General features: G+C 69.0%; 97 protein-coding genes and 2 pseudogenes (1 of these 99 only partly in view). 51 read left to right on the forward strand and 48 right to left on the reverse strand.

The window, feature by feature from the left end; all coding sequences use genetic code 11:
* Positions 1–1,022, forward strand: a pseudogene (locus QHF85_RS18530) (hypothetical protein); the annotation flags it as partial.
* 43 nt (positions 1,023–1,065) lie between these two features.
* On the opposite strand, the gene mgtA reads toward QHF85_RS18530, so the two are convergent.
* Positions 1,066–3,540, reverse strand: a complete 2,475-nt coding sequence (gene mgtA, locus QHF85_RS18535) for a magnesium-translocating P-type ATPase (RefSeq protein WP_281328545.1) — start codon at positions 3,538–3,540, stop codon at positions 1,066–1,068.
* Entirely contained in the window at positions 3,537–6,989 is a 3,453-nt protein-coding gene (locus QHF85_RS18540) for a serine/threonine-protein kinase (protein WP_281328546.1), read from the reverse strand. Before QHF85_RS18540 ends, mgtA begins: the two co-directional genes overlap by 4 nt.
* Before the next feature lie 77 nt (positions 6,990–7,066).
* Between QHF85_RS18540 and QHF85_RS18545 the strand changes: the two genes are divergently transcribed.
* From QHF85_RS18545 to QHF85_RS18560, 4 genes are all read left to right on the forward strand, one after another.
* Positions 7,067–8,869: a hypothetical protein gene (locus tag QHF85_RS18545; RefSeq protein ID WP_281328547.1), complete on the forward strand. Its 1,803-nt coding sequence runs from the start codon at positions 7,067–7,069 to the stop codon at positions 8,867–8,869.
* A 5-nt stretch (positions 8,870–8,874) separates the two neighbouring features.
* The gene (locus QHF85_RS18550; protein WP_281328697.1) at positions 8,875–9,705 is read left to right on the forward strand and encodes an SDR family oxidoreductase; all 831 of its coding nucleotides are present in this window, start codon (positions 8,875–8,877) and stop codon (positions 9,703–9,705) included.
* 75 nt (positions 9,706–9,780) lie between these two features.
* Positions 9,781–10,272 carry a thiol peroxidase gene (gene tpx / locus QHF85_RS18555; protein ID WP_281328548.1) on the forward strand — a complete coding sequence of 164 codons (492 nt, stop codon included), beginning with the start codon at positions 9,781–9,783 and terminating at the stop codon, positions 10,270–10,272.
* Between the two features lie 157 nt (positions 10,273–10,429).
* Positions 10,430–11,881: a hypothetical protein gene (locus QHF85_RS18560; protein ID WP_281328549.1), complete on the forward strand. Its 1,452-nt coding sequence runs from the start codon at positions 10,430–10,432 to the stop codon at positions 11,879–11,881.
* 12 nt (positions 11,882–11,893) lie between these two features.
* On the opposite strand, the gene QHF85_RS18565 is transcribed toward QHF85_RS18560, so the two are convergent.
* The gene (locus QHF85_RS18565) at positions 11,894–13,084 is read right to left on the reverse strand and encodes a hypothetical protein (RefSeq protein WP_281328550.1); all 1,191 of its coding nucleotides are present in this window, start codon (positions 13,082–13,084) and stop codon (positions 11,894–11,896) included.
* Between the two features lie 101 nt (positions 13,085–13,185).
* Between QHF85_RS18565 and QHF85_RS18570 the strand changes: the two genes are divergently transcribed.
* The 3 genes from QHF85_RS18570 (at position 13,186) to QHF85_RS18580 (ending at position 15,112) form a co-directional block, all read left to right on the forward strand.
* Positions 13,186–13,626 (forward strand): hypothetical protein, encoded by a 441-nt coding sequence (locus QHF85_RS18570; RefSeq protein ID WP_281328551.1) that lies wholly within the window; start codon positions 13,186–13,188, stop codon positions 13,624–13,626.
* Between the two features lie 58 nt (positions 13,627–13,684).
* Positions 13,685–14,350 (forward strand): hypothetical protein, encoded by a 666-nt coding sequence (locus QHF85_RS18575; RefSeq protein ID WP_281328552.1) that lies wholly within the window; start codon positions 13,685–13,687, stop codon positions 14,348–14,350.
* A 153-nt stretch (positions 14,351–14,503) separates the two neighbouring features.
* A complete protein-coding gene (locus tag QHF85_RS18580) occupies positions 14,504–15,112 on the forward strand; it encodes a pentapeptide repeat-containing protein (RefSeq protein WP_281328553.1) in 609 nt (202 codons plus the stop codon).
* Between the two features lie 6 nt (positions 15,113–15,118).
* Here QHF85_RS18580 and QHF85_RS18585 read toward each other — a convergent pair whose 3' ends face one another.
* The 5 genes from QHF85_RS18585 to QHF85_RS18605 are packed head-to-tail and all read right to left on the reverse strand — an operon-like array spanning position 15,119 to position 19,948.
* Complete coding sequence (locus tag QHF85_RS18585; RefSeq protein ID WP_281328554.1) at positions 15,119–15,925, reverse strand: carbohydrate ABC transporter permease; 807 nt, start codon at positions 15,923–15,925, stop codon at positions 15,119–15,121.
* Positions 15,922–16,800 carry a sugar ABC transporter permease gene (locus QHF85_RS18590; RefSeq protein WP_281328555.1) on the reverse strand — a complete coding sequence of 293 codons (879 nt, stop codon included), beginning with the start codon at positions 16,798–16,800 and terminating at the stop codon, positions 15,922–15,924. Before QHF85_RS18590 ends, QHF85_RS18585 begins: the two co-directional genes overlap by 4 nt.
* A complete protein-coding gene (locus QHF85_RS18595) occupies positions 16,797–18,068 on the reverse strand; it encodes an ABC transporter substrate-binding protein (RefSeq protein WP_281328556.1) in 1,272 nt (423 codons plus the stop codon). The genes QHF85_RS18590 and QHF85_RS18595 overlap by 4 nt, the downstream gene beginning before the upstream one ends.
* Positions 18,065–19,150: an ABC transporter ATP-binding protein gene (locus QHF85_RS18600; protein WP_281328557.1), complete on the reverse strand. Its 1,086-nt coding sequence runs from the start codon at positions 19,148–19,150 to the stop codon at positions 18,065–18,067. The genes QHF85_RS18595 and QHF85_RS18600 overlap by 4 nt, the downstream gene beginning before the upstream one ends.
* Positions 19,151–19,153: 3 nt before the next feature.
* The gene (locus tag QHF85_RS18605) at positions 19,154–19,948 is read right to left on the reverse strand and encodes an HAD family hydrolase (RefSeq protein ID WP_281328558.1); all 795 of its coding nucleotides are present in this window, start codon (positions 19,946–19,948) and stop codon (positions 19,154–19,156) included.
* Between the two features lie 190 nt (positions 19,949–20,138).
* On the opposite strand from QHF85_RS18605, the gene QHF85_RS18610 reads away from it, so the two are divergent.
* Positions 20,139–20,522 (forward strand): hypothetical protein, encoded by a 384-nt coding sequence (locus tag QHF85_RS18610; protein WP_281328559.1) that lies wholly within the window; start codon positions 20,139–20,141, stop codon positions 20,520–20,522.
* 10 nt (positions 20,523–20,532) lie between these two features.
* Here QHF85_RS18610 and treS read toward each other — a convergent pair whose 3' ends face one another.
* The gene (treS, locus tag QHF85_RS18615) at positions 20,533–23,847 is read right to left on the reverse strand and encodes a maltose alpha-D-glucosyltransferase (protein WP_281328560.1); all 3,315 of its coding nucleotides are present in this window, start codon (positions 23,845–23,847) and stop codon (positions 20,533–20,535) included.
* Entirely contained in the window at positions 23,844–25,856 is a 2,013-nt protein-coding gene (locus QHF85_RS18620) for an alpha-1,4-glucan--maltose-1-phosphate maltosyltransferase (RefSeq protein ID WP_281328561.1), read from the reverse strand. The genes treS and QHF85_RS18620 overlap by 4 nt, the downstream gene beginning before the upstream one ends.
* A 104-nt stretch (positions 25,857–25,960) precedes the next feature.
* Here QHF85_RS18620 and QHF85_RS18625 point away from each other — a divergent pair, with 104 nt between their 5' ends.
* Positions 25,961–26,815 carry a hypothetical protein gene (locus tag QHF85_RS18625; RefSeq protein WP_281328562.1) on the forward strand — a complete coding sequence of 285 codons (855 nt, stop codon included), beginning with the start codon at positions 25,961–25,963 and terminating at the stop codon, positions 26,813–26,815.
* Between the two features lie 16 nt (positions 26,816–26,831).
* On the opposite strand, the gene QHF85_RS18630 is transcribed toward QHF85_RS18625, so the two are convergent.
* Positions 26,832–28,391 carry a 4-hydroxyphenylacetate 3-hydroxylase N-terminal domain-containing protein gene (locus tag QHF85_RS18630; RefSeq protein WP_281328563.1) on the reverse strand — a complete coding sequence of 520 codons (1,560 nt, stop codon included), beginning with the start codon at positions 28,389–28,391 and terminating at the stop codon, positions 26,832–26,834.
* Between the two features lie 146 nt (positions 28,392–28,537).
* On the opposite strand from QHF85_RS18630, the gene QHF85_RS18635 reads away from it, so the two are divergent.
* Complete coding sequence (locus QHF85_RS18635) at positions 28,538–29,254, forward strand: hypothetical protein (protein WP_281328564.1); 717 nt, start codon at positions 28,538–28,540, stop codon at positions 29,252–29,254.
* 7 nt (positions 29,255–29,261) lie between these two features.
* Here QHF85_RS18635 and QHF85_RS18640 read toward each other — a convergent pair whose 3' ends face one another.
* Positions 29,262–30,149, reverse strand: coding sequence for an alpha/beta fold hydrolase (locus tag QHF85_RS18640; RefSeq protein WP_281328565.1), 888 nt, complete (start codon positions 30,147–30,149; stop codon positions 29,262–29,264).
* A gap of 46 nt (positions 30,150–30,195) precedes the next feature.
* Here QHF85_RS18640 and QHF85_RS18645 point away from each other — a divergent pair, with 46 nt between their 5' ends.
* The 4 genes from QHF85_RS18645 to QHF85_RS18660 all read left to right on the forward strand — a co-directional run bounded on the left by QHF85_RS18645 (position 30,196) and on the right by QHF85_RS18660 (position 34,941).
* Entirely contained in the window at positions 30,196–31,389 is a 1,194-nt protein-coding gene (locus QHF85_RS18645; RefSeq protein ID WP_281328566.1) for a mechanosensitive ion channel family protein, read from the forward strand.
* A gap of 60 nt (positions 31,390–31,449) precedes the next feature.
* The gene (locus QHF85_RS18650; RefSeq protein ID WP_281328567.1) at positions 31,450–31,863 is read left to right on the forward strand and encodes a hypothetical protein; all 414 of its coding nucleotides are present in this window, start codon (positions 31,450–31,452) and stop codon (positions 31,861–31,863) included.
* A gap of 127 nt (positions 31,864–31,990) precedes the next feature.
* On the forward strand, positions 31,991–33,892 hold the full coding sequence (locus tag QHF85_RS18655) for a M20/M25/M40 family metallo-hydrolase (RefSeq protein ID WP_281328568.1): 1,902 nt from the start codon (positions 31,991–31,993) through the stop codon (positions 33,890–33,892).
* Entirely contained in the window at positions 33,889–34,941 is a 1,053-nt protein-coding gene (locus QHF85_RS18660; protein ID WP_281328569.1) for an SUMF1/EgtB/PvdO family nonheme iron enzyme, read from the forward strand. The genes QHF85_RS18655 and QHF85_RS18660 overlap by 4 nt, the downstream gene beginning before the upstream one ends.
* A gap of 15 nt (positions 34,942–34,956) precedes the next feature.
* On the opposite strand, the gene QHF85_RS18665 is transcribed toward QHF85_RS18660, so the two are convergent.
* Positions 34,957–35,889, reverse strand: coding sequence for a hypothetical protein (locus tag QHF85_RS18665; protein ID WP_281328570.1), 933 nt, complete (start codon positions 35,887–35,889; stop codon positions 34,957–34,959).
* Between the two features lie 264 nt (positions 35,890–36,153).
* Between QHF85_RS18665 and QHF85_RS18670 the strand changes: the two genes are divergently transcribed.
* A complete protein-coding gene (locus tag QHF85_RS18670; protein ID WP_281328571.1) occupies positions 36,154–36,588 on the forward strand; it encodes a hypothetical protein in 435 nt (144 codons plus the stop codon).
* 7 nt (positions 36,589–36,595) lie between these two features.
* Here QHF85_RS18670 and QHF85_RS18675 read toward each other — a convergent pair whose 3' ends face one another.
* Positions 36,596–37,618 (reverse strand): fatty acid desaturase, encoded by a 1,023-nt coding sequence (locus QHF85_RS18675; RefSeq protein WP_281328572.1) that lies wholly within the window; start codon positions 37,616–37,618, stop codon positions 36,596–36,598.
* Between the two features lie 74 nt (positions 37,619–37,692).
* On the opposite strand from QHF85_RS18675, the gene fumC reads away from it, so the two are divergent.
* Both fumC and QHF85_RS18685 read left to right on the forward strand, forming a co-directional pair.
* Positions 37,693–39,090 (forward strand): class II fumarate hydratase, encoded by a 1,398-nt coding sequence (gene fumC / locus QHF85_RS18680; protein ID WP_281328573.1) that lies wholly within the window; start codon positions 37,693–37,695, stop codon positions 39,088–39,090.
* Positions 39,091–39,122: 32 nt separating this feature from the next.
* Positions 39,123–39,812 (forward strand): ROK family protein, encoded by a 690-nt coding sequence (locus tag QHF85_RS18685; protein ID WP_281328574.1) that lies wholly within the window; start codon positions 39,123–39,125, stop codon positions 39,810–39,812.
* A 73-nt stretch (positions 39,813–39,885) separates the two neighbouring features.
* Here the strand turns inward: QHF85_RS18685 and QHF85_RS18690 are convergent, their stop codons facing one another.
* Complete coding sequence (locus QHF85_RS18690) at positions 39,886–40,347, reverse strand: hypothetical protein (protein ID WP_281328575.1); 462 nt, start codon at positions 40,345–40,347, stop codon at positions 39,886–39,888.
* A 270-nt stretch (positions 40,348–40,617) separates the two neighbouring features.
* Complete coding sequence (locus QHF85_RS18695) at positions 40,618–42,459, reverse strand: hypothetical protein (RefSeq protein ID WP_281328576.1); 1,842 nt, start codon at positions 42,457–42,459, stop codon at positions 40,618–40,620.
* Between the two features lie 111 nt (positions 42,460–42,570).
* Between QHF85_RS18695 and pip the strand changes: the two genes are divergently transcribed.
* Together pip and QHF85_RS18705 are read left to right on the forward strand one after the other, a co-directional pair.
* The gene (gene pip / locus QHF85_RS18700) at positions 42,571–43,542 is read left to right on the forward strand and encodes a prolyl aminopeptidase (RefSeq protein ID WP_281328577.1); all 972 of its coding nucleotides are present in this window, start codon (positions 42,571–42,573) and stop codon (positions 43,540–43,542) included.
* Between the two features lie 52 nt (positions 43,543–43,594).
* On the forward strand, positions 43,595–44,311 hold the full coding sequence (locus QHF85_RS18705; RefSeq protein WP_281328578.1) for a protein phosphatase 2C domain-containing protein: 717 nt from the start codon (positions 43,595–43,597) through the stop codon (positions 44,309–44,311).
* A gap of 6 nt (positions 44,312–44,317) precedes the next feature.
* Here QHF85_RS18705 and QHF85_RS18710 read toward each other — a convergent pair whose 3' ends face one another.
* From QHF85_RS18710 to sucC, 4 genes are all read right to left on the reverse strand, one after another.
* The gene (locus tag QHF85_RS18710) at positions 44,318–44,938 is read right to left on the reverse strand and encodes a DUF4360 domain-containing protein (protein WP_281328579.1); all 621 of its coding nucleotides are present in this window, start codon (positions 44,936–44,938) and stop codon (positions 44,318–44,320) included.
* 74 nt (positions 44,939–45,012) lie between these two features.
* On the reverse strand, positions 45,013–46,050 hold the full coding sequence (locus QHF85_RS18715; RefSeq protein WP_281328580.1) for an alpha/beta hydrolase: 1,038 nt from the start codon (positions 46,048–46,050) through the stop codon (positions 45,013–45,015).
* A gap of 309 nt (positions 46,051–46,359) precedes the next feature.
* Entirely contained in the window at positions 46,360–47,232 is an 873-nt protein-coding gene (gene sucD, locus QHF85_RS18720; protein ID WP_281328581.1) for a succinate--CoA ligase subunit alpha, read from the reverse strand.
* A 40-nt stretch (positions 47,233–47,272) separates the two neighbouring features.
* Positions 47,273–48,466 carry an ADP-forming succinate--CoA ligase subunit beta gene (sucC, locus tag QHF85_RS18725; RefSeq protein ID WP_281328582.1) on the reverse strand — a complete coding sequence of 398 codons (1,194 nt, stop codon included), beginning with the start codon at positions 48,464–48,466 and terminating at the stop codon, positions 47,273–47,275.
* Between the two features lie 142 nt (positions 48,467–48,608).
* On the opposite strand from sucC, the gene QHF85_RS18730 reads away from it, so the two are divergent.
* The 3 genes from QHF85_RS18730 to QHF85_RS18740 all read left to right on the forward strand — a co-directional run bounded on the left by QHF85_RS18730 (position 48,609) and on the right by QHF85_RS18740 (position 55,873).
* Positions 48,609–49,544 carry an SUMF1/EgtB/PvdO family nonheme iron enzyme gene (locus tag QHF85_RS18730; RefSeq protein WP_281328583.1) on the forward strand — a complete coding sequence of 312 codons (936 nt, stop codon included), beginning with the start codon at positions 48,609–48,611 and terminating at the stop codon, positions 49,542–49,544.
* A gap of 163 nt (positions 49,545–49,707) precedes the next feature.
* Positions 49,708–54,708: an AAA family ATPase gene (locus QHF85_RS18735; protein ID WP_281328584.1), complete on the forward strand. Its 5,001-nt coding sequence runs from the start codon at positions 49,708–49,710 to the stop codon at positions 54,706–54,708.
* Positions 54,709–54,826: 118 nt separating this feature from the next.
* Positions 54,827–55,873 (forward strand): hypothetical protein, encoded by a 1,047-nt coding sequence (locus QHF85_RS18740; protein ID WP_281328585.1) that lies wholly within the window; start codon positions 54,827–54,829, stop codon positions 55,871–55,873.
* 31 nt (positions 55,874–55,904) lie between these two features.
* Here QHF85_RS18740 and QHF85_RS18745 read toward each other — a convergent pair whose 3' ends face one another.
* A complete protein-coding gene (locus tag QHF85_RS18745; protein WP_281328586.1) occupies positions 55,905–56,756 on the reverse strand; it encodes a hypothetical protein in 852 nt (283 codons plus the stop codon).
* 381 nt (positions 56,757–57,137) lie between these two features.
* Entirely contained in the window at positions 57,138–58,445 is a 1,308-nt protein-coding gene (locus QHF85_RS18750; RefSeq protein WP_281328587.1) for a PAS domain S-box protein, read from the reverse strand.
* Between the two features lie 127 nt (positions 58,446–58,572).
* On the opposite strand from QHF85_RS18750, the gene parA reads away from it, so the two are divergent.
* The 4 genes from parA to QHF85_RS18770 all read left to right on the forward strand — a co-directional run bounded on the left by parA (position 58,573) and on the right by QHF85_RS18770 (position 62,050).
* Positions 58,573–59,256, forward strand: coding sequence for a ParA family partition ATPase (gene parA / locus QHF85_RS18755; RefSeq protein ID WP_281328588.1), 684 nt, complete (start codon positions 58,573–58,575; stop codon positions 59,254–59,256).
* On the forward strand, positions 59,207–59,845 hold the full coding sequence (locus QHF85_RS18760; RefSeq protein ID WP_281328589.1) for a hypothetical protein: 639 nt from the start codon (positions 59,207–59,209) through the stop codon (positions 59,843–59,845). Before parA ends, QHF85_RS18760 begins: the two co-directional genes overlap by 50 nt.
* 211 nt (positions 59,846–60,056) lie before the next feature.
* Positions 60,057–61,445 (forward strand): hypothetical protein, encoded by a 1,389-nt coding sequence (locus tag QHF85_RS18765; RefSeq protein WP_281328590.1) that lies wholly within the window; start codon positions 60,057–60,059, stop codon positions 61,443–61,445.
* 143 nt (positions 61,446–61,588) lie between these two features.
* A complete protein-coding gene (locus QHF85_RS18770; RefSeq protein WP_281328591.1) occupies positions 61,589–62,050 on the forward strand; it encodes a VOC family protein in 462 nt (153 codons plus the stop codon).
* A gap of 3 nt (positions 62,051–62,053) precedes the next feature.
* Here the strand turns inward: QHF85_RS18770 and QHF85_RS18775 are convergent, their stop codons facing one another.
* On the reverse strand, positions 62,054–63,892 hold the full coding sequence (locus tag QHF85_RS18775) for a TIM-barrel domain-containing protein (RefSeq protein WP_281328592.1): 1,839 nt from the start codon (positions 63,890–63,892) through the stop codon (positions 62,054–62,056).
* A 233-nt stretch (positions 63,893–64,125) separates the two neighbouring features.
* Entirely contained in the window at positions 64,126–64,929 is an 804-nt protein-coding gene (locus QHF85_RS18780; protein WP_281328593.1) for a hypothetical protein, read from the reverse strand.
* 133 nt (positions 64,930–65,062) lie between these two features.
* Between QHF85_RS18780 and QHF85_RS18785 the strand changes: the two genes are divergently transcribed.
* From QHF85_RS18785 to QHF85_RS18795, 3 genes are all read left to right on the forward strand, one after another.
* Positions 65,063–65,404, forward strand: coding sequence for a hypothetical protein (locus QHF85_RS18785; RefSeq protein WP_281328594.1), 342 nt, complete (start codon positions 65,063–65,065; stop codon positions 65,402–65,404).
* Positions 65,405–65,411: 7 nt separating this feature from the next.
* A complete protein-coding gene (locus tag QHF85_RS18790) occupies positions 65,412–65,975 on the forward strand; it encodes a hypothetical protein (protein WP_281328595.1) in 564 nt (187 codons plus the stop codon).
* Positions 65,976–66,098: 123 nt separating this feature from the next.
* Complete coding sequence (locus QHF85_RS18795; protein WP_281328596.1) at positions 66,099–67,307, forward strand: cytochrome P450; 1,209 nt, start codon at positions 66,099–66,101, stop codon at positions 67,305–67,307.
* Between the two features lie 71 nt (positions 67,308–67,378).
* On the opposite strand, the gene QHF85_RS18800 is transcribed toward QHF85_RS18795, so the two are convergent.
* Positions 67,379–70,138 carry a HEAT repeat domain-containing protein gene (locus QHF85_RS18800; RefSeq protein WP_281328597.1) on the reverse strand — a complete coding sequence of 920 codons (2,760 nt, stop codon included), beginning with the start codon at positions 70,136–70,138 and terminating at the stop codon, positions 67,379–67,381.
* 119 nt (positions 70,139–70,257) lie between these two features.
* On the opposite strand from QHF85_RS18800, the gene QHF85_RS18805 reads away from it, so the two are divergent.
* Positions 70,258–70,809, forward strand: a complete 552-nt coding sequence (locus QHF85_RS18805) for a TlpA disulfide reductase family protein (protein ID WP_281328598.1) — start codon at positions 70,258–70,260, stop codon at positions 70,807–70,809.
* Between the two features lie 111 nt (positions 70,810–70,920).
* Here QHF85_RS18805 and QHF85_RS18810 read toward each other — a convergent pair whose 3' ends face one another.
* The gene (locus QHF85_RS18810; protein ID WP_281328599.1) at positions 70,921–72,264 is read right to left on the reverse strand and encodes an alpha/beta hydrolase fold domain-containing protein; all 1,344 of its coding nucleotides are present in this window, start codon (positions 72,262–72,264) and stop codon (positions 70,921–70,923) included.
* Positions 72,265–72,366: 102 nt separating this feature from the next.
* Between QHF85_RS18810 and QHF85_RS18815 the strand changes: the two genes are divergently transcribed.
* A complete protein-coding gene (locus QHF85_RS18815; protein ID WP_281328600.1) occupies positions 72,367–72,852 on the forward strand; it encodes a hypothetical protein in 486 nt (161 codons plus the stop codon).
* 3 nt (positions 72,853–72,855) lie between these two features.
* On the opposite strand, the gene QHF85_RS18820 is transcribed toward QHF85_RS18815, so the two are convergent.
* Positions 72,856–73,662 (reverse strand): SAM-dependent methyltransferase, encoded by an 807-nt coding sequence (locus QHF85_RS18820; protein WP_281328601.1) that lies wholly within the window; start codon positions 73,660–73,662, stop codon positions 72,856–72,858.
* A gap of 126 nt (positions 73,663–73,788) precedes the next feature.
* On the opposite strand from QHF85_RS18820, the gene QHF85_RS18825 reads away from it, so the two are divergent.
* Together QHF85_RS18825 and QHF85_RS18830 are read left to right on the forward strand one after the other, a co-directional pair.
* Positions 73,789–74,475, forward strand: a complete 687-nt coding sequence (locus QHF85_RS18825; protein WP_281328602.1) for a metallophosphoesterase family protein — start codon at positions 73,789–73,791, stop codon at positions 74,473–74,475.
* A gap of 43 nt (positions 74,476–74,518) precedes the next feature.
* A complete protein-coding gene (locus QHF85_RS18830; protein WP_281328603.1) occupies positions 74,519–75,475 on the forward strand; it encodes a tetratricopeptide repeat protein in 957 nt (318 codons plus the stop codon).
* A gap of 5 nt (positions 75,476–75,480) precedes the next feature.
* On the opposite strand, the gene QHF85_RS18835 is transcribed toward QHF85_RS18830, so the two are convergent.
* Positions 75,481–76,620 (reverse strand): cysteine desulfurase family protein, encoded by a 1,140-nt coding sequence (locus tag QHF85_RS18835; protein ID WP_281328604.1) that lies wholly within the window; start codon positions 76,618–76,620, stop codon positions 75,481–75,483.
* Between the two features lie 150 nt (positions 76,621–76,770).
* Here QHF85_RS18835 and QHF85_RS18840 point away from each other — a divergent pair, with 150 nt between their 5' ends.
* The 3 genes from QHF85_RS18840 to QHF85_RS18850 all read left to right on the forward strand — a co-directional run bounded on the left by QHF85_RS18840 (position 76,771) and on the right by QHF85_RS18850 (position 79,612).
* Positions 76,771–77,373, forward strand: coding sequence for a hypothetical protein (locus QHF85_RS18840; RefSeq protein WP_281328605.1), 603 nt, complete (start codon positions 76,771–76,773; stop codon positions 77,371–77,373).
* A 70-nt stretch (positions 77,374–77,443) separates the two neighbouring features.
* Positions 77,444–78,370, forward strand: a complete 927-nt coding sequence (locus QHF85_RS18845; protein WP_281328606.1) for an exopolyphosphatase — start codon at positions 77,444–77,446, stop codon at positions 78,368–78,370.
* A gap of 57 nt (positions 78,371–78,427) precedes the next feature.
* Positions 78,428–79,612, forward strand: a complete 1,185-nt coding sequence (locus QHF85_RS18850) for an NAD-dependent epimerase/dehydratase family protein (RefSeq protein WP_281328607.1) — start codon at positions 78,428–78,430, stop codon at positions 79,610–79,612.
* Positions 79,613–79,617: 5 nt separating this feature from the next.
* Here the strand turns inward: QHF85_RS18850 and QHF85_RS18855 are convergent, their stop codons facing one another.
* Genes QHF85_RS18855 through QHF85_RS18865 form a run of 3 tightly spaced genes read right to left on the reverse strand, consistent with a single transcriptional unit; the run spans position 79,618 to position 84,428 of the window.
* Complete coding sequence (locus QHF85_RS18855; RefSeq protein ID WP_281328608.1) at positions 79,618–81,477, reverse strand: hypothetical protein; 1,860 nt, start codon at positions 81,475–81,477, stop codon at positions 79,618–79,620.
* The gene (locus QHF85_RS18860; RefSeq protein WP_281328609.1) at positions 81,441–83,315 is read right to left on the reverse strand and encodes an acyltransferase family protein; all 1,875 of its coding nucleotides are present in this window, start codon (positions 83,313–83,315) and stop codon (positions 81,441–81,443) included. Before QHF85_RS18860 ends, QHF85_RS18855 begins: the two co-directional genes overlap by 37 nt.
* A gap of 60 nt (positions 83,316–83,375) precedes the next feature.
* On the reverse strand, positions 83,376–84,428 hold the full coding sequence (locus QHF85_RS18865; RefSeq protein ID WP_281328610.1) for an aromatic ring-hydroxylating dioxygenase subunit alpha: 1,053 nt from the start codon (positions 84,426–84,428) through the stop codon (positions 83,376–83,378).
* A 319-nt stretch (positions 84,429–84,747) separates the two neighbouring features.
* Here QHF85_RS18865 and QHF85_RS18870 point away from each other — a divergent pair, with 319 nt between their 5' ends.
* Positions 84,748–85,464 (forward strand): TetR/AcrR family transcriptional regulator, encoded by a 717-nt coding sequence (locus QHF85_RS18870; protein ID WP_281328611.1) that lies wholly within the window; start codon positions 84,748–84,750, stop codon positions 85,462–85,464.
* Between the two features lie 38 nt (positions 85,465–85,502).
* Here the strand turns inward: QHF85_RS18870 and QHF85_RS18875 are convergent, their stop codons facing one another.
* The 3 genes from QHF85_RS18875 to QHF85_RS18885 all read right to left on the reverse strand — a co-directional run bounded on the left by QHF85_RS18875 (position 85,503) and on the right by QHF85_RS18885 (position 86,951).
* Positions 85,503–85,976, reverse strand: coding sequence for a hypothetical protein (locus tag QHF85_RS18875; RefSeq protein WP_281328612.1), 474 nt, complete (start codon positions 85,974–85,976; stop codon positions 85,503–85,505).
* 129 nt (positions 85,977–86,105) lie between these two features.
* Positions 86,106–86,474 carry a hypothetical protein gene (locus tag QHF85_RS18880; protein WP_281328613.1) on the reverse strand — a complete coding sequence of 123 codons (369 nt, stop codon included), beginning with the start codon at positions 86,472–86,474 and terminating at the stop codon, positions 86,106–86,108.
* A gap of 3 nt (positions 86,475–86,477) precedes the next feature.
* Positions 86,478–86,951: a hypothetical protein gene (locus QHF85_RS18885; RefSeq protein WP_281328614.1), complete on the reverse strand. Its 474-nt coding sequence runs from the start codon at positions 86,949–86,951 to the stop codon at positions 86,478–86,480.
* A gap of 149 nt (positions 86,952–87,100) precedes the next feature.
* Here QHF85_RS18885 and QHF85_RS18890 point away from each other — a divergent pair, with 149 nt between their 5' ends.
* The 3 genes from QHF85_RS18890 (at position 87,101) to QHF85_RS18900 (ending at position 89,156) form a co-directional block, all read left to right on the forward strand.
* The gene (locus tag QHF85_RS18890) at positions 87,101–87,319 is read left to right on the forward strand and encodes a hypothetical protein (RefSeq protein ID WP_281328615.1); all 219 of its coding nucleotides are present in this window, start codon (positions 87,101–87,103) and stop codon (positions 87,317–87,319) included.
* Positions 87,320–87,339: 20 nt separating this feature from the next.
* Positions 87,340–87,834 carry an MmcQ/YjbR family DNA-binding protein gene (locus tag QHF85_RS18895; protein ID WP_281328616.1) on the forward strand — a complete coding sequence of 165 codons (495 nt, stop codon included), beginning with the start codon at positions 87,340–87,342 and terminating at the stop codon, positions 87,832–87,834.
* 152 nt (positions 87,835–87,986) lie between these two features.
* Entirely contained in the window at positions 87,987–89,156 is a 1,170-nt protein-coding gene (locus tag QHF85_RS18900; protein ID WP_281328617.1) for an STAS domain-containing protein, read from the forward strand.
* Here QHF85_RS18900 and QHF85_RS18905 read toward each other — a convergent pair.
* The 5 genes from QHF85_RS18905 to QHF85_RS18925 are packed head-to-tail and all read right to left on the reverse strand — an operon-like array spanning position 89,150 to position 94,330.
* Positions 89,150–90,169 (reverse strand): DUF1152 domain-containing protein, encoded by a 1,020-nt coding sequence (locus QHF85_RS18905; RefSeq protein WP_281328618.1) that lies wholly within the window; start codon positions 90,167–90,169, stop codon positions 89,150–89,152. The two genes, QHF85_RS18900 and QHF85_RS18905, sit on opposite strands and share 7 nt — an antisense overlap.
* A gap of 55 nt (positions 90,170–90,224) precedes the next feature.
* Positions 90,225–91,022, reverse strand: coding sequence for a succinate dehydrogenase/fumarate reductase iron-sulfur subunit (locus QHF85_RS18910; RefSeq protein WP_281328619.1), 798 nt, complete (start codon positions 91,020–91,022; stop codon positions 90,225–90,227).
* Positions 91,022–92,932 carry a fumarate reductase/succinate dehydrogenase flavoprotein subunit gene (locus QHF85_RS18915; RefSeq protein WP_281328620.1) on the reverse strand — a complete coding sequence of 637 codons (1,911 nt, stop codon included), beginning with the start codon at positions 92,930–92,932 and terminating at the stop codon, positions 91,022–91,024. Before QHF85_RS18915 ends, QHF85_RS18910 begins: the two co-directional genes overlap by 1 nt.
* A 12-nt stretch (positions 92,933–92,944) precedes the next feature.
* Entirely contained in the window at positions 92,945–93,613 is a 669-nt protein-coding gene (locus QHF85_RS18920; RefSeq protein WP_281328621.1) for a succinate dehydrogenase cytochrome b subunit, read from the reverse strand.
* Positions 93,614–93,646: 33 nt separating this feature from the next.
* Entirely contained in the window at positions 93,647–94,330 is a 684-nt protein-coding gene (locus tag QHF85_RS18925; RefSeq protein ID WP_281328622.1) for a hypothetical protein, read from the reverse strand.
* Positions 94,331–94,665: 335 nt separating this feature from the next.
* On the opposite strand from QHF85_RS18925, the pseudogene QHF85_RS49815 reads away from it, so the two are divergent.
* From QHF85_RS49815 to QHF85_RS18945, 4 genes and pseudogenes are all read left to right on the forward strand, one after another.
* Positions 94,666–95,046: pseudogene (locus tag QHF85_RS49815) on the forward strand (Hsp20/alpha crystallin family protein); the annotation flags it as partial.
* A gap of 288 nt (positions 95,047–95,334) precedes the next feature.
* Positions 95,335–96,237, forward strand: a complete 903-nt coding sequence (locus QHF85_RS18935; protein ID WP_281328624.1) for an undecaprenyl-diphosphate phosphatase — start codon at positions 95,335–95,337, stop codon at positions 96,235–96,237.
* A complete protein-coding gene (locus QHF85_RS18940; protein WP_281328625.1) occupies positions 96,207–97,304 on the forward strand; it encodes a mannose-1-phosphate guanylyltransferase in 1,098 nt (365 codons plus the stop codon). Before QHF85_RS18935 ends, QHF85_RS18940 begins: the two co-directional genes overlap by 31 nt.
* 85 nt (positions 97,305–97,389) lie before the next feature.
* The gene (locus tag QHF85_RS18945; RefSeq protein WP_281328626.1) at positions 97,390–97,794 is read left to right on the forward strand and encodes a CBS domain-containing protein; all 405 of its coding nucleotides are present in this window, start codon (positions 97,390–97,392) and stop codon (positions 97,792–97,794) included.
* Between the two features lie 2 nt (positions 97,795–97,796).
* Here QHF85_RS18945 and QHF85_RS18950 read toward each other — a convergent pair whose 3' ends face one another.
* The 4 genes from QHF85_RS18950 to gshB are packed head-to-tail and all read right to left on the reverse strand — an operon-like array spanning position 97,797 to position 100,321.
* Positions 97,797–98,438 carry a hypothetical protein gene (locus QHF85_RS18950; RefSeq protein WP_281328627.1) on the reverse strand — a complete coding sequence of 214 codons (642 nt, stop codon included), beginning with the start codon at positions 98,436–98,438 and terminating at the stop codon, positions 97,797–97,799.
* A gap of 52 nt (positions 98,439–98,490) precedes the next feature.
* Positions 98,491–98,979, reverse strand: coding sequence for a 2-amino-4-hydroxy-6-hydroxymethyldihydropteridine diphosphokinase (gene folK, locus QHF85_RS18955; protein WP_281328628.1), 489 nt, complete (start codon positions 98,977–98,979; stop codon positions 98,491–98,493).
* A 22-nt stretch (positions 98,980–99,001) separates the two neighbouring features.
* Entirely contained in the window at positions 99,002–99,316 is a 315-nt protein-coding gene (locus tag QHF85_RS18960) for a hypothetical protein (protein WP_281328629.1), read from the reverse strand.
* Positions 99,317–99,370: 54 nt separating this feature from the next.
* Positions 99,371–100,321 carry a glutathione synthase gene (gene gshB / locus QHF85_RS18965; protein WP_281328630.1) on the reverse strand — a complete coding sequence of 317 codons (951 nt, stop codon included), beginning with the start codon at positions 100,319–100,321 and terminating at the stop codon, positions 99,371–99,373.
* 95 nt (positions 100,322–100,416) lie between these two features.
* Between gshB and ggt the strand changes: the two genes are divergently transcribed.
* Positions 100,417–102,213 (forward strand): gamma-glutamyltransferase, encoded by a 1,797-nt coding sequence (gene ggt / locus QHF85_RS18970; protein WP_281328631.1) that lies wholly within the window; start codon positions 100,417–100,419, stop codon positions 102,211–102,213.
* Between the two features lie 66 nt (positions 102,214–102,279).
* Here the strand turns inward: ggt and QHF85_RS18975 are convergent, their stop codons facing one another.
* Genes QHF85_RS18975 through QHF85_RS18985 form a run of 3 tightly spaced genes read right to left on the reverse strand, consistent with a single transcriptional unit; the run spans position 102,280 to position 104,588 of the window.
* The gene (locus QHF85_RS18975; RefSeq protein WP_281328632.1) at positions 102,280–103,143 is read right to left on the reverse strand and encodes an anti-sigma factor; all 864 of its coding nucleotides are present in this window, start codon (positions 103,141–103,143) and stop codon (positions 102,280–102,282) included.
* Entirely contained in the window at positions 103,140–103,844 is a 705-nt protein-coding gene (locus QHF85_RS18980) for a sigma-70 family RNA polymerase sigma factor (RefSeq protein ID WP_281328633.1), read from the reverse strand. Before QHF85_RS18980 ends, QHF85_RS18975 begins: the two co-directional genes overlap by 4 nt.
* Before the next feature lie 30 nt (positions 103,845–103,874).
* On the reverse strand, positions 103,875–104,588 hold the full coding sequence (locus QHF85_RS18985; protein ID WP_281328634.1) for a polyhydroxyalkanoate synthesis regulator DNA-binding domain-containing protein: 714 nt from the start codon (positions 104,586–104,588) through the stop codon (positions 103,875–103,877).
* A gap of 102 nt (positions 104,589–104,690) precedes the next feature.
* On the opposite strand from QHF85_RS18985, the gene QHF85_RS18990 reads away from it, so the two are divergent.
* From QHF85_RS18990 to QHF85_RS19005, 4 genes are all read left to right on the forward strand, one after another.
* A complete protein-coding gene (locus QHF85_RS18990) occupies positions 104,691–105,503 on the forward strand; it encodes an ABC transporter ATP-binding protein (protein ID WP_281328635.1) in 813 nt (270 codons plus the stop codon).
* Positions 105,504–105,512: 9 nt separating this feature from the next.
* Positions 105,513–107,471 carry an NADH-quinone oxidoreductase subunit H gene (locus QHF85_RS18995; protein WP_281328636.1) on the forward strand — a complete coding sequence of 653 codons (1,959 nt, stop codon included), beginning with the start codon at positions 105,513–105,515 and terminating at the stop codon, positions 107,469–107,471.
* Positions 107,472–107,679: 208 nt separating this feature from the next.
* Positions 107,680–109,293: a hypothetical protein gene (locus QHF85_RS19000; protein WP_281328637.1), complete on the forward strand. Its 1,614-nt coding sequence runs from the start codon at positions 107,680–107,682 to the stop codon at positions 109,291–109,293.
* Positions 109,290–110,465 (forward strand): serine protease, encoded by a 1,176-nt coding sequence (locus tag QHF85_RS19005; RefSeq protein ID WP_281328638.1) that lies wholly within the window; start codon positions 109,290–109,292, stop codon positions 110,463–110,465. Before QHF85_RS19000 ends, QHF85_RS19005 begins: the two co-directional genes overlap by 4 nt.
* 79 nt (positions 110,466–110,544) lie before the next feature.
* On the opposite strand, the gene QHF85_RS19010 is transcribed toward QHF85_RS19005, so the two are convergent.
* Together QHF85_RS19010 and QHF85_RS19015 are read right to left on the reverse strand one after the other, a co-directional pair.
* Positions 110,545–111,195, reverse strand: a complete 651-nt coding sequence (locus QHF85_RS19010; RefSeq protein ID WP_281328639.1) for a hypothetical protein — start codon at positions 111,193–111,195, stop codon at positions 110,545–110,547.
* A gap of 409 nt (positions 111,196–111,604) precedes the next feature.
* Positions 111,605–111,775 (reverse strand): hypothetical protein, encoded by a 171-nt coding sequence (locus QHF85_RS19015; protein ID WP_281328640.1) that lies wholly within the window; start codon positions 111,773–111,775, stop codon positions 111,605–111,607.
* A 74-nt stretch (positions 111,776–111,849) separates the two neighbouring features.
* Here QHF85_RS19015 and QHF85_RS19020 point away from each other — a divergent pair, with 74 nt between their 5' ends.
* Positions 111,850–112,173, forward strand: partial view of an alpha/beta hydrolase gene (locus tag QHF85_RS19020; protein WP_281328641.1) — the 5' end (the start) only. Its footprint extends 537 nt past the window's final position; only the first 324 of its 861 coding nucleotides appear in the window; it begins with the start codon at positions 111,850–111,852; its stop codon lies off the right edge, out of view.

A 112,173-nucleotide genomic window follows, 5' to 3' on the forward strand; every position in this document is an offset into this window, starting at 1 on the left:
GCACGCAGACGGACACCTGCCAGTCGGGCACGTGCACGGGGGGAAACCCGAGGGTCTGCACGGCGCAGAGCCAGTGTCACAATGCGGGGACCTGCAACCCGTCGACGGGCACCTGCTCGAACCCGACCAAGGTGAATGGCAGCACGTGCAATGACGGCAATGCGTGCACGCAGACGGACACCTGCCAGTCGGGCACGTGCACGGGGGGAAACCCGAGGGTCTGCACGGCGCAGAGCCAGTGTCACAATGCGGGGACCTGCAACCCGTCGACGGGCACCTGCTCGAACCCGACGAAAGCGAATGGCAGCGCGTGCAATGACGGCAATGCCTGCACGCAGACGGACACCTGCCAGTCGGGCACGTGTACGGGGGGAAACCCGAGGGTCTGCACGGCGCAGAGCCAGTGTCACAATGCGGGGACCTGCGACCCGTCGACGGGCACCTGCTCGAACCCGACGAAAGCGAATGGCAGCACGTGCAATGACGGCAATGCCTGCACGCAGACGGACACCTGCCAGTCGGGCACGTGTACGGGGGGGAACCCGAGGGTTTGCACGGCGCAGAGCCAGTGCCACGATGTGGGCACCTGCAACACGTCGACGGGCGCCTGCTCGAACCCGACCAAGGCGAATGGCAGCACGTGCAACGACGGCAATGCCTGCACGACAGGCGACGTCTGCAACGGCAGCGGCTCCTGCGGCGGGACCTCGATCACGTGTGATGCACCGCTCGACGGGTGCTACGAAGCGACCCCCAACTGCTCCAATGGGATGTGCGACTATACGCCAAAGTCAGCAGGGGCGGCCTGCGACGACGGCAATCCCGGCACGTACATGGATGTATGCGATGGTTCGGGGACCTGCCTGGGGGCGTGCGATCCCGTCTACTATTGCTCCGTGACCACGTGGAACGTGCTGTGTCCCGGCGGCGGCTTCAAGATCGTGCATCCGTTCGTGGCCTCGGATGGGTATTGCATCGATCAATACGCGTGTGGCCCGAACCATCACCTCTGCCCGGAATGATGTCCCGCCCGTCCCCTGTCGCCGCCGCTGACGCGGCGACCGCTCAGCCCCACCCGAACCGCCGATAAAACCACCGCTTCACGATCTCGACCGCCCCCAGATACGCCACCACGAGCGGCACGAGGATCACGAAAAACACCGGCGGCAGCGGCGCGAGCCCGACCTTCAGCCCGATCGGCGTGAACGGCAGGAGCATCGCGAGCGCGACCATCGACAGGCTCGTCACGAGCAGGGCCCGGCTCGGCTTGCCTCGCAGCGGACTGCCCTGCGTCCGGATCACGAAAATCACGAGCACCTGCGTCGCCAGCGATTCGACGAACCAGCCCGTCTGGAACAGCCGTTCGTCTCCCTTGAACAGGTGCAAGAGCAGCACGAAGGTCACGAAATCGAAGAGCGAGCTCACCGGCCCGATCGCCAGCATGAAGCGACGAATGAACGGCATGTCCCACCGGTGCGGCCGGGCCACGAAGTCCTCGTCCACCCGGTCCGTGGGGATGGGCATCTCCGAGAGGTCGTACAGAAAATTGTTCAGGAGGATCTGCGCCGGCAACATGGGCAAGAACGGCAAGAACAGGGACGCGCCGGCCATGCTGAACATGTTGCCGAAGTTCGAGCTCGTCCCCATCAGGATGTATTTGAGGATGTTGCCAAGCGTCCGCCGCCCCTCGACAATGCCGTCGGCCACCACCGAGAGGTCCCGTTCGAGCAGGATGATGTCCGCCGCCTCTTTCGCCACGTCGACCGCGCTGTCCACCGAGATCCCCACGTCCGCCGAATGCAACGACGGCGCGTCGTTGATCCCGTCGCCGAGATATCCGACGACCCGCCTTCGTTTCTTCAAGGCGAGGATCACCCGGTTCTTTTGCGTCGGGTTCAGCCGGCAAAACAGGTTCACGGTCTCCACGCGCGCGTCGAGCGCGTGCACGTCGAGCCGGTCGAGCTCGTCGCCCGTCAGGCAACCGCGCACCTCGATGCCGAGCTTTTTGCAAACGTGCGCGGCCACGTGCTCGTTGTCCCCCGTCACGATCACCACGGATACGCCCGCGCCCGAGAGCGCGCGGAGCGCCGCGCCCGCGCTCTCCTTCGGCGGGTCCTCGAAGGCCGCGAAGCCCGCGAAGACGAGCTCCGTCTCGTCGCGGATGACCACGTGCTTGCATTCGGGCCCCTCGGCTTTCCAGGCGATCCCGAGCACGCGGTACCCCTCCCGCCCGAGGTCTTCGAATCGCTCGGAGAACGCGCGCCGCGCCGCCGCGTCGAGGGGACGGACGTCGCCCGGCGCGTCGCCCTCGTAATGCGTCGAGACCCGCAGGATCTCCTCGAACGCGCCCTTCACGACGAGCCGCGTGTCCCCGTTTCGCCGGACCAGCACCGAGATGCGCCTCCGCTCGAAATCGAACGGCACCTCGTCGAGCTTCTCCCAGCCGCGAATATCGACGGTCTCATGCCGCAGGATCGCCTCGTCGAGGGGGCTCTTGAGGCCGGATTCGAAGAAGCTGTTGAGATAGGCGAGCTCGAGCACCCGCGGGCTGTCGCGGCCCTGCGGGTCGAGGTGCTGTTCGAGGCGAATGCGCGCCTCGGTCAAGGTCCCCGTCTTGTCCGTGCAGAGCACGTCCATGCTCCCGAGGTCGTGAATGGCCGAGAGCCGTTTGACGAGGACCTTCTTTCGCGACATCCGCAGCGCGCCGCGCGCCAGGGTCACCGAGACGACCATGGGGAGCAGCTCCGGCGTGAGGCCCACGGCGAGCGCAATCGCGAACAGGAACGAGGTGAGCCACGTGCGCTCGCGGACGAGGTTCACGAGCAGCACGAACAGCACCATCCACATCGCGAGGCGCAGGATGAGCAGGCCGAAATTGCGCGTGCCCATCTCGAACGCCGTGGGCGGCGCCTGTCTCGAAAGCGCGACGCCGATCTTGCCGACCGCCGTGTTCGTCCCCGTCCGCGTGATCACGGCCTTGGCGCTGCCGCTGATCACGGACGTGCCCATGAAGACCTCGGCCGCGGCGCCGTCCGCGTTCGTCGCGTCCGCGCTCGGCCCCGGGTGTTTTTCCACGGGATAAGGCTCGCCCGTCAGGAGCGCCTGATTGACGAAGAGGTCACGCGCTTCGATCAGCGTCCCATCGGCGGGGACGAGATCACCGGCCGCGAGGACCACGACGTCGCCAGGCACGACCTCCTCGGTCGGGACCTCGCGCGCCGCGCCGTCCCGCACGACCGTGGCGCGGACGCGCGTCGCTTTGCGCAGCTCCTCGGCCGCCCGGCCGGCGCGGTGCTCCTGCACGAAATCGAGGACCACGCTGAGCACGACCATGACCATGATGATCGTGGAGCTCTCGAGGTCTCCCGTCGCCGCGGAGACGACGCACGCCGCGAGCAAGAGGAGAACGAGCGGGTTCTTGAATCGAGCCAAGAACTCCAGAATCGTCGCGCGCCGATGCCCGGCGAGCAGGACGTTCCGCCCGTGGACGGCGAGGCGCCGCGAAGCTTCGGCCTGCGAAAGACCCACGTTCGTGCTCAATGCGCCTCCCCGACGCCGAGCTCCTCCGCGAGCGCGAGCGTCCTCCGATGCACCGGCACGTCTTCGAGGAAGCTCCGCCGGAATTCAGGATCCTCGATGCGCGCCGCCGTCGAAAGGAGCCCCTCGCGCGCCACGCCGAGCGCCCCCCGTGTCGCCTCGATGTCTCCCGTCGCCATGCGGGCCTCCACGACGGCCAGGCGCAATCGGCTCTCGGTGATCCCCATGCACCCCTGCGCCGAGAGCCGCGCGAGCTCCTGCTCGGCGATCTCGCGCGCCTCGGCCGCGCGGCCTTGCCGCAGGAGGGACGTGACGAGGAACGTCGAGGCGGGCAGCCGATAACTCGGCATGGTCGAAAGGGCCTCGCGCGCCTCGCGCGCCTCCGCCTCGGCGCCCGCGAGGTCCCCTTCGTGCAGCAATGCGCTCGCGAGGCACCCGCGCGCGAACCTCGCGAACAGCGTCGACGCGGGGTAAAGGTCGATGCTCTCGCGCGCGAGGCGCGCGAGCTCTTCGGCGTCGCGTTCGCCGCCGAGCATCATGAGGATCCATTGCATGGTGCTCGTGACTTGCGCGCTCATCAGCGGATCCCCCACGCGCTGCGCGAGGGTCCGCGCTTCACGCGCGAGCGCCTCGGCCTTCTCGCGTTGCCCCATCCAGGTCAGCATGAGCGCGGCGCCGCAATGCGTGAATACCAGGTGCCGGAGATCCCCCACCTCCAGGAAGCCCGCGGCCACCTTGCGGAAGAGGACGAGGGCCTCCCAGGGATCGAGCTCCAGCAACATGAGATGACAGGCCCGGGTCTGAAAGGCATGGCAGCGCTCGCGGATGTCCGTCGTCTCCAGGGCGTCCTCGGCGCGCCGCACGTAGGTGAGCATGTCGCGCGCCATCGCGCGCTCGCCGGCCACGGCGAACCCTGTGACGATCATCGACGCCATTTCCATCGCCATGGTGCGGGCCGAGCGGTCCGGCTGGGCGGCGGCCATGTCCGCGACGAACTCCATGGCTCGCTCCGAGCGGCCCGTGAACATGCAGTACGAGCAAAGCACGAACGTGGCCCTGCACCAGGCGGCGCTGCCGGGCCGCGCGAGCGCCCGCACCTCCTCGCCCAGGCGCAGGACCTCGTCCGTGAAGCTCCACCGGTAATGATGGGCCATGACCTGCCAGCTCCGCAGATCCAAAAGCTCCTCGCCGCGCGCGCCGCACGCGACCCCGCGCTCGACGTGTGTGAAGACGGAGTCGAGATCGAACCGCGCAAACGACCGCTCGGCGGCGCGCGCGTGGTAATGGCAGGCGCGTTCGAGGTCGCCGCCGCGCTCGAAATGCTCGGCCAGCACCGTTGGGTCCTGCTCGCCGTGCCGCTCGAGCCATTCCCCCGCGAGACGGTGGCCGAGCGCCCGATCGTCGCCGAGGAGCATCGAATACGCGCCTTCCCGGAAGAGCGCGTGGCGGAAGCGGAGCTCGTCCTCGCCGGGAAACCGGCTCTCGCGCGCCTTCACGACGAGCTCGCCGTCCATGAGCCGCGAAAATGCCTCCCGCACCTCGGATACGTGGTGGCTCGGGCCGAGCAAGGCCGCGACCCCGCCGGCCCAGAACGTCTCGCCGAAGACGCTCGCCGCCCGCAGCATGCGCCGCGCCGTGCCGTCGAGCTGCGCGAGCCTCGATTGCACCATCGAGACGACCGTCAAGGGGAGCGTCGTCCGCTTCTCCTCCGCCGCGCGGATGAGCTCCTCCAGGTAAAACGCATTGCCATCGGAGAGCGCGCAGATCCGCGCGACGGTCTCGCCCGAGGCCGCGTCGCCGAGCACGTGCCGGACGAGCTGCTCGCTCGCCTTCGGGCCGAGCTTCCGGAGCCGCAGCTCGTAAAAACGCCGCTTCGACCAGAGGTTCGGAAAGACGTCGTGGACCTCCGGCCGCGCGAGCGCGAGCACGAAGAGCGGCGCGCTCCGACATTCCCGCAGCGCGGCGTCCACGAGCTGCGCCGTCGGTCGATCGCTCCATTGCAAGTCGTCGAGCAGGAGCAAGACCGGCCCCGCGCTGCATTCGGCTTGCACGAAGGAGAGCCAGGCGTCCTGGATGCGATCGGCGAGGAGCTGGGCATTCTTGCGCGCCTCGCGGAGCGGCGTGCTCTCCGCGTCGGGAAATGGCGCGGAGGTGATCTCGCCGAGGAGCTCGGCCACGGGCCGCCCGGCGGCGCCCATGCGCTCGCTGACGCGCGCGAGCAGCGCGTCCCTTCGTGCTTCGAGCGGCTGACCTTCCTGAAGCCCGCACGCGCCGCGAAGCGCTTGCCCGAGGAGGCCGAGCGCCGAGCTTTGCCGGAGCGGATCGGCGCGCGCGCTCCAGATTTGAATGGAATCCTTTCGGTCGCGGAGCGCCCGCGCGAGCTCGTGGGCCAGGCGCGATTTGCCCATCCCCGGCGGCGCCACGACGAGCACGCCGTGCGCGAGCCGGTCTTCCACGCATTCCTCGAAGAGCTGCGAGACCATGGCGAGGTCGCGCTCCCGGCCCACGTACGGCGTGGGTTTTCCGAGGAGCAGCCGCGGTCCCTCCGCGGCCTGGCGCCGCACGACGGCGCGCCGCTCGCTGCCGGTGAGCGCGCCCCGGGGGCGCTCCGGCGCCGGGGCGTCGTCGTCCACGATCCACGAGGCCGAGAGAGCCGCAGCGACCGCCTGTCCGTCGGCCGGCCGGCCTTCCGGGTGTTTCGAAAGCATGTGCGCGACGAGCGTCGCGAGCCCCTCCGGCGCCCGCGGGACGAGCTCCCGCAGCGGCGGGGGTTCTTCGAAGAGCGTCTTGCTCACGACGGCCAGGAACGTCGCCCCTGGAAACGCAGGCCGACCGGTCAGGCACTCGAAGAGGACCGCGCCGAGCGAGAAGACGTCGGCCCGCGTGCCCACTGCCTCTCGATCGCTCGCTTGCTCGGGGGCCATGTACCCGGGCGTCCCGACGACGAGGCCGGTGTCCGTCAGCCGCGAGGCCCCCGGGAGCTGGGCAATGCCGAAATCGAGCACCTTCAATCCCTCGATGCGCCCGCCCACGAGGAACAGGTTGGCCGGCTTGACGTCGCGATGCACGACGCCCCGCGCGTGCATCGCGCCGAGCGCCTCGGCTGCCGCGCGCAGCAATCGAACGGCTTCCCCGACGCTGAGCGGCCCGCGCCGGAGGCGGCTCGCGAGGTCCTCCCCCTCGAGCCATTCCATCACGAGCCAAGGCTCGCCGGACGGAAGCGCCCCGCGCGCCACGTACCGCACGATATGCGGATGCGACGAGGTGGAGAGGATCGTCGCCTCCCGCTCGAAGCGCGCGGCCGCGTCTTCCCGAACCGCCCGGAGCACCTTCACGGCGAGCCGCTCGCCCGTCGAGCGCTCCCGCGCTTCGTAGACGTCGCCCATCCCGCCGGTCCCCGCGAGCCGCACGAGCTCGAACCGCCCCCCCAGGGTCTCCCCGCTCCCGCGCATATCCCCACCCTCTGCCCCGACTGATGACGCTACCATTGCCTCCCGCGCGCCGCGAGGTTATGCGCGAACCTACGGCCATGACCACCCCCGTCGAGCCTGCCGAGACCGAGACCGAGATCCCGCCGGAGCTCGTCCCCCGCAAGCGCCGCTTCTGGCCCGTCGCCGGTGTGTTCGCCGCGCTCGCGGGTGTGGCCGGCTTCTTCGGCCTGCGCGCTGCGAGCGAGCCCGAGCCGCTGCGCGTCGTCGTCGCGGTCGACCTCGACGGTCACTTTTGGGACGGCTCGCGCGCCTCGGCGATGCTCGTGAACGAGCTTTGCCAGCGCCTCGACGCGATCGGGTTCGAGCCCGTGCGCGCCGGTGACCCCGAGGTCCTCGAGGTCCTGCGCGAGGCCGAGAGTCCCGAGGCGGCTGCGAAGAAGCTCCGCGCTTCGTTCGTGGTGAAGGCCAAGCTCACGCCCGAGACGATCGAACATCCGGTGGAGGGCGGGTACTTCGAGGCCCGCGCGGACGCTTCGTTCGAGGTGCACCACGTCCGCGACGAGGTCGCGCAGAGCGGCCACCTCGTGGGCTGGGCGGGCGGCAAGCAGAAGACCGAAGCCTTGCGCCGCCTCGCCGAGACGCTCGCGCTCCAGGCCTTCGATCAGGTCGTCCCGCACCTGATCAAGCACCCGGCGATCGAGAGCATTTTCAAGGGCAGCGACATCAAGCTCGCCGACCACGTGGCCAAGGCGAAGCAATACGTCGAGGCCCGCGGCGACCGCCTCGGCGAGGCGCAGCGCACCTACGAGGACCTCGCGAAGCGCCGCAAGGAGTTCGACAAGGGCCCCGCGAAGGTCACCTACCACAGCGCCCTCGGCGCCGACGACGCACTCGGCGGATCGGCCGCGCCCGGGTTTCTCGTGAAGACGGCCGACATCACGCCGTTCGTCGCGCCGCGCACGATGAAGCTCTCGTGGATCACCGGCCTCGAAACCCTCGAATGGAGGCAGCCCGGCGGCGAACGAAAGCAGCTCTGGAGCGGCTATCACCTCTTCAGCTATCCGGCGGCCGCGCCGGACGGCGGGCGCGTCGTGTTCGCGGAGGACCTCTTCGGCTGGGCGAAGACGCTCACCGTGGTCGACCCCGACGGCAAGGCGCGGCGCCTGCGCATCGACGAGGAGCACCGATTCTCCTCGCCCGAGGTCGCGCCGGGCGGAAAGGCGGCCGCGCTTTACGATCGCCCCTGCCGCGATTGTCCGGGCAACCTGCTCGTCGTCGCGCTCGACGACGGCAAGACGCTCTTCGAGCGCGGGCCCGAGGGCGGCTTTTTCTCGGGCATTGCCTGGCTCGGCCCGAGCCGGCTCGCGTTCCTGCACACGCCGATCGCGCGCATCGAGCCCGGACCGGACGGCGAGGAACCGAAAACCCCGCGCCAGAGCTTGTACGTCACGGACCTCGGGGCGTCGCCGCCCGCCGTGACGTCGCTCCACGAGGCGCAGGACCACGAGCGCTTCGCGGCCCTCGAAGCGAGCCGCGACGGCAAGATGCTCGTCATGGAGACGACGGGGACGGGCTTCGCGGTGTTCGACGTCGAGGCGGGCAAGCTCGTGCGCTTCGATATCGGATCGGTCTCGGAGAACCCGAGCTTCTCGCCCGACGGCAAGCTCGTCACGTTCACCCTTCACGGCGACGTGTACCTGTTCGACGTCGAGCAAAAGCACGTCCGTCGCTTGACCAAGAACCCATGGAAGGAGCGCTATCCGCTCTTCTCCGAGGACGGGACGCGCATCTATTTCGAGTCCACGAGCGACGATCCAAACTACGAGCGCCGCACGATGTCGCTCATCGGCTCCGTCGCGGTGAAGGACGCCGGACCGCCGGAGCCTGCGAGCGCGCCGTGAGCACCATGTCCCCGCAGCAGATCATCCTCGTCACCGGCGCGACCGATGGAATCGGACGCCAGACCGCGCTCGAGCTCCTTCGCCGCGGCGCCCACGTCCTCGTGCACGGGCGCTCTGCGGCGAAGGCGAAGGCGGCGTGTGAGGCGCTCGCCCGCGAGAGCCGCTCGAACGACCTCGCGCCCGTCGCCGCGGATCTCTCGTCGATGGCCGCCGTGCGCGCGCTCGCCGCGGACGTCGAGGCCCGCGTGGATCGGCTCGACGTGCTGCTCAACAATGCCGGCGTCTTCATGCACGAGCGAACGCTCACGGAGGACGGATTCGAGACGACGTTCGCCGTCAATCACCTCGCGCCGTTCCTGCTCACGCACCTGCTCTTGCCGCGCCTCCGCGCGAGCAAAGAGGGCCGCATCGTCACCGTGAGCTCGATCGCCCATACCCGCGGGCAAATCGAATTCACCGACCTCACGTCCGAGCGTTATTTTCACGGATACGCGGCGTATGCCACGTCGAAGCTCGCGAACGTGCTCTTTGCGTATGAAATGGCGCGGCGCCTCGCCGGGACGCGTGTCACGTCGAACGCGCTGCATCCGGGGGTCATCGGCACGAAGCTCTTGCGCAGCGGCTTCGGCATGGGCGGGGGCACGGTCGCGCAGGGCGCCGCCACGTCCGTCCGGCTCGCGATCGACCCCACGCTCGCCGGGGTCACCGGCAAATACTTCGCCGACGAGCGCGAGGAGGCCTCGTCGAAGGCGTCGCACGATCGCGCGCTCCAGCGCCGGCTCTACGAGGTCAGCGCGAAGCTCGTGGGCATCGAGGGACTGCCGGACGTCACGTAGGGTGAGCTTCGCCCCTTGTGGTCGGGTTGGCAGTGTGTACACTCCGCGCCAAACCGAACACGGAGAACACCCACCATGGCGACGATCACGCTGAAGGGCAATGCGATTCACACGACCGGCGATCTCCCGACGAAGGGGGGCGCGGCGCCCGATTTCAACCTCGTCCGGGCGGACCTCTCCCGGGCCACGCTCGCGTCGTTCTCGGGCAAGAAGATCCTCAATATCTTCCCGAGCATCGACACGCCCGTTTGCGCCATCTCGGTGCGCAAGTTCAACAAGCTCGCGTCCGAGAAGGGCGTGACCGTGCTGAACATCTCCGAGGACCTGCCCTTCGCGCAGAAGCGCTTCTGCGGCGCCGAGGGCCTCGACAAGGTCGAGACGCTCTCCGCGTTCCGCTCCTCGTTCGGCAAGGATTACGGCGTGGAGATCACCGACAGCCCCTTCGCCGGCCTCACGGCGCGCGCCGTCGTCGTCCTCGATGAAGGCAACAAGGTCCTCCACGCCGAGCTCGTCCCCGAGATCGCGCAGGAGCCGAATTACGACGCCGCGATCGCCGCCCTCGGCTGATCCGCCCCGCCTCCCTCCTTTCGCGCCTCCCCCGCGAAAAAGATTACACATTTCCAAAGATTGACGCCGCTTCCAGGCGCCTCGACAATCTGGCGCATTGCGTCGAGCTCCTGCCGCTCGAAAGGCGACGGCTCGGCGCTCGAAGGGAGTATGGCGTATGAGGAAGCTTGCGCTTGCGGTCGTTCTCGGTTCGGGTCTCGTTTCCGTGGGGGGATGCACGGTCACGCAATACGAGCCGCCGCCTCCGCCGGGGCTGGGCGACGGCTGCACCGCGGAGGCGGTCTGCGACGGGGACACGATTTCCCTCGCGCAGGGGGTCGTCACCCAGAAGGACGACGTCTACCATGCCGTCGCGGCCGCGCGCGACGGCGTGGTGTTCCTGGGCGGCTTCGGGTCGGGGACGGCGGAGCCCGAGGGCTTGCCGAAAGCCGGCCACGTCCTGCTCACCCGGCGCGCCCCTGACGGGACGCTCTCGGATTGGTCGAGCAAGTTCGTGCCGGGGCAGGATGGCACGCTGGTCCAGGTCGCGAGTCTCGCGGTCGCGCCGAACGGCGACGTCGCGGTGGCCGGGTATTTCAGCGGCAAGCTCCAGATCGGGATCCAGTCGTTCACCTCGCTGGCGAGCTCGTCGGACGCGTTTCTGGCCGTATTCGACGCGACGGGCGCGCTCCGGTACGTCAAAGGCATCGGCAACGACGCCTACCAGGTGGCGCACGCTGTCGCGTTCGATGCGGAGGGCAATGTCTACCTCGGCGGCTCGTTCACGGGGGCGGTGAATTTCGGCGGCAAGGAAGGGCTCGAGGCGCTCGGCACGGGCGACGGGTTCATGGTCTCCTACAAGCCCGACGGCACGTTCCGCTGGCAGGTGCCGGTGAGCGGCGAGGGATTTCAGGCGGTCTACGCGCTCGCGGTCACGAACGACGGCGACCTCATCGCGACGGGGCTCATGGATGGGGTGAGCTCCTTCGGGTCGCTCGAGGGTGCGGTCACCCAGGGCAAAGACATGTTCCTCGCGCGGCTCGACGCGGCGTCGGGCGAGGTGAAATGGGCGCAGAAAACGGCCGGGTCGGGCAACAAGATCGTCGACGCGATCGACATCTCCCCGAAGACTGGCGAAATTGCGCTCGTCGGCAAATTCAGCGGCGGGACGATCGACCTCCTCGGCAAGCAATACACGAACGGAGAGGTGGACATCCCGGACATGTTCGTCGCGTTTTATTCGTCGACGGACGGCGCGCTCCTCCGGAGCGCGGCATTTCAAGGACCCGGTATCCAGTCCGGGACGGGCGTCGCGTTCGATCCGGCCGGGGATGTCGTGATCGGCTGCTATTTCTCGAAGCAGCTCGAGCTTGGCATCAAGCTCCTCGAAACATCGAGCGTGCTCGACGGGGACGGCTGCGCCTTCAAGCTGCGGGGCGGGACCCTCGATGTCGTCTGGGGCCACGACTATGGCGACGCCTGGTCGCAGGGCGTCACCGCCGTCGACGTCTCCCCCTTGACGGGCCGCCCGCTGCTCGTCGGCGGCTTCCAGAGCAAGCTCGCGGGCGTCCTCGACGAGCCCCAGAGCGCCGGCGGATTCGACGCGTTTTTCCTCGAGCTCTCGCCCTGATCGTTTTTCGCTTCAATCGGCCGGCGCCTCGTCCCCGCGCCGCAGCACCTCGCGCGCCACGATCTCGGTGAGCGTATAAATCACGAATGCGTCCTGATCGTCGATCGGCTTCTCGTGGTCGCGGGCGTGGATCTTCTTCCGCCGCTCGTTGATCGCGCCGAACACGCTGTCCTCGAACTTTCCGATCCGCTTGTGCTGCCGGCACGCTTGCACGAGCTCGCCGAGCGTCGCCTTGCCGATGTCCTTGCCGCCCACCTGCGTGACGGCCGGCGTCACCTTCGAAAGCATTCGCTTGAGCATCGTCTCGGCGAGCCGCGCGCACGCCACCACGACCCGCTGCGGCTCGCGCGCTTCGAGCGAGAGCCGTGCCGAGGCGAGCTCCCGCAAGGTCTCCCGATCGTCGGTGTCCCAGGTGAAAAGCGAGACCGGCAAGGCGAGCGTATCCGTGGCGAGCGTCGTCAGCACGACCTGCGGCCCGTGCATCTCCTCGACGAGCTCCAGGTAGCCGAGCGCCACGAGCTTCTGCAATCGCAGCATGAGGTCGCGGTGGCCGAGCCCCACGTCGTTGATCATCACGGTCGCGATGTCGCTGCCGTTCTTGCCGACGAGCTGGAGCACCCGATAATCGAGCGTATCGAGCGGCCTCGTCGCGCCCTCGATGGATTCGCTCCGGAGCACCTCCCGCGCCCTGCGCAGCGCGTCCGCGTCGAATCCGTAAAACCACGCCTGGTGGTGCAAGACGAACGGAATCAGCGCGGCCGAGAACACCGAGAGCGTGACGTCGAAGGCGAAGCTCGGCAGGGCCATCTTGGCGGGCCAGGCGACGAGGACGAGCCCGTCGAGGGCCACGACGCTCTGCCAGACCGAGGTGAGCGCCGGGTAAATCGCGAGCAGCGTCCGGTGTTGCCCCGCGGTCACGTCCGTGGCGCCGAGGCGGATCAAGATCAGCACGGCCGGAAAGCAGGCGAGCAGGAGGAAGACGACGCAGAGCCGCGCGAAGAAGCGCGCTTGGGCCAGGGCGGAGGCGTCGATCCAGAGTGGCTCGAGGGCGCGGGCCACGAAGGGCAGGGCCACGGCCAGGAGGATCACCGGCAGCATCGAGAGGAAGTGGCGATCCTTCAGGGGGGAGAGGTCGGCGAGCGGGCGCCTCGCGCTCGTCCCGGACTTCTCTTCGGTGGACCTCGGGGCGGACAGGGCCGTCATCGCGGCGAGGATATCCTCGTCCCGAAAAAAAGTTGGTCACAGAAAGGCCCCACCTCGCAACGTGCCGATCGCGCGACGCTCGCGCTCGGAGGGAGGACGTGATGGTGAACGTGTGGAAGGTCTCGACGCTGGTGCTCGCGGGAGCGCTCGTCGTCGTCGTCGGCAGGGGGGCGGTGCAGGAGTCGGCTGCGTGTGACGCGGAGCTGCCGACGGCCGAGCAGATCACGCGGCTGAAGCTCGCGCGGGGCCTCGCGTTCCTGGAGCGCGCCGAGCAAGAGGTCGAGCAAGCGAGCGCTGCCCGCCCGCGCGAGCGCGCCAATGCGCTCGCGCAGATCGCCAAGGCCAAGGTTTCGATCGAGCTCGCCCTCGGCCCCGCCGCCGAGCCCGAGCCCCGCCCGCTCCCGAAGCCCGTGCCGCGCCCGCTGCCGCGCAAGACCACCGAGACGCCGGCCACGCAGGCGGCGGGGACGACGGTGCCGGCGAGCGTGGTGAACCCGTTTTTGGTGTCCACGCGCAAGGATCCGCTGAACGCCCGCAACTGATCCCGAACGTTCGCGCGCGCCTCGCCAACCAAACGCGCGTTCGAGCGTCCAAGGGCCCATGGCCTACCGCGACGACGCGCACGCCCTGGAGATCAAGAAGTCCGAAATCGAGGCGCGCCTCGCGCACATCGAGGCGCAACGACGCGAGCTCGCCGAGCTATCGCGCGAGGCCGCGGACCTCGGCGAGGAGCTCGCGGACGTGAAGCGCCGGCTCGAAGAAAAGCGGCGCTTGCCCTTGCTCTCGCGTGTCGAAGTCGCGGCCCCTTGCAGCGCCGCATGGGCTTCGATGGTGGGCGACGATCGCGTGAGGTTCTGTTCGTCCTGCGAAAAGAACGTCTACAACCTCTCGGCCCTGACGGCCCAGGAGGCGGAGCAGCTCCTTCGCGAAAAAGAGGGCAAGCTCTGCGTCCGGTACTTCCAGCGCAAGGACGGGACGGTGATGACGGATGATTGTCCCGTGGGGGTGCGTAGACGGCGCGTGCGACGGTCGGTGGCCACGGCGGCCGTGATGGTGGGCGCGTTGGGCGCGTTGGGCGCGGGGATCGATACCCTGCGGTTTCTTCGGAACTACGAAACGATGCTGCTCGATGAAAAGCTCACGCGCGTGGAGCCCGCGCGCGATGCGCACCCGCCCGAGCTCCTCGGCAAGCTCACGCCGGAGCAATTCCTGCTGCTCGACGAGGGCGCGGAAAAGGCGCCGGAGAAGCCCGCGGAAAAACCTTAGGAGACGCACCTCGTGCTGCGGCTGTTGGGCGTGTCCTCTCCCGCGACCGTGGTGCCATGGATGACGACGGGCAAATCCCCTCCGCGAGTCGTTGACAACGCGTGGGCCTGCGGCAATTGTGTCCGGCCCATGGGGATTGCGCCTGGAGGGGAAGTGAATCCATTCGAAGGTAAAAATTCGTTCGACGGCGAGACGTTCGACAAGGTCACGCTCGAACGAGCGAACCTCGGTGATCGAGAGTTCTCCGATTGCGTATTTCGACGCTCCAGGCTCAGCGAGGGCCGATGGACGCGGACGCGACTCGAGGGCTGCATCTTCGAGGAATGTGATCTGCGTCAAGCCGACGTCACCATGCTCTCGCTGCGAGGCGTGACGTTCAAGGCCTGCAAGCTGATGGGGATCAACTGGACGAAAATTGCGAAATTCCCCGACGTGTCGTTCGAGGACTGCGACCTCCGCTATACCGTGATGGACTCGCTCGCGCTACGCAAGACGCGCTTTCTGCGGTGTGCGATCACCGAGTCGGTCTTCGCGTCGATGGACCTCTCCGGCGCCGTGTTCGAGGAGTGCCGTTTCGCGGGGACGCGCTTCGACGATTGCGACCTTCGCAATGCGCAGTTCCCTCGCTCCTCGGATCTGTTCGTCGATCCGGCGAAGAACAAGGTGAAGGGCGCTCACGTTCCGCTCGAGACGGCCATCCTCCTCGCGACCTCGTTCGGCATGCGCGTGCTCGGCTTCGACGGCGAGGACCGAGACGTTTGAACGTCGCTACCCGACCCGCGCCGTCACCGCCCGAAGGATCTGCTTTTGCACCGCCGCGAAGAGCGCGAGGACGGGCAAACTCAGAATCACGTTCCCCGCCATCACGATGTGCCAGCGCACGCCCGTTCCTTGCTCGCGGAGCAGGGCGACCGCGAGAGGCAAGGTGCGGACGTCGTCGTCGGTCGTCATGACGAGCGGCCAAAAATAATCGTTGTAATGGAACACGAAGCTGAAGAGGAAAAGCGACGCGAGCGTCGGCCGTAGCATCGGCGCGAGCAGGCCGTAGACGATCCGGAGCTCGCTCGCGCCGTCGAGCCGCGCCGCCTCGATCATCTCGTCGGGCACCGAGAGCAGCGCTTGCCGCACGAGGAACGTACCGAGCGCGCTCACGCCGAACGGCAGGACGAGCGCGGCAAACGTGTTCACGAGGCCGATCGGGCCGAGCATCGAGAAGACCGGGACGAACGTCACCTGCGCTGGGATGAGCAGGCACGCGAGCACCAGGGCAAACGCGACCTTCTTGCCGACGAAATGCAATTTCGCGAGCGCGTATCCCGCGGGCAAGGCGAGCAGGATCTGGAGGAGCGCGATGGCCACGGCCATGGCCGTCGTGTTCAGGAAATATCGGCCGACGGGGATCGCGGTGAGGACCTCACGGTAGGCGTCGAACTGGATCGATTTCGGGATCGGCCACGCGGGCGCCGCCACGATCTCCGGCAAGGTCCGGAGCGAGGTGAGCACCATCCACGCATACGGCCCGACCCAGAGCAGGGCCACGACCCCGAGCAGGATCCCCGAGAATCGGAGCTTCATGCGCGCCTCGCGCCTGGCTTGCCGAGCCGCCAGGAAAGGAGCTGCAATGCGGTGAGCCCGAGCAGGAGCACGAAGAACGCGACGGTCATCGCGCTCGCCCGGCCGACGCGCAGGTTCACGAAGACGTGCTCGTAAATCGCGTAGACGAAGACCGTCGTCGATTTCACGGGCCCGCCCTGGGTCATCACGCGGACCACGTCGAAGGCCTGGAACGAGAGGATCAAGCTGGTCGTCCCGACGAACGAGGCGCTCGGGCGCAGCATGGGCCACGTGACATGCAGGAACCGCGAAAAGGGCCCGGCCCCGTCGAGCGCCGCGGCCTCGTGCAAGGAGCGCGGGATGTCCTGGAGCCCCGCCAGGAAAATCACCATCGAATACCCCGTGATTTTCCAGACGCTCACGGCCGCGAGCGTGTAGAGCGCGACCGCCGGATCGCCGAGCCAGTTCTTGGGCGTGATGCCGACCGCGCGGCAGAGCGTCGAGAGCAGCCCGCCGTCCGCGTCGAGGATCCACATCCACAAGAGGGCCACGGCGACCCACGAGACGACGTACGCGCTGAAGACCGCGCCCCGCACGAAAGCATAGAGTTTTCCGGGCCGATCGAGCGCGAGCGCGAGGCCGAGGCCGAGACCGAGCGAGAGCACCACGACCACGACGCTATAGGAGAGCGTCCGCCCGATCGTGCCCCAGAGCTCGCCGCTCGCGAGGATCTGCCCGTAGTTCGCGGCGCCCACCCATTCGGGGGGCGTGAGCATGTCCCAGCGATACAAGCTGTTCTTGAAGACGAGCGCGAGCGGCCAGAAAAAGAAGAGGCCGAGCACGAGCGCCGTCGGGGCGAGGAAGAGGTACGGATCGAGCGGGCGCTTCGGCTTCATGGCTCCCCCGCGGCGCGGCGCGCCTCGTCGAGCGTCGCCCGCGCGTCCCTCCGGGCGAGGACGGCCTCTTCGAGCCGCGGCTGCACCGCCTCGCGCTGGATGCGGAACAAGGACGGCGCCCACGGCCACGCGAAGGCGTCTTTTAATTGATCGAGCGCGACCCGATCGTTCGGATGCTCGCGGTAATACCCGCTCGCTTCGAGCTCGGCGAGCCCCTTCTGCGAGACGGGCAGATATCCCGTCCGCGTGGCCCATTCGTTCGCCTGCCGCGGCTGCATCATCCATTGCAGGAATGCGCGGGCCGCGGGGCGCTCGGGCTCCGACGAGGCGGCCGGGATGACGAACATCGTGCCGCCCGTGGGCACGCTCCGGCGCACGTCCGCCGGCAGCGGCGCGGCGCCGACCGGGAACTTCGCGTTCGTCTCGAGGTACTTGAGGAACGCGGTCGACGTCCAGATCATCGCCACCCGGCCCGCCAGGAAATCGTTGTTCGTGGCTTGCCAGGCATTGTAATCGCGGCCCGGCGGCGGCTTCATCGTGCGCTCCTCGTGCACGAGCCGCTGCCAGAATTCGAGCGCGCGCACCCCGGCCTCCCCGCCGAGCGAGGGCGTCCCGTCGTCCTCCACGACGGTCCCTCCCGCCTGGCCCACGAGCGCCACCCAGAACCACCAATCGATGGGGCAAGCGAATCCGTGGCGGGTCACGGTCCCGTCGCTCGACCGCAGCGTCGCCGCGCGGGCCACGGATTCGAGCTCGCTCCAGGTCGTCGGCGGGCGCAGGCCGAGCTCGTCGAAGAGCGCGCGGTTGTAATACGCGATCGGCGTCGACCGATTGAAAGGCGCGCAGACGATGGGCCGCTCGCTGCCCCGCACGAAACACCCGGTTTGCCCGAGGGCGGGGACGACGTCGCCGGTCACGTGGTTCGTCTCGTCGATCGGCAGGAGCGTCCCGGCCTGCGCGAGGTAAGGCACGACCTCGCCGACGACGTGCGTGAGCGCCGGCGCCGCGCGCGCCGCGATGGCCGTGCGGAGCTTCGCCAGCGCCTCGAAGTAGTCGCCCTGGTAGATGGCCTTGATGCGATACGTGGATTGCTCGGCGTTGAACCGATTCACCAGCGAGAGCAGCACCTCGCGGTTGGTCCCGCCATACGCGAACCACAGCGACGCCTCGCCGTCCTTGCCGCCGCGCGCGCAGCCCGCCCCCGCGAGGGCGGCGAACGACGAGGCGAGCGTGATCAGCGCGTCCCTGCGCCCGAGGCGCACGCTCATCCTCGCGCCTCCGCGAGCCTTCGGCCCGTCTGGGCATCGAAGAACATGCAATGGCGCAGCTCGACCGCCGCGAGCAGCGCGTCGCCCGGCGAAAAGGCCCCCCAGCCCGGCATGCGCGCCGCGATCCGCGTGCCCGACGCGTCGAGATAGAGATACGTCTCGGCGCCGAGCGGCTCGGCGTGCACGACCTTCGCGGAGATCGAGATGTCGTCGGCGCGTGGTTTGTCGCGCACGATCGATACATGCTCCGGCCGGATCCCCACGACGACGCGGTTCGGCAGCCCGAGCGTGACCGGCACCGAAAAGAGGAGGCTCGGCGCCTCGATCGTCCCCGCGTGGTGCGTCGCCTCGATGCGATTGATGGCAGGCGTCCCGAGGAACGAGGCCACGAAGACGTTCGCGGGCGCCTCGTAAATGTCCCTGGGCGCCCCCACCTGCTGGAGCACGCCGCCCTTCATCACGGCGATTCGATCGCCGATCGTCATTGCCTCGACCTGGTCGTGCGTGACGTAAATGCTGGTGACGCCGAGCCGGCGCACGAGCGAAGCGAGCTCGACGCGCAATTCGGCCCGGAGCGCGGCGTCGAGGTTCGAGAGCGGCTCGTCGAAGAGAAAGACCCGCGGCGAACGCACGATCGCCCGCCCCATCGCGACCCGCTGCCGCTCCCCGCCCGAGAGCTCCCCGGGGCGCCGATCGAGCAGCTTCGACAAACCGAGCATCTCCGCCGCCTCGCGGACCTTTTTGTCTTGCTCGTCGCGCGGCATGCCGCGCATTTTGAGCGGGAAGGCCAGAATCTCGCGCACCTTCATGTGCGGGTAGAGGGCATACCCCTGAAACACCATCGCGACGTCGCGGTCCTGCGGCGCCACGTGCGTGACGTCGCGCCCGTCGATCCGGATCGTGCCCGCGTCGGGCGTATCGAGTCCCGAGACGAGGCGCAGCGTCGTCGATTTGCCGCAGCCCGAGGGGCCGACGAGCACGAGCATCTCGCCGTCGCGCACGTCGAGATCGAGTTTGTCGAGGGCGGGGATTTCGGTGCCGGGGTGCCGCCGGACGAGGCCGCGGAGCTCGATCGTCGCCATGGCTCAGGTCCCGACGACGACGAGCTCGGGCACCTCGGCCGCGCGCGCGAGCAATCCCGCCTTCGGGCGCACGCCGACCGGCACGCGCGAGGCCGCGAGCATGGGCACGTCGTAACTCGAATCCCCGAACGCGCCGAGCAGCGTCGCGCCCGGGCAGGCCTCGCGCAGCGCGATGGGCTTATTGTCCCCATACACGGGCCGCCCGGCGAGCTCGGCCGTGATGCGCCCGTCTTGCATGCGCGGCGTCATCGCGACGACGCGATTCGCCGGGATTCCGAGGAGCGCCACGCCAATCTCGACGATCCAGCGCGGCGAAGCCGAGACCACCCACACGGGCACCTTTTCGGCCTCGGCCCAGGCGAGGATGGGCAAAAGAAATCGATGCAGCCGCGCTTCGAGCCCTCGCGAGGCGACGACGCGCCGGGCAAACCCCTCCGCCTCCGCGAGGGAAAACCCCGCGAAGACCCAGGCCATCATGGCGAAGGCGCGCGCTTCTTCATAGGTGCCGTCCGCGAGCGCGCGATAGAGGCCCTGCGCGATGTCGATCGTGCTGCCGTCGGCCTTCACGCCGGCCGCGTGGGCCTCGACGATCAGCGCCTCGCGCGCCTCTTCGCGCACCACCGCCTCTTCGATCAGCGCCTCGAAGAGGTCGTTGCCGACGTCGCCGCTCCAGAGCGTACCGTCTGCGTCGAACGCGAGGACCGGGTCCTCCTCGCGCGGGAGCGCCGCGCGCGCGGCCACGAGGCGCCGGACGACGCCCTCGGGGGTCTCGTGAATCGGGGTTCGGCCTTGCTGCACGGCCTCCCCCCTACCACATCCAGGGCGCGGCGGGGGATCCTGCAGGCAAACGAGGCCGTCCGTCGCAGTCCTTGCGCCGCCGCGCACGCCTTGCGTGTCACGGCGACGAGATCCGCCTCGACCTCGGGTATTTCTCGATGTTTTGCGTGGCTTCGCCCCGCGGCACGATCGTTGCGATGTCGGCTTTCCCATGAACACCCGACATGCCGTCGTTTGGGTCGATCACAATGAAGCGCATATTTTCCACCTCACGCCCGACAGTTATGCCGGCGAGGTGATCCGGTCGCCGCACGCGCACACGAAGCTGCACCGCAAGGCGGGCCCGACGGCTTCGTCGGGGCACGCGAGCGAGGACCCGCATTATTATCACGACGTCGCGATGCACCTCGCCGGCACCGAGGAGATCCTCGTGGTCGGCCCGGCGAACGCGAAGCTCGAGTTCGTCCGTCACCTCGAGCTCCACCATCACGACCTGCGCGCGAAGGTCGTCGCGGTGGAGACGATGGATCACCCGACCGACAAGGAGATCGCCGCCCACGCGCGCGCCTACTTCAAGCGCGAAGGCACGCTGTAGCGAGCGTCCGTCAGCCCTCGAGCATGCGCGCGAGGCCGCGGAGCGGGATGCCGATCCAGTCAGGGCGATTGTCGAGCTCGTAGCCGATCTCGTAGATGCACTTTTCGAGCACGTAGAAATCGAGGAGGAGGTCGATGTCGGGATCGCTTTTCGGGAGAAACTCGCTCTCCGCGGCCGCGCCGAGGTACCCGGCGAGGTAAACGGCCTCGGCCCAGGCGACCCAGGCGTTCGTCCAGGGTTCGAGCACGGGCAGGTCCTCGGGCCGCGCGCGTCCGGAGGCGAGGGCGGAGGCCCCCGCGTAATCGAAGGAGCGGAGCATGCCGGCCACGTCCCGGAGCGGCGTGCGGCGGTAGCGTCGCGTGGCGAGTGGGCGTGTGGGTTCGCCCTCGAAATCAATGAAGACGAAATCGTCGCCGGTGAAGAGGACCTGGCCGAGGTGGAAGTCGCCGTGGCAACGAATTCGCGTGGCGTCGACCTTGCGTGCGCCGATCGCCTTGAATCGCCGGTCGACCTCGTCCTCGCGACCGCCGATCTCTCGCGCGACCTCACGCGCGCCCTCCGGCAATGTGTGCGCGCGCCGGCGCACGGCGTCGAAGGTGCGGGCGAGCATCGCGTGCGCGGCTTGATAAAGCGATTGCTGGTGCAGCGTGGAGTAGGGCTCGCGGCCGAACGTGGTGTCGGTCGCGTCGGCCGCGAGCGCCGCGTGGAGCTCGGCCGTCCTCTGCCCGAGTTTCTTCAGCCAAACCACCTGCGCGCCGAGGAGATCGTGCACCGTGGGCGGCAAGGGAGAGCGCGCGCGTTCGGTGAACGTGCCCCGCGGCAATGGCGGCGCGGCGCCCGCGCGCGCGGCCTCGTCGGCGAGGACCCTTTCGAAGAAGAGGTCGAGGGATTCGAGCGTGGACTGGAACGCATTCCCCCGGCTCGGCACCCATTGCTGGACCATGCCGAGCACCGTGCGGTCGCGCCCGGGCACCTGGTATTCGACGGCGCCGCCGAGCCGCGGGACGTTCGGGTACCCGCGCGCGTCGAGGAACGCCTGGACCTCGAATTCGGGATTGATGCCCTCCTCGACCTGGCGGAAGACCTTGAGCATCACGCTCTCGCCATACACGAGGATGCTGTTCGATTGCTCGGCCGAGAGGAGCCGGCCGCGCTCGGTGGCCTCGTCCGGGACGCTCTTCAGGAAGGGGTGGGGGAGGAACCGCAGATCGCCGCGCGTGCCGGTGAATTTCGCGCCCTGGCGCACGAAACGGAGGAGCGCATTCGAGAGGTCGGGGTCGACGAGCGCGTCGATGAGCGTACCCTCGACGACGTCGGTGTGCCCATTGCTCACGTGCAGGCGCACGGCCGCGATGACGGCGTGGGCTGCGGTCTCTTCGAGCTCTCGCGCGCGCTCGCCGGTCGCGAAGGTGATCGGCAGGACGTAGGTCTCCGGAGGCCCGGAGGCGAAATCGACGCGGACGAAGAGCAGCCACGCGAGCGGGGCGCTCGGCTCGCCGAGGGGAATGGCGTCGAGGATCGACGCGCTCGAACGCGCGCGGCCCTTGCTGCGGAAATACCGCCGCCCCGCGAGGTAATTGCAGAGGATCCGTTCGAGCGAGCGCCGGCCCTCGGGCCGCCGGACGAGGCTCTCGATGGACTGGTAGGCGAGCAGGACCGGGAGCCTCTCGCGCGGCGCGATTTCGAGGGGCGCCGTGCGTTCGAGGCCGAACCAGAAGAAATCGTGGGGCCCGAGCGAGAGCGGGTATTTGCCTTCGACCTCGGGGAAGCGGGTCCGGCCGAAGAGCTCCGTGGGGACCATGCCGCGGAAGCGCGAGAGGTCGAGCTCGACGAACTGGCCATATCGCGAGAGGTTCGCGACGACGAGCACGTTCTCGTCCCGGTAGGAGCGGACGAACGCGAGGACGCGGTGGTTGTCGGGCTGGAGGAACTCGATCGTGCCGCGGCCGAAGACCTCGTATTGCTTGCGCAGGCCGATGAGGCGCTTCATCCACCAGAGCAAGGACTGCGGGTTCGCCTGCTGGGCCTCGACGTTGACGGCCTCGTAATGGTACTCGGGGTCGACGATGACGGGCAGGTAGAGGCGCTGGGGGTTGCACCGCGAGAACCCCGCGTTGCGGTCGGAGCTCCATTGCATGGGCGTGCGGACGCCGTCGCGATCGCCGAGGAAGATGTTGTCGCCCATGCCGATCTCGTCGCCGTAATAGAGGACGGGCGTGCCCGGCAGCGAGAAGAGGAGCGCGTTCATGAGCTCGATGCGGCGACGCGTGCGCATGAGCGGGGCGAGGCGGCGGCGGATGCCGAGGTTGATGCGCGCGTTGCGCTCCTCGGCGTAAACCTTGACCATGTAATCGCGGTCCTCGTCGGTGACCATTTCGAGCGTGAGCTCGTCGTGGTTCCGGAGGAACGTCGCCCACTGGCACGTCTCGGGGATCGATGGGGTCTGGCGGAGGATGTTGACGATCGGGAAGCTGTCCTCGAGCTCGACCGCCATGAACATGCGCGGCATGAGCGGGAAGTGGAAATTCATGTGGCATTCGTCGCCGGCGCCGAAATACGCGGCGGCGTCGCTGGGCCACTGGTTCGCCTCGGCGAGGAGCATGCGCCCGCCCTCGTAGCGGGACTCGATGTGGGCGCGGAGCTTTCGCAAGAATGCGTGCGTCTCGGCGAGGTTCTCGCAGTTCGTCCCTTCGCGCTCGTAGAGGTACGGCACCGCGTCGAGGCGCATGCCGTCGACGCCCATGTCGAACCACAGATCGACGACCTCGAGCAGCGCCTGGTGGACGGCTGGGTTGTCGAAGTTGAGGTCGGGCTGGTGGGCATAAAAGCGGTGCCAGTAATAGGCCCGCGCGACCGGATCCCAGGCCCAGTTCGAGCTCTCGAAATCCTGGAAGATGATGCGCGCCTCCTCGAAGCGGTTCGGCGCGTCGCTCCAGACGTAGAAATCACGGTGCGGATCGCCGGGCGGGGCGCGGCGCGCGCGCTGGAACCAGGCGTGCTCGCTCGACGTGTGATTGAGGACGAGCTCGGTGATGACGCGGATGTCCCGGTCGTGGGCCTCGCGGAGCAAGCGGGCGAAGTCCTCGCGCGTGCCGTAGCTCTCGCTGACGCCCGTGTAATCCGCGATGTCGTAGCCGCCGTCGCGGAGCGGGGAGGGATAGAACGGTAGGAGCCAGATTGCCGTGACGCCGAGGTCCTGGAGGTAATCGAGTTTGTGCACGAGCCCCGGGAGATCCCCGATCCCGTCGCCGTTCTGATCGTTGAACGCGCGGACGTGCAGCTCGTAGACGACGGCGTCCTTGTACCAGAGGGGATCGCGCTTCATAGGAAATACTCGTAATCGGTCTCCCTGCGGGCGAGCCTCCGTGCATGGAAGATACAGGCGGGCGACGTCCGCGGGTCGATCTCGACCCAGTTTCGCTTTCCTCGGAACGTATAACGCGCGCCGCTCAGGAGGTCATGGACCTCGAAGCCGCGCCCCGCGTCCGTGAGGCCCGGCAGATCGAGCTCGACCCACGCGCCGTGGCGGTGATACGGGTCGAGGTTGACGACGACGATCAGCGTGTCGTCGCCGTGCGTCTTGCCATAGGCGAGGACGAGGTCGCTGTCCGTCTGGAAAAAGCGGAGATTGTCGTTGCGGGCGAGGGCGCGGTGCTCCATCCGGATGCGGTTCACGCGCGTGATCATGGGGCGCAGGCTGTCCGGCCTGCGGAGGTCCCAGCGGCGGAGCTCGTATTTCTCGCTGTCCGCATACTCCTCGGCGCCCTCGCGCGGGGGCTTGTGCTCCATGAGCTCGAACGCCGGGCCATAAATGCCATACGAGCTCGACAGGGTGGCGGCGAGGACGAGGCGGAGGAGGAACGCCGCGGGCTCGCCATTCTGGAGGTGCTCGGGCAGGATGTCGGGCGTGTTCGGCCAGAAGTTCGGCCGGTAAAACTCGGCGATCTCGGTCCTCGTGAGGTCGTGCATGTACGACGTGAGCTCGTCCTTGGAGACGCGCCAGGTGAAATACGTGTACGACTGGGTGAAGCCGCGCTTGGCGAGGCCGTACATGAGCGCCGGGCGCGTGAAGGCCTCGGAGAGGAAGACGACGTCGGGGTGGTCGCGCTTGATCGAGCGGATGACCCATTCCCAGAACGGCAAGGGCTTCGTGTGCGGGTTGTCGACCCGGAAGAAGCGGACGCCGCGGGCGATCCAGAACCGGAAAATGCCTTCGAGCGAGCGCCAGAGCTCGGGCCACTCCTCGGTCTCGAAATCGAAGGGGTGGATGTCCTGGTATTTCTTGGGCGGGTTTTCGGCATGACGCGCCGTGCCGTCTGCGCGGCGCGGGAACCACCCGGGATGCTCTCCGACCCAGGGGTGATCGGGCGAGGCCTGCAAGGCGATGTCGAGCGCGACGTCGATGCCGAGGCGCGCCGCGGCCTGGAAGAACCTGTCGAAATCGTCGAGGGTGCCGAGCGAGGGGTGCACCGCGGTATGCCCGCCCTCGGGCGCGCCGATGGCCCAGGGGCTCCCGACGTCGCCTTGCTCGGCGATGAGCGTATTGTTTTTCCCTTTGCGGTTCGTGTGGCCAATCGGATGGATCGGCGGGAGGTAGAGGACGTCGAAGCCCATTTCGGCGACATACGGCAGGCGCGCCTCGGCTTCGGCGAAGGTGCCGTGGAGGCCGGCGTCGCCGAAGGAGCGAGGAAAGACCTCGTACCACGCGGAAAAGCGGGCCTTTTCGGGGTCGACCACGACCTCGAGCACGCCCGGATATCGCGTGGCGAGGCGGCGATCGGGGTGGCGCGCGGCGGCCATGCAAAGGCCGCTGTCGAGCGCGAGCGTGATTCGTTCGGTGAGCGGGAGCGTGTCGTCGCGCAGGCGCGCGGCGATGTCCGTGAGGGAGCGGGCGTCGTCGCCGGTCGCGTCCTTGGCGGCCTGTTCGAGCAAGATTGCGCCGTCGAGGATGTCGACGGAGACGTCCTGGGCCGCCTCGACGCGTTTCTTCAAATCGCGGCGGAACGTACCGAACCGATCGATCAAGGCCTCCACGGTGTATTGCCAGAGGCCGATCGTGTCGGGCGTGAACGACGCGACGAATCGATCGGGCTCGGCGGTGGCTTCGAGCGGGACGGAGAGCCAGGGCGGATCGGGATCACCGACGGACGGCGCGGGGCGATAGAGGAGCGAGCCGACGAGCAGATCGTGCCCGTCGGCGTACACGATGGCCGAGACGTCGATGCGATCGCCGAGGATACGTTTGATCGGGAAGCGCCCGCCGTCGATCTCGGGACGGACGCGCTCGATTTGCACACGCCGGCGGCCTTCTTCAGGGAGCTTGTCGAGATCCACCGAGGCGCTTCGATGCGCCCGGGCGCAGCGTGGTTGTCCGAGCGGGCGGGCCCGGGAAAAGAAAGGTTGTCGTCCGGCCGAGGTCCAGGGTAGTGGCGGACCTCGTGATCGAAGCATCCCTGGATCCCCATTTGCGCGCCCGCATCGTCTCGTCCCGGCCCCTGCCCGGCGTTCGGGCGGGGTCGGCGCTGGTTTGGCACGACGAGCGATTGCTCGTGATCCAGGACGACGCATTCTCCGTGGTGTGGGTCGATCCGGCGTCGGAGGCGATTTCGCGTGTCACGCTCGAAGGGAGCGGGGAGGAGCTGCCCAAGTCGAAAAAGCCTGATTTCGAGGCGGCGTTCGTCGGGCCGGGGCGCGTCGTGACCCTTCTCGGCTCGGGATCGGCGGACACGCGGAGGCACAAGGCGTCGCTCGATCTCGATCACGGCCGCGTGCACGTCGCGGACCTCGGGCCCCTCTTCGACGCCGTCGAGGCGCGGCTCGGGGCGAGGCCGAACATCGAGGGCGCGGTGCTGTCCGGCGAGGTCCTGCGGCTCTTTCATCGCGGCGCGGGGCGCGTGGCGAGCGCGATCGTAGACGTCGCCCGCGGCGCGCTCGAAGGGCGCGGCGTGGAGCTCCTCGGTCACAGGATGTACGATCTCGGATTCGCGGGAGGCGTGCCGCTGCATTTCACGGACGCGGCCGCATTCGGCGGGCGGACGTTGTACCTCGCCGTCGCCGAGGGCACGCCGAACGCGATCGACGACGGGCCGGTCGTGGGCGCCGCCGTCGGGTTTTTCGCCGGGGATCGAGCAAAATACGCGATCCTCGAAGAACCTTCGGGGGAAGGCTCGTGCCGCAAGGTCGAGGGGCTCGCGTTCGATCCGGAGCGAAAGGCGATCTGGGCCGTCACGGATCCCGATGATCCCGAGCGGCCCGCGGAGCTCTGCAGGATCGCGCTGGACGGGTTTTTCTGAGGCGAAGATTTCGGTTTCACCACGACGACGGGCGCCGCCGCGAGGAGACGACCGGGACGAGCTCGTTCGGGGTGAAGAGATCCTTGGTGCGCCAACCTTCGAGGTCGTACTCGTCGAGGCAATGGCCCGCGAAGGCCTTGCAGCGCTCGGCGAGGCCGCTCGTGGTGGCCGTGCTGAGCACGTCGATGCGCATGTCGTCGGCGCTCTCCATGCGGTCGCCGGAGGCGAAATGGCTGTCGATCTGGCCGCCGAGCGCGTCCCAGAGCAGCTTCGTGAGCTTGACCCGGTCGAGCGCGGTGTAGCCGTTCTCGCCGCGCACGAAGCGCTCGAGGTAGGCCCGCGTCTCGGGGTTCATGAAGTCGCTCGCGTTCGCCGAGAGGAAGACGTGGCCATTGCCCACGGCCCGCTCGATGACGTCGCGCAGCCGCGGATACGCGAGGGTCGAAAAGATGCGGAAGGACAAACCATGCTCGGGGTTCGGGAGACATGCGCCATTCGCCCAGGGCGCCGGGACCCGCGCCTGCGCCTCGGTGAGGCCCCAGAAGAGATTGCGGTAGGAGAGGACCTCGCCGAGCGCCGCACGGACCTCGGGCGAGCCGCCGGTGCCCGCCGCCTCGACGGAGCGAAGGAGCAGGCCCGCGAGGAATTCGAGCTTGACGCTGAGGCGCGTGCACTCCTGGAAGCTCACGCGCGCGGCGAAGGAGGCGCGCTGGAAGGCCATCGCCTGCGCAGCCTCGTCGCGGTACAGAAAGACGTTTTCCCAGGGCACGAGCACGTCGTCGAACGAGAGGACGGCCTCGTCCTCTTCGAGGCGGCTCGTCAGCGGATGATCGAAGGGGCTGCCGTGGAGCTTCGTGCTCATGGTGGCGCCCGGGCGGCATTGCAGCTTCACGCCGCGGCTGCCCATGGGCACGACGAACGAGAGGAAGCACTCCTTTTCGCGCACGATGCCCGGCTGAACGACGAAGCTGCAATGGGAGAGCGCCGCGGCCGAGGGGACGATCGTCGTGCCATGGACGACGATTCCGGCGTCGGTCTCGCGCTCGACGTGGAGCGGCGTCGGGGCCGCGGCATTCGGCGAGGGGACGCGAGGATCGAGCATCGCGTGGTGGAAGAAGAGCGCTTGCCCGCTCGCTTTGTGATACCAGCGCCGCGCATGATCGGCGAAGCGGCCATACACCTCGGGCGCGGCGCCGAGCGTGGCGACGAGGCTCGCGCCTTCTTCCGGGCTCTGCCCCATCCAGCCATACGTGATGCGCGCCCATTCCGCGATGGCGTCGCGGGCCGAGACGAGGTCCTCGACGCTCCGCGGGACGCAGAAGAAGCGGTGTGTCCGGGCACCCGAGCCCATTTCCGTCTCCGCCGTGAGCGTCTCCTGCCGCGCTGGATCGTGCAGGGCGTCATAGAGCCGCGCGAGCATCCGCGTGGCGTTGCGGAAGAACGGGTGGTTCGGCACGTCGGTGACGCGCTCGCCGCGGATCCAGACGTCACGCCCGTCACGCAGGCTCTCGAGGTACTCCGCGCCGGTGAGCGGGCGGGTGCGAGACGCAGTGCCATTCGTGCGAGAGGCGCTCATGAAGTCGTCTCCTGGAGAAGCCCGGTCGTCTCGACCGGTCCGCCCGTCCTGCCGCCAAATTTCGCCCAGAATACCCCACAGCGCTGCGAAAGGACGTCGCTTTTTTTGGCGCGCCCGGCGAGCCAGTGCAACATCGCGAGCGCCCCATGCGGAGCCCGCTCGTCCGAACGTTCGTCCTCGTCTGCGCGCTCGCCCTCAGCGCAGGCTGCTCGCGCGAGGTCGCCGAGCTCGACGCTTCCTTCCTCCTGCCGCCGATCTCCACGGCTGAGCCGCGCGCCGCGCTCGCCCTCGACTGCGACGATCTGCCCCCGCTGTCGGCCGAAGAAGCCGCTCGTCCGCCGCTGTCGCCTCCGCGCCTCGAAAAATCGACACCGCGGGGAAAACCGCCGGCCTGGAACGCGCTGGCGGACGTAACGCTGCCGGATCCGGTCGCGGACAAGGTGGACGCGATCGATGAGGCGTATTTCCGGCGGACGGGCAAACACGTGACGGTGACGAGCGGGACGCGGGACGCGGCGCGGCAGGCCAAGGCGATGTACAAGATGCTGCGCGTCGGCGGCGATCCGATGCAGCTCTATCGGAACAAGGAGGCCGCGCGGGAGGTCAAGCAGGCCTACGAGCGAGCGCGCGCGGCGCGCAAGGAGCCGGACGACGTCGTCGCCGCGATGTACGAGGTGCTCAAATCGCAGATCGCCCGCGGCGTGTACATTTCGGCGCACCTCCGCGCGGGGGCCGTGGACGTGCGAAACCGCGACATGTCGTCCGCCGACAAAAAGGCGTTCGTCGCGGCCGTGAACGAGGCGAAAGGCGTGACGCTGCTCGAGGAGTCGGCGCCGCCGCACTGGCATTTGCAGATCGATTGAGGGCGCTTCAGGCGATCGCCGTCGCCCATTCCGCAATTTCCCGCCAGACGGGGAGCGCGCGCGGGTCGGTGACGAGCCCCATGTGATCCGGCGCCCGGCCTTCGTGCTCGGCGTGCGTGACGATCCGCAGCGTTTTGTTCGTGCTGCCGATGCGCGAGAAGAAACGCGTCACGGAGGCGGGGTGCGCGAGGAGTTTGTCGCCCTCGCTCGCCACGGCGAAGACCGGGCACGTGACGCGGGTGAGCGCCTCGGCGTAATCGTACCGGTCGTCGACGCTGGCGTATCGATCGGAGGACCACACCTTCCAGAACTGGCGGATGTACGGCAAGGGGACGGCGTCCGAGCCGATACGAAAAGGTTTGGGGTCGAAGTGACCGACGGCCTCGGCCACGGCGAGCCAGGTCCGGAGGGTGGCCGCCTTCGCGGCGCGCCGCGCGAAGCTCGGTTCGTCCGAAGGGAACCAGAAATTGCCGGCGATCGAGGCGACGGCGTCGGGGGCCTTGTCGGGAAAAACGCCTGCCGAGGCGAGCGCGGCGTGCGCGCCGAGGCTGTGGCCGACGACGATCACGGGTTTGCCCGGGAACAGGGAGCGCGTGAGCGCGACGAGCGCGGGGACGTCGTAGAGGATGTAATCGTCGTACGTGTAGCGCGCGCCTTCGCGCGCCGAGGGGCCGCTCTCGCCGTGGCCGCGGAGGTCCATGGAAACGACCGAGAGCCCGGCCGCGGCGAGCGTCGAGGCGAGGCCCGCGCCGCGCGGTTTGTCCATGCTCCTGCGGCTCGCCATCATCGCGTGCAAGAGCAGCGCAACCGCGGGCCTGGAGCCTTCGGCGAGGATCTCTCCGCGCAGGTGCCAGCCGTCGTCGGTCCGGGCGGAGACGGGCCCGATTGCGATCATGGGGACGAGGCTACCATGCGACGGATCCTTCGCTACAGTGCGCGTCATGCTGGACGAACCGCCGATCACCCTGTTCGCCGCGCAGCCCGGCGTGACGCCGGGATGGGTGATCCGCAACCTTCCCGCCTGGTCTTACACGAAGTCGGTCTACGGCGTGGCGGTGTGGCAGTGGGTCGCGCTGCCGCTCGCGTTCGTGTTGTCGATGCTCACGGGCGCCCTCCTGTCTGCGATTTTCGTGCGCCTCACGTCGCCGATCGCCCGGCGCACCGAGACGAAGTGGGACGACGAGCTGCTCGTCGCGCTCCGAGGACCCGCGACGCTCTTCCTCGGGACGACGGCGTTCTGGTCCGTGGAGCCGGCGATCGCGCTGCGCCGCGCGGCGAGTGATGTCGTGGGCCGGGGCGTGGACGCGCTGCTCGTCGCGAGCCTGCTCTGGGGCCTCTTCGGCCTGCTCGACGTGCTCGCCCACCGCGTGGGGGCGCGCATCGCGAAGGCGGGCGACGCGAAGGATCGCGGCGGAGCGCTCTCGCTCGTGGCGATCTCCACGAAGGCCGCGAAGGTCTTGCTCGTGATCTTCGGGTTCATCCTGGTGCTCGGGCAGCTCGGGCTCAACGTGACGGGGATCATCGCGGGCCTCGGGATCGGCGGTATCGCCGTCGCGCTCGCGAGCCAGAAGACGCTGGAGAACCTGTTCGGCTCGTTCACGATCGGCGTGGACCGGCCGCTGCACATCGGCGATTTCGTGAAGGTCGACGATCTCGTGGGGACCGTGGAGCAGATTGGCCTGCGCTCGACGCGGATCCGGACGCTCGACCGGACGCTCGTGACGATGCCGAACGGGCGGCTCTCGGACATGCGGATCGAGAACTACAGCGCCCGCGACCGGCTGCGCCTGCACGCGAGGATCGGGCTCGTGTATTCGACGAGCCCGGGCGCGGTGCGGCGGATCGTGGACGAGATGCGCGGCTTTCTCGCCGAGCGGCCCGGGATTTACCCCGACGCGATCAACGTCAACTTCATCGGCCTCGGCGAGTCGGCGCTCATGATCGAGGTGATGGTGTGGCTCGACTCCCGCGAGTGGACCGAGTTCCTCACGTGGCGGGAGGAGATCCTGTTCGGGTTGATGGAGATCGTCGAGAAAAACGGCTCGGCGTTCGCCTTTCCGACGCAGACGGTGCACGTGGCGTCGTATCCGTCCCCTGCGCAGCCGGGCCCCGTCGAAAAGAGGCCCGAGCGGTGAGGCTTTACAGCGCGACCGATCTGAAGGATACGTGACAAAAGTCCGAGACGAGGAGGCCCCGTGGCAAGCTGGCGAGACGAGCTCATCGAGGCAGCGAAGACCAAGGCGGAGCGCGACGCCGAGGAGCAGGAACGGCATCGAAAGCGCGTCCAAGAGGCGCTCCATACGGCCGAGAACGCCCTGTCACTGGGCGCCGACGCGCTGCGCTTCACCCGTGATCGGCTGCGAGACAAGGGGCAATCGCCCGCGCTCACCGAGCAGGCAGACGACTTCAAGCTCAAGCTCGGCGATTTCAGCCTGCGCGTGGAGCTCGCTCGGGACGCGGCCGTCGTGCGCGTGACGTTCGGCGACGGCAAGCCGCGCGAGTTCGACTTCGCCAAGGACCGGCACATCGCGCCCGCCGACGTCGAGGAGTACATCGGACGGCGCGCCGTCGAGCTCGTGCGCACGGCCCAGAAGTCTGCGCCCTGGTGATCACGCGCTGCTGATCACGCGCCCCAGCGCATGCTGGTGATCGCGCGCGTGTTTTAACGCTTGGGGGCTCCGCTCGGACAAGCCGAGCTCTGCCCCCAAACCCCAGTTCATGGTAGAGGCGTTGGCCGTGAAGCCGACCTCCTTGCGCCTTCGTGGGCGCCTCGCGATCCACGCGTCCCTCCTCGCCCTGCTCGCCGCCTGTGGCCCCGCGGCCGAGCCCGTCACTCCGCCGCCGCCCGCTCCGCCCGAGCTGCCCCAAGCGGCGGCGCCGAAGGCGGAAAACCCGATCGAAAAAGGGGATCCGCGGCGGATCGAGGAGGACGTGAAGCGGCTCGCGTCGGACGATCTCGCAGGTCGCGGCACGGGTGATGCGGGCGCGCAGCAAGCGGCCGAGCTCGTGGAGAAGCGCTTCCGCGAGCTCGGGCTGGAGGCGTTTGGAGACGCGGAGGGAAGCAGCAAGAGCTTCAAGCAGAAGTTCTCCGCGCGCGTCGGCGCGAAGGTGGAAGCGCCGACGGTCTCGCTCGCGAAGAAGGGGCAGAAGGCGGCGAAGTCGCCGGCGGCGGCCGACGTGATCACGGCGGAAGGCGCGCAGACGGGCGAGGCGAAGGGCGAGGTCGTGTTCGTCGGGCACGGCGTGACGGCGCCCGCGGCGTCGTGGGACGACTACGCCGGCAAGGAGATCGCCGGGAAGGTGGCGCTCATCGTGGACGGCGCGCCGAAGCCCGAGTCGGGCGGGAAAAACGCCGAGGCGCTGCGCGACTTCAAGAGCGTGCGGTACAAGCTGCGCACGGCCCGCGAGCACAAGGCCGTCGGGGCGATCGTGGTGGCCGCGGGCGAGGAGCTGCCGGCCGCGCCGGAGAACGCGAGCGGGATGGGCATCCCAGCCGTGGTGATCAAGCGGAGCGCGGCAAAGGCGCTGTTCCCGGAGATCAAATGGGACGACGCGGCGGTCGCGTCGCCGAAGGCCGCGGCGTCGCCGAAGGCGCTCGCGGGCACGGAGATGAGCGTGACGACGAAGATCGAGCCGACGTTTGCGGACGCGTGGAACGTGGTCGCGCGGCTTCCTGCCCGCGCGGGTTCGAAGACGGCCGAGGAGTACGTCGTGGTCGGCGCGCACTACGATCACCTCGGCAGGGGCGGCACGTCGCACTCGCGCGCGCCTGGCTCGCGCGAGATTCACCACGGCGCGGACGACAATGCCTCGGGGACGGCGCTCTTGCTCGACGTGGCGCGGCGCTTCTCGAAGCTCGCCGAGAAGCCCGCGCGGAGCATCGTGTTCATCGCGTTTGGCGCGGAGGAGCTCGGCACGCTGGGATCGCGGCACTGGGTGGAGCATCCGCCGATGCCGATCGGCTCGGTGACGGCGATGATCAACGCGGACATGGTCGGTCGGATGCGTGACCGGACGCTGGTCGTCGACGGCACGGGGACGGCGGCGGCGTGGCCGGAGCTCGTCAACGCGGCGAACACGGGGCTCTCGCTCACGCTGAAGCTCGGCGCCGAGGGCTTCGGCGCGAGTGATCACGCCTCGTTCACGGCGGCGCGCGTGCCCGTCGCGTTCCTGTTCACGGGCGTGCACGACGACTACCACAAGCCGAGTGACACGGCCGACAAGATCGATGTGGGCGGCATCGACCTCGCCGCGACGCTCGCCGCGCGGCTCACGCAGTCGGTCGCGGACCGGCCGGAGCGGCTCGCGTTCGTCGAGGCGCCGGCGGCGCAGGATCCGCACAAGGGTGGCGGCGGCGGCGGCGCGCGAGGCTTCCGCGTGTCGCTGGGCTCGATCCCGGACTACGCGTGGCAGGGCAAGGGCGTGAAGCTCACGGGCGTGCGTCCGGACGCACCCGCGGCGCGCGCGGGCCTGCAGGCGGGGGACATCATCGTGAAGCTCGACAAGCACGAGATCACGAACGTGCACGACTACACGTTCGCGCTCGGCGATCTGGAGCCGGGTCGCGAGATCACGGTCGAGGTCGAGCGCGACGGCAAGCGCGTGGCGCTGAAGCTCATCCCCGCCCCCGGCCGATGAGCGAACAGCACACGACCCCGTCGAGGCTGGGCCTCGGCTTTCTGTTTTGCGTCGCGCTCGCCACGTCAGCGACGGCGCCCGCGTGCTCGGGTGGCGGCTCCACGCCTCCCGCGCCCGATGCGTCGGCGGACGCAGCGATCGAAGCCGCGGAGGCGCGCGCAGAGCTCGACGCCGCGCTCGCCGATGCGGCGCTGGATGCGGAAGCGGACGCGGATGCGGCGGCGGACGCGGACGCGGATGCAGACGCGGCGGCGGACGCGGCGGCTGCTGCTGCTGCGTTGCCTGGGACCAGCGAGGGTTGTCCGGGCGACATGGTGCTCGTGGCCGGCGAGTATTGCCCGCTCGTGCAGCAGAGGTGCACGGAGCACCACGACGAATTCGAGAAGGACCAGGCGAAGAAGAAAAAAGCTTCCGAGCAGGGCGATGGCTCCGGGCCGAGCACGGTGAGCGAGCGCTGCATGCGGTACGAGGAGCCGTCGGTGTGCCTTTCGAAGAAGCGCACGCCGATGCGGTTCTGCATGGACCGCTATGAATGGCCGAACGAGAAAGGCGAGCTGCCGGCGCTCCTGGTCTCGTGGGGCGACGCGCAGAAGCTCTGCGAGGCGAAGGGAAAGCGGCTCTGCTCGGAGGCCGAGTTCAACTTCGCCTGCGAGGGCGAGGCGATGCTGCCGTACACGTACGGCTACGAGCGCGACCCCACGGCGTGCAACATCGACAAACCCTATCGAAAACGCGAAAAAAAGCTGTTCAAGTACGAGCGATGCCTGAAGCGCCCGGAGTGCAAGGCGGAGCTCGAGAAGCTCGACCAGCGCTTGCCGACGGGATCGATGCCGCGCTGCGTGTCGCCGTTCGGGGTGTACGACTTGAACGGCAACATCAACGAATGGGTGGTGCGGCCGAAGCAGAAATACCCGAACCGGAGCGGCCTGAAAGGCGGCTGGTGGGGCCCGGTGCGCGGCCGTTGCCGGCCGACGGTGGGGTTCCACAAGGAAGACGATTACGGCTACGAGGAAGGGTTCCGCTGCTGCAAGGAGGCGGAGGGGACGTGAGGCGGCGGACGGGCGTCAATGCCCGTTCGTCGCGGCGAGCCAGGCGGCGAGGTCTTCGGGGGAGAGATCGAGGACGACATCGCCGAGCCGCTCGGCGCCTTGCTGAAGGAGCCGCTCGGCCAGCGTCGCGCGCTCGGTCGAGGTGAGCGGCCGGCGGAGGCGGCGTTCGAACAGGTGGGCGAGTGGGGCGAGGCCCTCCAGCCGGCCCTCTTCCCGGCCCTTCTGCCGACCGTCCTCCAAACCTTCCTTGTAAATCCAGTTCTGCATCACGAGCTCCCTGGGTAACATCGTTCTTACCACACTTCGCAGATCGCGGCCTCGCTGATCCGCCTCCGCGAGGACCGCCATGGCCACGCCGAGCTCCTCGAATGCCTCGGGCGGTACTTGCGCCCGGAGATCCGCCATCACCTCGCGAATGCGGGGTTCGTCCGCGTCCACGGCGAGCGGCGCGAAGATGAGCCAGAAGGGGCCGCGCGCCGCGAGCTCGGCGACGGTCCGCTGATACACGGGCTCGATGCGGAAATGCACCCCGGAAAACGGAGCATCCGGGGGCGAGAGGCGATACGAGCCGTGCAGTGGCCAGGGCTCCGCTCGGCCGCCGAGGAGCACGATCACGCTCTCGATCGGCGGTACGAGCTGCGAGCCCGCGCGGCTCTCGGCCGCCACCGCGAGCGCCATCAGCGTTTGGTACTCGTAGCTCCGGAACGGCATGTTCGCAGGCATGTCGCCCTGCCATTCGAGGTGAATCAGCCTCCGCTCGCCCTTCACCTCGACGTCGAGCGTGCGGTCGAGCTCGCGATGGCGCGACGCGACCTGCGTTTCGAGCACGGTTGCCGAGAGCGGGCCCTCGACGCCAAGCAATCCCCGCGCGAGGTCCTCGGGAAAACGGTGCGAGACGTGGCGGAGGATCAGGTCGACGCTGTCGTTCTCTTCCACGGAATCGGTCATCGAACCTCCTTCCTGGACGGCTGCACAACGATTACGTCGGTCCGACGGTTCGGTCAAGAAAAACGTTTGTCGAAAAATGCGCGTCGCGGCTGCTGATTTCGGAAATGAAAATGCGCCTCGACACAGCGCGCCGCGCCGCCGGCCTCCTCCGTCCCCGGCACAGCCCGGCGGGCACGATCCCCGTCTTTTGACCCACCGCGTCGAGCACGCCCCCGCCTCTCGTTAACGTTTTCCACCGGCCCTCGTCTCCGCTAGGCTGCGGGCATGGGGCTTGGACATCGTGGGCGGCACGGCTTCCGCGGCGGGCTCGGGCTCGCAGCGGTGCTCTTCTTCGCGGCGTGTGGCGGGAGCCAGTCCGACGGTTCGCCCCCGACCGTCGAGGGCGGCAACGCGTACGCACCCGCGCCCGGTCAAGGCGCCGTCGCCGGGCAGCAGGCGCCTTATGGCACCGCGCCCCAAGGTCAGGTCACCGGATATGGGCAGACGCCCACCGCGCCGACAGGCACGGCCACGCCCCCGCCGAGCCCGCTCTCTCCCTTGTGCACCGAGGCTACCGCGATCGTGTGCGGCGGTCATCGGTGCAATGCGCAGGCCGGACGGTGCGCGATGCCGTGTGGCTCGGCGCAGGATTGCAATCCGGGGTTCTCGTGTCTGGGGGCGGGCGGGCCGACGGCGATCTGCGTGCCCGGGGGCCCGTGAAGGACGGTCAGGCCGCGCCGGGCTGAATGCCCTGCACGGCGAGCATCTTCTCGCGCTCTTTTTGCTTGTCGAGGCCCTCGTACTTCGCCTCGAGCTTGGCGACGTCGAGCTTCAGGATCCGGCCCCAGAGCATGAACGTCGGGCCGAGGACCGACGTGTAACATTCGGCCTTCACGCGCTCGTCGTAATGGGGATACGCGGCGTGGTGGAAGCTCTTCAGGTTGTAGAACGGGATCCCCGGGTACTTGTGGTGCTCGTTGTGGTACGTGACGTTGTTCCACAAGAAATTGAGGAAATCGCTCTTCGTCCCGTACGTGCGTGAGCTGTAGGCGTCGTCGTCCGTCGCCGGCATCTCGAAATGCTCGATCATCGACGTGATGCTCGCCAGCATCGCCCCGAAGACGAAGGGCAGGGCGAAGCAGAAGAACCACACCTGGAAAGGCATTTTCCAGGCCGCGAGGCCCACGAGCGAGAAGTACCCGAGCGTCTCCAGGTGCGTCCGTACCTGCTGCCCCAGCGTGAGCCGGTTCATGTAGAACTTCATCATCTGCCCGAGGAAATACATCGGGTACGCGAACGTGTAGACGCAGAAGAGGAAGATCTTCGCGAGCGTGGGGTTTTTCGTGTAATCGGTGACCACGACGTTGTCGACGTCGGGGTACGTGTTCGTGATCTTGTGATGGTGCAGGTGATAGTTCGCGTAGAGCGTCACCGGAAACCCCGACGGGGACCAGCACAGGAGCGCGAGCCAGTACGAGAGCGTCTTCGACCGCGTGAGGTTTCCGTGCACGGCGTCGTGCCCCGCCGCCCCGAGCCCGCGGATCAGGTTCGCGATCGTGAACGCGACCACGATGCCGATCGGGATCGCGAAGCGGTGGTGCTGCGTCGCGTAGAGGACCCACGCGAGGCCCGCCCAGAGACCATAATGCAGCGGAATCTTGAGCAGGTAGATCGGCTTGCGCTCGTAGGCCGCGCGCAAAATCTCCCGGGGTACCGCGTCCATGCCCTGTCCGGCCATCGCTCGCTCCACGTAAGAATCGTCGGGGGCGGAAGGTGGCAAAGATCCGGACAGATGACAAGCGCGGACGCTGCTAAGCCTGCGGTATGACGACGCGCATCGAGACCGACACGTTCGGACCCATCGAGGTCGAGGCCTCCCGCTACTGGGGCGCCCAGACGGAGCGATCGCTGCATCACTTCGCGATCGGCGTCGAGCGCTTCCCGAGGCCGTTCCTCCGCGCCCTCGGCGTCGTGAAGAAGGCCGCCGCCCTCACGAACGCCGAGCTCGGGCTGCTCGGGTCAGAGGCGTCGCGCTCGATCGTGGCCGCCGCCGACGAGGTGATCCAGGGCCTCCACGACGCGCACTTCCCGCTCTCGATCTGGCAGACCGGCAGCGGCACGCAGACGAACATGAACGCGAACGAGGTGATCGCGAACCGCGCCATCGAGGCGAGCGGCGGCGTGCTCGGCTCGAAGAAGCCGATCCACCCGAACGATCACGTGAACCTCGGGCAGAGCTCGAACGACGTGTTCCCGACCGCGATGCACGTCGCGATCGCCTCCGAGATCACGGCGACGCTCCTGCCGAAGCTCACGACGCTGCGCGAGACGCTCGCCGGGAAAGCCGTGGCATGCGCGGACGTCGTGAAGATCGGTCGGACGCACCTGCAAGACGCGACGCCGCTCACGCTGGGGCAGGAGATCTCGGGCTGGGTCGCGCAGCTCGATCAAGCGAAGGGGATGATCGAGCGCGCGCTCGCGCCGCTCTACGAGCTCGCGCTCGGCGGGACCGCGGTCGGGACAGGGCTCAACACGCATCCGGAGTTTTCGACGCGCGCCGTCGCGAAGATCGCCGCGCTCACGGGCCTGCCGTTCGTGCCCGCGCCGAACAAGTTCCAGGCGCTCGCCGGGCACGAGGCGATCGTGTTCGCCCACGGCGCGCTGAAGACGCTCGCCGCGAGCCTGACGAAGATCGCGAACGACGTGCGGTGGCTGTCGAGCGGACCACGCGCGGGGATCGGCGAGATCACGATCCCCGAGAACGAGCCCGGTAGCTCCATCATGCCGGGCAAGGTGAACCCGACGCAGAGCGAGGCCGTGATCATGGTCGCGGCCCTGGTGCAAGGGAACGACGTCGCCGCAGGGATCGCCGGCGCGGGCGGAAACTTCGAGCTCAACGTGATGAAGCCGCTCCTCTTGCACGTGACGCTCCAGTCGATCCGGCTGCTCGGCGACGCGATGGCCTCGTTCGAGGAGCACTGCGCGCGCGGGATCCAGCCGAACCGCGCCCGGATCACCGAGAACCTCCAGAAGAGCCTGATGCTCGTGACCGCGCTCGCGCCGCGGCTCGGCTATGACGCGGCGGCGCGTATCGCGAAGAAAGCGCACGCCGAAGGGACGACGCTGCGCGAGGCGACGCTCGCGCTCGGGCTGCTCACGGGTGAGGATTTCGACGCGATCGTGCGGCCGGAGCTCATGATCGGCCCGAACAAATCGATCTAGCCTCGGCGAGCGGGCTCTGGAACGATGGGGCCATGCGCACATTGATCGTCGACATCGGAGGGACGGGCATCAAGGCGATGGTCCTCGACGCCGAGGGAAACGCGCTCACCGAGCGGGCCCGCGTCCGCACGCCCGCGCCGGCCGATCCCGAGGCGGTGCTCGCCGCGATCGCCGAGATCGTCCGCGGACTCGGCGAATTCGATCGGGTCTCCGTCGGCTTTCCCGGCGTGGTGATGGAGGGGACGACGCGCACCGCGCCGCACCTCGACGCGGCCTGGGCCGGTTTTCCGCTCGCGAAGGAGATCGAGGGGCGCACGGGGCGGCCAGCCCGGGTGCTCAACGACGCGGGGCTGCATGGGCTCGGGGTCATCGAGGGGCGCGGGACCGAGATCCTGATCACGCTCGGCACGGGGATGGGCTTCGCGCTCTACGTGGACGGGCATTACGTGCCGAACATCGAGCTCGGGCATCACCCGTTCCGCAAGCGTCAGACGTACGAGGATCGCCTCAGCAACGACGTGCGCAAGCGCCTCGGCAAGCGCCGGTGGAACGAGCGGGTCCGCGGGGTGCTCGCCCAGATCGCCCCCATCTTCAACCACCGCAAGCTCTACCTCGGCGGCGGCAACGCGCGGTACGTGGAGGCCGAGGGGCTGCCGAGCGACGTGGTGCTCGTCGACAACGTGATGGGCATGCGCGGCGGCGTGCGGCTCTGGTCGGCCTGAAAGAAATACCGGGCGCGCGTGGCCAGGGGGATCACCACGCGCGCCCGGCGGGCGGAAGCTTTCGTTTGAGCACCTACGGTATCATCCAGGGTAGCTCGAGCTGAAAGCCCACGAGCACGCCCTGCATGCCGCGTGCCTCGGCGACCACCGTCGTGGCAGTCTCGATGGGGATGAGCTGAGCCTGGAGCGGTCCCACGTAAATGGTGGGCTGCTCGGGGCTCTGCGTGATGTACGTCCGCATGTCGGTGCCCCACAACTGCGCGGGGACGGTCACCGGTACAGCCGGTGTTATGGCACGCGGTGCGCCATACCGGGAGAGGTCCGCGAACGCCTCGAATGCCTCGAACGTATCGCGCAAGACGCGGAGGTAGCCATTCCCGAACGGAGCGGCGGGGATCAAAACCTCGCTGTTCCCCCAGGGCAGGCCGCCCGTCGGAAGTGGCGCCAGAGGCGCCTGCGCCCAGGCCAAAGCAGGCGTGCCGAGCGCGATTCCCATCGCGACGACCGCTCCCAGCACCTTCGTGCAAGCTCCCATCGCACGCTCCTCCATGGACGCACGCCGCGCGCGCGCCGGTGACCGTGGGAGGCGGCGAACCGCCCCCGAATCCAATGGCAAACACGAATATAGCGAGTGCCAGCGACAGTGAAAAGAGGGTCTCCTCACGCAGGCCGCATTTTCCAGCACGCGGTCGCGTCCCGACCCGCTCGCCCGAGGAGGGGCCCGACGTGCCTGCGGCACCTCCTCAGGCGGCTGCTTGCGCCGCCCGGACGTGACACGCAGCGGCAGAAATGAAGGGCGGAGGCGTCACTCCCAGGTGACGTCGACCGGCGTCATCGCGCCGGCGGGGTCGAAGCGCAGGGCATACACGCCCGTCACCGTCGAGAGGAGAAGGATTGCGAATCCATCGCGCGAGAAGAGCCGCAGGTCGAAGAGCGTCGAGAGCTTCTGGACCTGGCCGTCCTTGTAGAGGTCGTCGTAGAGGATCGCGTCGTCCACGCGCTCGATCTCTTCGGCCTTGGCATAACGCATGCGCACGCCGCCGCGCTCTCCCGCCGCCCATACGACGAGGAGCTTGCCGTTCACGTCGACCGCGTCGACCTTCATCTCGCGCGGGCCGAACTCGTATTGACCCTTCAGGATCTTGTCGAACGCGACGTCGTGCACGCGGCAACCGGCGGTCGTGCACTGGCTCTGGGCGATCTTCGTGGCCCAGCCTTTGTCCGGGCCGCCCGGGTAGAGACGCGTGACCACGGCCTCGGTGCCGTGGCAGGAGAGGATGCCGTCGCTGACCTTGGGCGACATCGGCGGGCTCCACTTGCCGCCGACGAGGAAGCTCATGAAATCGTTGTCGTAGCCCTTCACGCGGACGACCATCGCCTCGGTCGATCGGCAGCCGCCGATGTGCGGGGCTTCGTCCGCGCCGCCCTCGACGAGCCCGGGCTCGGGCAGCTCGCCCACGTCGGCGAACGAAGGCTCGGCCGTGCCCGCGACGCCATAAGGCGAGACGAAGAGGCGGCGCTCGTTCTCCTTGGTCACGCCGCGTAGGATGAGGTGGTCCCAGAGGATCTGCGTCGAGTAATAATAATTGCCGACCCGGAAATCAGGCTCGATCTTGGTGCGTCCGGGCGCGCCGCCGGCGGCCCTGCGCGTGAGCAGGAGGTCTTTCGTCTTCTCTTCGAAGCCGAGCGCCGCGGCCGCGCCGTCCTTCTTGGCGTACCCGCCATAGCTGTACATGGCGTCGATCTTGTCGCCGCTGTCCGCGCGGAAGATGCCGGCCCGGCCGCGCTCGCCCGCGAAGACGAGCGGCGCGGAGTCGTCGTCGGCCGTGCCCCAGAGGCGCAGGCCCTGGCCCTTCGGCAGCGAGCCCGGGAGCGATTTGCACGTGGCCTTCGCGTCCTTCGCGGCGAACGTGCAGAGAAACGGCGCCTTCTCCACGCCTTTTTCCTCGATGAGGACGCGCATCACGCCCGCCGGGTGCGCGTCCGTGTAAGCCGCACGCAAGGTGAACGCGGTGCGCGAGAGGGGCTCGGTGAGCTCGCCGAGGCGGCTGGCGTCGAGGGGACGAACGGGCTCGGGCGCGCGCGGACCCTTCTCGACGACGACGCGCTGGACGCCGGCTTTTTGCGCCTGCGCGAAGGCCGCGTCGATCGCCTCGGAGAGGTCGCCCGTGCGCGCCGTCGGCTCGCCGAGGGCCTTCGCCAGAGCTTCGGCCGCGGCGCCGAGGTCCTTGCCGCCTTCCTCGGTGCGCCCTGCGCTCTTCCAGACCTCGGCGACGGCGTGGCCGAGCGACGCGCACGCGGCGGGCCAGGGTTTGTCCACGCCCGGCGTCATCCGCTCGGCGTCGGTCATCGTCATCGCTTCGAGCTGCACGCGGCGGAAGCGCTGGCTCGCGGCCTCTTTCGCGTCGAGCTCGGCGCCGATCGTGCACGTGGCGAGCGCGCTCCACGCCTCGGAGAGCGCCTTCGTGTTCTGCGCGTCCTGATACCGAAGCAGCCCGAAGAGGCCGCCGCCGCCGAGGACGACGGCGAGCGCCCCGAACGTGAGCAACCGGCGCGAGCGCTTCTTGCGGTCTTCCACGAGCTCGTCGACGGGCTCGGGCGGCGGCGGCTCGTGATCGGCCGCGTGCGAGGAAATGGGTTCGTTCATGATGGCGCGTTCTCCCTCCCAGGGCGGGCCCAGACATACCACGCGTTCCGCTCGTCTCGGAAGATTCCCCCGATGGACAGACGGGGATCGGTCTGGCAAGCTCCCGCCGCCATGGCCGGAACCCCCATTCGCAAGACCCTGTACCCCGAAATCGAGCCCTTCCGCACCGGGCGCCTGCGCGTCTCCGACGTGCACGAGCTCTATTTCGAGGAATCCGGCAATCCCACGGGAAAACCCGTCGTCTTCTTGCACGGCGGTCCCGGCGGCGGCAGCGACCCGAAGCAGCGGCGGTTCTTCGATCCTGCCCATTACCGCATCGTCCTCTTCGACCAGCGCGGCTGCGGCAAGAGCACGCCCCACGCGTCGCTCGAGGACAACACGACCTGGCACCTCGTCGCGGACATCGAGCGATTGCGCGAGCACCTCGGGATCGAGCGCTGGCAGGTCTTCGGCGGCTCGTGGGGCTCGACGCTCGCGCTCGCGTACGCGGAGAAGCACCCCGATCGGGTCACCGAGCTCGTGCTGCGGGGGATCTTCCTCCTGCGCAAGTGGGAGATCGACTGGTTTTACCAGGAGGCCGGCGCGGGCGCGTTTTTCCCCGACGCGTGGGATCCGTACCTCGCCGCGATCCCCGAGGCGGAGCGGGGCGACCTCGTGGGCGCGTATTACCGGCGCCTGACGAGCGAGGACCCGGCCGTGCGGCAAGCCGCGGCGCGCGCGTGGAGCGTGTGGGAAGGCAGCACGAGCTTTCTCTTCCAGAACCCGGATTACATCGCGCGGTGCGCGGGCGACACGTTCGCCGACGCGTTCGCCCGTATCGAGTGCCATTACTTCGTGAACCAGGGGTTCTTCGAGCACGACGGGCAGCTCCTCACGGACGTGGGCCGCATTCGCCACATCCCGACGGTCATCGTGCAGGGGCGTTACGACGTGGTTTGTCCCGCGAAGAGCGCGTGGGACCTCCACCGCGTCTTCCCCGAGGCAAACCTTCGTATCGTGCCTGACGCGGGGCACTCCGCGTTCGAGCCTGGGATGATCCACGAGCTCGTCTCGGCGACGGACGGTTTTCGCAGCAAGAAGTGAGCGTACCCGGCGATTGACGGCGCTTCCGAGCCCTGGTTCATTGTCTCCTGCCATGAAGCGTAAGGCCCCCCGGAAAGCGCTCGCCATGACGGTCGAGACGCTCGTCACAGCGGGCGCGTCTTCCTCGGCCCCGAACGAGGACGTGCTGCTCGTGTCGGGGCACGTGTACGGCGTGTTCGACGGGGGGCGGAGCGGGGCGATCGCGAGCGAGGTGTTCGGCGATCGGACGCGCGCGCCGCTCGCGGAGCTGTGTCAGGAAGCGAATCGGCGCATCGGTGAGGCGCGGGCCCAGGATGGGGCACAGGCCGGCAGCGCGGCGGCCGTGGTGCGCGTGGCAAAAGACACGTTCGAGTGGGTGATGGTGGGCCGGAGCCGGGTCGTGGTGGTCCGGGCGGATGGCTCGTTCGAGCGCCTCGCGCCGGAGGACGAGCACGTGCTCTCCGGCGAGCCTTCGGCCGAGGCGTTCGTGCGCGCCGGGGAGCACAAGCTCGCGGGCGTGCGGCACCTGCTTCTGTTCACGGACGGGCTCGCCGCGTCCGGCGCGGACGAGGCCATGGAGGGCCTCGTGGGCCGCTTCCTCGACGGAGGTTTGACGGCGGCGCGGCAGGGGGCGCAAGAGGCGGACGTCGCCGCGGTGGCGATCTCGTTTTTGCCGCCAAACCCGGTCGCGCGGAAGCGCATCTCGAAGGTGCCGCGGCGGATCCTCACGGGGGGCGCGAAGCGCAGCTCGGGCGTGCCCTCGCGAAGGCGGCGGAGCCGGTTTCCCTGATTCCGTTCAGCGGCAGCGGGTCCAGCGCAATCGATAGGTTTGTCGGACCACGCCGTCCACGCTATCGACGGTGAGCAGGCCGCTCTTGCCGCGGGCACCGCGGTCGTCGAGGAGGGCGTCCGTCTTGATTTGCAGGTTTTTTCGGCCCGTGCAGGGGACAGCGCGGTCCGGCGCGACGGCGTCGTGTTTCTCGTAGTTGTCGTCCATTTCGCCCTGGAACACCATCTCGAAGGCGCGCTCCTCGCGGGGCAGGCCGGGGAACGAATAGGTCGAGCGGAGGATGCCGCTGAGGCCCGCTTCGAGGAAGGCATACCCGCGCACGTCGCCGCCCTCGATGGCGAAGGACCAGCCCTGCGGGAAATCGAAGAGGAGCTTCAGGTTGCAGCGCTTCTGGGCGTCGTCGCGGTCGACGCCCGGGCCGACCTCGGCGTAGAATTTGGAAAACAGGATCGTGAAGGCCTGCGCGTCCTGCGAGGCGAGGTAGGCGACCGATCCCTCGGGGCAACCGGGGCCGGAGTATTTGAGGTCGCGGATGGAGAATGCCTGCGGCGCATCGGCCCGCGCTTCGGCGGAGAATGCGGCGATCGCGGCGGTGAAGGCGAGGAGCGAGAGCGCGACATGTCTCATGGTCGTGGCCTCCCGCGGGCCTCCATGAGACGGCCGTGTTTGCTCGGCAAGCGGCCCTCAGCCGTGGCGCGCGCTCATTTCGAGCATGTCCTCATCGCAATGGCCACGGCATGGGGATCCGAGACGAGCATGTCGTGGACGGCACCGGAGCGCGTCACGACCACGAAGTGTTGGTCTTGTGGGTCGCCTGTGAGGTAGCGATAGTGAGGCCTTTCCTCGTCGACCAGGATGAAGAGGTCCTCGCTGAAGGCAAGGACGCAGGCATCGCTGCCGTGGGATGGAGCGAAGATTCCCGCGCTCACCGTGGGGCGTGCGAATTCGCCGGCGCCGAGCAGTTGCTGGCTGGCGAGGAGCGGCTCGGGGGCAATGTATCCTCGGGCGACGATTTCGGCGACACTCGGCGCACCCGGCACGAGCTTGCCCTTGCTGTTCGTGAAAAAGAGGCCCTGCCAGCTCGGAGCGGGGATGGAGATATGAGGACCCAGGATCGGGTCCATCGTGAGGAAGTTCGCGAGCACCGCCGCGCCGGTGCCATTGTCCGCGAGAGACCAAGACAACGGGTTCGGGATGGAAGGGGCGAGCAGTACGACGTCTTCGACGTCGAAGCGGGCTCGGAGGCTCGTTCCATCGGCGATCAGCTCATTCTGTGCGAGCTCGATGAGCTCCCCTCCCATGCTGTGGCCCACGAGGACGTCGGTGCGAAACCCAAGCGCCAGGAGAGCATCCAGGGAGCCTGTCAGGGTCGCAACGTAATCGTCGAGCGTGAGGGCTCCAAAGAGAATCCCCTGGGGCAACGAGCTCCCGTCATGGCCGGGCAGGTTCAGGAGCACCGCCCGGGATGCGTCGAGCTTCTGGTCCGCGAAGACGGCTTCGGCCAGCGGCCGAAAGGTATCGCCCGTATGGGCCAGGCCGTGGAGCATCACGAACGTGCGGCCTCCGTTCGGATGGTCTGGATTCACGAGCACCTGGGCATGGATGTCGGCCGTCACCCCAGGGCGGAGCTCCAGAGGGATCAAAAGGTCCTGCTCGACAGGCAGCGTTGCGAATGCGGGGAGCGCAAAAAGGAATGTCGCCGTCGAAAGCAGGCGGCTCCAGATGGCCACGGATTTCATGGACGTCCTTCCTGATCCGGCATCGCCGGAAGCAAACAGGCGTGGTCGAAGGGCCTGGCGTCATCGCAATGGCACCCGGGCACGCGAGCGCGATCGCCTCTGCTTGCCATTCGCAGGCCAGGCTTCCGTGAGCACACTGGAAGAAGAGAGCACACTGGAGGAGACCGCGACGGATACGAGCGCCGGAGGCGCCGATCTCCGTCGCGAGCGCAGGGGCCTCGACGGTCGAGACAAACCTGCGCATCCCGTCGGGGAGGCGGGAAAAACCGGAATGTGGGGGGCGGGAACGAAAGAGGGGAGGGGAGCCGATTACTTCATCAGGCTCATCAGCGTCGACGCCATGTCGGCCGGGGTCGGGGAGACCTTCACGCCGGCGTCTTCGAGCGCTTCGATCTTCTCGGCCGCCGTGCCCTTGCCGCCCGAGATGATGGCGCCCGCGTGGCCCATGCGCTTGCCAGGAGGCGCGGCGCGGCCCGCGATCAGCGCCGCCACGGGCTTCTTCATGTTCGCCTTGATCCACGCCGCGGCCTTCTGCTCCGCGCCGCCGCCGATCTCGCCGATCATGATCACGCCGTGCGTGTCCGGGTCGTCATTGAAGAGCTCGAGCACGTCGATGAAGTCCATGCCCGCGACCGGGTCGCCGCCGATGCCCACGCACGACGACTGGCCAACGCCCATCGCCGTGAGCTGTCCGACGGCCTCGTACGTGAGCGTGCCCGACTTCGACAGGACGCCGATATGCCCCTTCTTGTGGATATGCCCCGGCATGATGCCGATCTTGCATTCCCCGGGCGTGATGATGCCGGGGCAGTTCGGCCCGATGAGGCGGGTCGGTTTGCCTTCGAGGTACCGGCGCACCTTCACCATGTCGAGCACCGGAATGCCCTCCGTGATGCAGATGACGAGCCGACAGCCGGCGTCCGCGGCCTCGACGATCGCGTCGGCCGCGCCCGCGGGCGGGACGAAGATGCAGGAGACGTCGGCGCCCTCTTTCTTCACGGCGTCTTCCACCGTGTCGAACATCGGGACCTTGTCCTCGAATCGCTGGCCGCCGCGGCCGGGCGTGACGCCGGCGACGACCTTCGTGCCGTACGCGATGCAGGCGCGGGCGTGCTGCGAGCCGTACTCGCCGGTGATGCCCTGGATGACGACCCGCGTGTCCTTGTTGACGAGAATGCTCATCGCAACTGGTTCCTTTTCGTGACGAAAATCATCCCCGGCATCAGGCCGCGGCGCCCTGCTTCACGGCGGCGACGATCTTTTGCGCGCCGTCGCCCATGGAAGAAGCGCTCTCGATTTTCAGGCCGCTCTCGTCGAGGATCTTGCGACCCGCCTCGACGTTCGTGCCCTCGAGCCGCACCACGAGCGGCACCGACAAACCGAGCTCCTTCGTCGCCGCGACGATACCCGCCGCGACCACGTCGCAGCGCATGATGCCGCCGAAGATGTTGACGAAGATGCCCTTCACCTTGTCGGAGCGAAGGATCATCTGGAACGCCTTCTTCACCTGCTCCTGCGTGGCGCCGCCGCCGACGTCGAGGAAGTTCGCAGGCTTGCCGCCGTAGTTCTGGATGATGTCCATCGTGCCCATCGCGAGGCCCGCGCCGTTCACGAGGCAGCCGATGTCGCCGTCGAGCGAGACGTACGAGATGCCCACCTTCTTCGCCTCGAGCTCGACCGGATCCTCCTCGTCCGCGTCGCGCAGATCCGCCCACTCGGGGTGGCGGATCTCGGCGTTGTCGTCGAACGTCACCTTGCCGTCGAGCGCGACGATGTCGCCCTTCTTCGTGACGACGAGCGGGTTGATCTCGACGAGCGAGCAGTCCTCGGCGAGGAAACACTTGTAGAGGCCGTCGAGGAGCTTCGTGAACTGCCGCATCTGCTCCTTCGCCCCGAGCCCGAGCGCGAACGCGAGCTTGCGGGCCTGGTAGGGCGCGAGGCCGATCACGGGGTCGACGTGCAGCGTGTGGATCTTCTCGGGCGTGTCGTGGGCGACCTGCTCGATGTCCATGCCGCCTTCACGCGAGGCCATCACGGCGATGCGGCGGCGGTCGCGGTCGAGCGTGAGCGCGAGGTAGATCTCGCGGTCGATGTCGAGGCCCTGCTCGATGTAGAGCCTGCGGACCTTCTGCCCGGCGGGGCCCGTCTGCACCGTGATGAGCTGCATGCCGAGGATTTTCTCGGCGAGCGCGCGCGCGTCGGCGACGCCGCCCTTGGCGACCTTCACGCCGCCGCCTTTGCCTCGGCCACCGGCGTGGATCTGGGCTTTCACGACGACCACCGGGATCCCGGTCGCCTCGATCAGGCGCTGCGCCGCGGCCTCCGCCTCCGCCACGGAGAAGGCAGGCTCACCCTTCGGCACGGGGATCCCGTAGCGTGCGAAGATTTGCTTGGCTTGATACTCGTGGATTTTCATGCGAGGGCGGGCAAGGTATCACACGCATGAGTCCAGCATGGGATCGAATTTGAGCAGATGGACCGCGGTGGCCGTGATGTCCCTCACGGCATCGAGTTGCGGTGGTCCGACGGAGTTACCAAAAGGGGCGAACGCGACGGGCGTGCCTACCGAGACGCGGAGCGCGCCTGCGGCGGAGCTCGTTCCCGCGGCGACGCCCGCAGCGAGCGCGAGCGCGGCCACCGCGGCGCCGGCGAGCGAGGCCAAAGCGACGTCGTCGCCTTGCCCGGCGGACATGGTCTTCGTCGACACGACGTATTGCCCCGACGTCGAGCTCGAGTGCCTGAAAAAAGAGCACAACAAGCCGAACAAGATCATCATCTGCCACGAGTTCGCCGAGCAGGCGCAGAAGTGCAAGACGGAGCTCAGGCGCCAGCGATACTGCATCGACAAATACGAATATCCGAACAAAGCAGGCGCGCATCCGCCGGTCATGGTCGACTGGTACGACTCGTTGGCGATGTGCCAGGAGCAAGGCAAGCGCCTCTGCTGGGAGAGCGAGTGGGTCGCGGCCTGTGAAGGGCCGAAGAAGACGCCATTCCCTTACGGATACAAGCGCGATCCGAAAACCTGCAACATCGACAACCCCTGGTATCAGCCGGTCCTCAAGAACATTTATTCGCGCGAGGCGTGGATCCAGGAACAGGAGCTTTTTCGGCTCGATCAGAGCGTGTCGAGCGGCGAGATGCCCGGCTGCGCGAGCGGGTTCGACGTCCACGATCAAACCGGAAACGTGGACGAGTGGGTCAACGCGGAGAAGAACTACGAAAAGTCGAAGTGGGCCGGGCTGAAAGGCGGCGCCTGGGGCCACGTGCGCAACGCCTGCCGGCCCATGACCGTGAGCCATGAGCCGGAGTTCACCTATTACTTCGTCTCGTTCCGCTGCTGCGCCGACGCCGCGTCCGATGCCGCCGCCGAGGCCGATCCGACGCTCTGGCGGCCGCCGCCCCAGCCGACGCCGAAGAAGCTGCACGCGTTTTCCCGGGGATGGACGCCGAAGACGCGCGCCCCCCACCAACCCTCCGTGCCGCAGCCGTGAGGTTTTTCCGGGGTGACTAGATCCTCGCCCCTGCCCCTCGCCCGGAGGGAGAGGGGTTGGGGGGAATCGAGCACAGTTACGAGCCTCTTCGCCCCTTCCATCCGCGCCCGAACCCGCCGTATCGTGCGGCAGAAAGTCCCCCTCCGGCGGAGGCTTCCCCCGCATGGTTCCCGAGTTCCCCGGCTGCACCATCTTCGCAACCCTCGCTGAGGACGCGCGCTTCGCGCTGCATCGCGGCCACCTCGAAGACGGCACGCCCGTGCTCGTCGAGACGGCTCGTGCACGCGCCCGCGGCGAGGAGCGCGCGAGGATCCGCCGCGCCCACGCCATCGCCAAGGACCTCGGCGAGAACATCGTTCCGCGCACGCTCGGCCTCGTCGAGCACGGCGATGTGTTCGCGCTCCTGCGCGCCGATCCCGGCGGATGCACGCTCGCGGAGCTGCTCACGTCGCGCAGGCTGCGCATCGAGACCGCGCTGGAGATCACGATCACGCTCGGGCGGGCGCTCTCGACGCTCGCGGCGCACGGCATCGTCCACCGCGACATCGCCCCGAAGAACGTGCTGTTCCGCGAGGACGACGGCGCTGTCTGGATCCTCCACTTCACGTCGGCCGCGCGCGTGGGCGAGGAGTCCTTGCGCGCGCCGAACCCGCAAGCGCCCGAGGGGACGCTCGCGTACATGCCGCCCGAGCAGACGGGCCGCACGAACCGCCCCGTGGACCACCGCGCCGACCTCTACGGGCTCGGCGCCGTGCTCTACGAGATGCTGACGGGCTCGCCGCCCTTCACGACGCAGGACCCGGTCACGCTCGTGCACGCGCACCTCGCGCGCACGCCGAAGCCGCCGCACGAGCTCGAGCCGAACGTGCCGCCGGCCGTGTCGCGCATCGTGCTGAAGCTGCTCGCGAAGGGCGCCGACGATCGGTACCAGAGCGCGCGCGGGCTCGTGGCCGACCTCGAGACCTGCGTCACGCGGCTGCGCAAATCGGGGCGCATCGATCCGTTCCCGCTCGGCGGTCAGGACCGGCCGACGATGCTCGCGACGGCGGTGCGGCTCTACGGTCGCGACGCGGAGCGCGAGACGTTCGCCTCGGCGATCGAGCGAGCGCGCCGGGGCGGGCGCGAGCTCTTCGCCATCCAGGGCGGCGCGGGCATGGGCAAGACCGCGCTCGTCCTCGACGCGGCCACGCGCATCGGCCCCGACGACGCCTACATCATCACGGGCAAGTTCGATCCGATCGGGCAAGGCCTTCCGTTCTCGGGCTTCGGTCATGCGCTCGGTGAGCTCGTGCGTGCCGCGCTCGCCGAGAGCGAGAGCGAGCTCGCGCGCATCCGCAGCGAGATCGACGTGGCGCTCGGGCCGAACGCCGAGCTCGTCACGCGCGTGGTGCCCGAGGTGGGTCTGCTCTTCGGGCCCGCGGAGGCCGCGCCGGACCTCGGGCCGATCGAGTCGCAGAACCGCTTCGCGCTCGTCGTGCAGCGCTTCCTGTCGGTGTTCACGCGGCGCCGGCCGGTGCTGCTTTTCCTCGACGATCTGCAATGGGCCGACCCCGCGTCGCTCAAGCTCCTGCGTGACCTGCTCGCCGATCCGCAGTCGACGTACCTGCTCGTCGTCGTTGCGTTCCGCGGCCGCGAGGACGGCGATGGCTTCCGGTCCGTCGGGCGCGTGATCGACGAGGTCGAGTGGCAAGGCGTGCCCGTGTCGAAGGTGGAGCTCCGGCCGCTGCGCCCGTCGGACGTGCGCGCGCTCGTCGCGGGGCTGCTCGGCTGCGACCTCGCCGACGTGGAGTCGCTCGGCGTGCTCTTGTGGAGCAAGACGAGCGGCAACCCGCTCTTCATCCGGCAACTGCTCGGCACGCTCGTGCGCGAGGGCCTCGTCGAGGTGGATCCTGCGACGGGCGCCGTGGTCTCGGACGAGGCGCGGATCGAGGAGACGGTCACCGACGACATCGTGACGCTGCTGCTCGACAAGATCGGCGACCTCTCGCCCGCGGCGCAGCGCACGCTGGTGCTCGCGTCGGTCTTCGGGCACGAGTTCGCGATCGACGCGCTCGCGGCGCTCGCCGACAGGCCGGAATCCGAGGTGCGCGCGGACCTCGCCGCGGCGCTGACCGAGGGGCTCGTGCTGCCCGTGCGCATGCGGCAAGCGACGCCGCGCGGGACGGGCAAGTCGACCCCTCCCAAGCCGATCGCGCCGCGGGCGTTCCGGTTCTCGCACGACAAGGTGCAGCAAGCGGCCTACTCGCTCCTGCGCCCGGAGGAGGTGCCCGAGCTGCACCTCGCGATCGGGCGTCGGCTGCGCGACGCGAGCGGCACGGAGGGCGAAGGGCTGTTCGAGCTGCTCCTCCACATGAGCCGCGGCATCGCGGTGATGAAGGATCCCGCCGAGCGGCTGGAGATCGCGCGGCTCGCGCTCGACGGCGGGCAACAGGCGAAAGGCGCGGCCGCGTACGAGGCGGCGATCGGCTACCTCGCGACGGGCATGGAGCTCGTCGGCGAGCGTGGCTGGGACGAGCAGCCGTTCCTCACGTTCGCGCTCACGCGGGACCGCGCGGCGTGCGCGTACCTGACGGGCCAGTTCCACGAGGCCGAGCAGCTCTTCGCGCAGCTCCTGTCGCACGCGACCTCCGCGCTCGATCGGGCGAGCGTGCACGACCTCTTCGTGGTCCTCTACGTGACGCAGGGCAGGTTCGCGGACGCGGTGCGCGTGGGCCGCGAGGCGCTCGCGCTGCTCGGCGAGGCGCTGCCGGACGAGGCGGACCTCGAAGCGGCGCTCGCGAAGGAGCAAGCCGAGCTCGCGGCCGAGCTCGACGCGCGCTCGATCGAGTCGATCACCTCGGCCCCGCCGCTCGACGACGCGCGCAAGCGCGCGACCTTGCGGACGTGGATGCACCTCGTGTCGGCGGCGTACGGCACGTCGCCGTCGCTCCTGTACTTCGTGTGCGCGCGGATGGTGCGCGCGACGATCGCGTGGGGTCCGACGGAGCTCTCCGCGTACGGGTTCTCGGCGTACGGCATGAGCCTCGTCGCGGCGCGGCGGTACGAAGAGGCGCATCGGATGGGCGAGATCGCGCTGCGCCTGCACGATCGGCTGCCGAGCCCGAACATCGCCTGCAAGGTCTTCCTGAACCAGGGCGCGACGCTGCACCCGTTCCGCCGCCCGCTCGCGGCGTGCTTGCCGTTCCTCGAGCGCGCGCAGCGCGAGGGGCTCGCGACGGGCGACTTCTCGTTCCTGTCGTACGCGTGTTTCTCGACGACGATGGTGCGGCTCGGGACCGGCGAGGACCTCGCCGTCGTCGAGCAGGAGGCCGAGGGCTTCCTCACGCTGATGCAGAAGACGCGGGATGCGACGTCGGAGGCGTACCTGCGGATCATGTACCAGCTCATCCGTTGCCTGCGCGGCCGGACGCGCGGACGGATCTCGCTCTCGGATCGGGAGTTCGAAGAGGTCTCGTTCGTCGCCTCGCTGGTCGAGAAGAAGCTGCCGTTCATCGCGTGCCGCTACCACGCGGCGCGGCTCGAGCTCGCCCTGCTCTTCCACGACCTCGAGCTCGCGGAGAAGGCGGCCGCCGAGGCCGAGGCGCTCGTGCCCACGGTCATCGCGCAGTACTTCGCGACGGAGATCGCCTTCCACGGCGCGATCGTCGCGGCGGCGCTGCTCGCGAACGGCACGCCCGCGGATCAGGCGCGCCGGCGGGCGGATTTCGAGCGGCGCGAGGCCGAGCTCGCCGCGCTCGCCCGGAGCTGCCCCGAGACGTACCAGCACCGGCTCGACCTCGTCCGCGCGGAGCGCGCGCGCGCGGAGGGGCGCGACGCCGAGGCGATCGATCTCTTCGAGGCGGCGATCGCGGGCGCGTGCGAGCACGGCTTCATCAAGGACGAGGCGCTCGCGAGCGAGCGCGCCGCCGAGCATCACGTCGCGCGGGGGCGAAAGCGCCTCGCGCGCGCCTACGTGCTCGACGCGCGCAAGGCGTACCAGCGCTGGGGCGCGCGCGGGAAGGTGGAGAACACCGCGGCGCGGTACGAGGATCTCTGGGAGAACGAGACGCCGCCGTGGGACATGCCGGCGAACTCGAACCCCGGCGAGCGTTCGTTCGCGACGCTCGACACGGCGACGGTGATCCGCGCGGCGCAGGCGATCGCGGGCGAGATCCTCCTCGAACGCGTGCTCCTCCGCGTCGTGCGCGCGGTGATCGAGAGCGCGGGCGCGGATCGGGGGATGCTGCTCATCGAGCGCGGGGGTCGTCTCTGGGTCGAGGCGACGATGGTGGTGGATCCGGAGCGCCTGTCGGCGGGCCCGAGCGTGCTCGCGGAGGAGAACGACGAGCTGCCGCTCTCGGTGGTGGAGTACGTGCGGCGCACGCGCGAGCCGCTCCTGCTCGGCGATGCGCGCGCGGATCGGCGCTTCGCGAAGGATCGGTACATGATGGCGCGCGCGCCGCGCTCGATCCTGTGCACGCCGATGCTGCACAAGGGCCGGCTCGTGGGGATCATCTACCTGGAGCACGCGCTCGCGACGGAGGCGTTCGTGCCGGCGCGGCTCGTGCTGGTGGACTTCCTGGCCTCGCAAGCGGGCGCCGCGGTGGAGAGCGCGCTGCTCTACACGGAGGTGCAGCGCGTGACGGAGGAGCTGCTCCGCACGAACGAGGGCCTCGAAGAGGAGATCGCGCGGCGGACCGGGGAGGCGAACGAGACGGCGGAGCAGCTACGCGTCGAGCTCGAACAACGCATGGTCGCGGAGCTCGAGCGCGAGTCGCTGCAGCAGCACATCATCGACGTGCAGCGGGAGCGGCTCGCGGAGCTGTCGACGCCGATCATCCCGATCACGAACGACGTGGTCGTGATGCCGCTCATCGGGACGATGGATCGAGCGCGCTCGGACGAGGTGATGGGCGCGGCGTTGCGCGGCGCGTCGGAACGAAGGGCGCGCGCGGTGATCCTGGACGTGACGGGCGTGAAGGGCGGCGACATCTACATCGCGGAGGCGCTCGTGCGAACGGCGTCGGCGCTTTCGCTCCTCGGGACGCAGGCGATCCTGACGGGCATGCGCGCGGACGTGGCGCGGTCGCTCGTGGGCAGCTCGGCGGAGCTCACGGGGATCGTGACGAAGGGGAGTTTGCAGGCGGGGATCGCGTTTGCGATGGGAGCGAGGAAGCGGAGCTGATGCGCACCGCTTGCGCGCCTGCGCAACGGCTGCATCCCGCGCCTCTGCCCCGAGGCCGTTTCGCCCGGAGAAACGCGAGGTCTCGCGCGTTGGTCCGATTCTTCCTTTCGGGCCCTCGGTGACCGACGCCCGCCCCGCCCACGACGCTCGGATCTGGCTCTACGCGTTCGGCTACTTCGCCTGCTACTGGCCTTACAGCGCGCTCACCAAGCTCGCATCGCAGGGCCGGATCCCTGGCATGACGCGCGCGGTCTCGGGCTTCGAGCTCCTGCCCGTCACGACCATCGCCTCGCTCGTGGGCATGTTCGTCTTCCTCTCGTGGCGCGGGCTCTTTCGTTACGCGACGCAGCGCACCGTGCTCGGCCGTTCGATCCCCGTCCCCACGCGCTGGACCTTCCTCTCCGGCGTGGCCACGGCTGTCATCATTGCGACGACCACGCTCGCGTACACGTTCGACGGCGTCTCGATCGTCCTCATGATGCTCTTCATGCGCGGCGGCGTGCTCGTCCTCGCGCCGTTCGTCGACGCGTGGAGCGGTCGCCGCGTCCGTGTGGCCTCATGGATTGCGCTCGGGCTCAGCCTCGCCTCGCTCGCCGTGACGCTCGGAGGCGGCGCGCGGTACGAGATGACCGTGCTCGCGGCGGCCGACGTCGCCGCGTACCTCGTCAGTTATTTCGTGCGGCTGCGCTTCATGAGCCATCTGGCGAAATCGGACGACCCGCACGACACGTATCGTTATTTCGTCGAAGAGCAGATGGTCGCGACGCCGGTGGTGGTGTGTTTGCTCGTGGTGGGCGCGGTGATCGGCAAAGGCGCGGCGCTCGAAGAGCTGCGCGCCGGGTTCGTCTCGATCGGGGATACGGGCGCGCTACTCCCGGCGATAGCGATTGGCTTGCTCTCGCAGGGGACGGGGGTCTTTGGCGCCCTCATTCTGCTCGACGGGCGTGAAAATGCGTTTTGCGTGCCGGTGAATCGCGCGTCGAGCGTGCTCGCCGGGGTGCTCGCGTCGGCGACGCTCGCATGGCTCGGGCTCGGTCAGCCCACGCCGACACATGAGCTTTGGGGTGCGGGAATGGTGCTGTCGGCGATTGCGGTGCTGGCTTGGCCGACGTTGACCGCGCGGCGACGCGGACGGCTCGCGGCCCCGGCGCGGCCTGCGTCCTGATCTCATCAGCCCTTGTCGTTCGCGGGGGCCATTACCTCCCCGCGAAACGCAGATAAAGCCGATCGAGCGAGAGCACGAGGCTCGCGTTGATGAGGGCGTTCGGGCCGCCGAAGGGGGTTGTCGTCCGGCCGGTGGGGCCGATGAGCATCCCGGTAGTGGAGTACCCGAGCGCCGCTCCGAACTCCGGGACGAAGAGATACGACAGTTCGACCTGGAGCGATGCGCTCCACAAGGCCCACGGTGGATCCTCGATCGGTTGCCCGGAGATACAACCTGTCGGCGTGACGACGACGCACGCGGGGCCCTCCGGGCGCCGGAGGATCCTCTGGTCGAGGCCAAATGCGCTTCGTATTTGCAGGTCGCCCAGAATAGGCAACGTCAGCGAGACGTCTTCGCCGAGCGAATCGGTCGACGCGAGCGAATTGTCATAGGAGGGCGCGTCGATCACGTCGTGTCCCCAGCCGAAGGATGCGGAGAACAACATCCAGCCGAGCCCCTGCGCATTGCTGCCGAGGAGCTTCACCTGCTGCCGTACAGCGGCTCCGAGGTGGGTCGCGACCATGAGACCTCGATACCTGCTCCGCTCGGAAGCCGGCAGGGTGAGCGACGACCCGACCAGGATCCACGTGCGATGATCGCCGCGGCCTGCGAGCGTGGGATCACGCATGGCGGCGAGCCCCCCGGGCGGAGCGCCATTGCCAATCACGAGAGGCAAACCCGCGTACGTCAGCATGAGCGGGATGTCCCCGACCACGGGCTCGTCCGAGCGGGTCGTCGTGTCGGAATTCCCCCAGACCCGCGCGATCGAGAGCGACGTGGATGCTCGCAATTGGTGGCGGGGGCGCTGGAGCAGGAAAACGCTCGGATGCAGCAGGAATGTCATCGCATATCGGTCATCCGAAATGCCGATGTTGTCCCTTCCGATTCCTATCGTGCTGGGCGTCACGGAATGGCTCCACGAAAACGTGGTGCCGGCCCATGGGAGCTGCTTTTCGGGCGGGGTCGGGGTGGGCGCGGGCGGGGCCTCCGGCGTCGCAGGCGCGGGGACCGTCGTTTCGGGCGCCGGTGGAGGTGGCGGTGCTTCGGGGGGCGCCGGCGCTGCTTCCTGCGCAGGCAGCGCGGTCTCGTGTGCGGGTGGAGATACGTCCGGCGCGGGTTGCCCGTGGGCCGCGGCCGCGGTCGCGACGAGGATCGTCGCGACCCACGCAGACGTGATCCATCTCCGAAGCTCCATAACGTTCCAGCCCGCCCCCCGCCTCGTCCCCTACCGCCTCCGCCCCGCCCCCCGGACCGCCTCCGCAATCGCAGCCGCCAGCGTGCTCTTCGTCGTCGTCCCTCCGAGCTCCACGCCGAGCTCCACCAACGTCCGCGCCACCGCCGGGCCGATGCCCGAAATGATCACCTTCGTCCCGAGCAGCCGCGCCGCCTGCGCTGCCGCGATCAGCGCGTTCGCCGCCGACGTGTCCACCGTCGGCACCCCCGTGATGTCGAGGATCGCCGTCTCCGCCTGGTGCTCCTGGATCCCCGCGAGCAGCGCTTCAAGAATCTGCTCCGCGCGCGCGTCGCCGATCGAGCCGACGAGCGGCATCGCGATGACGCCCTGCGCGATCGGCACGAGCGGCGTCGAGAGCTCGCGGATCAGCGCCTCCTGCGACGTGATCACCCTCGCTTCGAGCTCCGCCCGCTCCACCTCCGCACGCTGCTCCTCCGAGAGGTCACGGATGATCGCGGCGAGCCCGAGCACCTCCTCGGGCCCCCCGCGCACCACGTAGCAGTCCACCTGCGCCGGGAGCGGAGCGCCGTTCGCGCCGCGCAGCGTGAGCGTCCCTCGATACGTGCTGCCGTCCACGAGAGCCGCGTACAGCGCCTCGCGCGCAGGCGCGTCGCCCGGCCGGATCGCGTCGACGAGCGGCGTGCCGATCACCGACACGCCGTCGCCGAACAACCGGTGATACGCCCCGTTCACGTGCGTCACGTCCCCCTCGGGGCTCGCGATCACGATCGCGTCCGTCGCGTGATCCGTCAGCGCCGCGAAGATGCGCAGCTCGTCGCTCGCCTTGCGTAGATCGGCTGCGCGCAGCGCCACGCTTCGTTCGAGCTCCTGCCGCGCCTCCACGCGCTCCGTGATGTCGAGGATCGTCCCGACGTACCCGACGAGCGCCCCCGCCGGGCTCGTCATCGGCACCATCTTGCCTTGCACCCAGCGCGTCACGCCGTCCGGGCGGATGATGCGGTAGTCCGCGACGAACGGCGCGCCGCTCTTCTTCGAGGCGACGAACGACGACCGGATCTCCGCCACGTCCTCCGGGTGGAAGAGGGTTTGCCAGGCGCGACCGACCACCTGCGTCCGGTCGAGGCCCATCGTCCTCTGCCACGCTTCGTTCGCGTACGTGCACTGGCCCGTGCCGTCGTCCTCCACGAGGCCCACGGGCGCGTGCTCGACCATCCCCTGGAAACGCGCGAGCTCGCGCCGAAGCGCGTCGACCTCGCGCTCCTTCTCGGCGAGGGCTCGTTCGAGCGCAGCGACGCGCTCCTCGATCCTCCCCTCGGCCCCCGTCGACACGAGGGTCATCGTAGGACCTTCTCGCCGGGGTTTTCCAGTGCATCCGGAGCGTCAACCGTTCGTCATGGCGCGATGCGTCCACCGCGCGTCACCAAAAATTGGGCCCGCTCGTCTCGCTTCCGGTAGGGGGGACTTCATGATCATCGCGCTCACCGGACAGAAGGGTGGGATCGGCAAGAGCACCACGGCGGTGAGCCTCGCCGTCGCGGCGCTCGGGCGAGGAAAGCGCGTGCTCCTCGTGGACGCCGATCCGCAGGGCACGGTGCGCACGTGGGGCGAGGTCGCGAGCGAGGCGGGGCACAGGGCGCCGACCATCGTGGCCATGGGCGCGCAGATGCATCGGCCCGGGCAGCTCGACAGCGTCTCGCCCGCGTACGACCTCACCATCATCGATTGCCCGCCGCGCCACGGAGAGATCTCCCGCGCGGCGCTCATGGTCGCGGACGTCGCCGTCTTCCCGTGCGGTCCGACCGCGGCCGACGCCTGGGCGCTCACGGCTGCGATCGAGGTGTTCCAGGAGGCGCGCGCGCTCCGGGACAAACTCGCCGGATGTATCCTCATCACGCGCAAGCAAGGCCGCACGGCGCTCGCGAAGAGCGCGCGCACCGTGCTCGAGACCTCGGGCCTGCCGGTCCTCGGCACCGAGCTCGGGTTTCGCGTGGCCTACCAGGAGGCGATCGCCGTGGGGAAGGGCGTGACCACGTACGCCCCGCGCGACGCCTCCACGAAAGAGATCCACCAATTGCTCGACGAGCTCACGAGGTTCCACCATGGCCAAGAAGCAAGTCGCGGTTTCGCTCCGCAAGCCGCCGTCGCCTGAATCGATCGACGCATTCGTCAGCGGAGACGAGCCGCCCGCCGTCGCGGCCGCAACGCCGAAGCGCGCGCGCCGCGCCCCGGTGAAATCGGAGCGCAGCGCGCAAGCATCGACCGAGGCCTCGCCCGTCCCGCCGAGCGTCACGCCCGTCCCCGAGAGCGCCGTCGTCGCCGTCGAGGCGCGCGTCGAGGCCGAGTCCGCGCCCGCCGCTCCGCCTGCGGAGCCCGCCGCCGCGCCTGCGCCGCTGCCCGAGCCGACGGTCGTGGGCGGCGTGCCGCTCCGTCCCGTCACGATTTACCTGACGCCGGAGCTCGCCGAGCGCCTCACGATCCATTGCATTCAGCACGACCGGGACGTGAGCAACGTCATCGGCGAGGCCCTCACGAATCACCTCGCGCCGCGCCTCGGCGCCGGCACGCCCGACGCCGCCCCCGCGCCCGGCGCCGCTCCGCCCCCGCGCCCCTCCTCGTTCTGGGGCAACGCGCCCTTCCCGCACATGGAATGGCCTCCCCGCCGCCTGGAGCAGATCGTCGAGATCGGACGTTTTCTGCTCGGTGCCGTGCGTCGGCGTGGATACGCGGCTACCGCGTAGTACCGCGCATTTCGACATTCCCTCTTCCGAGGGGCACCTCACATCCGGTGAAATCCTGCACGGCGGTTGAAAGCGCCCTGCCTTTGCGCCGAACATGGCCGCTCGGCGTCGGCCCGCCGTCGCCGTGACTTCGTTACGAACTCAACCCTTGGTGGTTCCTGCTCGGACATGCCGAGCCAGGCCCCAAATCCCTTACGAGGAGCTTCTTCCCATGCGAAAGAGCCGAGTGGGTCTTCTGTCGTTGTCTCTGGTCGCGCTATTTGCGCTCGGTTGCTCCGGTGAGGCCGGTCCGGCAGGGCCCGCGGGACAGCCGGGCGCGGAGGGGCCGAGCGCGGACCCGAGCATCAACGCCATCACGCCGGGCAAGGCGTTCATCGCGCGCCAGACCGAGGTTACGATCAGCGGGTTCAACACGACGTGGACCGAGGCCACGACGCTCGACTTCGGGCCGGGCGTCACGGTCGTCAAGAAGACGAACGCGAGCCCCACGGCGATCGTCGCGACGATCGAGATCGACCCCTCGGCGGCCATCGGCGCGCGCGACGTGAACGTGACCGAGGGCAGCACCACGGTCACCTACAAGGGCGCGTTCACGCTCGACACGCCGCTCGATGTCTCGGTTACCGGCACGGCGGCGCAGGGCTCGATCCTCCTCGCCAGCGCCAAGATGAAGGACCTCTCCACGCCGTTCGACCTGACCACGACGGGCGACGGGCTCTTCGAGCCGATCGCCTTCACGAACCTCGCCATGTCGGGTTCGCCCGGCATCTCGGGCAGTGTGGAGGACGCGCAGCTCTACGGCGCCGACCTCCTGATCCTCACCGACGTGAACACGGCGGCCGGGCCGGCGGAGGTGACGATCGCCAGCGGCCCGCCCGGCGAGGAGATCAGCTCGCCGGCGCCGGCCGCCATGCTGGTCGAGGCGCGCACGCCGACCGCGCTCACGGCGGACATGAGCGTCAGCGGCGCGGTCGATCAGCCCTTTGCCTCGCTGCTGTTCCAGTACACGCCCTCGGGGCCGGGGAAGATCGTCTCCATCGAGGCGGTGGCCGACTCGGTCGACGCAGTGCCGAACTTCGCGGTGCTGCCGGCGAGCGGCAAGTTCTCCGAGCTCATCGCGTTCGACACGGCGCCCACGGTCGAGGTCGGCGCCGAGCCGATCTACTTCGTGTACTGGGACAACACGGGCACGTCGGGCTACTCGATCGACGTGACGGTGAAGGAGATCGTCCCGGCGGAGATCGAGCCGAACAACGCCTGCGCCGAGGCGCAGCAGGTCGCGTCGCTGCCCGCGACCCTCGACGCGTTCAAGATGGCGGACAAGGACGACCAGGACTGGCTCGTCGTCGACATCGCGGAGGGGGACGTGGGCAAGGTCTTGCACGTCGTCACGTCGCCCGGCGAGGCGCAGACGGACACGGTCATCGAGGTCGTGGGCTCGGACTGCACGACGTCGCTCGGCGTGAGCGAGGACTCGAACTACCACGAGGACTTCACGAGCGACCCGATCACGGCGCCCGGGAAGTACTTCATCAAGGTCACGAACTCCACGTACGGCTACTCCGGCGCGCTCTACAACCTCTCGATCACGCTCGAGTGATCCGCGCGTGAGGGGAGCGCGCCTCGCCGGCGTGCTCCCCGCCGCCCCGCCTATTTCCCGGAAAAACCTTCTTTGCGGTCCAAGGGCCTTGACGTTCGTCCGGGCCTTGGGAAAGCTCTGCGCTCCGAAGGAGGAGGGAATCCATGACCACGCAAGAACCGTCGAAGCCGGCCCCGCCCAACTGGCCCCGTATCTCGACCGCGCTTTACTACGAGGATTCGAGGGCCGCGATCGAATGGCTCTGCCGCGCGTTCGGGTTTCAGGTGCGGCTCCTCGTCGAGGGGGAAAACGGCTCGGTCGCGCACTCGGAGCTCGTGTATGGCGAGGGGCTCATCATGGTGAGCCATCCCAAACCGGAGAGGTTTCCGCACGCGAAGGCCCCGAGCCAGCTCGGCGGCGCGAACACGCAGAACATCATGGTCTACGTCGACGACGCGGAGGCGCACTGCGCGCGGGCGCGGGCGGCGGGCGCGAGGATCGTCAAGGAGCTCGAGACGGTCGATCACGGCGAGGAATACTGGTCGGAGCGCGGATACGAGTGTGTGGACCTCGGCGGCCACCACTGGTGGTTCTACGAGCGGCTCCGCAATCCGAAGACGGCCTGAGCGTCAGGGGTTCTGCAATTCGATCGCGCTCTCCCCGGCGCTCGCCGGGACCTTCACCCACGCAGAGCGCGTCTCCGCCTCGTAATAAAAGCCCGAGGGCGCGGCGTCGAACGCGGCGCGCGTGGCGTGCTTGGTCGCCGCGGCGCCGGAGACCGTGACGCCCGCGGGCTCCTCTTCCACGCGGACGCGGAACAGCGTCTCCACGAGCGTGCGCGAAATCGTCACGGAAGCCGCATTTGCGGCCGCGGACGCCTTCACCACGGTGACCGCGTCATCCGTGTCGTGCAGGGAAAAACTCGTGGACGTCGCGTCCGGGAACACGAGCACGGTCAGCTTGCCGGCCGAGGCGGCATTGCCGAGCCCGGTCACCTCGTCGGCGACGTGCATCGGCACGATCGCGCCGGACCGGAAAAACAGCGGCACCTTCTGGAGATCGGCCGAGAAATCGGCGGACACCGTCGCCCCGCCTTCGATCGGCGCGGCCGAGGGCGTCCAGAAATCGTAATAACGTGCCCCTTGAGGCAGCACGACGTCCCGCTTGCCCGTGCCGTCGAGCAGCGGCGCGACGAAGAGCGCGTCGCCGATCGCATACCGATAATCCCCGGCCCAGCTCGCCTCCGCGCCCACGGGCCGCACGGGGACCTCGGCCCCGGCGTACGCCTCCTCGGAGAGGCTGTACCAGAACGGGACGAGCTCGTGGTGGAGCTTCGACCAGAATCGATAAATATCGGCGATCTCGGTCCCATTTTGCGGCACGGTCCAGGGCGTGATGTTCGCGCGGCCGTGGAGCTGCATGAACGGCGACAGCGCGCCGATCGCGGTCCACCGCGCGAAATTCACGGGGTCGAGCGGGATCTGCTCGCTGAGCAGGTCCTTGTCGTCCCGATCGAGATAACCGCCGATGTCGGCCCCGAGCACCACGTATCCCGCGGCCGCCGAGCGGAACATGTGATCGAGCGAATCCGCGAGGCCCACCCAATCGCGGCGGTTGTCCCCCATCCACGCGACGGGCGCGTGCTCCTTGCGGGCGAAGAAGCGGCCCTTGAAATCGTACGACTCGTCCCACGCCCGGACCATCGTGACGAACTCGGGCCCGCGCCGCGCCACGCCATACGCGAGGAAATCCTGGTAATAGGCCTCCGAGTATTCCTGGTGCGGCACGGGCCCCTTCGCCGTCGTGACCGTGTCGAGCCGGACGTAGCTGTCGCCGAAATCGATCTTCCAGCCGTCGATCCCCATGTCGAGCACGCCATTCTGCTGCTCGTGCCACCACGACCGCGCCGACGGGTTCATGAAATCGACCGCGGCGCCCGAGCCTTTCCACCACGAGAATCGCAGCGAATCCTCCACGAAATACCCACACGTCTCGCCCTCCGCGAGGTTCGGCGAGGCCCCCATGTACGCGTCGCCCCCGTCTTCGAGGTCGTACGAGACCGAATTCACGAGGTTCGTGATCCACAGGACGACCCGCACGCCGTCCGCGTGCATGTCCTCCACCATCTTGCCGAAATCGGGGTACCGCGACGGGTTCGGGATGAACGTGTTGTAATGGGTCTCCCACGGGCTATCGAGGACCACGGCGCCGACGGGAATGTCGCGCTCGCGGAAGCCGGACACGAAGGCATACGTGTCCGGGCCGTCGGAGATGTCTTTCGAGATCCAGGGCTCGAAGGCCCAGCGCGGCGTGTGGCGCGGAGGCTCCGGCAGGTTCTCGGCGGGCCGGACGCAGGGATCGGCCGGGCCCGGCGGGGGCGGATTGGACGGCTCGTCCGAGCATCCGGCGAGCGCGAGCGCGACGAGAGGCAATGGCAGATGACGCGAGGCGAACGAAGCCAGCTTCATTTGGGGAGCCTATCGCGGCTCGTTTCCCCCTGCCATGCTCGTCTCGACTGCACATGCTTGAAGCGCGCGGACGGTGCTCGCCGGGAGCGCCCCCTCGGTGGGGGGCGCGGGCACGGGCGCGCGGGATGGAAGCGGAGAGGGGGGTTTCGGAGCCCTCCGGCGCCTGTCGACGACCCCTGGGAGGGGGTTTTCGAGCCCCGGCGCGCCTGTCCGCGCCCTCCGGGTGGGGTTTTTCAGCCTCCGGTGGCTGCTGCCGGGGCGGGCTCGGGCTTTTTTTTGCCTCGGCCGCCTGCCCGGGAGCGAACGACGCTGAAGAGCGAGGGGAAGGTCTTTTCCGGCGCGGGCTCGTGGCGCAAGAGCCACCGGCCGGCGGCGGCGACTTCCTCGTAGGTATCGAGCAAGAGCGTGAACGCGCGGGCGAGATGATCGGCGGCCGTACGCGCCTCCGGGCCGAGCCGTGCGCCCAGCGTGGCGAGGATCTCCTCCGCGGCCTTCACGGCGTCGTCGGCGTCGGTCGAACGGAAGTGCTTTGTATCGGCGGAGAGCGCGTCATAATGGTCTCGATACACACTGGCATAGCCGAGCAAATCCGCGGCGAGGTCACGGTGGCCCGTGCCCCCGCGCAACATGGCGAGATAGGGGCCGACCTCGGGGTGATCATTCAAATGGTACTCGCAGCAGGCCTGCATGCGCGCCTCGATGGCGAGGGCCTTTTGCACGAACTCGACCGGGAGCTTCGCCTCTGTGGAGAGGGCGCGCGCCTTTTGATCCTCGGTCGCGGCATACCAGCACGCCCAGGCGGCCGTGGGGAGCAGCTCGACGAGGCTCGCGTCGAATTCGCTCGCGGGGAGGCTCTTGTAGCGGGCGAGGAGCTTCGGCTCGCCCGCCCGTGCGGACAACCCGAGAGCCGCGACAGCGACGAGGCCCGCGTCAGCATTGACGACGGAGAGGGAATCCACCGGCATCGCTTTGTAGCGAGGCAGGAGCGCGTCGAAGGCTTGCTTACCCTGGATGGGATCGAATGAGGGGCTGCTCATGCGCGGCATGGGACCACAGGAGGAGAAGCGCGCGCAAGAGGAGAAGGGTGTGGACGCACTGTGGGGGTAAACACGCTCTGCGTTGACAGCGACCGGTGTTCCTGGTCGCATTCTGGCAATGATGTCCCCGCGTGTGCGAACCCTCCTGTCCCTCGGGCTCCTCGGCTGCGCGACGATGGCGTTCGTGCCGCTCGGCTGCGGGGCGAAGATCACGTACCCGGAAGCGAGCGAGGGCCCACGCGTGCCGGACGCGACCGCGGAGCGGCTGCGAGAATGCGTGGATGAGTATGGTGGTGACCTTCCCCGAGGGAAATTTACGTTCGACGTCGCGTTGACGGTCGACGAAGACGGACAGGTCGTGGATGTCAATAGCAAAGGCGTGCCCCATGAAGAGCTCGCGAAGTGGCCCGCAAGAGTTCCGCTGACGCGCGGCTACGGATCCTGCGAGTCTTGGTTGCCCGGATGGCCGCGGTAGGACGAACATGACGACGGAAGACGAAAGAATTGAACATATTTTCCAGGATTTTGCAAAAGTGAGCGGCGCTCTTTTGGTTAAATCTTTGAAGCGGACTCGCAGCTTCGCCGAGGCCGTAGACGATTACTGTCGGCTCGAGGCGGAGTTCGTGGCGCGCATGGGCGACAGTGAGTTCGGCGTGCTCGAAACAAGGCGTCGCATCGCCGAAGATATCATCAGGCTGACAGAATCGAAGCACCCACCCTTCCAGACCTGTCGGGACGCTTGGAACGCACGCGTTCTCCTCGGTTTCACAGATATCGACATCGAATGCAGGATGACGTGGTTTTTCGCGGAGTGCTGTCGCTACGACGAGAACCCCGAGGAGGGGCTCGCGGTGCTCGAACCCCTGCTCGTAAAGCTCGAGCGAGGGCTCGAAGAGGCGAGGGCGACGCAGGACTTCACGGATTTCTACGAATACCACCTCGAACGTCTGCGGGAACTCCGTGACGAGCTCCTGGCCCAACGAAGGGGCGAACAAATCCCGGGAAACAGGACGCGTCGGATCGACGAGGCAGATCAAACCCCGTGAGCGCCCTTCGACGCATGCGCCCCTCCTGAGCGGCGAGCCCAAAATGCGGCTCGTCCGCCCCTGTCACTCGCGCCGGCGCCGCCTGCTCGCGTCCCGTGCGCGTGGTACGCTCGGAGACCCACGATGAGCCACCCCGCGCCGGTGAACCTCCTGGACCCCGGATTCAAGGCGAATCCATTTCCCTTTTACGCCCGCATCCGGGCCGAAGCAGCCGTCTATCCTACGAAGATCGAGGACGGTCGCACGGCCTACCTCGTCACCCGATACGACGACGTCGTCTCCGTCCTCAAAGATCCGCGCTTCATCAAGGACAAGACCACCCTGCCGGCGGAGCAACAGGCGAAGCAGCCGTGGGTGCCGGGCTTCGTGAAGCCCCTCGAGCGCAACATGCTCGACGTCGACGAGCCGGATCACCGGCGCCTGCGCAACCTCGTGCACCAGGTATTCACCCCGCGCGTGGTCGAGGACATGCGCGAGCGCGTGCAGCAAATCGCCGACGATCTCCTCGCGAAGGTCGCGGCGAGCGGACGCATGGACCTCGTGCGTGATTATGCGCTCCCGCTGCCGCTCACCGTGATCGCCGAGCTGCTCGGCATCCCCGAGGAGGCGCGCCCCCGGTTCCATCGCTTCTCGAAGGCGATGATGGAGACCACCTCGCCCGTGAAGATGCTGCTCGCGATCCCGCAATTTTATTTCATGCTGCGGCATCTGCGCGCGCTCATCGCCGAGAGGCGCGCGCGCCCCCGGAACGATCTCCTGACGGCCCTCGTGCAAGCGGAAGAGGAGGGCAGCCACCTCAGCGAGGACGAGCTGCTCGCGATGATCGTGCTTCTGACCGTCGCCGGGCACGAGACCACGGTGAACCTCATCGCCTCCGGCACGCTCGCGCTCCTCCAGCACCCGCGCGAGCTCGAACGCCTGCGCCAGGATCCCACGCTGCTCAAATCGGCCATCGAGGAGCTGCTCCGCTTCACGAACCCCGTCGAGACGGCGACCGAGCGGTATGCCCGCGAGGACATCGAGCTCGGCGGCGTCACGATCCCCCGCGGCGAGCTCGTCCTCGTGGTCCTCGCCTCCGCGAACCGCGACCCCGCCCAGTTCGTGGACCCGGACAAACTCGACCTCACGCGCGACCCGAACCGCCACGTCGCCTTCGGCCAGGGCATCCATTATTGCCTCGGCGCGCCGCTCGCGCGGCTCGAAGGCCAGATCGCGATCGCCACGCTGCTGCGCACGCTGCCCGATCTGCGCCTCGACGTCGCGCCGCACACCCTGCGCTGGCGCCCCACGTACGTCGTGCGCGGGCTCGAAGCGCTCCCCGTCGCGTTCTAGCCCTTCGAAACACGAAACCCCCTCCCATCACGCGGATGAGAGGGGGTCTCGGGCTCACGAGCGGGTGCGACTCAGTCCTGCTTGTCGCCCTTCGTGTTCTTGTCCTTCGGCTGCAGCTTCGAGAGGTCCTCGGCGATGAGCGCCTTCGGGTTCATGATCTCGAAGAAGGCCCTCCTCGCCATCTCGCCCGTCTCGCCCTGCTCCTGACGGAGCGCCATGAGGACACCGCGCTCCTTCATGAACTTGAGCGTCTGGATCGCGCCCTTCTTCCGCGCCGCGTCGCCCGCCTTCGCGTCCTGCCAGAGCCGGTAGCGCAAGACGACGCGCGTCTCGGAGTGCGGGCCGTTGTCGAAGTCGAGGTTCTCGAACTGCGCCTGCAGGCGCTGACGCGACCACTCCTGCGGCACGTCCGCCACCTTGATGCGCGCGATCGCCTCGGCGTTCGCCACCCAGCGGTAGAGGTTGCCGCGCTTGAAGTCCTCGTCCGACCAGTAGCCGAACGCCCGGAAGTAGTGGTCCTTCAGGTCGTTCAGCGCGTCGGGGCCGAAGTCGCCGTACATCGCGACCGTGCGGGCCGCCGTCTCCGCCGTGCCGCCGAGGATCAGCGCGAGCGCCGCGGCGTTGCGGATCTCCGGGTTCTGGAGCTTCTCGAAGAGCTTCGCCTCCGTCGCCTGATCGAAGCCGCCGATGCCGATCGCGTGGGCGTAGGCCATGCGCAGGCCGATGTCGAGGTCGGGCGTGAGCAGGTCCGCGAGCTCCGGCGAGATCGACGGCACGGGCTTGAGCGAGAGCGTCGCGGCGTAGCAGGCGCCGATGAGCTGCTTGCGCGGCTCCTTCTTCGCCCCGTACTCCTTCGCCTTCTTCGCGACCTCGCTCATCGTCTTGTCGTCGGCGGACCACGCGAGCGCGTCACAGGCGGCCTTGCGGGCCTCCTCGTGCCACGACTCGTCCTCGATGAGCTCCATGAGCGGCTTCGCGGCCCTCGTGTCGCCCCACTGCCCGAGGCCTTGCGCCGAGCCGTAGGCCACCGCGCGGAGCGCCATGCCGAGCATCGCCAGGCCCGCGCCGTTCAGCGCCTCCTGCGTGATGTCCATCTTCTTGTCGGGCTTGCGCTTGAACTGCTCGAGCAGCTTCGGGAACGACGGCTCGTCCTTCATCAGGCCGACGTAGCGGAGCGCGCTCTGCGCCGTCTCGAAGGCCGCGGGGAACGGAGGCTGCGCGCCCTCCTTCGGCAGCGGCTCCTTCGGGAACGCCCAGTCGCGCAGGTCGTTCTTGATCTTCTCGCTCTGCACGGCGGAGAGGAAGCGCAGGCCGTTCGCGTGCGGCTGCGGGCGGTCCTTGATCCAGAAGATCACGCTGTCCTCGGCCGCGGCCTTGAGCTCGTCCTTCTTGTCGGCGTGGATCATCGCGAGGTCCGCGAGCATGCGGCTCGCGACCACGCGCGGCTCATCCGTCTTCGAGAGGTGACCGCCCTTGCCGGCCTCCCAGAACCGCTCCTGCGCGTAGAGCTTCAAGGGATCGGCGCGCATGCGCTCGCCGAGGTACTTCGCCGCGCGGATGTCGCCGACCTCGGCGAGCCGCGTGCCGGCCTCGCCCTGCCAGTGCAGCGTGGGCTTCGAGCCGTCGAGCCACTTCACGAGCGAGTCACCGAGGCGTGGATCGGCGACGTCCTTCATCATGTCGAAGAGCTGCTTCGTCTCGAACCACTCCTTCTCGGGAGGATCCTTCTTCACGCTGCCGAGCGCGAGCACGAGGCCCTCGCCGCCGATGCCGTCGCGCAGCGCTTCCAGGAACTTCTGCCGGTTCTCCGAGCTTGCGTTGCTGAGCGCCGAGAGCAATGGCGCGCGCGCGGTCTCGTCGCCGATCTTGCCGAGGCCCGTGGCGGCCTCGCGGCCGACCTCGGAGTCGGGATCCTTCACGAGCTGGATGAGCGTCTGCGTCCACTTCGGGCTCGCGTCGCGCGAGAGCAGCGTGGCCACGAGCTGACGCACCGACGGGCTCTGATCGCCCGCGAGCTTGGCGAACTCGTCGAGCGACACGAGGCCCGCGAGCTTCTCCGGATCGAACGCGGTGCCGCCGCCGAGGCGCTCGACCTTCGACAGGAAGCCCTTCCTGTACTGGTCCATCGCGTCCTTGAAGACCTGCGGCTCCTTCAGCGTGACGAGGGCCCAGACGATCTGCGGCTTGTCGCTGTCGTCGGCCTCCTTGAGCGCGGCGAGCAGCGCGGCCTTGCCGGCGTCGCCCTTCGGCGATCCGTAGGAGGCGAGCACCTGCGCGGCGACGCCCTTCACGCGGTGATCGGGCTGCTCGAGCGCCTTGATCGCGTGCGTCACGCCCTCGGGATCCTCGGCGTAGGCGAGCTGGATCAGCGCCTCTTGCTGCAAGGCCCACTCGTTCGGGTTCGCGGCCCACGTGCGCCAGCGCGGAAGCTGATCCTTCACGGGCAGGACGAAGATGTTCTTCTTCTCCTTGACGACCTGCTCGACCGTCATCTTCTCCTGGCCCTGCTTGATGCCGAAGAAGAGCGCGGCCGCGCCGCCGGCGACGATGAGCAACGCCACGATGATCGTGACGGGATTGAAGCGACCCTTCTTGAAGTCGCCGTCGCCGAAGTCTGCGCCGCCGCCGCCTGCGGGCGCGGGCGGCACGGCGCCTCCGCCGCCGGGCGCGCCGCCGGGCAGATCGTCATCGTCGGGCGGCCACTTCGCGAGGTCGAGCCGATCGGGCGTGCGGAGCCTGCGCTTGATGGGCCTCTCGATCCCCCGGGGAGGAGGCTTTTTTCCGTTGGGAAGAGGAGACGGTTCGGGCTGTGCGTTCGGACGATCGAGCATGGTTCCTCCCCGCGTCGCTCTCGTGCGACCGGCGGAGCGGCGGCGCCGCTTTGCGGGGACCGAACATACCAGGGGACGCCTTTCGGGCGCAGCCGCAAAGAACTTGCTAAGGAGAACGGGTGCCTCCGCCCGCCTCCGGCCCCTCCGACGGCAAGCTTCGCTCCTGGGTGTTTGCGGGCCTTCTGGGCCTGGGCGCGCTCGGGGTGCTTTCTCTCTTGCCCCGCGTCGTCGGCGGGGGGAGCCCGTTCGAGGGCAAGCCGGCGCCGGACGCGGTCTTCGCGGTCGCGGCGAACGGCGATCCCGGGGCGCGCATGCAGCTCGAGAGCCTCAAGGGCCACCCGGTGGTCCTGGACTTCTGGGCGACCTGGTGTGGCCCTTGCGCCGCGCAGGCGCCGATCCTCGACCGCATCGCGCGCCGTTACGAGAAGCAGGGCCTCATCGTGCTCGGCGTGAACGCGCACGATCCGCCGGCGAAGGCGAAGAGCTACGCGGAAAAAAAGGGACTCTCGTATCCGATCGTGATCGACGCGGGTCAGGCGGCAGCCGAAGCGTACGACGTGCAGAACCTGCCGAGCCTCGTGGTCATCGATCGCGAGGGCCGCGTCGTTCGGTACATGACGGGCCTCGTGGACGAGGCCTCGCTCGACGAGATCGTCGCCGCGACGCTCTAGTCCCGAGGGGGACGCCTCGCGTCCCCCTCTCGTCCGGGCAAAGCCCGGCCGATTCACCCCCCGAGGCGAGCTCGCTGCGCGATCTCGCCGCGCCGAATGGGTTCGGCGCGCCTACGCAACCGACGTCACGCCCTCGGCCTCGCCGAGCGTGTCCGGCGCGCGCATGACCTCGGCGCGCTCCGCGCCCGCGACCTCGCGGCGATGCTGCGCCCACTGGTACGCGAGGAACCGCTCCACCGCGGCGAGCGCATGCCCCGTGCGCTCCGAGGGAAACACCTCGAAGGCGTGCTGCGCGCCCGGCAGCTCCGCGTAGAGCACCGGCGCGCGGCTCCCTTTGCGGAGCAGCTCCACGAAGAGCCGCGCCTCCTGCACGGGCACGAGCGAGTCGCGCTCGCCGTGCACCACGAAGAACGGCGGCGCGTCGCTCCGCACCTGGCTCATCGGCGAGGCCGCGTCGAACGCCGCGCGCTCCTCGTCGAGCCCCTTCTTCATCACGCTCTTTTCGAGGATCGTGCGCAGCAGCGTGCCCCGCCAGATCCCGCGCCGGTCCGTGAAGTCGTAGACCCCGTAGAACGGCACGCAGGCTTGCACGCGCGTGTCCACGTCCTCGAAGCCCGGCTGGTAGCGCGGGTCGTTCGGCGTGAGCGCGGCGAGCGCCGCGAGGTGACCGCCCGCCGAGCCGCCCGTGATCACGAGGAAGCTCGGGTCCGCCCCGTGCTCCTTGCCGTGCTCGCGGATCCAGCGGATCGCGCTCTTCACGTCGATCAGGTGATCGGGGAACGTGAAGCGCGGCGAGAGCCGGTAGTTCGCCGACACCACGACCCACCCGTGCGCGGCGAGCCGGTACGCGAGGGGTTTGCCCTGGTCGTCCTTGCTGCCGATCACCCACGCGCCGCCGTGCACGAACAGCACCGTCGGCCGCGGCTTCGTGTTGCCGCGCGGCCGGTAGACGTCGAGGCGCAGCTTCACGCCGCCCACGCGCGAGAAGACGACGTCGCGCACGACCTCCACGCGACCGTCGAGCACCGGCAGCGGGAACAGGCGCTGCCGCAGGGAAAAATGCTCGTCGACGTGCGCGCCGATCTCCTCGGGGATCACGCTTCGATACGTTGTCCCGAGCCCCTCGCGGAGCGCCGACTCCGTCACGTCGCGCGCTTTGCGTGCGTCGATCACGATGCGCACGAGCCCGATCCACGACAGCGACACGACGAAGAGCGCGACCCAGCCGGGCCATCCATCGAGCCCGCCGGCCCACACGAACAGCGCCGTCGCGACGGCTTGCCAGAACAGGTGGTGTGCCGCGAGCTCGCCGGTCAGCCACGACGCGAAAAACCCCGCGCCGACCAGCGGCCAGAACTTCCGGGCGGGCCGGAGCGCGTTGAGCGTGAACATCGCTCCGACGCCTGCGGCGATCAGGAAAAGCACGGGAGCGGGGAGCAGGAAGGGCAGGGGCACGTCGCGTGGAGGATGACCGAGGCGCGTGGTGTTGTCGCGCGCCGAGGCGCCATGAAATGCGCCGTCGGGCGAGCGCTGCCTCGCGTGGTATCTTGCGCCGCGATGAAGAAGACGCTCGCGTTCGGAACGCTCGGCGAGCTCATGGTGCTCGTGCACGCCGACGCACCTCCGACCGACGCCGAGTGGAACGCGTACACCGAGGCCTGGGAGGCGCATCATCACTTGCACGGCCGCTCTCGCCTGCTCGTCTCCACGGGCGGCGGCGCGCCGACGGCGGCCCAGCGCCAGCGCCTCGACGAGCGCGTTCGCCGGATGGGCGGGGGCGCCGCGCGCGCGGCGATCCTCAGCGAATCCATCTTCGCGCGGGTGGTCGCGAATGCCTTGAGCGCGATGGAGCATGCGCGCGCGGCCCGCGTCCTCGGCCGGCTCGGCGTGAGCAGTGGCCTCGAATCATCGCAGATTTACCGCATGTTCGCGCGGACCGACCTGCGCCGGGCGCTCGCATGGCTCGACGTCCCCACCACGCGCGAGCCCGAGATCGTCCGCTCCATCGAGCAGCTTCAGGCCGTGATCAAGGACAGCGGCTGACGTTCACGCCGACACGTCTTCGGCCACGCTCGCCACGACCGCGTGCTGAAACCGGAACGTCCGCGCTCGGTCGTACGTCCCCGTCAGGTTCAGCGCGACCTCGTCGAACGACGCACAGCGCGCGCGCCGAAATCCTTCCTCGTAGAGCATCGGCAGCACGTGATCGATCCCGAACACCACGGGCTCGCCCATCTCCGCGACGCCGTCGCGCGCCGCGACCGACGACGGGTCGCGCACGTCCCCCTGACCCATGCGTTTGCCCACGTGATCGAAGAGGATCACCGAGCTCGGGTGGAGTTTTTCGGCGATGCGCCGCAGCGTGGCTCGTACGGCCGGTTCATCCAGGTAATACGTCACGCCTTCCCAGATCAGGAGCGCCGGGTCTTCCGCGAGAAACCCGCTCGAATCGAGCCGCTCCACGAAATCGTTCACCGCGAAGTCGCAAGGCACGTACGTCGCATTCTCGAACGGATATCCGGGCAGCGCGGAGACGCGCGCGAGTTTGTCCGCCTGCGTCGTCGGGTGATCCACCTCGAAGAACCGCACGCCCTTCTGCCCGAGCCGCGCCGCGCGGGTATCGAGCCCGGCGCCGAGAACCACCACCTGGTTCACGCCGCGCGACAGCCAGCGCCGCGTCTCCCGGTCGAACAGCGCCGTGCGCAGCGCCACGAACAGCTCGATGTGCGGATACCCTTGCTCGTAACGCGTCGCGTCCTCGAACCCGCGCGGACCTGCGAGCGCGCGGGCGAACGGATCGTCGCAGAGCGGCGTTTCCCGCTCCGTCGCTCGCGCTCGGAGGGCCGCCACCATCCTCGCCGTTCGGCTCGGCTGCCGCATCGCCTCCAGAATGACAGGGTATGCCGCAACGCGCAACGTTCACGTTTCAACCAGGACGGACCGTGTGCGCCGGAGGGGTCTGTCGTGTAGGATACGACCGTGACGACCCTGCGCCGCGTCGGTTTTCTGGGTGACGTCCATGCCGAGGACGAACGGCTCGCGCGGGCCATCGACGTCCTCGAAGCCGAGGGCGCCTCGCAGCTCGCGTGCGTCGGCGACATCATCGACGGCAAGGGCGACTTCGAGCGCGTGGTCGATTTGCTTCACGCGCACCGGGTCGTCACGGTGCGCGGCAACCACGAGCGGTGGTTTCTCGCGGACGACATGCGCGACCTGCCCGACGCGCACGGTCGCGATCGCGTCTCCGAATCGGCGCGGGCCTACATTGCGTCCCTCCCGGCGATGGTCGAAATCCCCACGATCGCCGGCTCGATCTTGCTCTGTCACGGCCTCGGCGCGGACGACATGACCGGCGTGCAGCCGTGGGACGCGGACACCTGGCTTCGCCACGACCCGTCGCTCCAGCGTCTCCTCCGGACGACCTCGATGCGGTTTGTCCTCAATGGTCATACCCACCGGCGGCTCGTGCGCCCCATCGAGGATCGCCTCTTCATCAACGCCGGCACGTTGTACCGCGATCACGACCCGAGCTTCGGCCTCCTCGACCTCGAAGCCTCCGTCGTGCGCACCTGGCTCTTCGATTCGGACCTCTCCGTCCAGGAAATCGCTCCCACGCCCTTCGACCTCGCCGAGCCGCCTCCGACCCCGAAGCGCCCGCCCGCCTGAAACCTCATTCCGCTCCGCGGGACGATGTTCTAGGCTCGAATCCATGCGCGCCCTCGTCTCGGCCCTCCTCCCGCTCTCCGTCCTTCTTTTTGCGTGTGGCGGCGGGCCTTCCGCATCCCCTGAGCCGGCGAAGGCGCCCGTCGTCGAGGTCGGCGCGGGCCCGGCGGCGCCGCCGTTGCCTGCGCCGGGACCCGAGGAGGGGGCGTCCGAGGCCGAGGAGGCGCGAGCCGCCGAGCCGGTGGACGCCTGCATCGAGCATCTGCGGGAAGGCCGGGGTTTGCCCGAGGTCGCGCCCGGCCCGGATGCCGCGTTGTATGCCGAGGCCCTCGCCGCCGAACGATCGGGCAAAATGAACGAGGCGAGGAAAGGGTACCTGAAGCTCATCCAGCAGTACCCGCAATCGCCCTACATCCCGCTCGTCTATTTCGCGTTCGGCGAGCTGTTTTTCCGGGAAGCCCAGAAGGACCCGTCGAAAAGTGCTCTGGCGAAGCAGTCCTACATGGAGGTCGTGAAATACCCCCCGCCGGCGAACACGGCGTGGCTCGCGGCGACCTTCCGCCTCGCCGACGTCCACCATCAAAATGGCGCTGGCCCGGACGCGCTCGCCGCGCTGAAGAAGCTCGAAGGCGGCGCCGCGAAGGAGCCGGGGGCGCAATGCGCGGCCTCGCTCGCTCCGCCGGGCCGCGCGAAGATGGTCGTCGTGTACGCCGACATCGGCCAGCCGGACAAGGCATTCGAGTTTTTCCGGCGAGCGAGCGGCGACCGGGGCGACGACCGCACGAATGCCCTCGCCATGGTCGCCTCGCTCGCCGAGCTCTACCTGCAGCAGCAGAAGCCCGGCGACGCGGTCAAGGCGCTCCTCGCCGTGAATGCGAACATGTACGACAAGGCCTATTGCAGGCGGGAAGAGGCGCTCGTCGCGAAGCTCGGGACCTCCCTCGACACGGCCCGCAGGCAGGAGCTCGGCCACGCGCACTCCATGCATTGCGTCCCGCACTGACGAGGCTATTGCGAGAGCTTCACCCACGCCGCCGCGAGCACCTCGGCCGCCCGCGTGATCTCCGCCTCCGTCGTCCCTCGCCCGAGCGTCAATCGCACCGATCCGATCGCCTCCTCCGGCTTCACGCCCATTGCGAGGATCACGCTGGATGCCGACTCGTGCCCGTCGTGGCAAGCCGAACCCGTCGACGCCGCCACCTCCTCCGCCTGCGCGAGCAGCGCCGTCCCGCTCACCCCGGGGAACCGCACGTTCAGCGTGTTCGGCAATCGCTTCTCGGGATGCCCATTGAGCGCGAGCCCCGGCACCCGCTCCCGGAGCAGCGCAAACAGCTTGTCCCGTAAAACGTGCACCCGCACGCTCTCGGCCGCGAGGTCTCGCATCGCCGCCTTTGCCGCGACCCCGAGCCCCACGATCGCCGGCACGTTCTCCGTCCCGGGCCGGATCCCCCGCTCGTGCCCCGCGCCCAGCATGAATGGCGCGATCGGCATGTCTTTCCGGATGAACAGCGCCCCCACGCCCTTCGGCGCATACAGCTTGTGCCCGGCGATCGACAGCAGATCCACCCCGAGCTCGCCCACGTCGATTCGCACCTTGCCCACCGATTGCGCCGCGTCCGTGTGCACGACCGCGCCCGCGCGCCACGCCGCCCGCGAGATCTCCTCGATCGGCTGGATCACGCCTGTCTCGTTGTTCGCGTGCATCACCGTGATCACGCCCGTCTCGTCGCTGAGCTTCGCGGCGACCTCGTCCGCGTGCACCCGCCCCGCGGCGTCGACGCCCACGACATCGACCCGATGCCCGTGCCGCGCGAGCCATCCGCAGAGCTTCGACGTCGCCGGGTGCTCGATCGACGACGTGATCAGCTGCGTTCGATCGGGCAGCGCCTCGGCCACGCCTCGGATCGCCAGGTTGTTCGCCTCGGTCCCGCCCGACGTGAAGACGAGCTCTTCCGGCGTGCATCCGACGAGCGCCGCGACCTCCGCGCGCGCGGCCTCGATCGCGGCCCGCGCGCGCCTCCCGTACACGTGGCTGCTCGAAGGATTGCCGAATCCGCCGCGCAGCCAGGGCAGCATGGCGTCGACCACCTCGGGCAGGAGCGGCGTCGAAGCGTTGTAGTCGAGGTAGATCGGATCTTCGGCGTGCACGATATCTGGCGGTACTCAGACCTCGCGTTCGCGTCAAGCGCGCTTTTTTACCGCGGAGCACGTGCGCCTGCCTTGACGTGTCGCTCCCGCTCGTGCGTCCATTCGTTATGGGCGCCGCACGAAGGCGCCCGCTTGATCTGGAGACATACGATGAAAATGCTTGGTATCCTTGGAATTCTGATCCTTTCGGCGACCTCGTTCCTCGCCTGCAGCGGCGGCGAAGGCTCGAGCGGGAGCGAAAACACGCCTCCCGCCTCTTCGCTCGACGTCTCGCCCTCGATCAGCACGTGCGGCGGCTTCCTCGGCAGCTCCGAGGGCGCGAAGATCCCGCCTTCCCCCGCCCCGGCCACGTATTGCGAGGCCGAGCGCCTCCTCTGGAATTACGACCCCGAGACGCGCACGCTCGGCCTGCTCGACGCGCGCATTCAGCTCAATTGCTGCGGCGAGCACTCGCTCGCCGTCGCCGTCGAGAACGGCGTCCACGTCGTCACGCAGACCGACGCCCCGGAAAAACTCGAGACCGGCGACGAGGCGCGCTGCGGCTGCATGTGCGTCTTCGATTATGCGGCCGACATCAAGCCCGTCGAGAGCTCCACGATATCGCTGCGCATCATGCGCAACGTGACGGACGACGAGCCGCCGGTCACGCTCGTCTGGGAGGGCATGGTCGACCTCACAGCCGGCTCGGGCGAGGTCGTCCTCTCCACGGCGAGCGCCGAGCCCTGGTGTGGCAATAGTAACAAGGTCCCCTGATCCTCGGGGCTTCCCCGCGCGCGCAGCCTCGGGTATCCTCCGGCGCGAAAAGCGGTCCGGAGGAGAGATCATGGCGGAAAAGTACCGGCTGGTGACGCGGAGCGACTTCGACGGCCTCGTATGCGCCGTCCTCTTGAAGAAGCTCGGCATCCTCGACGAAATCAAGTTCGTCCACCCGAAGGACATGCAGGACGGCAAGGTCCCCGTCACCGAGCGGGACATCACGACGAACCTCCCCTACGTCGAGGGCGTCCACCTTGCCTTCGATCACCACGCGAGCGAGACGCAACGGGTCGGCAAGCGCGACAACCACATCATCGACCCCCACGCCCCCTCCGCCGCGCGCGTCGTCTGGCGCCATTACGGCGGCAAAGAGCGGTTCGCCGACATCCCCGACGAGATGATGGAGGCCGTCGACAAGGCCGACGCCGCGCAGTTCTCCCGCGACGAGATCCTCTCGCCGAAGGGCTGGGTCCTGCTCAACTACCTCATGGATGCGCGCACCGGCCTCGGCCGATTCCGGCAGTTCCGCATCTCGAACTACGACCTCATGATGCGCCTCATCGACGCGTGTCTGGAGCTTTCGGTCGACGAGATCCTCCAGATGCCGGACGTCAAGGAGCGCGTCGACATGTATTTCGAGCACGAAGCGCGCTTCAAGGAGCAGATCGCTCGCTGCTCGACGGTGCACAAGAACCTCGTCGTGCTCGACCTCCGGAACGAGGAGACGATCTGGGCGGGCAACCGGTTCATGATCTATGCGCTCCACCCCGAGACCAACATCTCGATCCACGTGATGTGGGGCCTCAAGAAGCAGAACACCGTCTTCGCCACCGGCAAATCGATCCTCGACCGCAGCAGCAAGACGAACGTCGGCACCCTCATGCTCGAATACGGCGGCGGCGGCCACGAGGCGGCCGGCACCTGCCAGATCGACAACGACAAGGCCGACGAGGTGCTGAAGACCCTCATCGCCCGGATCAACGCCGACGGCTGATCGCTCTCGTCGCGATCGTCGTTCACAACCCTCCGTCGCCGTCGTCCATCCCTCGCCATGATCAAACGTCGCTCCTTCCTCGTCGGCTCGCTCGCCGCGGCCGCGTCCACGACCTTCGGCTGCGCGTCCCAACCGCCCACGCCTCCCGTCGATCCTGCGGGGGCCGCGGGCGCGGCACCTCCGCCCCCGACGAACCAGAAAAAGAGCCTGCTGATCCTCGGCGGCACGGGGTTCGTCGGGCCCGCCGTCGTCGACGCGGCGCGGGCGCGCGGGTTTGCGATCACCCTCTTCAATCGCGGAAAGACCCGCCCCGAGCTCTTCCCCGACATCGAGAAGCTACGCGGCAACCGCGACCCGAACAAGGACGAGGGCCTCAAGGCCCTCGAAGGCCGGAGCTTCGACGCGGTCATCGACACCTCGGGCTACGTCCCGCGTATCGTCCGCGCCTCGGCCGAGCTGCTTGCGAAGAACGTCAAGCAATACATCTTCATCTCCAGCATCTCGGTCTACAAGGACAACGCGACGCCGAACATGGACGAGACCGCGGCGGTCGGCACCATGTCCGATCCCACCGTCGAGACGATGGGCAAGGAATTCGAGAATTACGGCCCCTTGAAGGCGCTCTGCGAGCAGGCCGCCGAGAAGGCCATGCCGGGCCGCGTCGCGAATGTGCGGCCCGGGTACATCGTCGGGCCGGGCGACGGCACGGATCGATTCACGTACTGGCCGCTCCGCGTCGCGAAGGGCGGCGAGATGCTCGTCCCCGGCTCGCCGAACGACCCCATTCAGGTGATCGACGTCCGCGACCTCGCCGAGTGGCTCGTCAAGCTCGTCGCGGACGGCACGAACGGCGTCTTCAATGCGACGGGCCCCGGCGCGCCGCTCACGATGGGCGGCGTGATCGAGGCCAGCAAGAAGGCCGCCTCGCCGAAGAGCGACCTCGAGCTCACCTGGGTCCCGCCCTCGTGGCTCAAGTCGAAAGAATCGGGCGGCGGCGAGCCGATCGATCTGCCGATCTGGGCGCCGGCCGAGGGCGAGACGGCGGGTTTCCACCGTGTCAACGTCGACCGTGCGCGCAAGGCGGGCCTCACGTTCCGCCCGATCGACACGACGATGGTGGACCTGCTCGCCTGGTTCAATGCATTGCCCCCGGAGCGAAAGGACAAGCGCCGCGCGGGCATCTCGCCCGAGCGCGAAGCGGAGCTGCTCCGCGCGTTCCACGAAGAATCGAAAAAGAAATAGCCGCCTCAGCGCGGATCGAGCGCCTCGCAGACGGGTGGTTTTTCGTTCGTGTTCCAGCGGAACGATTGAAGCCACCCGTCGAGCGTCCTCTGCGCCGTCGGGTCCTTGAACGATTGCAAGAACACGAGGGACCCCGTCCCGCCGCAGATCGGGACCATCACGGCGCGCACCGAGATCGACGTATCCCCCCCGATCGTCCACCACCGCTCGACGCCGGCCCCGAGCGGCGTCGCCACGGGTCCGGTCTTCCCGGCCGCCACGGGCTTTCCCTCCGTGCCTTGTTCGAGCCCGCCTGCGACTTCGGCGAAGAGTTTTTCCTGGAATCGCGGCGTCGTGACGAGGTCCGAGACGAACAGGGCCCCGCTGACGAGCACGTCGGGGCGGCTGATCCGGAGCTCCAGCCCCTTGTTGCCGACCATGACATTCACGCCGAACGGGATCTGCCCGGCGATGCCGAGCCATCGGCTGAAATAATCGTGACCGATGAAGTACCCGCGCTCGCGCTGCGGCAAGGGCGCGCGCGGCAGGAGCCGGTACGGCAGCGCCACGGGTGGGCTCGCGGGCGCGGCGATCGGCGCGTCGAGGATCTGCTTCGCCGCCGCCTCGGCGAGCGGCCCTGCCAAACCACGCACCACGGCCACGCGGGTTTTTTCGGCGCGCACCACGATTCCGTTTTCGATCGACGTGCCCCCGAGCGACAGCGCGCGCAGGCAACCGGGCCGCGATTGGATCGCCTCGACAAACTCGGCCGCGTCGCTCTCCGAATCCCACGCCGTGCTCCAGAGCAGCCCCACGCCGCCGTTCGGCGCAGCGACCAGCGTGTACCGATCGCCGCCCCAGCCCGCGGCCGCCGCCGCGGAGGACGGCGAGCATCGATCGAGCACGACGCGCGTCTCCAGCTCGCCGAGCGTCCCTTCGTCGAGCGTCCGGTATCCCTGGGGCGCCCGCGGCGCGGCCAGCACGACCGGCCGTTCGCCCGCGAGGTATTTTTCGGGGTGGATCACCTGCTCGGTCGAGACCGGCGGCGACGCGAACATTCGATTGACGAGATCGAGCCCGCCAGCGCGATAAAGCTCCGCGACCATGGCCGTCCCGGCGTGATACCGGAAGAGGAGCCGCTCGCGCACGATCGGCAAAGCGCGAAACAGGGCCGCGTCCCCGTCGCCCGCGACGAACCGCTCGGCCGGCACGTCGCGCATGATGTCGGCCGCCCGCCGCACCATTCTTTGAAACGGCACGCCGCGCTCCGACGCGAGGTACGCGAACATCGTGAGCATCGCGTCGCCTTCGAGCAGCGATCCGTACGCGAGAAACTCGTCCGCGCCCATCGTCGCCCGCTTCTCCGCGTCCGGCCGCCCGAAGCTCTGATCCTGAAGCGCGTGCTCGATCTCGTGCGCGAGGATCGCCCGCTCCTTCTCGGCCTCGGCCTCGGTGCGCGGCCGGGACGCGCGCACCACGATGATCCGCTGCTCGTGATCGTAAAACCCGCGCACCTGCTCTTCGAGCACCTCGCTCGTCGTGCTCGGCGGCGAGGCGCCGGGCTTTCCATCGGGCAGGAGATCGAACGCGAGATGGAATGCCGTGCGCGCCTCGTTCTCGGCCGCCGCTTTCCGCTCGGCTCGCTCGCGCAGCGCCGCGAGGAACGCCGGCTCGTCGAGCAGATAGACCGGCACGGGCGCGCGCTGCGGCAATCCGCGCAGGTGCGCGACCTCGGCGACGAGCGCCTGGATTCGCGCTTGTGTGAGCGGCGCCGGAGGAGGGGGCGCGGCAGGGCCTTTCGCGACAGGCGGCGGGGTGCCTGCGCATCCGGCGAGGGCGAGCAGAAGTCCTAGGGCCGCGGTTCTTTGACCTGCTCGATCACCCATCGCGCGATCTCCTTCGCCCCTGGGCCCCCGAAATGCATCCCGTCCGGCCGGATCGGCTCGCCTTGGCTTTCGAGCGCGCAGGGCCCACCGGGGCAGAGCCGTTCTGCGAGGTCGAGCACGCGGATGCGTTGGTCGCGCTCTGCCGCCTTCTCGATGAGCCGGTTGAAACAAGCGACCTGCCCTTTGAGCTCCGGTTTGTCCCAGCCGCCCACTGGCGGCGGCACGCGCGCGACGTACAGCCGGCCGGTCTTGCCGGCGAGCATTGCAAGTTGGTCCCCGAGCACCTCGGCATACGCCGCGTCCCAGGCTGGATCGCAGATACGTTGCCAGCGGCCGTCGATCTCCACGCGCGCGTAAAAACCACCGCCGAGCAGCACGAGCGTCACGTCGGGGTGGAGCTCATCCGCATGGCTCGCCCACCGCGCGTCGCAGGGCCCTCCGTCGTGAGGCACGTTCGTCAAGGACCGCGCCGGCCGCCGGCCCTCCATGATGCTGCAATCGGGCGTGCCCTTTTCGATCACGATCGTCCCCGTGCCGGACTGCACCGCATGCATCCGCTCGCCGAGCGATTGCGCAGCGGAGTCGCCGACGACCAGGATCTTCACCGCATTCTCGGGCACCGGCCACGGCAAGAGCTGCAGCCCGATCCGCATCGTCGCTCGATGCTGCGTGCCCATGAGCAGCGCGCCGAGGCAGAGCGCGACCGACGACGAGAGCACGAGCGCCGGCTGCCCGAACGGCGCGCCGCGCTTGCGGATCGGCTGCTCCAGGAAGTGGTAGGAAATCAACGCCACCGCGAACGTCGTCGCATACCGGAGCGCCGAGAGACCGATCCCGGACAAACCAATTCGCTCCGGCCGCAGCACCACGTAGATTGGCCAGTGCCAGAGGTAGAGCCCGTAGCTCACGAGGCCCACCCACGCGACCGGGCGGAACGCGAGCGCCCGCGCCACGAGGCTCTCTTCGCCGTGCGCCGCGCAGACGATGAGCACGAGCACGCAGAGCTCCGTCGCGAGAAACCCTCCGCGATAAAGCAGCGGGCTCTGCCCGTCGAGCTTCACCCAGGCAAACGCGAGCGCGAGCGCTGCGACGAGGCCGAGCCCATCGAGCGTCCGCACCACGGCCTTCCGCTTCGACGTGCCGCGCTCGGCCATCAGGCACGCGAGCGACGCGCCGAGCAGGATGGCCACGCCGCGCGTATCGGTGCCCATGTAGGCCCGCGACGTGTCCGTCCGGTTGCCCAGCCAAACCATGAGCGCGCCCGACACCACCGCGAGCCCGAGCGACACGGCGAGCATCACCCGCCGCGAGCCCCGCGACAGGTAGAGCACGCCGAACGCGAGCAGCGGCCAGACGACGTAGAATTGCTCCTCGATCGCGAGGCTCCAGGTATGCTCGAGCGGCGACGGCACCTGGAACATGTCCCAGTAGCTCCGCCCCGAGAAAATCGCGCGCCAGTTCGCCACGTAGGCCAGCGTGGCGAGCCCGTCCTTGCGGATGCGATCGATCTCTTCGGGCTTCGCGAGCTGATGCGCATACAGCGCGACCACCGGCAGGAGCGCGAGGAGCGCCGGGAAGAGACGGCGCGCGCGGCGAACCCAGAAAGCCTTGAGATCGATGGTCCCGGCCTTGCTCCACTCCGCGAGCAGGAGCGAGTGGATGAGGTATCCGGACAGGACGAAGAACAGGTCGACCCCGAGATACCCACCGTCCAGCCTTCCATCGTGGAACAGGAGCACGCCGAGCACGGCGAGCCCTCGCAGGCCGTCGAGCGCGGGCAAATGCGGGATGGTGGCGCGGCGGAGCGGATTCGTTTGTTCGAGGGCAGGCGGGCTCACGGGCAGCCCGGGAGATAGCGCATTCCGGGCGCCCTGGACATGAAGAATGTGCGGCCGATGTCAGTGGACGACGGCGGCGCCGTCGGGCATGCCCGCCTCCTCGGTTTCCGGCTGCGGGGCGCCGGCCTTGCGGACGAGCCGGCCCGTGGGCACGAGCGTCGTCGTCGAGCCGCGCAGCTCGCGGAAGTAATACTTGCGGAAAAACAACGTCGGCGCGTCGGTCGCGACGGACGGCTCCTCACCCGGCGGCGGCACCTCGGGCGGGTTCGAGGTCTCGAGCACCTCGCGATCCTCGGCGAGGATGTTGTTGAACTTCGTGGCGATCCACGTGAGCGCCTCCGAGCCGAAGAACGTCCGCGCCGAGGACAGCACCATCTTCGTGTGCCCCTCGTCGATCGGAATGCAATAGATGGCCAGGCGCATCCGGCGTTTCGGCTCGTCGAGGAGCACGAGCTCCATCGCGTTCGGCTTGCGCCACTTCAAGATCTGCCTCTCGTTCGCCTCGAAGTCCCATTTCGAGTAAACCAGGCCGCCGAAGGGGGCGGGCTCGATGCGCATCTCCAGGGTCGTGTCCGGCCGGAGCTTTTTTCGGATGTCGCGGCCGATGCTCTTGCGATGGATGTACGGCAGGTGGGGCGTATCGAGCATGTTCTCCATGGCCCGCGTCCAGTGGGTCTTCCAGACCTCCTGGGTGAACCCGACGTGCCAGCCCTCCTCGACCAGCGCGGGCGGCGGCTCGGGCTCCGTGCCGGCGGGATCGGGCCCCGTGAAGACCCAGATGAGGCGGCCGACCTCGCGCACGGGCACGGGCGTCGCGCCATACCGAGCGCGTTTCTCCGGCGGCACCTGGTTCAGCGGGATCTTCGCGCAGCCGCCGTCTTTCTGGAACGACCAGCCGTGAAAAGGACAGGCGAGGCAGCCGTCCGCGTCGACCTGGCCGAGCGAGAGCGCGACGCCGCGGTGCGGGCATCGATCGAGGAGCGCGCCGACGCCGCCCTTTCCGTCGCGGAAGAGGGCGAGCGTCTCGCCGGCGACCTTCACCGAAAGCGGCTTCTTCCCGAGCTCTTTGGCCAGGATGACCGGAGTCCAGACGTTCGCGAAGCTCTCGAACACGGTTGCCTCCCGCTCTTTTGCTACATCACATGTTCTAAGAAACTTGGAGCAAGTTGTCAAGCCCTCGACCGTGGAGACTGCGGGAACGACGTACCAGGCCCCGGCGCGGACATGAGGGACCGCATCGGATCGATCGAAGGCGACATCGGACGCTCGGACGGGGCCTCCCGTCCCGTGAAGATCCGTAGGGGCGTTTCCGTTGTGTAGATCATGAATTATAATAAAAGTCAGGTGGTGATCGCGCCGGCCGCGCCGGGCCCACGCAGGGGCGGCGTCGGATGCTTGAACTGGCGGATGGATTGGAGTACCAGACGACGAGATGGGCAGGCCCGCAGGCTCACGCAATCCGGACTTCGAGGCGACGCGCGCGTCGCTCGTCGCGGCCGTGCAAAAGCGGCTCTCGGCGCCCGACGGCCCGCGGGCGAGCTTCCGCGAAATGGCGGCGGCCGCGGGGGTGAGCGTCGCGACGCTCCGGCATTATTTCGGGTCGCGCGAGGGCGTGGTCTCGGCCGTGCTGTCGCATTGGCACGAGCGCGGGCAGAGGTACATGCTGGAGGTCGCCACGGGGCCGCTCTTGCCCGTGCGCGCGTCGCTCCGGACGTTTTTGGCTTATCTGGAGATCGGCTTCCGGGGCGGTGTCGAGGAGGTGCACGCGATCGGCCTCGCCTGCGGCCTGCGCGAGCCCACGCTCGGGCCGAGATACCTCGGCGAGGTGCTCGATCCGACGCTCGAATCCGTGGAGGCGCGGCTCGCCCGGCACGTGGCGCGCGGCGAGCTACGCGCGGGCGACGTGCGGCAAATGGCGCTCCTGCTGGTCGCGCCGCCCTTGGTCGTCCTCCTGCATCAAAACTCGCTCGGCGGCACGACGGCGCGCCCGCTCGATTGGGAGACCTTCGCCGACGAGCACGTCGACGCGTTCCTGCGCGCCTATGGCACGGGCCACGAGGCGCCGGCCGAGCCGGGCGCCGAGGCGTCGTTCGGCGGCGGCAGCATACCCCCGCTGCGAAAACGCCCGCGTGGCGGGCACGACGCCTGACCGATCAGCGTTTGTCCGGGTGAATGCCGAGCGACCCCTCACCCCGCGGGCCGCGCGCGGCGCTTCGCTCGGCTGAACGCGAGCGCGGCCAGGGCGACGGTGATCCCGAGCGGGGCCACGTCGTTCGAGCTCCCCGCCGCCGACACGGAGCAGCCCTTTTTCTCCGCCACCGTCGCGGCCGCGGCGGAGGGCTGCGGGGCCGGGGTCGTTGCGGCGGAGGGCTGCGGGCCCGGAGTCGTCGCGGCGGCCGGCTGCGCGGCCGGGGCTTTGGCGCCCGCCACGCAACGGAGCCGCTGCCGCCCCCCGAGGGCCTCATAGGCGACGCACGTGCCGGCCGCGCCTTGGGCATCGGAGCACGCATCGCCGGCCTGCTTCTTGACGCAGACCTCCTCGTCCGGCCCGATCAAGTCCGCGGCCGCGGAGGAGGGGCCGACGAGCGCGGCGAGCGCGAGCAAAACGCCGGAAAGCCGGCGCGCGACGGAGCGTTTGTCCAGGGAAATGAAAGTGCGCATCCAGAACAACTCGCTCCTTCGCTCGGCGAAGTCAAGGGGAACGGGGCGTACAAGGCGCGGGCACGGAGGGCCGCGGCGCCCGGGGCTGGATCGAGGGCGCGATTCGATCCCTCGACGTGCGTCCGGCGGTCACGGCCAATCGAAGAGCGCGCGGCTCGCAAATCCCAGGGTGACGCTCGCCATGTTCGCGGCGAATGCCCACCCGAGCGTCTTTTTCTTGCCCATGAACCGGAAATACCCGGCCTCCGCGGTCACGGCGAACGTCTCGGCGATGACCACCATGATCCAGTATCGAGGCGTCTGGGAGATCCATAACGAGGGATGGGGCGCGAACACGGCGAGGTAAAAGCGCTCCCACAGGGCCGGGATGACGAACCAGACGATCGGGTGCGTGAGCGCGCTCGCGCCGAATGCCTCGTACACGCGGACGCGGAGCCCATAGACGTAAATGGGGATCTCGACGACCTGCGTGAAGACGAATGCCCAGACCCAGTCCACCCCTCACCCCGCGGGCCGCGCGCGGCGCTTCGCTCGGCTGAACGCGAGCGCGGCCAGGGCGACGGTGATCCCGAGCGGGGCCACGTCGTTCGAGCTCTCCGCCGCCGACACGGAGCAGCCCTTTTTCTCGGCGACGGTCACGGTCGCGGCGGAGGGCTGCGGCGTTGGGGTCTTCGCGGTGGCCGGCTGCGGGTCCGACGTCTTTGCGGCGGCGGGCTGCGCGGCCGGGGCCTTGGCGCCCGCCACGCAGCGGAACCGCTGCCGCCCTCCGAGGGCCTCATAGCCGACGCACGTGCCGGCCGCGCCTACGGCATCGGCGCACGCATCGCCGGCGCTCTTCTTGATGCAGCTCTCCTCGTCCGGCCCGATCTCGTCCGCGGCCGCGGTGGCGGGGCCGACGAGCGCGGCGAGCGCGAGCAAAACGCCGGAAAGCCGGCGCCCGAGGGAGCGTTTGTCCTGGGAAATGAAAGCGTGCATCAAGAACACCTCGCTCCTTCGCTCGGCGAAGTCAAGAGCGACGGGGCGCACGAGGCGCGGACACGGCAGGCCGCGGCGCCCGGGGCCGGACCGAGGGCGCGATTCTACCCCTCGACATTTGGCGCGATGGGGCGGCAGAATAGGCGGCGATGGCTCGATGGGTCTCTTGCGCCGCGCTCGCCCTCGGCTCGGGTCGGCTCGCGCGCGCGGGCGTCTCGAAGGCGCGTGACGAGGGCAGCAAGCGGAAGCGGGCGCCTGCGACCGGGCCTTCGAAGGAGAGCGAGCTCGACGAGCAAGGGGGCCGCACCCGCGAGCGACGGGACGACCGCCAAACCATTGCATTCTACGACGACGTAAAAGACACGTGACCTCGGGTATCGAGAGGACCATGGCGAGCACGAAAGCCGGCACGACGAAATCGACGAAGACCACCAAGAAGACGGCCACGAAGAAGGCCAAGGCCCCCGCGAAAAAGGCCGCTCCTCCGGCGAAGAAGGCGGCCGGACGGGCGAGCAAAATGGCGGGGCCCGGCGGGGTGCTGGAGCGGTTCCGCGCCATTTGCATGGGTTTTCCCGAGGCCACGGAGGTCGAGGCCTGGGGGCACCCGACCTTTCGCGTGAAGGACAAGATCTTCGCCGCGATCGGCGGAGAGAACGGCGTGTGGTCGTACGGCGTGAAGACCACGTTCGAGATGCAGGCCGGGCTCGTGGCGACCGACCCGCGATTCACCATTGCGAAATACGTCGGCAAGCACGGGTGGATCGACGTGCGGATCGACGAGCCGAACGACAGCGCGATCGACTGGAACGAGGTTCGGGCCCTCGTCGCGGGCAGCTACAAGATGATCGCGCCGAAGGCCCTCGCCGCGCGCGTCGACCACTGAAAGCCGCGTCTCCCTACGTCACGTCACGTCGTTGACGTATCCTCGGACAATTCTTTCCGAGGTGGAATTATTTTCGCAGATTTCCTGCTCGACGGTGCCACGAGCGACGTGGTAGTCCATTCGTTGGACGACGTAGGTTCTTGGAGACTGTAATGGATTCGGCTTGGTTCCAGCATTGCCCGGGTATGCTCGTGGCCACGAGCCCGGATGGTGCGATTCGTGGCTTCAATTCCGAAGCCGAGCATGTCCTCGGCGCCGAGCGCGTGCGAGGCGGCTCCTTGTTCGAGTCCCTTCACCTCGATCACAGAGACACGGTCGCGTCGGCGTGGGCGAAGATGAATGAGGGCGAAGCCTTTGGCGCCCTCTGCCAAATGCGTGACGTCGAGGGTGTTTTTCGCACGTTTTCGTTGCATGCGCGGCGTTCGCCGGGCGCGGCCGAGATCTACGTCACGATCGTCCCGATGCCGAGCCTCTCCTCGGGCCGGCTCGTCGTGCCCCCCGCCGAGGACGTCGCGCTTCTGCCACCGACCGCGCCCGAGCGTGTTCTCCGCGGGATCCTCGATAACGTCGATATCTCGGTGTACGTGATCGACCAGCAGGGCACGTATTTCGTTCACGATGGCAAAGGGTGCAGGGCCGGCGGCTTCGAGCCCGGGATGCTCATCGGGCAGAATCTCCTCGAGCTTTACAAGGACGTGCCGGATGGCCTGACGCACATCCGTCGCGCGCTCGCGGGGGAGCACGGCCACGTGACGAGCGAGGCCCACGACGTCCTGTGGGAGAGCTGGTTCATCCCGATTCGCGACGCGGCGGGGGAGGTCACGCACATGCTCGGCCTGACGCTCGCCAAGAACGACGTGCGGAAAGCAATGGTCGAGCTCCGGACGAAGATGGAGCTCATCGAGCGGCAAGAAGAGGTCATCCGGAACCTGGAGACGCCGGTGATCCAGGTCTGGGAGAAGGTCGTCACGCTCCCGATGATGGGCGTCGTCGATAGCAAGCGCGTGGCGCGCGTCATGGACGATCTGCTCTCGTCGGTGGTGCGCACGTCGGCGCGGTTCGCGATCCTCGATCTGACCGGCGTCGATATGGTCGACACGATGACGGCGAGCCACCTCTTCAGCCTCATTCGCGCGATCCGGTTGCTCGGCGCGGAGGGGATCGTCACGGGGATCCGGCCGACCGTGGCGCAGACGATGGTGACGCTCGGGCTCGATATGTCGTGCCTGACGACGTGCGCGAACCTGCGCGAAGGGCTCCGGCTCTGCATTCGCCGGATGGCGGAGGAGAATCGCGTCCGGAAGGACGAAGCGGCTCAGTAGCCGACCATGTCCTCCTGCCGCGGGAGGTTCTCCACCTCGCGCGGGCCCGCCGCGAGCAAGGCGCGCCCGCGGCGGAGCGCGAGGTGGCAATCACGCACCGTGGTGCAATCGCGGATCCATTCGACGATCTTCGAGCGGCGCGCCACGGCCTCGACGTCGAAGGCGAAGACCATGGCCATGAGCGGCCAGACGAAGAAGCGGCCGGGGCTCACGCGGCTCCGAAGCGCCGGCGGGACGTTCTCACCGCCGAAATGGCCCTCGGCCGCCGAGAGGATGAATCCGGTGAGCGCCGAGCGGAACGTCTGGTTCGCATAGACGTGCTCGACGCAGCGCTTGTAGAAGAGAAACCCCGGGCTCGTCGGTTCGAGGCTCACGGCGCCGAGGAAGCCGCCGGCCTCGGTGAGCTCGGCGATGGCGCGCAGGCTCGCGGCGTCCGAGACGCCATTGAAGCGGTCGGCGCCGAGGCCGATCGAGCAGAGCAGCTTGAGCTTCACGCCTTCGAGCGAGGCCACGGCGGCGATGGAGACCGCGTCCTCGATCGGATCGCCGAGCCCCTCCTCGTCGCCGCGCATCAGCGAATCGGATCCCCCGTCGACGAGGATCACGGCGTCGACGGCGTGGCGCTGGACGAGATCGGCGTAGAACGCGCGGAGGGCGGGCGCGGTGAAGGCCCGCGCGTAATAGGCGTAGACGAAATGGGGGGCGTTCCCGGGGCGCTCCTTGTCGAGGAAGCTCGCGAGGTGCACCTCGGGGCCGTAATCGGGCGGGGGGCTCGCATGCGCGAGGACCTGCTTGACGACGGCGCCCGTCTCGGCCGTGTAGACGACGGCCGCGTCGTCGATGCGCTCGGGCTCCCCGAACGAATAACTGCCGACGATCACGCGCTTGCCGAGGCGCTCGAGCTCGGGCAGGAGAATCGTCCCTTGCAAGAAATCGAAGCCTCCGCCGCAGCCGCAGAGGAGGACGGTCTCGATGGAAGGATCGGCGAGCCGCGCGAGGAAGGTCGGGAGCATGGCGCGGCGCCGAGGATACCACGGCGGCGGCCTCGGGCATCGACCGTTCGAAAGGTCAGCGGCGTCGTTTCGGCGTGCCGGGCTCGATGTGCCTCGGCTGCGCGCGCCCCTCGCCGGAGAGTCGGGCCGCGAGGTAGTCGTGGTTCATTTGCGTGATGACCTGGAGCGGGATGCTCTTCGGGCACGCGGTCTCGCATTCCCCGGCGAACGTGCAATGGCCGAAGGCCTCCGCCGCCGCGGCCTGGACCATGCGGAGCGCGCGCCGCGCGCGCTCGGGCTCGCCCTCGGGGAGCTTGCCGAGGTGCGTGATCTTCGCGCCCGTGAAGAGCGCGGCCGAGGCATTCGGGCAAGCCGCGACGCAGGCCCCGCACGCGATGCATGCGGCCGCATCCATCGCCTCCTCGGCGCGGTCCTTGCGGATCGTCGAGGTGTTCGCCTCCGGCGCATTGCCGGTGTTGACGGAGACGTAGCCCCCGGCGGCGATGATCCGATCGAGCGCGCTCCGGTTGATGACGAGGTCCTTGATGAGCGGAAAGGCCTTCGCGCGAAAAGGTTCGAGGAAGAGCGTATCTCCGTCGCGGAAGCTCCGGAGATAGACCTGGCACGTGGCCGCGCCCTGGAGCGGGCCGTGCGCGAGGCCGTTGACCATGAATCCACAGGTGCCGCAGATGCCCTCACGGCAATCGCTGTCGAAGGCGATCGGCTCCTCGCCCTTCTGCACGAGGCCCTCGTTGACGACGTCGAGCAGCTCGAGGAGCGACATGTCGGGCGAGGCCTGCGTGCTCTCGTAGCGGACGAACCGGCCCGGTTCCCCGGGACCCCGCTGGCGCCAGACCTCGAGCGCAATCCGCATCACTTGTAGCTCCTTTGCATGGGCGGGGCCGCCTCGAAGACGAGCGGCTCCTTGTGCAGGACGGGGGATTCGCCCTCGCGCCATTCCCACGCGGCGACGTAGGCGAAATGCTCGTCGTCGCGCAGGGCCTCGCCGTCCGGCGTCTGGTACTCCTCGCGGAAATGGCCGCCGCAGGACTCCTCGCGCTGGAGCGCGTCGCGGCAGATGAGCTCGCCGAGCTCGAAGTAATCGGCGACGCGGCCCGCGGTCTCGAGCTCTCGATTCAAGGATTCGCCCTGGCCGGGGACCAGGACGTCCCGGTAAAACCTCTCGCGGAGCTCGGGGATCTGGGTGAGCGCGCGTTCGAGCCCCGCTCGATTGCGGGACATGCCGCACGTGTCCCAGAGGAGCTTGCCGAGCTCGCGGTGAAACGAGGAGGCAGAGCGCTTGCCGCGCGCCGCGAGGAGCCGCTCGATGCGGGCGAGGGTGTCCTTGCGCGCCTCCGCGAACGCGGGGTGCGCGTCGTCGATCGCCGGGGGTTTTGCGCGCGCGAGGTAGCTGCCGACGGCGAGCGGGGCGATGAAATACCCGTCGGCGAGGCCCTGCATGAGCGCGCTCGCGCCGAGCCGGTTCGCCCCGTGATCGGAGAAGTTCGCCTCGCCGAGCACGAAGAGGCCGTCGATCGTGCTCATGAGGTCGTAATCGACCCAGAGGCCGCCCATCGTGTAATGGATGGCCGGGTAGATCCGCATCGGGGTGCGGTAGGGATCCTCGCCGGTGATCTCGGCGTACATGGCGAAGAGGTTTCCATATCGCTCGGCGATGACGTCCGCGCCGAGGCGGCGGATGGCGTCCGCGAAATCGAGGTAGACGCCGAGGCGGGTCGGGCCGACGCCGCGGCCCTCGTCGCAGACGGCCTTGGCCGCGCGAGAGGCGACGTCGCGGGGCGAGAGGTTGCCGTAGCTCGGGTACCGGCGTTCGAGGTAATAATCGCGCTCGGCCTCGGGGATCTGCTCGGGCGAGCGTTCGTCCCCGGCGCGGAGCGGCACCCAGATGCGGCCGTCGTTGCGGAGCGATTCGCTCATGAGCGTGAGCTTCGATTGATGCTCGCCGCTGACGGGGATGCACGTGGGGTGGATCTGCGTGAAGCAGGGGTTCGCGAGGTACGCGCCGCGGCGGTGCGCGCGCCAGATCGCGGTCGCGTTCGAGTTGCGCGCGTACGTGGAGAGATAATAGGCATTGCCGTATCCGCCCGTGGCGAGGACGACGGCGTCGGCGACGAACGTGCGAATCTCGCCGGTCACGAGGTCGCGCGCGACGATGCCGCGGGCCTTGCCGTTCGCGACGACGAGGTCGAGCATCTCGGTGCGCGGCGCGATGCGCACCGTGCCCGCGTGGACCTGGCGGAGCAAGGCCTGGTAGGCGCCGAGGAGGAGCTGCTGGCCGGTCTGTCCGCGCGCATAAAACGTGCGGGAGACCTGGGCGCCGCCGAAGGAGCGGTTCGCGAGTTTGCCCCCGTATTCGCGGGCGAACGGGACGCCCTGGGCGACGCAGTGGTCGATGATGCGCAGGCTCACCTCGGCGAGGCGGTAGACGTTGCCCTCGCGGGCCCGGTAATCGCCGCCCTTGACCGTGTCCTGGAAGAGGCGCTGCACGCTGTCGCCGTCGTTCTGGTAGTTCTTCGCGGCGTTGATGCCGCCCTGGGCCGCGATGCTGTGCGCGCGGCGGGGGCTGTCGTGGAAGAAGACGCATTCGACGCGATAGCCGAGCTCGCCGAGCGTGGCCGCGGCCGAGGCGCCCGCGAGGCCCGAGCCGACGACGAGCACCCTGTATTTGCGGCGGTTCGCCGGGCTCACGAGCGCATATTCGAATTTGCGGCGCTCCCATTTCTGCGGGAGAGGACCGCCCGGGATCTTGCCGTCGAGGTGCATGGATGCCTCCCCCTAGCGCCCTCGCGTGAGCGCGAGCGCGAGCGCGGTGATCGGAATGGCGGCGAGGCCCACGGCGACGATCAGCGCGAGGGCGACGGAGAGCCGCCGGAGCGCGCGCAGCCGCTCACGCCGCAGGGTGAGGCCGAGCGATTGCGTCATCGCGAGCGCGCCGTGCGACACGTGCAAGCCGAGCGCGATCATGCTGACCACGTAGATCACGGTGGGCACGACCGAGGAAAACGCGACCGAGACATTCGAATAGACGCGGCCCGGGGCGTACGCCGGGTGGAAGAGGCCGAGGGTCAAATGGAGGACGTGGTAGACGACGAACCCGAGGAGGACGAGGCCGGTCCAGAGCATCGTGCGCGCGCCGAGGCTGCTCGCGGCGCGCTCGTAGCGGCCATAGGAGATCGGGCGGGCGACCTGCCGGCGCATGGAGAGGTCGAGCGCGAGGACCACGTGAATGCAGAACGACGCGAAGAGGACGGCGCGGGCCGACCAGAGCACGCCGGCATTTCGGTGAAGGAGCGCGCCGTAGGCGTCGAGCGCCTCGGGGCCCGCGAAATAAAGCAGGTTGCCCGCGAGGTGCAGGACGACGTAGGCCGTGAGCACGACGCCGGTCGTCGCCATGAGCGCCTTTTTCGTGACGCTCGTCGCCCCGAGTTCCACGCTCGTCGCCATCGCGGGCCCTCCTCCCTGTACGATCCGGATCCCTCAGCGGTGGGGATAGCCGTAATAATAGACGCGCGGCTGCGCCGGGGCTCGCTGCTGGATGATCACCGAGCGCGGATAAAAGAACGGGTCGTACCACCAGTACGGAGACGCCCCGCCCCCCCAGCCGTAGCCATACCCATAGGCCATCGTGGGCGGGGGAGGCTCGATGCGGCGACGCTCGAACGGGGTCCGCTGGGTGACGACACGACCGTCGGTGTGCACCCGCCAGACGAGGTCGAATTGCGGCAGATCGCTGGCGCCCCGGAGCGACTCCGGGAGCGGGAAATAAGCGTCGATCGTCGTCGATCCGCCGCGCGGGACCACGACGACGGGCATCCCCGCGTCGGTCGCATTCGCGAATGCAGGCGTGGCCTCGCCCTCCACGCCCGCGAAATTCACCCGGAGCTCGCGCGTGTCGACGGCCCAGGCCTCGGCGCCGTCCTCGTTCGCCACGACGAGGCGGACGTGCAGCGAGCGGACCGGTTCGTCGTCCTCGGACAGGCGCACGTCCGTCACGCCAAACGAGCTCACCCGCACGTCACCCTTGCCCGAGCCCGGCGGGACGACGTACCGCGCCGCCGGATACCCCGATACCGACGCGTTGGCTTGCTCGGCGGGCTGATAATAATACGAGGCGCCGCATCCAGTCACGGCGAGCGCGAGGGCGAGGAGCAATCGGCGCATGTCGCTCGATTCGTGCAACCTTCATGCGCAAGGGGAGCGCGACCGTCCTTCCAGGACGCCCGCTCGCGGCCCATCGAAGCGGACGCGGCCTTGGCACTGTGCAATCGTCACCGTGCCCGGTCCGCGCACGGAACGTGCATGGAGCGCGCGCAAATCCATCGAAAGAGGAGGGGAACATCATGGCTGGATTCATGCGCAGACGAGAAGGCCGAGAAGGGCAGCAGGGGCCATCCCGCGAGATGACACAGGCAGGAGCCCGCGAGCCGTGGCGCGAGCAGCGGCTCGCGACCGCCGACCCGTTCCGCTCGCTCGGCTCAACGGATCCATTCCGGCGCATGCGCGAGATGCTCGCGTGGGATCCGTTCGCCGAAATGGAATCTTTCCTGCCGCAAGGCCGGGCCTTCGTGCCCGACATGGAGGTACGCGAGACCCGCGACGGATACATGATCCGCGCGGATCTGCCCGGCATGAAGGAGGACGACGTCTCGATCGACGTCTCCGCCCGTCGGCTCACGATCAGCGGCAAGCGCGAGGAGGAGCAACGCGACGAGGGCGAGCGGTTCTGGGCCTACGAGCGCTCGTACGGGAGTTTTACCCGCTCCTTCACGCTGCCCGAGGGGATCGATCCGGACCGGATCGACGCGAATCTGTCGAACGGCGTGCTCGAGGTGCACATCCCGAAATCGAAGGCAGAGGAGCCGAAGCGCATCAACGTGAAGCGCGGGGAAGGCCGCGCCGAGGAGCAAGGCGCGCAATCGAGCGTGCGTCCGCAGACCACGGCGAGCGGCGCGTCGGGCACGGGCGCGAGCACGACCACGGCGCAATCGTCCGCGGCAGGCGCGGCGGGCGGGGGTTCGGCGGGGACGCACGGGACCTCGCAGGCCACGACGGGCGCGGGGAGCAGCGAGCAAGGCACGACGCAGGGCGGGTCTCGGGAGAAGGCGGCCTGACGTAGGAGCGGCCCGGATGGACAAGGGCGCCGCGGCGCTGCTATCACTGGCCGCGTGCTGCCGTTCGCGGAGGTCGTGCTTTTCGCCGGGATTCAGGGCCTCGCCGAGGCGCTGCCGATCTCGCGCTCGGGGCACGACGCGGTTGCCCGTCTCTGGCTCGATCCGGGCCGGAGCGCCGCGGCGCTCGAGTCGATCCTGCACGTCGCGACGGCCTCCGCGTTGCTCGTCGGCGCCCGGCGGCACCTCGTCGGCGCGGTCTCCGAGGGGCTGCGGGCCGTCGCGCGTCCCTCGCTCTTCCGCTCGTCGCCGGGCGCGCACGACGCCGCCGTGCTCGTGGTCGCGGCGGGCACGAGCCTGCTCGTGCGCGCGCTCGCGGCGCCGTTCGTCGAGCTCTGGAGCGGCGCGCCGATCGCCGTCGGCTTCGGGCTCGTCTGGACGGGGCTCCTCGTCGCCACGATGGCCCTCGCGCCGACCGGGCGCGTGGAGGCGCCGCCGCTCTCGCTCGCGGCGCTGCTCGGCGTCGTGCACGGGACGGGCGCGCTGCCGGGCGGCTCGGACGTGGGCGCGGCGCTCGTGATCGCCATGTGGATGGGCGTGAAGGCCGATCGGGCGCTCGAGCTGGCCCTCTCGCTCACGGGCGTCACGTTGCTCGCGTCGTTCGTCGCGGGCCTCGGCGCGTCGTCCCCGGCCACGGAGCTCGGCGCTTCGGCGATCGGCTTCGGCCTCGTCACGGCTTTCCTCGGCGCGACGGTCGCGATTGGCCTCGCGCGCAGCTTGCTCGAAAAACAGGCCCTCGCGCGGCTCGCGTTCTGGGTCCTCCCCTTGGGCTTCGCCACGGTCTCGTACGGCCGTTCGTTCGGCGGGGTCTCGGGGCGGGAGGGGCCGGCGCCCGTCGTGGTGGCCGCTATGTCCATGGATGACAAACCATGCAATCCGCTCCTCCCGTCTACGCCTTGATCCTCGCCGGCGGCGCCGGCACGCGTTTCTGGCCGGCCTCGCGCGCGGCGAAGCCGAAGCAGCTCCTGCCCCTCGTCGGGAGGACCCCGCTCATCCGGCAGACGGCCGAGCGCATCGCGCCTCTCGTCGACTGGGAGCGGCTGTTCGTGGCGACGGGCAAGCACCTCGTGGAGCAGACGGCCGAGGCTTTGCCGGAGCTCTACGCCGAAAACACGCTCGTCGAGCCCGCCGCGCGGAACACGGCGCCTTGCATTGGTTGGGCGAGCTTTCACATTGCCCGGACGAACCCGGACGCGGTGCTGATGGTCCTGCCGAGTGATCACCACGTGCGCGACGTCGTGGGTTTTCGGCGCGCGCTGGAGCGCGCGGTGGCCTCGGCGGCGAGCGGGACGATCACGACGATCGGGATCAAGCCCACGCACCCGGAGACGGGGTATGGGTACATCGAGCTCGAAGGCGAGGCGCGCGGCGTGGAGGCGCTGCCGGCGAAGCGATTCGTCGAGAAGCCGGACGCCGCGCGGGCCGAGGCCTTCGTGGCCGGTGGCAAGCACCTCTGGAATGCGGGGATGTTCTTTTTCCGGGTGCGCGACATGGTGGACGCCATCCGCGCGTACATGCCCGCCCTCGCCGTGGGGCTCGAGGCGATCGATCGCGCCGCCGAGGAGGGCGAAGAGCAGGCCGCGCTCGAAAAGGTGTTCCCGACGTTGCCGTCGATCAGCATCGATCACGGCGTGATGGACCACGTCGACCATTTCGCGGTCGTCCCCGGCGATTTCGGCTGGAGCGACGTGGGGAGCTTTCAGACCGCGTTCGATCTCGCGGAGAAGGACGCGCAGCAGAATGCGGCGCCCCCGAGCGCGCTGTTCGTCGACGCGCGGCGGAACCTGGTGCTCGATCTGCGCACGGGGGCGGAGGATGGCAAACGCGTGATCGCGCTCGTCGGCGTGGAGGATCTCGTGGTGGTGGAGACCGACGACGCGCTGCTCGTGGTGCCGCGGACGCGGGCACAGGACGTGAAAGAGGTCGTCACGGCGCTCAAGGCGCGTGGACGAACCCGCCTCGTTTGATGGAGAATTCGTCCCCGCTCACGTGGGGACGGACGCACGCGAGGGGTGGACAGGCCGGTCGCGAAGTTGCATTCTCTCCCCGGCCATGAAGGGACACGCGCGCCACATCATGACGCATCACGCCGAGGCCGTCTCGCTCGGGACGCCGCTCGAGGAGATCGCACGGCTGCTCGTCGACGCGCGCGTCGGCGGCGTCCCGGTCGTCGACGAGCACGAGCGCGTGGTCGGTTTCGTGAGCGAGACGGATCTGATGGCGACGCTCTTGCAAGGGCAGACGCCCGGAGCCGCGGCGCGCGACGTGATGAGCCACCCGCCGATCGTCGTGGACGAGTTCGCCACGACGGACGAGGTGATGACCATTCTCCGCACGGGGCAGATCCACCATTTGCCGGTGGTGCGGAGCGGACGGCTCGTCGGGATCATCACCCCGCTCGACGTGCTCAGGTATTTCGTGGAAAAAGTGATGCCGCCCGAGCCCGAAGTGGGCTGACGTCAGAGATTGAAGATCTCGGCGCAGCAGCTCGTTTCGATGCCACATCCGCTGTCTTCGGCGTTCATGCAGGTGCCGACGACCATGTCGCCCTTCGTGCACGTGCACGTCGTCATTCCGCCGCCGGCGGGCGTATCGCAGCTCGTCGAATAAGGCTCGCCCTTGCAGGTCGAGCTGCAGCCGCAGCTCGACGCGCCATCCGGCCCGGCGCCTTCGAAGCATTCTGCATCGTCACAGCCGTTCGCCGTCTGGCACGCCTGCTCGGCCTCGGCCTCGTCGGCGCACTCGGGCGGGGGTTCGTCCGGACAGGTCTTCAACGCGGGCGTATAACACGCCATGAGCGCGGCGGTCTCGTCCTGACACTCGGGACCGGCTTCTTCGAGGATATCCTCGCAGAACGTGGCGCAATCGCCGGGGGCCACCGGGCAGTTGTTGACCTCGGCGACGTGGCAGAAATCCATGCACGTCAGCAGGGGGTCGCCCATCGATCCGCCGTTGCCGCCAGCGCCGCCGCTGCCGCCGTTGCCGCCGGCGCCGCCCGAGCCGCCGGGCCCGTTATTCGTGACGTTACTGCCGCACGCGGCGAGGACCTGCGCAGCACCCAAAAGAAAAAGCCCAACCAAGGTAACGCGAAGCGTTTGCATGGCGCGACCATAGCCGCTCCGCGCAGCTATGTCGAGGACGCATCCGTGCGCCTTATGCTCGCGTAATTGGCAAGTGCGCCGCGGGGAGCTCGTCGTAACGTTTCCCCGTGCGCGGGTGCGCCGCGTCGGGAGCGACGTCGAGCAGCGGGCGGAGCGCGAAGACGCGGCCTTCGAGGCGCGGATGCGGGATTTCGAGGCCGGGTTCGTCGATGCATTCCCCCTCGATCCAGAGGATGTCGATGTCGATCGTGCGAGGCCCCCAGCGGACGGGATCCGGCCGGACACGGCCGAGCGCGCGCTCGATGGCCTGCGTTCGCGCGAGGACGTCACGCGCAGGCAAGGCCGTCGAGAGGAGGACGGCGCCATTCAAATAATCACCCTGAGGCGGGCCGCCCGCCGGAGGCGTGACATAGAGCGGCGAGCAGTCCACCACGACAAACCCCGGCGTGTCGCGCAGCTCGGCGACGGCGCGTTCGATCGTGGCGGCACGGTCGCCGAGGTTCGAGCCGAGGGCGAGGGCGATGCGCCGGGTGTGCTGCATGCGTGTCGTGTAGGGCGCGCGCTCAGTCGTGACGATCGGTCGCGCGGCGGCCATTCGAGGCGCGGCGGCCTTCGGGGCGCGGCGGGAAGGCGCGCCGATCCTCGCCCCAGCGGCGCGGGATGGGCGACCGGCGCTCGACGCCGCTGCCCGCGCGGACGGTGACGCCGACGAAGAGCGCGCGGAGCTCCTCGAAGGTCTCCGGGCGCGCGGCGACGACGGTGGCCGCGTGGCTGCGGCAAAGGTGGAGCGTGCGTCCCTCGACGTAGACGCGGACGAGCGATGTCGTCGCCGAGGCCTCGGCGGCGCAGACGGCGCAGGCGTGGGCAGGCGGGGCCATGCACGAACCCTCGTCGAGACGCGCCGCGCGGGCCAAGTTTTTTGGGCGGGCGGACTAACGCATGCGAGCGGTCTTCTCGACCCACTCGATGACGCGGGCGGACTGGTCCTGGCCGGTGAAGCGGCTGAGCTCCTGGATGCCGGTCGGGCTCGTGACGTTCACCTCGGTGAGGTGCTCGCCGATGACGTCGAGGCCGACGAAGTAGAGGCCGTCGGCCTTGAGGCGCGCGCCGACGGAGCGGACGAGCTCGCGCTCGCGCGGCGTGAGGTCGGTCGGGACGACGCTGCCACCGACGTGGATGTTCGAGCGGATCTCGTCGCCGCGCGGGACGCGGAGGATCGCGCCGAGGGGCTCGCCGTCGAGCAGGAGGATGCGCTTGTCGCCCGCGGACACGGCCGGCAGGAACTCCTGCACCATGGCGAGCCGCTGGCCCTCGCCCGTGAGCATGTCGGCGATGGCGCGGGCGTTCTTGTCGTCCGAGCGGAGCATCATGACGCCCCAGCCGCCGGCGCCGTCGAGCGGCTTGATGACGGCGCTGCCGCCGACGTCGCGGACGAAGTCGTGGATCATGTCGCGATCGGCGGTGACGAGCGTCTTCGGCGTCCACTCGGAGAAGCCGAGCGCGTAGAGCTTCTCGTTCGCGTCGCGCAGGCCCCGCGGGTCGTTGACGATGAGCGTCTTGCCGCGGGCGGGCTCGAGCATGAGCGTCGCGTAGAGGTAGGCCTGGTCGAAGGGCGGATCCTTGCGGATGAAGACGGCCTCGACGTCGTGCAGCGGGAGGCGCTGCGCGCCCTCGTCCCGGCGCAGCGTGATGTACGGCGACTCGGGGAGGATCTCGACACGGTGCGCCGTGGCGAAGGGAAAACCCTGCGAGACGTAGAGGTCCTGCGGCAAGCAGTGGAAGCTCTGATGACCCCGGGCCTGCGCCGCGCGGATGAACGCAAAGGTGGTGTCTTTGTCGTGCGTCACGCGGGCGAGCGGGTCCATCACGAACACGAAGCGCATGGTTTGGCTCTCCTCATCCGGCCGAGGTTGATCCCCGCGGCGCGGCCGGGGCATCCTAGCGCACGCGCGGGGCCCCCGCGCAGAGGAGCTGTACCATGCGAACTCTCCGTGCCCTCTCGACGGCATCGTTTGCCGCCGCCCTCGCGCTGCTCATCGCCTTGCCCGGCTCAGGCTGCAGCGCGCCGGCCGCGCGCTCGCCCGACGAGGCCACGGCGAAGGCCCCGCCGCCCCCCGCGCCGACGCCTGCCGCGCCGTCCGCGAGCCTGATCCCCCAAGGATCCGCGCAGGCGCCCGCGCCTGCCGCGCCTGCCGCGCCGACGAAGCACAAGTTCGCCGTGGCGACGGAGAACGCGACGGCGTCGGCGATCGCGATGGACGTGCTCGCCCGCGGCGGGAGCGCCGTCGACGCGGCGATCGCGGGGGCGCTGGCGATCGGCGTGGTGCACCCCGTGTCGAGCGGGCTCGGCGGCGGCGGGTTCGCGACGGTGTACGACGCGAAGACGAAGGAGATCCGGATCCTCGATTTCCGGGAGACCGCGCCGAAGGACCTCGTGCCCACGGAGCTCGCGAAGCGGCCGGTGCCCGAGGAGCAGCGCGGCGTGATGACGGGCGTGCCCGGCGAGGTCGCGGGGATCGCGGAGATGCACGCGCGCTGGGGCAAGCTCGCGATGGCCGATCTCGTGCGCGGCGCGGCCGACACAGCAGAGAAGGGTTTTCCCGTGAGTGCGCACATGGTCCGCGCGCTCAAGTGGAACGAGAAGTGGCTGCTCGCGGCGCCGCGGTACGGGCTCTTCGCGAAGGCCGGCGCGATCGTGCCGGTGGGCGAGACGGTGAAGAACCCGGCGCTCGCCGCGACGCTGCGGAGGATCGGCGCCGAGGGGAAGAAGGCGTTTTACGAGGGGTCGATCGCGGCCGACATCCTGGCCACGGCGCGGGCCGGCAAGTGCCGCATGACGAAGAAGGATCTCGAGGACTACAAGGTGCTCGATCGAGAGCCGCTGCGCACGCAGTGGGAGGGCTACGAGGTCGTCACGATGCCGCCGCCCTCGGCAGGTGGAGTGATGATGCTGGAGACGCTGCACATGCACTCGAAGGCGGATCTCGCGGCGCTCGGGCACAACACGGGGGCGTACACGCACCTGCTCGCCGAGACGATGCGCGGCGCGGTCGCGGATCGGGTGCGGCTGCTCGGTGATCCGAGGTTCGTGAAGATGGACGTGGCGAAGATCGTGAGCCCCGAGCGGATGAAGGCGCGGCGCGCGAAGATCTCGATGACGTCGACGACGAAGGCCGAGAACTTCCCGGTGAACGACGCGGGCACGACGCACATCGTGACGGTGGACGCGGAGGGGAACGTCGCGTCGATCACGACGACCGTGAACAACATGTTCGGCGCGCAGCTCGTGACGGAAGGCGGGTTTCTGCTGAACGACGAGCTCGCGGACTTCACGGCCGAGCGCGTGGAGAAGCTGTTCGGCATGTCGAAGGGGCCGAACTATCCGAAGGGCGGAGCGCGGCCGACGTCGAGCATGACGCCGACGATCGTGACGAAGGACGGGAAGCCCGTGCTCGCGCTCGGCGGTTCGGGCGGCACGCGCATCGCGACGGGCACGACGCAGGTGCTCTTGTCGCACCTCGTGTTCGGGATGCCTGTGGACAAGGCCGTGGCCGCGCCGCGCTTCGAGACGCCGCCGACGGGCGGGCTGTTCATCGACGCGGCGATCGGGACGGAGGTGCTGCAGGACCTGGAGAAGCGCGGCGAGGTCGTGGACACGAGCAAGCCGAACTTCTCCGCGGTGCAGGCCGTGTCGATCCAGGAGGGCCCGGACGGAGCGCGGGTGCTCTCGGTCGGCGCCGATCCGCGCAAGGGCGGCGTCGGGCTCGTGCAGTAGGGAGGGTTTGTCGGGAAGGGGAGGGTATCGCCCGGGTTTGTCCCGGCGATACCCCTCTTTTCGTTGTTACTGCTGAGCAGCGGCGAGGACGAGCTGCGCGCTGCGTTCGTCGTCGAAGTCCGTCGCGAGCGCGTATCCGACGCCGCTCTTCTCGGCCGCCGCGACCGAGTAGCCGCGGAGTTTGCCCACGTAGACCGGACGCTCGCGCACGACGCGTGGCTCGAGGCGCGTGGCGCGCATCGGCACGGCGCGCGGATCGAAGACGTACACCGTGACGCGGTGTTTGCCGTCGACCGTGTATTGCAGGAGCGCCGCGCGTTGATCACGCATCGCGTGCACGCGCGCGCCGTTGAAGCTCGCCACGAAGGGCTGGAACGCAGGCCGACGAACCGGCACGCCGACGAGCGGATCGAAGCGGATGAGCTCTTCGGGGTTCGTCGTCTCGGGCGGCAAGGGATGCGCGTGAAGCGCGACGAGATCGTCGAGCAACGAGTCCATGCCAGCCGCCGTGACCATCTCCGTCGTCGCGCCACTTCGCGCGAGCTCCGGCGTGGCCACGTCCTTCTGGTTCTTCGCGGCCGCCACCGTGAGCGCGACGCCGGCCGCAGCCGCGAGCGTCGCCGCGTATTTCCAGCTCACGAGCTTCGGCGAGTGGACCTCGCGATCGGAGTCCTTCACGCGTCGCTTCTCGGCGAGCATCGCCGCGTGGATGCGCGCGCGCATCGCGTCAGGGACGCGCTTCGCGGCCGTGCGCTTCATGCTCGCGCGCATCGCTCGCAGGAACGTCACGCGCTCCGAGCACGTGCCGCAACGGAGGACGTGCGCCTCCATGTCGACTGCGTGTCCGGGATCGAGCTCTCCGTCCACGTACGCCGACATGCAACGCGAGAACAACGAGCACTCGTCGGTCATCACCTTGAGCCCATTCATACCGCAGCACTCCGCTTCCGCTTCCGGTACGCCGCGAGGTCCGTCGGGGCCTGGTCGGCCTTGTTCGTCGAGCCCTCGCTCACGATGCCCATGGCGACCGCATGGTCGCGTAACGTCTTCTGCAAGAGCTTCCGGCCGCGATGCAGCCGCGACATCACCGTGCCGATCGGCGTGCCCATCGCATCGGCGATCTCCTTGTAGGAGAGCTCCTCGATGTCCGAGAGCACGACGGCGATGCGGAACTCCGGCGGCAGGTCGTCGAGCGCGCGCTGCACCTCGGCCTCGACCAGCGGCGCGAGGGCCGCCGTCTCGGGGTCGCGCATGCCGCGCATCGTCGTCGCCCCGATCCATCCGTCGGTCAGCGAGTCGACATCCGGTCCTTCGAGGATGTCGCGCTCGAGTCCGCCGCGGCGGTAGCGGTTGATGAAGGTGTTCGTGAGAATGCGAAGCAGCCAGGCCTTGAGGTTCGTGCCCGGCTCGAACTGGTCGCGGGCGCGCATGGCCTTCACGACCGTGTCCTGGACGAGATCCTCGGCCTCGGTCGTGCTTCGCGTCATGCGGCAGCTCACCGCATAAAGCGTGTCGAGGTGGCCGAGCAGCTCCACCTCGAACGTGTCGATCCCCGGAGAACCGCTCCCGGCGCCCGAGATGCTCAGGTCCTGGGCGACCGAGGCTGGCTTTTTACTGAAGAAAAACGCCATCGCGTGCTCCCAACAGGAGCCCCCCGCCGCCTATTCCTCGGTCGAGGTTTCAGGCTGCGCGGGCGTCTCGGGCGTGTGGGTTGGATCACCGCCGAGCTTCCGCACCAGGGCTTCGAGCTCCTCGACGCGCTGCGAGAGGCGCTGCACGTCGGACTGGAGGTCGCGGAAGAGGCCGACGCCGGGCAGGATGTGACGGATCCGCTCGTCCACGGCGTGCTGCCACTGGTCGAGGGTCTGCTTCGAGCTCTCGACGATCTCGGACAAACGCGCCTTCGCGCCCTGGGCGGCCGCGGCGGGTTTGTCCGCCTCGGTCGGAGCGGCGGCGACAGGCGCCGGCGGCGGCTGCGTGGGGGGTTTGTCCGGAGCGCCCGGCGCGGCTGCCTCGGCGGGGGCGTCTTCCGGTCCGCCTCCCGGGATGAGCCGCCCGATCGGGCCGTCACGGAGGGTGTTGAGCAGACGCTCGCCGCGCTCCTGGATCAGGTCCCGCAGCGTCCCGAGAGGCACGCTGCGCGGCTGCGACTTGAGGTCCTCCGAGATGATCAGCGCCAGCGTGACCTCGGTCTTGTCCTCCTTGGTCGCGTTGTCGATGATCTGGACCTCTTCGCCGGCACGGACCATCTCCCCGATCTGCTGGAGGGTCACGTAGCGGCTGTCCTTCGTATCGTACAACTTACGGTTGGAGTACCGCTTGATGACGCGTCGCGGCGTCGCACTGGCCCCGGAGGTCTCCTTCACCGTATCCATGATCTCCCCTTCGCGCTGCGATCGAATTGGACCACCTGTAACGCATATGTGCAAGGTGATGACAGCGTGAATCGTCCGAGGGCCTGAAATGTCGCGGTTGCCATGAATGCCATCGAACTATCCGGGGTCTCGGTTCGCTACGCGGCAGGCGGCTTGGCGCTCGAGAACATCGACTTTTCCGTGCGAAAAGGCGAGATTTGCGCGGTCCTCGGGCCGAACGGCGCCGGAAAGTCGACGCTCGTGAAGGTGATCTCGGGCGCACTCCCGCCCCAGCGTGGCGAGGTACGTGTCCTCGGCGAGCCGCTCGCGCGGATGGAGCGTCGGGAGATCGCGAAGAGGATCGCGCTCGTGCCGCAGTCGTCGGAGCCGGCGGTGGGCTTCGCGGTGCGTGAGATCGTGATGATGGGGCGTGCGCCATACCAGGGCGCGTGGATGCGCGCGTCGAAGCACGACGAGGAGGCCGTGGAGAGGGCGATCGCCGCGTGCGAGCTCGAAGCGCTCGCGGATCGGCGCGTCTCGGAGCTGTCGGGCGGCGAGCAGCAGAGGGTCGCGATCGCGCGGGCGCTCGCGCAGGAGGCGCCGGTGCTCTTGCTCGATGAAGCGACGGCGCACCTCGATGTGCGGCACTTCCTCGCGCTGTCGGAGCTCGTGTGGCGCGAGGTGCGCGAGCGAGGGCTCGCGTGCCTGATGGTGCTGCACGATCTGAACGCGGCGGCGCAGTACGCGGATCGGATCGCGCTGCTCAAGGCCGGCAGGCTCGTGGCGCACGGGTCGATCGAGGAGGTCATGACGTACCGGCGCCTCAAGGAGGTGTTCGAGGTGGAGCTCTTCGTGGGCGTGAACGAGCTCGACAACGCACGGTATTTCCTGCCGGTTCGCCCTCAACTTGGCCCTTTGCCGCGGCGCGATGGATAAGCCCGGGTCATGCCCGGTCATGGAAGGATCACGCTCGCCCTCGCCTGTCTCCTGGCGATCGGCTGTAACGTGAACGACACCGCGCCCGACCTCCTGCGGGTGGTCGACGTGGCGCCGCGCGAGCTCGAGTCGGGCGATCGGCTGGAGGTGCTCGGGACGAACCTGCCGACGGGAGAGGCGCGCGAGGCGACGATCACGTTCCGCGGGACGCTGAAGCGGCCCGGAGAAGCGCCGATCGAAGGGCAGACGATCGTCGTCGACAAGGCGAGGATCTCGACCGACAAGGTGAGCGCCGCCGTGAGCGAGGCGCTCGTGGCGCGGTTCTGCGGGCAAGGCGACGACGCGGCGCACACGACGTTCCACGGCGACGTGAAGGTCACGCTGGAGACGAAGGCCGAGGGCGCGCTGCCGGTGACGGGGTCGGTGAAAGACGTGACGATCGACGTGCGGCCGAAGGCGCCGCGACGCGCGATCGCGCTGGCCCGCGAGCGCGACGGGCAACGAGCGCTCGATTTCCTGGGGATCACGGTTTCACCGGACGCACCGACGTCGAACGGGATCATCGTGGCGGCGGTTCGTCCGGACAGCCCCGCGGCCGCAGCGCGGATCGAGGGCGGCGACGTGATCACGAGCTTCGAGGGCGTGAAGGTGACGAGCGTGGCCGACGTGGTCCCGAGCGGTGAGGAGCGCGCGCCGCTCGTATCGGTGCGGCGCGGCGCCGAGGAGCCGCGGGTCGTGCCGATCTCGATCGAGGGCTTCCACGCGAGCGCGCCTTCGGACCTGCTCGGCGCGGCGATCGTGCTGGGTTTGTCCGCGGCGACGTTGCTCGTGTTCGCGACGCCGCTCGGCGCGCTCGTGGCGTGGCTCGTGCGGCGCGTGGCGTCGCGGCTCGCGTCTCCGCGGACCGGGAAGAAGTCGCCCGTGCGCTCGCCGGTCGCGCGGCTCGCCTCCGAGGTGCATCGCGAGGTGGCCTCGGCGATCGCGCCGCCGGACGCCGATCCGATCCTGTCGAAGCTCGCCCCGGTGCTCGCGTTCGCGGCGATCTCGGCGACGTTCGTGGTGATGCCGTTCTCGCAGCGGCTCCTGGGCGCGGACCTCGACGTCGGGATGCTCTTCCTGCTCGCGCTCGTCGCGCTGCTCGGGCTTGGGTTCGTGACGGGTGGATCGCTCGCGGGCGAGCGCTGGTCCGTGCTGCGAGCTCTGCGCGGCGCGGGCAGGGTGCTCTTGCAGGAGCTGCCGGCCGTGGTGGCGCTCGTGTGTGTCGTGTCGAGCACGGGATCGCTGCGGCTCGAGGACATCGTGGCGGCGCAGGGCGGGCAGGGAGGATCGCCGCTCGACGCAGGCGGGTGGCCCTGGCACTGGTTTGTCTTCCGAAACCCGGCGACGTTCGTGCTGTTCCTCGCGTACGTGACGTCGATGATCACGGCCGACGGGCGCACGTCGGGCGCGCTCCGGGAGGCCGAGGCGAGCGGGGACGAGCTCGCGCCGCCGGCCAAGGTCGGCGCGCGGCAACTCTTGTTCTACTTCGGCGAGTGGGCGCACGTGTTCGTCGCGTGCGGGATCGCGAGCGCGATCTTCCTCGGCGGCTGGCAGCTTCCGGGCGTGGCGGGCGCGACGCAGGAGAGCGCGGGCGCGCTGAAGATCGTGGGCGCGCTGCTCTTCTTGCTGAAGAGCTGGGGCCTCGTGCTGACGGTGGTGTGGCTGCGCTGGGCGCTGCCGCGTCTCTGCGCAGAGGAGCGGTCGCGGATCGCGCTGCGCTGGTTCTTGCCGCTCGCCCTCGTGGCCTCGGCGTTCGTGCTGCTCGGCGCCGTCGCCACGACGACGATCGGGTTCGGCCGGAACGCAGGGCTCGTGAGCGGCGTGGTGACGTTCGTGACCTGGGCCGCGTTCGCGGCGCATTTCGTGCGGCGGATCCAGGTGGATCTGCGGGAAACGCGGTCCCCGCTGCACCTGAACCCCCTGATCTGATCCGGGCGAACGGCGCCGGAAAAAGCGGCGCGGATCACGGCGCTCGCACATTGTGCCCGCGGCGGGCCGCGTTCGCTTTATCCTCTGCGCGGTGGGAGCCGCGAGCCGATCGGCCCGGGAGTTCTGCACGGTGTGCGGATGGCCCGTCCACGGGCCACGCTGCGACGCCTGCGGAGAGTACCGCGCCCCGCTGGCGCTCGAGGACTCGATGCGCAGGTTCGTGCCGCGCGGGCACGCCTCGCTCGATCCTTTCGGGCTGGAGAGGGCGACGGAGGCGTTCCGGCGTGGCGAGTATGCGCGCGCGCTCGGCATCGTGGCCTCCGCCGAGTCGAACCTGACGGCGCGCGCGGTGAACCTGCCCGAGGGGCCGGGCTGGGCGCTCATCGGCAAGGAGTCGAGCGTGTTCCTGTCGCTCGACATGCAGTCGATGCACCTCATCGTGGAGTCGCCCGTGGCGCGCCTGCCGCGCAGCCAGCGCGTCCCCGCGATGCGGCTCTCGCTCGAGCTCTGCGACGCCGAGGCGATGACGTCGCGCGTGTGCCTGCGGGACGATCTGCTCCTCCTGCGCTTCGTCACGCAGCTCGGCGCGGCGTCGCCGCCGCTCGTGCGGCACGTGATCCGCGAGATGATGGCGACGTCGGAGCGGTACGCGGAGATCTTCGTGGCGTCGTTCGACGCGCGCACGGCGGCGCACGGAGATGCGCGCGGCGGCGGAGGGTGGGAGTCGCTCGGGAGGAAACGAACGCTCTCGACGTTGCAGCCGGCGCCGCAGCGACGCTCGGTCGTGCCGCCGCCGCCGTCGACGCTTCGGCCCGCGGACAACGCGCCGCCGCCGGACGACGATCTGCCGCCGATCCTCGCGCCGGCCTTCGCGAACGAGGGAGCGCGAGGCCCCGCCGCGGAGGAGGAGCTGCCGCCGGTGCTCGCGCCGTTCCGCCTCTCCGATACGTGGCGCGGCGAGGACGGGGTGCCGCCGGTGCTCGCGCCTCCCGAGAATGTGCCGCAGACCGCGCGGCTCGGTGTCCCGCAGACGTCCGCGTTCGCCGCGCCGCCTCCGCCTGATCGCGAGCCGCCGCCGGAGACTGCGCGCCTCGGCGCGATCCCGTCGCTCACGACGCCGCTGCCGTTCGCGACGCCCGTCGCGCGTCGGCGCACGGTCCCGGGGATGCCCGCGGTCGAAGGAGCGGCGCGTCCCGGCTCGCCGGACCTCGACGACCTGGCCGCGCGCCGGGCCCTCACGCCCGCGGACAAACTCTGCGAGCTCTTGCATCAGGCGCAGGCGCTCGCGACGGCGCTGAGCTACGAGGAGCGGCCCGCGACGATGCTCCTGCTCGTGCGGGCCGCGGTGTACCGCGGGATCTACGAGTTCGGCGAGGCCGTCCCTGACGCGGTCTCGTACCTCTACCGGAACGCGTCGGGCGTGACGCGGGCGATCTGGCCGAGCGCGTCGCCCGGCGGCAAGCGCCCGTCGTCGCCGATCCCGATGGCCGAGCCGGCGCTGCTCGCGATGGAGCGGATCGTCGCGGCGCGCGCGCAGCTCCCGAAGGAGCGGGCGTTCATCGTCGAGCCGCTCGCGACGGCGGCGCAAGCGCGCGAGCACCTGTCGAAGTACGTCGAAGAGATCGAGCTCGCGCCCCAGGACGCGACGCTCCGCCACTTCCTCGCGCTCGGCGCGCTGACGGAGCTGCTCACGCGGACGCGCTTGCCGGCGCAGACGTTGCAACGGTTGAAGGAGATCGTGGCGCACGCGCATCGCGACGTGCCCAAGCAGGCAGCGCTCGATCTGATGATGACGGCGCTGAAGAGGATCGCGTCCGGATGAGCTCGCGTATCGCCTCGTCGCTCGGAGATCTCATGCAGCACGGCGGCCCGGAGGAGAGCGTGCTCGGCGTCGCGCGGCGTGGCGTCGTGACCGTGACCTCGGGGACGTCGAGCGGCACGGGGTGGGTCGCGCTCGGCAACGGCGTGATCGTGACGAGCTGGCGAACGGTCGGGTTCCAGGCCGAGGTGACGCTCTCGACGGAGGAGGGCAGGCGCGCGTCGGGGCGCGTCGTCGCCGTGGATGCCGAGCGTGATCTCGCGTTCGTGCTCCCGCTCGAGGCGATCGGCGCGGCGCCGCTCCCGCTGCGCGCCGATCCGTTGCCGCGGCTCGGCGAGGCCGTCATGACGTTGATCGCGGCGCCCGGCGACACGCTCGTGACGGCGACGGCCGTCGTGTGCGCCGAGGGGCGCGGCGGCGAGCTCGCCGCGCTCGATCCGGATCTCGGCGCGCGTGCAGGGCGCGGGGGATCGCCCGTGATCGACGCGGCGGGGCGCGTGATCGGCGTGATCACGACGGCGCGGCGGAGCGGCCGAGATTCGCTCGATCGATCGCGCTGCGTCTTGCCTGTCGGTCTCCTCTCGCGCGACCTCCGCGCGCTCGACGTGCCAGCGTCCGAGCTCGGCGAGCGCACGCTCATCCATCGCTGCCCTGGTTGCACCGAGGCGTTCTCCGCGGACAACGATCGTTGCGAGTCGTGCGGGATTCTCCTGCCGCACGCCTTCGAGAGCGAGTCGGCGGGGGCCGAGCGCGTGGTGCGCGACGCGCTCGTCGCGCTGGGGATCGTCGCGAACAAGGCGCGCGTGGGGCCGCGGGCGTGGCGCATCCATCATCGCGCGCTCGGCGGAGACGCGACGCCCTCCGAGGTCACGGTGCGCCTCGACGGCGCGGGCTTGCAGGTGATCTTGCGCGTGCCGCTCGTGCGTTTGCCCTCGGCGAACCACGAGCCGTTCTACCGGCTCCTCCTCACGGCGAACGATCAGACCTCGGGCGTGTGTCGCCTGTCGCTCGCGGGGGACGTCGTCGTGCTCTCGTTCTCCGAGCCCGTCACCGCGTTCGCGAGCGAGCACGACGTCGCCGCGGTCTTCCACGATCTCGTGCGGCTCGCGGATCAGTACCGCAAGGTGCTCGCCGAGCTCTTCGGCGCCGAGCCTCTCCGCGACGGCTCGTGGTGATCACGCGCTCCGAAAAGAGAGCCCGATCCCGGGCGAACCGAAGCCCGGGATCGGGTGGAGGAGCCGACGACCGCGACGATCACTTGCCCAGGAAGCTACCGCCCCTGCTGGGGATGTACTGACCGCCCTTGCTGGGCGGTGCGTACTGGCCACCGCCGCTGCTGGGGATGTACTGGGCTCCGCCCTTGCTGGGCGGTGCGAACTGGCCACCGCCCTTGCTGGGCGGTGCGAACTGGCCACCGCCCTTGCTGGGCGGGGCGAACTGGTTGTCGCTCGGACCGACGTCGTACTGGTCGCCCTGGTCGCCGTACTGGTCGTCGTACTGGTCGCCTTGATCGTCGTACTGATCGCCGTACTGGTCGTCGTACTGATCGTCGTACTGGCCTCCGTCGTTGCCGGGGCCGTACGGCATGCCGCCGTTGCCCGGCCCGTACTGCGCGTCGCGCGGCCCGTACTGCACGCCGCCCTTGCTCGGGCCGTACTGCGTGTCGCGCGGCCCGTACTGCAAGCCGCCCTTGCTCGGCCCGTACTGCACGTCGCCCTTGCCGACGTACGGCGCACCCTTGCCGGGGCCGAACTGCACGTCGCCCTTGCCGACGTACACCGCGCCCTTGCCGTACCCGCGATCGGCATCGCAGCCTGCGCCATCCGCCGAAGCCTCGCCGATGCTCAGGAAGGGTGCGCTCGTGGCGATCGCCGCCGCCAGGAGGAGCTTGATCGAGTTCTTCATCGAGATACCTCTCCTTGTCTCGGGTGCTGCCCTCGCTCGGCGTGCGCCGCGCGCAGGGGACGACGCCTCGCGACGAGCTCCACGCTCGTCGTCGAAGCGCTCGCTCGCGTCCCCATGCAAGGTGGTGGCCGTCGGCCGATCGGACTTCGCGCATCCAGCCTGCGTGAACGCGCGGCCTCGCACGCGGGGAATTCACGAACCACGCGGCGAGCGCTTTCCACGAATCGACCCGCTTTGGAGCCGCGTCCGCCCCGAGGCGATCAAAGCCGCCCCCGGCGTTTCGCAGCGCGTTCGTCCGGCGCGTTCGGGCGTGCGCCGATTTTGCCCCCGTCTATCCGCCGACGACCCGAGCGTGCGCACACGCGCCGGACACGTCGAAGATCGCCGAGCGGGACGTACGTGTCCGTCGTCAGTCCTTCTGCGTCTTCTTCGAAACGACGGCCGCGAAGACGAGCCCAATCGGGCCGAGCACCGCGCACGTGAGGAACCAGAAGCAGCCCCCGCGCCCCTTCGTCGTGGCGATCCAGGCGCCGAGGATGCCGCAGAGCAACCAGACCGGAATGCCGAGCTCGAGCTTCATCACCGCTGACGCTAGCACGCAGACGCGCATCGCGCGGTTCGCCCGCCCCGGCGCGCCTCGTGTAGCCTCTCCGCATGCCTGAGACGAAGACGCTCGACCTCGGCGACGTCGAGCTCTCCTGCACCGTGCACGGCGACGGACCGCTCGTCCTCTGCGCGCACGGCTTCCCCGACGACGCGCGCTCGTTCCGCGCCCAGATCGATCCGCTCGTCGCGCGAGGCTTCCGCGTCGCGTGCCCGACGATGCGTGGCTACGCGCCGAGCGGCATCCCGAAGAGCCATCGATACGACGCCGAAGCGCTCGGCCGCGACCTCTGCGCGCTCGCCGATCGACTCTCGCCCGGCGCGCCCGTGCGCCTCGTCGGCCACGACTGGGGCGCCCTCGCCGCCTACGCCGCG

The sequence above is a fragment of the Polyangium sp. 6x1 genome, from assembly GCF_029946515.1.
GTDB lineage: Bacteria > Myxococcota_A > Polyangia > Polyangiales > Polyangiaceae > Polyangium.

What these genes read in the sequence shown, in the direction of transcription:
- QHF85_RS18665 (WP_281328570.1), bottom strand. Translation starts at nt 35,889, where the DNA reads ATGACCGATTCCGTGGAAGAGAACGACAGCGTCGACCTGATCCTCCGC.
- QHF85_RS18775 (WP_281328592.1), bottom strand. Translation starts at nt 63,892, where the DNA reads ATGAAGCTGGCTTCGTTCGCCTCGCGTCATCTGCCATTGCCTCTCGTC.
- QHF85_RS18560 (WP_281328549.1), top strand. Translation starts at nt 10,430, where the DNA reads ATGAGGAAGCTTGCGCTTGCGGTCGTTCTCGGTTCGGGTCTCGTTTCC.
- QHF85_RS18885 (WP_281328614.1), bottom strand. Translation starts at nt 86,951, where the DNA reads ATGCACGCTTTCATTTCCCAGGACAAACGCTCCCTCGGGCGCCGGCTT.
- QHF85_RS18670 (WP_281328571.1), top strand. Translation starts at nt 36,154, where the DNA reads ATGGGGCTTGGACATCGTGGGCGGCACGGCTTCCGCGGCGGGCTCGGG.
- QHF85_RS18910 (WP_281328619.1), bottom strand. Translation starts at nt 91,022, where the DNA reads ATGCGGATTGCGCTCGAGGTCTGGCGCCAGCGGGGTCCCGGGGAACCG.
- QHF85_RS18900 (WP_281328617.1), top strand. Translation starts at nt 87,987, where the DNA reads ATGGATTCGGCTTGGTTCCAGCATTGCCCGGGTATGCTCGTGGCCACG.
- QHF85_RS18985 (WP_281328634.1), bottom strand. Translation starts at nt 104,588, where the DNA reads ATGGATACGGTGAAGGAGACCTCCGGGGCCAGTGCGACGCCGCGACGC.
- QHF85_RS18660 (WP_281328569.1), top strand. Translation starts at nt 33,889, where the DNA reads ATGAGCGAACAGCACACGACCCCGTCGAGGCTGGGCCTCGGCTTTCTG.
- QHF85_RS18815 (WP_281328600.1), top strand. Translation starts at nt 72,367, where the DNA reads ATGAAGAAGACGCTCGCGTTCGGAACGCTCGGCGAGCTCATGGTGCTC.
- QHF85_RS18705 (WP_281328578.1), top strand. Translation starts at nt 43,595, where the DNA reads ATGAAGCGTAAGGCCCCCCGGAAAGCGCTCGCCATGACGGTCGAGACG.
- QHF85_RS18875 (WP_281328612.1), bottom strand. Translation starts at nt 85,976, where the DNA reads ATGCGCACTTTCATTTCCCTGGACAAACGCTCCGTCGCGCGCCGGCTT.
- QHF85_RS18545 (WP_281328547.1), top strand. Translation starts at nt 7,067, where the DNA reads ATGACCACCCCCGTCGAGCCTGCCGAGACCGAGACCGAGATCCCGCCG.
- tpx (WP_281328548.1), top strand. Translation starts at nt 9,781, where the DNA reads ATGGCGACGATCACGCTGAAGGGCAATGCGATTCACACGACCGGCGAT.
- QHF85_RS18570 (WP_281328551.1), top strand. Translation starts at nt 13,186, where the DNA reads ATGGTGAACGTGTGGAAGGTCTCGACGCTGGTGCTCGCGGGAGCGCTC.
- QHF85_RS18770 (WP_281328591.1), top strand. Translation starts at nt 61,589, where the DNA reads ATGACCACGCAAGAACCGTCGAAGCCGGCCCCGCCCAACTGGCCCCGT.
- QHF85_RS18550 (WP_281328697.1), top strand. Translation starts at nt 8,875, where the DNA reads ATGTCCCCGCAGCAGATCATCCTCGTCACCGGCGCGACCGATGGAATC.
- pip (WP_281328577.1), top strand. Translation starts at nt 42,571, where the DNA reads ATGGCCGGAACCCCCATTCGCAAGACCCTGTACCCCGAAATCGAGCCC.
- folK (WP_281328628.1), bottom strand. Translation starts at nt 98,979, where the DNA reads ATGCAGCACACCCGGCGCATCGCCCTCGCCCTCGGCTCGAACCTCGGC.
- sucC (WP_281328582.1), bottom strand. Translation starts at nt 48,466, where the DNA reads ATGAAAATCCACGAGTATCAAGCCAAGCAAATCTTCGCACGCTACGGG.
- parA (WP_281328588.1), top strand. Translation starts at nt 58,573, where the DNA reads ATGATCATCGCGCTCACCGGACAGAAGGGTGGGATCGGCAAGAGCACC.
- QHF85_RS18685 (WP_281328574.1), top strand. Translation starts at nt 39,123, where the DNA reads ATGCGCACATTGATCGTCGACATCGGAGGGACGGGCATCAAGGCGATG.
- QHF85_RS18640 (WP_281328565.1), bottom strand. Translation starts at nt 30,149, where the DNA reads ATGATCGCAATCGGGCCCGTCTCCGCCCGGACCGACGACGGCTGGCAC.
- QHF85_RS18890 (WP_281328615.1), top strand. Translation starts at nt 87,101, where the DNA reads ATGGCTCGATGGGTCTCTTGCGCCGCGCTCGCCCTCGGCTCGGGTCGG.
- QHF85_RS18760 (WP_281328589.1), top strand. Translation starts at nt 59,207, where the DNA reads ATGGCCAAGAAGCAAGTCGCGGTTTCGCTCCGCAAGCCGCCGTCGCCT.
- QHF85_RS18895 (WP_281328616.1), top strand. Translation starts at nt 87,340, where the DNA reads ATGGCGAGCACGAAAGCCGGCACGACGAAATCGACGAAGACCACCAAG.
- QHF85_RS19015 (WP_281328640.1), bottom strand. Translation starts at nt 111,775, where the DNA reads ATGAAGCTCGAGCTCGGCATTCCGGTCTGGTTGCTCTGCGGCATCCTC.
- QHF85_RS18695 (WP_281328576.1), bottom strand. Translation starts at nt 42,459, where the DNA reads ATGAACGAACCCATTTCCTCGCACGCGGCCGATCACGAGCCGCCGCCG.
- QHF85_RS18600 (WP_281328557.1), bottom strand. Translation starts at nt 19,150, where the DNA reads ATGGCGACGATCGAGCTCCGCGGCCTCGTCCGGCGGCACCCCGGCACC.
- QHF85_RS18950 (WP_281328627.1), bottom strand. Translation starts at nt 98,438, where the DNA reads ATGCAAACGCTTCGCGTTACCTTGGTTGGGCTTTTTCTTTTGGGTGCT.
- QHF85_RS18960 (WP_281328629.1), bottom strand. Translation starts at nt 99,316, where the DNA reads ATGGCCCCGCCTGCCCACGCCTGCGCCGTCTGCGCCGCCGAGGCCTCG.
- QHF85_RS18850 (WP_281328607.1), top strand. Translation starts at nt 78,428, where the DNA reads ATGATCAAACGTCGCTCCTTCCTCGTCGGCTCGCTCGCCGCGGCCGCG.
- QHF85_RS18540 (WP_281328546.1), bottom strand. Translation starts at nt 6,989, where the DNA reads ATGCGCGGGAGCGGGGAGACCCTGGGGGGGCGGTTCGAGCTCGTGCGG.
- QHF85_RS18710 (WP_281328579.1), bottom strand. Translation starts at nt 44,938, where the DNA reads ATGAGACATGTCGCGCTCTCGCTCCTCGCCTTCACCGCCGCGATCGCC.
- QHF85_RS18690 (WP_281328575.1), bottom strand. Translation starts at nt 40,347, where the DNA reads ATGGGAGCTTGCACGAAGGTGCTGGGAGCGGTCGTCGCGATGGGAATC.
- QHF85_RS18585 (WP_281328554.1), bottom strand. Translation starts at nt 15,925, where the DNA reads ATGAAGCTCCGATTCTCGGGGATCCTGCTCGGGGTCGTGGCCCTGCTC.
- QHF85_RS18635 (WP_281328564.1), top strand. Translation starts at nt 28,538, where the DNA reads ATGCGGAGCCCGCTCGTCCGAACGTTCGTCCTCGTCTGCGCGCTCGCC.
- QHF85_RS18995 (WP_281328636.1), top strand. Translation starts at nt 105,513, where the DNA reads ATGCCCGGTCATGGAAGGATCACGCTCGCCCTCGCCTGTCTCCTGGCG.
- QHF85_RS18945 (WP_281328626.1), top strand. Translation starts at nt 97,390, where the DNA reads ATGAAGGGACACGCGCGCCACATCATGACGCATCACGCCGAGGCCGTC.
- sucD (WP_281328581.1), bottom strand. Translation starts at nt 47,232, where the DNA reads ATGAGCATTCTCGTCAACAAGGACACGCGGGTCGTCATCCAGGGCATC.
- QHF85_RS18845 (WP_281328606.1), top strand. Translation starts at nt 77,444, where the DNA reads ATGGCGGAAAAGTACCGGCTGGTGACGCGGAGCGACTTCGACGGCCTC.
- ggt (WP_281328631.1), top strand. Translation starts at nt 100,417, where the DNA reads ATGCGAACTCTCCGTGCCCTCTCGACGGCATCGTTTGCCGCCGCCCTC.
- QHF85_RS18840 (WP_281328605.1), top strand. Translation starts at nt 76,771, where the DNA reads ATGAAAATGCTTGGTATCCTTGGAATTCTGATCCTTTCGGCGACCTCG.
- QHF85_RS18870 (WP_281328611.1), top strand. Translation starts at nt 84,748, where the DNA reads ATGGGCAGGCCCGCAGGCTCACGCAATCCGGACTTCGAGGCGACGCGC.
- QHF85_RS18820 (WP_281328601.1), bottom strand. Translation starts at nt 73,662, where the DNA reads ATGGTGGCGGCCCTCCGAGCGCGAGCGACGGAGCGGGAAACGCCGCTC.
- QHF85_RS18745 (WP_281328586.1), bottom strand. Translation starts at nt 56,756, where the DNA reads ATGACATTCCTGCTGCATCCGAGCGTTTTCCTGCTCCAGCGCCCCCGC.
- QHF85_RS18855 (WP_281328608.1), bottom strand. Translation starts at nt 81,477, where the DNA reads ATGGGTGATCGAGCAGGTCAAAGAACCGCGGCCCTAGGACTTCTGCTC.
- QHF85_RS18795 (WP_281328596.1), top strand. Translation starts at nt 66,099, where the DNA reads ATGAGCCACCCCGCGCCGGTGAACCTCCTGGACCCCGGATTCAAGGCG.
- QHF85_RS18590 (WP_281328555.1), bottom strand. Translation starts at nt 16,800, where the DNA reads ATGAAGCCGAAGCGCCCGCTCGATCCGTACCTCTTCCTCGCCCCGACG.
- QHF85_RS18630 (WP_281328563.1), bottom strand. Translation starts at nt 28,391, where the DNA reads ATGAGCGCCTCTCGCACGAATGGCACTGCGTCTCGCACCCGCCCGCTC.
- QHF85_RS18610 (WP_281328559.1), top strand. Translation starts at nt 20,139, where the DNA reads ATGAACACCCGACATGCCGTCGTTTGGGTCGATCACAATGAAGCGCAT.
- QHF85_RS18830 (WP_281328603.1), top strand. Translation starts at nt 74,519, where the DNA reads ATGCGCGCCCTCGTCTCGGCCCTCCTCCCGCTCTCCGTCCTTCTTTTT.
- QHF85_RS18735 (WP_281328584.1), top strand. Translation starts at nt 49,708, where the DNA reads ATGGTTCCCGAGTTCCCCGGCTGCACCATCTTCGCAACCCTCGCTGAG.
- QHF85_RS18980 (WP_281328633.1), bottom strand. Translation starts at nt 103,844, where the DNA reads ATGGCGTTTTTCTTCAGTAAAAAGCCAGCCTCGGTCGCCCAGGACCTG.
- QHF85_RS18595 (WP_281328556.1), bottom strand. Translation starts at nt 18,068, where the DNA reads ATGAGCGTGCGCCTCGGGCGCAGGGACGCGCTGATCACGCTCGCCTCG.
- treS (WP_281328560.1), bottom strand. Translation starts at nt 23,847, where the DNA reads ATGAAGCGCGATCCCCTCTGGTACAAGGACGCCGTCGTCTACGAGCTG.
- QHF85_RS18645 (WP_281328566.1), top strand. Translation starts at nt 30,196, where the DNA reads ATGCTGGACGAACCGCCGATCACCCTGTTCGCCGCGCAGCCCGGCGTG.
- fumC (WP_281328573.1), top strand. Translation starts at nt 37,693, where the DNA reads ATGACGACGCGCATCGAGACCGACACGTTCGGACCCATCGAGGTCGAG.
- QHF85_RS18575 (WP_281328552.1), top strand. Translation starts at nt 13,685, where the DNA reads ATGGCCTACCGCGACGACGCGCACGCCCTGGAGATCAAGAAGTCCGAA.
- QHF85_RS19005 (WP_281328638.1), top strand. Translation starts at nt 109,290, where the DNA reads ATGAGCTCGCGTATCGCCTCGTCGCTCGGAGATCTCATGCAGCACGGC.
- QHF85_RS18905 (WP_281328618.1), bottom strand. Translation starts at nt 90,169, where the DNA reads ATGCTCCCGACCTTCCTCGCGCGGCTCGCCGATCCTTCCATCGAGACC.
- QHF85_RS18790 (WP_281328595.1), top strand. Translation starts at nt 65,412, where the DNA reads ATGACGACGGAAGACGAAAGAATTGAACATATTTTCCAGGATTTTGCA.
- QHF85_RS18715 (WP_281328580.1), bottom strand. Translation starts at nt 46,050, where the DNA reads ATGAAATCCGTGGCCATCTGGAGCCGCCTGCTTTCGACGGCGACATTC.
- QHF85_RS18780 (WP_281328593.1), bottom strand. Translation starts at nt 64,929, where the DNA reads ATGAGCAGCCCCTCATTCGATCCCATCCAGGGTAAGCAAGCCTTCGAC.
- QHF85_RS19010 (WP_281328639.1), bottom strand. Translation starts at nt 111,195, where the DNA reads ATGAAGAACTCGATCAAGCTCCTCCTGGCGGCGGCGATCGCCACGAGC.
- QHF85_RS18915 (WP_281328620.1), bottom strand. Translation starts at nt 92,932, where the DNA reads ATGCACCTCGACGGCAAGATCCCGGGCGGTCCTCTCCCGCAGAAATGG.
- QHF85_RS18800 (WP_281328597.1), bottom strand. Translation starts at nt 70,138, where the DNA reads ATGCTCGATCGTCCGAACGCACAGCCCGAACCGTCTCCTCTTCCCAAC.
- QHF85_RS18765 (WP_281328590.1), top strand. Translation starts at nt 60,057, where the DNA reads ATGCGAAAGAGCCGAGTGGGTCTTCTGTCGTTGTCTCTGGTCGCGCTA.
- QHF85_RS18920 (WP_281328621.1), bottom strand. Translation starts at nt 93,613, where the DNA reads ATGGCGACGAGCGTGGAACTCGGGGCGACGAGCGTCACGAAAAAGGCG.
- QHF85_RS18925 (WP_281328622.1), bottom strand. Translation starts at nt 94,330, where the DNA reads ATGCGCCGATTGCTCCTCGCCCTCGCGCTCGCCGTGACTGGATGCGGC.
- QHF85_RS19000 (WP_281328637.1), top strand. Translation starts at nt 107,680, where the DNA reads ATGCGCAGGTTCGTGCCGCGCGGGCACGCCTCGCTCGATCCTTTCGGG.
- QHF85_RS18750 (WP_281328587.1), bottom strand. Translation starts at nt 58,445, where the DNA reads ATGACCCTCGTGTCGACGGGGGCCGAGGGGAGGATCGAGGAGCGCGTC.
- QHF85_RS18990 (WP_281328635.1), top strand. Translation starts at nt 104,691, where the DNA reads ATGAATGCCATCGAACTATCCGGGGTCTCGGTTCGCTACGCGGCAGGC.
- gshB (WP_281328630.1), bottom strand. Translation starts at nt 100,321, where the DNA reads ATGCGCTTCGTGTTCGTGATGGACCCGCTCGCCCGCGTGACGCACGAC.
- QHF85_RS18565 (WP_281328550.1), bottom strand. Translation starts at nt 13,084, where the DNA reads ATGACGGCCCTGTCCGCCCCGAGGTCCACCGAAGAGAAGTCCGGGACG.
- QHF85_RS18975 (WP_281328632.1), bottom strand. Translation starts at nt 103,143, where the DNA reads ATGAATGGGCTCAAGGTGATGACCGACGAGTGCTCGTTGTTCTCGCGT.
- QHF85_RS18940 (WP_281328625.1), top strand. Translation starts at nt 96,207, where the DNA reads ATGCAATCCGCTCCTCCCGTCTACGCCTTGATCCTCGCCGGCGGCGCC.